Origin of the sequence: Acanthopleuribacter pedis, from assembly GCF_017377855.1 — a bacterium.
Taxonomy (GTDB): Bacteria; Acidobacteriota; Holophagae; order Acanthopleuribacterales; family Acanthopleuribacteraceae; genus Acanthopleuribacter; species Acanthopleuribacter pedis.
Window position 1 is genome coordinate 1 of the sequence record NZ_JAFREP010000041.1, and the last position, 88,405, is coordinate 88,405.

The window sequence follows — 88,405 nt, forward strand, 5'->3', positions numbered from 1 at the left end:
CGGGGGTTTCCGCTAAGCTTCTGAGCATTAAACACATTAGCTTCAAAATCGAGCGGCTGGGACATCACATCACGCTATTTTTGGTTTCCGAGATGCGAGGTGCCCCGCTACACATAAGAGGTTTAGCGAAAGTCACCGCGAGTTATCGCGCTTCTTAGGTGAACTGCGCATCGAAAGCTTGGAACGCTCAAACCACTTCCTTCTGCACAACCAGATCTGGTGGGAGCAAGCCACGACCTTGGCCCATATCAACCACCTGCCGTAAACCATGCCGCGTTTTTCCTGTTGCTCCTCCTGGCCGGCTGCCTGCTCGACCGCCGTCTCTGTGCTTTTTCGCCTCGCTCCCCTTAGGCTGGGAAACCAAGTGGCGATGATTTAGGTGGATTTAGGGGTGTCATATGTGGCGTGGGTCGGCTAGAATACAACTGTATCTTCGTTAAATAAATGCCCTAAGTTGCAACTGATAATTCATCTCAATAAAGCGTGAGGTGAGGCCATGGATGCTTCGGATAAACGGTTGCGCCTGTTGCTCTTGGTTACGGTATTTGTTGCCGGAACCAGTCTCGGCATCGGCGTTGCCACTTTTGAATATGCCGAGGGCACCTCTTATTTCAGCAAAGACCCCGAGGCCTGTGTTAACTGCCACATCATGCGCCCGCAATACGACAGTTGGTTGAAGTCGAGCCATCGCAGCGCGGCCACCTGTGTCGATTGCCATTTGCCCCACGAAGGTTTGGCGAAATATCTCGCCAAGGCCGAAAATGGCTGGAACCACTCCAAAGCCTTTACCCTGCAGAACTTCAAAGAACCGATCCAAATCAATGAAAAGAACAGTCGCACGCTGCAACAGAACTGTCTGTCGTGTCACGCTGCATTGACCCACGGCATGACCGCCTCCCAGGCGTTTCCCGATGCCGAGGCACCAAAGCCGGGACAATTCTCCTGCGTTCATTGCCACCAAGACGTGGGCCACGGCGAGCGCGCCACCATGGGCGTGCTCGACAGCTATCCCGGCCGCGCCGGTTTGCAGCAGTTGCGCAAAAGCTTAAAAAACCAATGACACCCCGGCGCGAGGAGGGTTCGATGGCCGATCAAAACAAGCGTTCTTTCTTCACCAGCCCCATCTTTTTGGTCGTGACGCTGTTCCTGGGCATTGGCGCGGGTGTGTTCGCGACCATGCTGCTCTTAAATGTGTTTGAGCGAAAAGTGGAAGCCCAGGCGACCTTTGTTCCCCTGGTGACCGTCACCGAGGACGATACCGATCCCGCCAAATGGGGACAAAACTGGCCGCGCCAGTACGAATCCTACAAAAAAACCGCGGTTTCCACGCGTACCCGCTTCGGCGGTCACGGTGGCTCCGAGGCTTTGCCCGCGCAAAAAATTGAGCGCGATCCCTGGTTGCGCCGCATGTTTTTGGGGTACGCCTTTGCCATTGATTACCGCGACCGCCGCGGCCACGCCTACATGTTGACCGACCAGGAAGAAACCGAACGGCAGAGCAAACCCCAGTCCGGTTCGTGTTTGCACTGCCACGCCTCGGTTATGCCCCTCTACCGGCAGTTGGGTGACGGCGACGCCATGAAAGGTTTTACCGGGACCCACGCCATACCCTACGCCGAGCTGAACAAAATGCTGCACGAAACAGGGGAGGCCCATCCGGTCTCTTGTGTTGATTGCCACGAACCCAACACCATGGGCTTGCGGGTGACCCGGCCGGGGTTCATCAAGGGCATCCAAGCCTTGGCCGAATCCGACGCCGAGGTACCCCATTTACCCTCTATTTTGGCCTGGCGCGAAAGCAATCGCAAAACCGCCTACGATCCCAACACCATGGCCTCCCGCACCGAAATGCGTTCCTTCTCCTGCGGCCAATGCCACGTTGAATACTATTGTTCCTCCGATTTTCCGCTCACCTTTCCCTGGGGGAACGGCATGAGTGTTGAACAGCAGGAGCGTTTTTGGGACGAAACCAAGCTGTCTAGCGGCGAACGCTTTTACGATTACAAACACAAGGAAACCGGTGCCGAGATTCTGAAAGCCCAACACCCCGAGTTCGAGTTGTGGAGCCAAGGAATCCACGCGCGCAGCGGGGTGTCTTGCGCCGATTGCCATATGCCGTATATGCGCGACGGCGCTTTAAAAGTGAGCGATCACTGGGTGCGTTCACCGCTGCTTAACATCAGTCGCGCCTGTCAGTCCTGCCACCATTTTTCCGAAAAAGAGATTCAGGCGCGGGTGGATGTGATTCAAGACCGCAACCACCGCCTGTTGCAAAACGGCGGCAAGGCGATTATTGCGCTGATCGACGCCATTGTCGCGGCCAAGGAAGCCGGCGCCAATGACGCGCAGCTGCATGCGGCGCGTGAATTCCAGCGAAAAGCGCAGTGGCGCCTCGACTTTATCGCCGCCGAAAACTCGATGGGTTTTCATGCGCCCCAGGAAGCGGCGCGCATTCTCGGCGAAGCCTCCGACCTGGCCCGCCAGGGTGTCGTGGCCGCGATGAATTGGGAAAAACAACCCCAGGCTGCTTCCAAAGCACGACCCCATTAAGTTCGCGCCACACACGAATTTTGAATTTTGACGCCAGGTTGGTTTGGAGGAGGGCGCTACCGCGGCGCGCCCCGATCCCAAACAACAACGGTGTCGAAAGGCACATCGGCCTTTGGCCTGGTGTTCTATGGGAGGGGGTTGAGAAATGGGCGTAGAAGTGTTTTTTAGCCGATAAATTGACTCAGCTTCACGTCTTGGGTTAAGCGTGGGTTACTGGTTCTCTTAGATGCGAACGCTTTTACCTAAGCCGCGCGCTAAAATCACCGTGACTAATTGCGCTTCTTAGGTTTTCGCTTCAAAGTAGGGAGAACGTCGACTGGAGGCACCACCGTCACGAACGTCCTGAAAATGTAAGGTTGAAAGATGGTCATTGTTTTTTGTGTTTTGAGTTTGTTTGGGATAGGTCAATCTGGTTCTGTCGGCCTCTTTCAACCGCTTTTTCCAAGGAATTTTGCCCAGGGAGATGATGGGTCCTTTTATATTTTGGATGCCCGTGAGCACAAAATTCGTCATTATTCGCAGCAAATTACGTTACTGAACGAATTTGGATCACGTGGAGAAGGACCGGGTGAATTTTTCTTTTCTGACGGGATTAGCTTTTTTGACGGGGTGGTTTATATTGAGGACGCTGTCTTCTTTACGCTTTTCGATTCAAGAGGGAAGCCACTCCAGAAGATCAAGAAACCTTTTGATGCCGATTGGTTCCCTACCGGTAAAAGTTGGATTGCCTATAACCTAAGAAGCGCGATAACTCGCGGTGATTTTCGCTAAACCTCTGGGCTGCAACGGCCTGTAAAAATGCTCACCGCACCCACTGGGTGCGCTTCCGCTTTTTCCAAGCCATTTCGCTCCAGATCTTTAACGAAAATCCCACGCTCTTATCGCGCTTCTTAGGTATAAACGGCCACTCACGAGCGGTAAGGTTGAGCTCATTTGGTTTTCAAAAGATTTTAAGGAGCAAAAGGTATTAGATGTTGATCATGATACCACCTTTGAAGGGAATCGATTCAACCCAGCAGGCAGGCCGATTCCACCCGCATTTTCCAAGCAGCGGCATCGGCTTGCGAAAGCCGACAAGAATCGATTTTTAATTCGTGTTTTCGACACCCACCGTGGAACCTTGTTTCATGTGCTTGAACCTAAAGTGTGCGATTCGGGTGGATGCAATTGCTTAAGATGTTGGAGCGAAAGGTGTTGGAAAAAGCGCAGGCGTACCTGGAAGGTACGTCGAGCATTTTTACTGCACCTTGCAGCCCAACAGGTTGAGCAAGTGCGCCACCAAGAATCGCTCAATTTAGGTTGAGGAACAGGTTCGTCTTGTTCCTTTTGATAAGGCCTGGGGAGAGGAGACTGCAAAAAAGATGCTTTCAATGATGCAGGCACATCATGCTCTTGAAGTTACGCCGACAGAATTTCATTTTCCTGATTTTTTTTCTCCCATCCTCCGAGTGGATTACACGGTCGATGATCATCTGGTCGCTTTTGGGATGTTGCGGCCAGGCCGATTAAAACCCGACTTTGCGTTTGATTTGACGGGTAAGCGCATTCCCATAAGAGGGCGTCCCAATGATTATATTTTTAAAGTTCTTATGAAACATAATGGCTATGCTTATGTTAATTGCTACGAGGATGAAGAAGTGTTTATTCGGCGGGTTCCGCTTTCAGAACTCGAGCGTTTCTTGGCAAACAAGAATCATCAATAACCTGCGCACTTTTTTTGATTTAAGGATTTGATTCTTCAAATATAGTGGCGTTTTCAAAGAGCAGGCATAAAACCTAAGAAGCGCGATAACTCGCGGTGATTTTGGATAAACCTCTGGGCTGCAACGGTCTGTGAAAATGCTCACCGCACCCAATGGGTGCGGTCGGGCGCGACCCCGGTCCGCTTTTTCCAAACCATTTCGCTCCAGATCTTTAACCAAAATCCCTCGCTCTTATCGCGCTTCTTAGGTAAAAAAAGGGCGACGTCTTGCCCTGACGTCGCCCGTTCGAGGTTGGGTGGGTTTCACCCAGATGTCAAACCCACCCTTCTGCAAAGGTTTGATTTAGAATTTGAAACCCAGGTCAATCGTGATCGTGCGTGGGTTTTGGTAGTGGGCGGCGACCGTGCCTTGTCCGAAACGGCTGCCCCGTTGGTAGTGGACCCCTTCGACCGGGGTTTCCGTGGCCAGGTCGAAGGCCGGTGCGCCCGAAATGGCGGAAACCGTTTTATTGCCGTCGATTTGGCTGTCGCTGTTGAACAGGTTGTTAATGTCGATTTGCATGAACAGTTCGTACCGGTTCATCAACCGCAAGCTGTAGTTGACGCCCAGGTCGACCGAGGTCATGGCGTCCCATTTCAACGCGTCGGGGTCGGTGATGTCGTAGTTGATGCTGCGCGGTGGACTGCGGTAGGGCAGGGTGGCGGGATCGGGCAAACCGAATTCCGTTTCCCGACCGCGAATGGGGATGCTGTAGGACATGCCGTAGGGCGTACCCGAGAAATAACTCGCGAGCGTGCTGAAGGTGAAGTCACCGACGGTGGTGTTCAGGTCGTAGGCCGCCCACAAGCGCAGGCTGTGTTCGCTCATGTCCTCGGCCAATCCCGTCAGGTTGGTGCGCGGGTGGTTGAATTCGGGATAGGTCGTGGTGGTTGAGGTAGCCACCGCGCCGGAACCACTGGTTTCGCCAACAATGTTGGTGTTGGTTTGGGCGAAGGTGTAGTTGCCGCCCAGGTTGAAGTTGTCCGCGAAGCGGTATTGACCGGAGAGGTTAAAACCCTTGTAATCGCGTTCGTAGTTGCCGTTGTCGTTGGCCAGCACGGTGCGGTCCACGCCGTTGGTGGTGCGGCCGGTGGTGCTGTTGATGTTGCGGGCCAAGAAGTTGCCGTACTCGCGCAGGATGAAATCGGTTTTGAAGTAACCGCGGTTGCCCAGCTTTTGTTTGTAACCCAAGCTGAACTCCGTCACTTCAACACCGTCCAAGCCGCCTTCGCCGACCACAATCGGCAGCGCTTCCGGGGTGACTTCCGGGGTGTAGGTGTTGTAAATGCTCCACTGGTTGTTGAGCACATCGGGGTCCAACGCCTCGGCCGCGGCCACCCCGCCCTCGAAGTTCTCCTCCATCCACTGGAACACATCGGCGATTTGTTCCGTTTGCGGGCCGTTGTACAGCCATTGAATGACCGCCGGCGTCCCCGCGGTGGAGCCGTCCTGGGCGGCGTCGTTCAGCTTGCCCTCGTAGACGTTGTAACCCAGGCTGACCTGATGCACGCCGTCACCGAAGGGATCAAGGGTCGCGGTCAGACGCGGGCTGAGGTTGTTGGTGCTCGACAGTTCTTGGCCGTCCTCGGCGGCGGTGCGGTTCTGCGAATAACGCAGGCCCACGTTGAAAAAGAAGTGTTCGTTCAGGGTCCACACATCGTTGAGGAAGGCCGCCCGCGTGGTGAAATCACTGCCCTGGGAAATGTTGGCTACCGGAAAGTACAGAATCCAAGCCGCGGTGGCGTCGTCCGTGCCCGGGGTGAAAATCGGCACCACCTGGTCGCCGTCCCAGCGCGTCCAACGCGGGCGCAATTGCCAACCGTTGGGGGATTGGTGGTTGTTCTCGTTGCGTTCTTCCGTGATGCCTTGCCCGCCGAAGGTGATGTCGTGGGAACCCAGCTTCGGGGTGTTGAGGAAGTAGGAGAATTTCAGGTTCCAGTTGTGGCTGTTGCGTTGGTTCGTGGCCCCGTTGCCAAAGGGCGCGTGGCTGAAGGCGCTGTTTTGGTCGCGGTGAACCAGGTTGGTGCCCGAGATGCGGTCGCTGTCCGCGAAACCGGTTTGCAAGGAGCTGTTGCGAATCGCGTAGTTGGCGTCGACCGTTAAGGCCGGGCTCAACAGGCCGCGGTAGTTCAGGGTGGTCAAATCGCTGGGATAGGCCGAGTTCGGGGCAAGTGCGCCGCGGTCCAGAGAACTAAATACCTGGCGTTCCGCGACATCGACTTCGTCTTCCAAATAAGAGGCGACCAGGGTGTGGCCCTCGTAAAGGGTGCCCGTCAGTTTCAGTTGCATCCGCGTTCGGGTGGTTTCGGTGTTAAAGCTCTCGGCGCCCGGTGCCGTTTGGCCCGTCGGGAGACCCAAGGCCTGGGCTTGTTCGTCGGAGAGCGGGGAACCTTGCTGGAGTTGGTTGGTGATTTCCGTGTCGAATTTGCGGCCCGAGGTGGCGAACCACAAGCGGTCCTTGATGATGGGCCCGTTGGCGGTGAAGGTGAATTCCTTGTTGATTTTGTCGACGTTTTCGCTTCCGGCTTGCAATTCCAGTGGGTTCCGCGCCGTCCAATCTTCGTTGCTCAGTTGGGTGCGGAAGGTGCCGTGGAATTCGTTGCCGCCGGACTTGGTGATGCTGTTGACCATGCCGCCCGCGAAGAAACCGAACTCGGCCGAGGCATTGCCGGTGATCACCTGGGTTTCCTCGATGTCGTCCTCGATGAAGAGGTCGTCGGCCGCGCCGCGAATGCCGTCCTGGTTAATAAAGGCGCCGTTCAGCATGAACACGTTTTCGGTAGAGGCGGCGCCGTTAATGGAAATGCCGCTGTTGACCGGGCCGTTGGTGACGCCGGGTGCCAAGGTGGCGATGGATTCGAGGTCGCGGGCGCGGGGCAACTTTTCCACAAAATCGCCGTCGAAGTTGCTGGAAATTTGGTGGGTGTCCAAGGCTGTTTCGCGATCCGCGGTGACAATCAAAACCTCTTGGGTGCTTTCCGGCCGCATCACCATCCTCACGCGGGCGGTGGCGCCGATGGTGACCCTGGCTTCCTGTTTGAGCGTTTGGAAGCCGGTCATGGTGGCGGTGATTTGGTAGGTGCCCGGCGGGAGCAGACGGGCCAGGAACAGGCCTTTCTCCGCGGTGACCAGGGTTCGCGAGCCCTGCAACGCCGGTGATTCGAGCAACACCGTGATGCCGGGAAGCGGGCCGCCGAGTTCATCGACAACGGTGCCGGTTAAGTTGCCGGTTTGTTGGGCGAAAGCGGGTGTGAGCGCAAAAAAGGCGCACCACAGGCACCATACCTTGCGGTATTTGGAAATAACCATGATTTTCTCCTTGTGTTTCAACAATAGGATTCGCAGCCGGGTCCTCATTATTGCGAGTGACCCAAATCGAGACATAGCAAGGCCATAGACGAGCTCGGTCGCCATGTTACGGCCCTCGGCTGAGGGAGATACGACCCTCGGTTGAGGGAAATAGAACCTAAAGTGTGCGATTCGGGTGGAGGCAATCGTGCAAGATGTTGGTGCGAAACTTGTTGGGAAAAGCACAGGCGTACTTGTAAAGTACGTCGAGCATTTTCACGACAAGTTACAGCCCAACAGGTTGTGCGAGTGTCCCGCCAAGAATCGCTCAATTTAGGTAACAGGACGAAACATTGTGTTCGCCACGAAAAATGGAACCGATGCCGCAATGACACGAGACGGATGGGAATGGATGAAACAACCGCAAGGCGGCAGTCCCCAATCCGGGTGTCGGCATCGGCAAAAAGGGTCTTCCATGAGATCAATTACGTACCCACGCGTGGCTTGATCTCTGGTGATCACCACCGGTTCCATTCAGAACAGGGGTGCAAATGACTTCGCCTGAATCCTGCGATCCAGGGGTAGCGCGTGGTTCCCTATGGCGAAAAGCAACGGTGCCTGACCCGGGCGACCGAGGATTCCCACGGGGGTCAAAGTCCCAAAACGACCTTGAACACTGAGTGCGCGTCCCACCGGCGGCTGTTATTCGCATAACGGCGGGGCGTTGCCGATTTGATAAATCGTAAACCTTCATGAACGGCCCGGCGTCGTGACGCCCTCCACCGAACTTTTGGTTTTGCTCAGTCTTACTTGTGATTAGCGATTTTTAGCAGAAAAACCGGACATTTTTTTTGGGGTATATTGCGCTGGTTTTTGAAGTCCAATGCGTCTCACCCGCCCGGTTATCCGAAAAAACGAACGGGCTTTGCATTTCCCCTAGAAACTTTTTGAAATTTATTCCGTATGGCTCGCGGCGGACGAAATCCTAACCACGATCAGGTTGTTTTTATGTAAGTGATTGGTAAAGATGAGCTTGTTTGTTGCCGGCGCCAAACCCTTGGTGGGTGCTAATTAAGGCCGTGTTCCTTGAGCTTGTAGAGCAGGGAGCGCAGCGAGACGCCCAGGTGTTTGGCCAGCGCTTTGCGATTGTGGGGGTAAAGTTCCAGCGCGCGTTGGATCAGCACCGCCTCGACCTTGGCCAGATCGCCCTTGAGCGTGCCCGTGTCGGGCAGTTCGCCCTGTTGCAGGCCCGCGCCGTGGTCTTCTTCCGGGATGCTCAGTGCTTCAATGGGCATGTCCGTGATCATGCTTTGCAGCAGGCGGTTGCGCAAGTCGTGAAAGTGGCCGGGGAGGGACAGGCCGCGCAGGTGTTCCAAATCGGTTTGATTCGGGTGCGTTGATTGGATGTTCATTTCGCGTTTGAGTTGCGCGCACATGGCCTCGGCGACGGCATGGAAATCGAGCGGTCGTTGCGCGGGCGTCGGCAGCGCGATTTCACTGCCGGAAAGGCGGAAATAGAGATCCTCGCGGATGGCGTTTTCGTACATCAGGTTGCGCAAGGGAATGCGGCTGGTGAACACCAAGCGACCGACAAAAACCCGCTCGCGGTTGGCGCCCACCGCGCGGTACATGCGTTCTTGAATGAAGCGCAGCATTTTGGCTTGGACGGTGAGCGGCCAATCCTCCAGACCCTCAATCACCAAGGTGCCTTGACCGGTTGCACCGGCCAGACCGCCGTAATCCTTGGTTGCGCCGCTGAAGGCGCCTTTTTGGTGGCCGAAAATTTGGCTTTCGAACAAGCCCTGGGTCATGGCCGCGGCTGGGTGGAACAACAGCGGTTCCGAATCGCGGTCGCCATGGCGGTGCAACAACTCGGCGACGGTGGTTTTCCCCACGCCGCTCGGACCCGTCAGCACCAGCAGGTTGGTCTGAGCCAGCAGACGTTTGGCTGTTTGGTAGCGTTCCTCCCAATTGGGATGGCGGCTGTACTCGCAGGTCATTCGCGAACCGTCCAGTCGTCCGGTTTGTCCTGCAGCCACGCGCGCAGGTAGGGTTCGCCCGCCGTGTTGCCGTGGTAATAAACCACCAGCAGGCGGCCGTCGAGTTGGGTTATATCGCTGTAACCGCCGTCGTAGATGTTGCCGGGGAAGGTGTCGAGTACCAGGTCGGGCGCGTCTTCGAACGGACGGCTCAGCGCCGTCCCCGCCACCGGCTTTGCCTCACAGCCTTCCTCGTTTTCGTCGGAGAGGATGGTGCGGTAGCTGAGGTACACGCGGTTTTCAAAAACCACCGCCATGGGGGCGTGGGCGTGACTTTGCCATTCCACCGGCTTTGACCATTGGTTCAGGTCGGGGGAGGTGGTGTGGTAGAGGGCAAAGGGTTTGCCGTGTTTGCGGCTGAACAAATGCCAGGTGTTTTCAAAAAAACACAGCGAGGATTCGTTTAGTTGTAGGGTGTCTGTTCCCGACGCGGGCGCGGCGAACACGCGCCATGCCGCACCGGGTTGGGTCCGCTTGGTGGCCAGCAGAAAAGGTTCCATCAAAACGCCCGGTTTGGTGCCGCCGTATGCGGGGAACAGGAAATCGTCACCGTGGACGAAGGCTTTGCCGTAAAAAACAAACCAGTGCAGGCCGGGCACCGTGACCGCTTGGCGGTCGGGGAAGGAGAGGTCGCGGCTAAAGCTGACAAAAGAGAACATGCCGCGGTTTTTGTCAAAGTACCGGGTGGCCAGGCTGGTTGTCTCCCCGAGGGGGCTGACAATTGCGTCCATTTCGTTGTGACCGGTTTTGCCGAAAAGCGTCGCCGTCTGGGGCTCGGGACAGCTGTCGGTTTGTCCTTCCAAATAGGTGAGGAGGGCTGCTTTGTTCCAAGCCGCGCGTTGCACCGTCCCCCCAAATCCGTGGGTGCCCCATTTGCCTTTTTGGCCCTGTCGATAAAAGAGATAAAAGGAATCGCCGACCGTGACGCAGGTCGGGAAGGCGCTGTATTGGCCGGCGGCGCGGGGGACCAGGGTTTTAATCGGCATGGAACCTCAATCTGTGTTAGGTGCGGCGGTGAAGGTAGAGGTGGGTGCGTCCCCAAGTATAGTCCACTTCAATTTGATCGACCAACTGCAAGAAGGTGCATTCGGGCCAATCGGTGAGCGGATAGCTGGCGGTGATCACCCAGGCATCGCGGTGCAAGTCGGCCATGGCCGTGATCAGGTCGCCGATTAAACCTTCATCGAAGCCGGTGCCGTACAGGTAAACCGCATCGGCGGTGGTGAAGTCCACATCGCGCACATCGGCCAAGACAAACCGCAATCCCTGCCGGTCGCCGAGCAGGCGGGTTTTGAGCCATTCGGCCTTGTGGACGAAGGTGGGCACGTAATCGATGCCGAAAGTGGTTAGGCCGGCAACCAGGTGCAACCAAAAACAGGTACGACCGCGACCGCAGCCAAGTTCAAAAAAACGGTGGCCGGGTTGTAAATCGCAGCGTTTGACGATGTGCGCCAGAATGCGCAGCGGCGTTTCGCCGTAGCGGAAGACATCGGCCTCGCCGCGCTGTTCGAGAAAGGTGCGACTGACGCGGTAGGCGTTGTGGGGCAGGTAGAGCCATGCCAGCAAAAGATCGGCGAGGGCGAAGCGGGGACGGGTGTAGTACCTTAGCTCGCCGAGGTAATCGCGCCACTCGCGCAACCAGGCATGCAGGGCGGTGGCGGCTGAATGGAAGGGGTTGAAGGAAACCTTGTTCACCGGTTGTGTTCCTTTTTCGGAATAAAGGCCGTTCGATGCGCCGAACAACCCCATTCTAACGCGAATGGATAAGGCTGTAAGATTTTCCCCGAGCCCTTGTTTTATTGGGGTTTTCGGTCATGTGGCGTGGAACTTGAATGGCGCATAGGCATCAAGCATCGTTTTACCCACAACAGCCGTCTGTTCGACTTGTTATTGCCAGAGCGCGACGGCGGGTAAGGCGCTGTACCTCACCTCCGTTCGCGCGGGTTAAGGGTCGCGCGGCGGGGGAATGTGACCAACCAACCGCCTCGGCCCGTTTTCCATGAGGGAACGCGGTGTTGAGACGGCACAACATTCCTTTTAAGTGGGAGCACTACCAAATGGCAGATCTCGAATATTCTATCTCTGACGAACGACTCTCTTGGCCCGCGAAAGGCCAATCCTGGGAGGCCGTTTCCGGTCCTTTCGGCAACGGTGCGTTGCCCGTGGGCGAATACCTGGTGAAGCGCAACCGCGTCACGTCCTTCACCGATGCCATCGGCCCTAGTTTCCGTGATCCCAGCGGCCAAGGTTTCTTTTTGCCGCTGGAACCTCAGTTCAAAACCACGCGTTCCGGCTTCGGGATTCACCCCGACGGCGGTGTGCCGGGTACCCTGGGTTGCATTGGCCTGAAAGGCGGCACCAAGTCGTTCTACGACACCTTAGCCGGTGCGCCGTTCCAAGACCTGACCCTCGAAGTGAAGAACTAGGTTTTTCCTCGCGTTCGGGGCTGCCGCCGCGCGGCTCCGTGCGCGTGTCTTTTTTAGCGGAGTGCGTCGCTGGAAACCACCGTCCAGGTGTCGGCGGCGTCGATGTCGATGCGGGTGATCGAACCGTTTTTAATCGCGAGCCGGCGCGTTTTTTCTTCCGGCGGCAGCGCGCGACGCAAGGCGCAGCTCACCACCCCGCCGTGGACGACGACCAGCAAGCGTTGGCCTTGTCGTTCCCGCGCCATGTTCCCCAGCGCCTGGGTAACCCGTTGGAAAAACGCGGCATAGGTTTCGCCGTTGGGTACCGAGAATTCGGGCGTGGTGGAGGCAAACCGTTTGAACCAATCGGGGAACTGTTGTTTGAGTTCGACGGCGAGGCGGCCCTCGTAATCGCCGAAGTCGAGTTCGCGCAGGCGCGGTGCTTCGATGACCGCTTGCCCTTTTTGGCGGGCGACGGGCGCGGCGGTATCGCGGGCGCGGCTTAAATCGCTGGCAAAAATCGCGTCATAGGTAGTATTCGCTAGTTTGAGGGCCAGCGCCTCGGCCTGATCGCGGCCAACCTGGTTGAGTTCGATATCGGTTTGGCCTTGGATGCGGCCCTCGGCATTCCAAGCTGTTTCCCCATGGCGCACCAAATAAATCTGACAAGCTTCCATCATCGCCTCCCCGTGTTGCGGGCCCATCATACATCAAGGCGCCGGCAAAGTGGGTTGCTGGTTGTACCCTGTGATACCAAGCCGGGTTTGGGCAAAAAATAGGCGCCCGCCGACCCCAAGCGAACATAAAAACCCGGGACTTCGGCGGATTTTATAAGTCAAATGATTTGAGTAGGTTAGTGAAAGCTAGCGAAAATTCGCAAGATTTCAAAGGTGCCAAAAACAGACATCTGCGAAATCGGCCTCTTAACATACTGGGAATAAGTGTGTTAAAAAGGCTGCAGTCGCAACGGCCTACGGGTCGTTGCGCGGATGGAAACATCCTCTGGGCGCGGTAATGCATGTAGCTGACGTCGCAACGGCCTACGGGTCGTTGCGCGGATGGAAACTCGCCGGTACCGGGGCAGATGAGCATCAACACAGTCGCAACGGCCTACGGGTCGTTGCGCGGATGGAAACCATTTTCCCGTGGGTGTCGCAGTTCGACGGGGTCGCAACGGCCTACGGGTCGTTGCGCGGATGGAAACTTCGTTAATGCGCTTCAAAAGATCATCGGCGAGGTCGCAACGGCCTACGGGTCGTTGCGCGGATGGAAACGTAGAGGGCTAGCCGATTAGCTCGGCTAGGCAAGTCGCAACGGCCTACGGGTCGTTGCGCGGATGGAAACGATGCTATCAAAGTAGATGCCTTGTTTGAACAGTCGCAACGGCCTACGGGTCGTTGCGCGGATGGAAACTACCTCAGTTCGAGATAACACGTCCCGCGGAATGTCGCAACGGCCTACGGGTCGTTGCGCGGATGGAAACTGGGAAAAGGCCGACGCCACGCCACACAGCCGGTCGCAACGGCCTACGGGTCGTTGCGCGGATGGAAACACGCCCGGCATCTCCTCGGCTTTAGCCCAAACGTCGCAACGGCCTACGGGTCGTTGCGCGGATGGAAACTCGCCGGTAAAATCGGCGAGGCCTGCCTTGATGTCGCAACGGCCTACGGGTCGTTGCGCGGATGGAAACATCACCACGGAGTCGCCGGCCGAGGTGTACAAAGTCGCAACGGCCTACGGGTCGTTGCGCGGATGGAAACATCGTGGTCTTACCGGTAACAGACGGGTTGCTACGTCGCAACGGCCTACGGGTCGTTGCGCGGATGGAAACAGTCCTCGCCGCCATTCACGGCCGCCGGGAAAGTCGCAACGGCCTACGGGTCGTTGCGCGGATGGAAACAGTCCTCGCCGCCATTCACGGCCGCCGGGAAAGTCGCAACGGCCTACGGGTCGTTGCGCGGATGGAAACTCGTGAGTCTCGATGTTCATCATTGGGCCAACTCGTCGCAACGGCCTACGGGTCGTTGCGCGGATGGAAACGTCTGGGTCGCCCGGATCAATAGGGCCACCACGTCGCAACGGCCTAAGGGTCGTTGCGCGGATGGAAACGTCTCCACCGGTTCCGGCCTGTTCGATGACCAGTCGCAACGGCCTAAGGGTCGTTGCGCGGATGGAAACTTGCGTGTTATCCAACACGCAAAACACACCGTAGTCGCAACGGCCTAAGGGTCGTTGCGCGGATGGAAACGCTGTATACCGCGCGGCATATCTCGATGGCGCGTCGCAACGGCCTAAGGGTCGTTGCGCGGATGGAAACAGAAAAGTCCGAGAAGAGGACCCAAGCAAACTGGTCTCAACGGCCTACGGGTCGTTGCGCGGATGTCAACGCGGACCTGGTTGTTTTAGTGCATCCATAGTGCGTCGCAACAGCCAACGGGTCGTTGCGCTTCGTGATCGCGGCCTAAAGCAGGGGTTGGCGGCTTTTGGTGACGGTTTCGATGGCTGTTTGGATCGCCAGCACGTTTTGGTCGTATTTGTTGCCGCCGTTGAGCTTCGTGGCGGTGTCGAGCATTTCGCCCAACACTTCCAGCGCCTTGTCGTGGTGGAACTTGTTGTCGGTGCCGTCCACCAAGGTGGCGATGCTTTCCGCGTGCTCCTGTAACGCTTTCATTTTGTTACCGTCCGACTTGCCCGAAAGTTCCAAAAACGCCGTCGTGTTGCTCAGGTACTCCAGCCGTTTGGGGACCGGCATCTCGGTTTTTAAGAGTTCCGTCATGTTGCTCAGGGCGCGATTGGCCGTGGTTTTGGCCAATGAAGGATCGTTGGTGTTTTGGGCCAACGCCAACTGAAAACGGGGGAGCTGCTGACGGGCGAACAGTTTGGCCTCGTCTGACGAGCGCAGCCGGCCCAGCAGGTTGGTTAAATCACCAACGGTCGTTGTGCTGTACTTGGTGATGTCCTGTTTGTTCATGCCGTCGTAGTCGATGTTGTTGAGCAGTAACTCGCCTTCCTTGAGGTAGGACATGTTGGTGCCGAGGCTGCCGATTTCCAGCGCGGTGCTGGCGGCGTCGGTCAGGTTGTGCACCTCCTCCAGCTGCGTTTCCGAGTTGGTGGCCAGGTTCGATTGGATGTCGAGGGATTGCGTCCACTCCTGCATGCGGATATGGCCCGCCATGCCGTCCTGTAAGTTGTGGGTGACCTTGACGAAATCGGTGAGCGAGGCGTTCGAACCCTGCAACAATTGACCGGCCACCCACTCGCTTTCCACCGCGCCCCGTTCGGTGAAGTCACGGACATAGAGGTTGGCGTTGTGCTCGAAATCACGCACATGGTGGTCCGATTTGGTGAAGGTCCGCGTGGCCAAGTCAAATTCGAGCCGATCCTTAACCACCTGGGGAATGGAATCACTGTTGGTGTTGGTGCCGTCCAAGATCGAAAACTGGTAACTGTGGGTTAATTCGTGGGCCAGTGTTTTGAAAATCAAGGTTGGGTCGTTGCTTTCCATGGTTTGGGCGCGCAGGTTCATGTTGTTGGTGCCAAACAACTTGCTGCGCTCCGCCGAGTCCGAACTCTGGTTGAGTTGCAGTTCTACCTCGTTGGGGTAGCCGTGGGTTTCCGCGTGAAGTTTCATGAACGCTTTCACCGCTACCTCGCGGTCGTCCATGCTGAGATCTTTCCAAACATTGGTGTTGGGGTTAAAAATCTCCTTGAGATCGACTTCTTTCTCGACCTGCTTCACGGTGACTTGGACCTTGGTGTCCGACATTTTATCGACCATGGTTTTCACCATGTCGAAGCGCATGCCCCGTTCCACCGCGGCGTGATCGACTTTGCCCATGGAGAGTTTGGGGGCGAGGGCGCGCACCACATTCCCCATCGAGTGATCGCCGTTGATGGCGGCATCGATACTGTCGTTGACAATGGCCGTTTTTAATTCAATGGTCATGGCGCGCATGGAATTGGAGATTTGATCGCCTTGGCCCGCCGTTTTCATATCAGAAGCTTTTTGGGCCAGGGCGCGGCCCACCAACATCACCACCTTGTCGGCCGAGGTACCGTGGACGCCCGCGAATTTGTTGATCACACTTTCCACGGCGGTGCGGACATAACCCTTTTGGGTGTTGTTGAGGTTGTTGGGCCATTCCATTTCGTCGTCGAACTTGTTCATGATCAACTTGGTGGCCGTTTGCCGATCCACCGGTCCGTCAAGGAGTTGTTCACGCAGGGTATCGGCCTGGCTAATAATGTCGACAATATCGTCGCCGGTCAGGCCGGATGTGCGCACGTGGGCGGCGGCATCGAAGTTGTCTTCGAAACTGGTATTGAGAATTTCGTTCATCGCCTCGCGGGCGATGGCCGGGGTGTAGTGGGACTCCAAGGTGGTTTTGAGCGCATTAAAAATGGCGGTATTTTGTTTGCTGGAGGTGGGCGTCTCTTGACCGACCACCTTGCTGTTCGACAGCTTGCTGAGCCTGGCCGACTGGTCTTCAATTTTGTTGCCGAAGTTTTGCATTTGCGATCGCGAAATCGACATAGTTTACTCCCTTCACCGGTAAAACTTGGTCGGGGTGGCCCGGCCTGGGTTAAGCAAATTGGCGGGGATCAAACTGTTGCATCAGTTGCGCCGCATCAAGGGGTTTGGCAGCCTCGTTTTGGTTGCCCTCTTCCGCTACCTCGTTGGATTTTTTGACGATGGCGGTCCATAATTCGGCCGTTTCCAGCATGCCTTCCACGGTTTCCCGCAAAATATGGGGCTCCAGTTCCAGGAGCGGCAAACGATCCTGCAAAACCATCGAGGCGTATTCTTTTTCGTAGGCGAGGGTGGCCCCGCTGGTGCGTCGCCAAAACAAATTGGAGGTCATCGCGTATTCGATGATGTTTTCCCGGTTGCGTTCCGGTAACTGACCCAGGATGACAAACAACAAACAGGATTCATCCGCGGCCAAATACTGAAGATTAAGCTCAATGCCCTCGGGAAACCGGAGCATGCCCAAACCTTCTTCGCTGAATTCCGGTGGCTCAAGGTGCAGCGATTCCGCCAGTTCCGTGGCTTGAGTAATAAGCTGTTGTTTCATCATAAAGCCTTCTTTCTATGTGAGGATGCCGCCGAGATCAGGAGTGGTTAGGCAAAGCGGCCGGGGTCGAAATGGAAGCTGGGCGCGGCGCCGGTTGGTTCGGATGGAACATGATCGGTTGGCGCCGCATCCTGGTTTTCGGTCGGCGCCATCTGGGCGGCGCGTCGGAGAATGTCGGACCAAACGGCGGCAACCTCGGCCATATGGGTCACCTTTTCTTGGAAATCGGCGGGATTGAGGCCCACCAGTTGAATGCGGTGTTGCAGGACAAGGGATTGTCGGTCGTCGTCAAAGGCGAGGGTTGCGCCGCGCGTGCGTTGCCAAAAAAGATTGGAAAACAGACAGTGTTCCAAAACTTTGGGGAGCACGTGTTCGGGAACCCGTCCCAAAATGACGAAAACCACCACGGCTTTTCGTTCCGCAAAGTACTGGAAACTGAAGACAACCTGGTTGTCGTAAACAAGGTGGGCGTAATCATCACTTTTGAATCGTGCTTCCGGTCCGCCGAACGCCTCCGACAAACCCGACACGACCTCGCGAAAAATCTCCTGGTCGTCCATGGGCTACCCGCTATGTGAAAAAATGTTGACTTAGCGTTATTCTAGTGAACTCGTCACTTAGTTGCAAAACATCTTGTGAGATTCAGTGTTTTTACGGCTCGTGGGTTATTCACCCCGGTGGCTCGTTTGACGTGGTGTTGGGCGGTGACGGCCATCGAATCAGTCTCATGAACCGGGATGGGTTCATGAGCGTCATTTGGATCAACTCATTCTTTTGGTGTGAAAAATTCATTTATCGAAAACGGGTGTCTCGGGTAGAATCCGATCATTCATTGATGCGATGACCATGGTCTCCTAGGGGCCGACCCGATACGGGTCCTCATCCTTGACCAATCGCTTTCGTCACAGGTGTTTGCCCGTTGCCGGCTTATGGCCTTCCTCACAAAATCCTTTATACAACCTTGCCGTTGATGCACGACGGCACATCGATTTTGAGGAGGAAACCATGACTTTCGTTTGTTTGAAACAGGGTCTGTGTTTTTTATTATTGGGCGTTTTGTCTCTTTCTTTTGCCCAAAACCCAACCGAAAATTTTCGTCAACTCGCCACCTTTGATGTGGGAACATTCTCACTCGGGGCGACACCCCTATCCTTTGAAATTACCGAACGACGCCGCGATAACCGTTACGAGGTGGTTCGCGGCATCGTCACCGAACCCGGCGGCGTGACCGTTATCGAATTGCGCAACCTTACCGCTGTCCTGGATCACGAGACGGAGACCTTGGTGGGTCTGCTCGACCTCTACACGCGTTCGGTTTCTATTGATGAAACCGGCGCACGTCGCACCAACACCAAAAATAAACGGGGACGGCCCGCCGAGGTTTGCGTCGCCCCGCACGAATCCCACGATGCTTCCGCACGCACCAACAAACATCCCGACATTTTGCCGGTGTTGCCCGAACGGGACGGCAGCGGTCGCGCCATTGTGGATGTACTGGTGGGTTTCTCGGATCGTGCGGCGGAGACCGTCGGCGATATCGAGCGGGAAGCGCTGTTCCAAGTGGAAACGGTGAATACTTCCTTATTAAATAGTGGGGTCGAGGACATCTTCTTGCGGGTTGTCGGCGCCGCCACCCACCCCGCAAACCCCGGAATCATCGTTGAAGCCTTGAATGACGGGCGGGAATGGTTTGCCGAGGAGATCGAAGCGCTGGCACCAGACCTCATTGCCTTGATGCAAATGCCGACCGATGCACCCGGTAGTGCCGGTGGTTATGCGCCGGTTGGTGGTGATATCAGTGTCAACGGCGTGATTTGGCCGACGGTGCTCCGGCATGAAATCGGACATAACGTGGGTGCGAGCCATTGTCGCGATGACAACACGAGCGGCTACAACTTTGGCTATCAGCCGGGTTATTCCTTTGACGCCGGCACCGCCATGTGCGGCAATTCGATCAGCATCTACTCCACCCCCACGGTGGCCGACAACGAGGGGCGCCTGTTCGGGGTCGAGGACGCGCAGGATGTCACCCGCGTGTGGCGCGAGCGGATCGGCTTTTTGTCGGGCCGACGGTCGCACCGGGTGCCATTTGAGGGAGAAATCATTTGGCCGCAACATGTTGAGGCCGAGGATTACGAAAGCGCCTTCGACTTTACCCCCGGCAACCTCTTTGGTGAATACCGCGGCGGCGATGTTGACATTCGCGCCTATGCCTTCGAAGAGGGTTACTTCGTCGACTGGATTATGGGTGGTGAATACATGACCTATCCCATTGCATCCCATGAGCAAACCGCGGCAACGGTGACCCTGCGCGTGGCTTCGCGTCATTCCTGGGGCAATGTTTACCTGGCCGCGGATGGGGTGATCCTGACGCGTTTGGCGATTCCCAATACCAGGGGCGGTTGGCGGGAAGTGTCCACCGAAATCGACCTGCCCGCCGGTACCGAATCCCTCACGGTCCTCGCCGATTTCGGATGGTTTGCCTTTGATTGGATTCGTTGCGAACGGGAGAGCCTGCCGACGGTATCGGCCCCGTTCCACATCGAAAACGAATGGATCACCGGCGGATTTCTGAGCACCGTGGAGGGCAAGGTGACCTATTCGCGGAGCGGCGGTGAATACTCGGTGTGGGTGTTGGAGCGGGCTGCCGCTGAGCCGACTATCCGTTTGCGGCACCCGGATGATCGCGAGCAGTACCTCCAATTCGACGGCGAACGCTTGTCCTTTGGGCCACTGGGGGCGGAATTGGAGCACGCGGACTGGCTGTGGGAATACCACGGCCTCGGCACGATTTGGTTGCGGCCGGTGATTGACCCCAACAAAACGTTGAATTACGAACGCCAGATCCCCGAGGTCAGCGAAAGTGAGGCCGGTTGGTGGAGCGCGCGCTGGTGGCTCCGTCCCATCAATCCTTAATCTCTCATCCTTGCGACGTCGCCTGATGGGTTGGCGTCAAGCGTCCCCCGGTGGTATTGAGACCATCGGGGAACGCTTCTTTGACCATTAAGACCGCGCCGGCACAGCCTGGCCGGTCGGGGCCGCCCATGCTCCCGCGTCATGGGGGTCAGCGGATGAGGAACGGCAGGCTGTTGACCCAGTTGAAACCGCGTTCTTCCAAGAAGTAGGCCGGTTCGATTTTTTCCAGGGTGTAGACCCAGTGGCCGTCGCCCTCGGTCGGCACAAACAGGTGGAGCTGCTGTTGTTCCGACCACCAATAGTGCAAGGTGGGCGTGGGCCAATCGACCGCGTGGGTGAACAGTGCGCGGGGCGTGTGCAGTGCATCGATGACCGGCTTGGTGCGTTTGTTTTGGCAGCGGTTGATCTGGCGAATGCTCTGGTTTTGTTCGTCAATGCGAAAGGCGCGACGGGAAACCTTGCCGTCGATGCGTTTGACCCCGCCGGATCGACCCCCTTTCGCGACCACGAAGCTGTGCCACAGGTTGCGATCTGCCGAGGTGACCGGTCGCCGGCCTTCGCCTTGATCCACGGCAATGACGCGGTAAGTACCGTCGAGGGCGGTAGGCGTGACATCGCGGCGCTGTTGGTCGATGCTGACGGCTTTATTAAACATGAAACCGGAGGCCGCGACCATGACCGCGGCGGTGAGCATTTGGGCGATTTTTTCGCGGCGCGGATCACGAAAAAGGGGCGGCAGGGTTTGTGCCGGTGTGGCGTCGAGGCTGAAAACCAGCGCGTTCACGCGGCGCCGGTTGCAAACCAAAAGAGAGGCGCAAATCAGCACGAAGTGAAATGCGATGTTTTTCACCGAAACATCCATCATCAGTTCAAAGAGGAATAGGTAAAACGTGGCCGCGAGCGACCTTCTTTTTTTAAAATCATTGTGTGGATGGAAACAAAATTTAGCTTAGCTGCGAACGCGGGGGTTCGGGGCGACAGTGGTTTGGGTTAAAAGGACGGGCCAATGCTGAGGTAAAAGCTGTGGCGGTCTTTTTCGGCAATGCCCACGGCCAGGTATACCGGCCCGACACGGGTATCGGCGCCCAGGGTGAAGGTTGCCGTGTAGCGCAGGTCGCCAAAGTCCACCGCGTCACGTGTCTGCCACATATTGCCCATTTCGAGCCAGCCGCCCAGGTAGACGCCGTCCCCAATCGGCGCCGGAAGGCTGGTGGCACGGTACAAATAAGTGGGTCGCAGAATCGCGTAATGGGAGCCAATCAACTCGCCTTGTTCATAAGCTGAAAAGGAGAAAAGCCCGCCGATGCTGCTTTGGGCATAAAAGGGCAGGGGCTCGTTTTTGAGGCCGCTTGCCGTTTCGAGCCAGCCCAAAAAGGTGTGGCGCCCGAACGATTTGGTGAACACAAGGTTGAAGGTTGCCGAGTCGAAATCATCATCGGAGCCCATCTTCTCGCGAACGGATAGCAGGCTCAAGGTGCTGAGCATGCCCTGTTTGGGAAAGGCGCGATTGTCGAGGCGATCAATGACCAAAGAGGTGGAAATGCCGCCCAGGGTGACGCCGTCCAAGGCGTTGGCTTCCGGGGAATCGAGTGGGCTGAAATCAACGTCGTACTTGGCGGTGACATAGCGGGTACGGAATTCCCCGTAGGCGCCGAGGTTGATGCCCAGATCCAGGGTGAAGCGGGAAAAGATGGTTTCCAATTCCACCGGCTCACCGCCGGCGGCGAGCTGGGATTTATCGCGATCAATGCCCACTTGGGGCGCGATGAAGAAGCGCCCACCGAAATCGAGCGGTTGGTAGAATTCGCTGTTGAGGCGCTGGATATCGCCAAAGATGAAGTCGGTCCGCAATTCGGCGCCGAGCGCGTTGAGGCGCGTGTTGGTCAAGTTGATCAGGGGCAGGATGCGGGTGTTTTGGTCGTCGTCGATGCTGGTGTTGACCCCGAAGTGCATGTAGTTGGGTCCCCAGAACTTCTCGCGAATCAGAATGCGCACATGAAAGCCGCCCTCGGCGGGTTTTAGTTGGAAATCGACCAGTTCGAAATCGCCGAGGCCGAACACCCGGTCCAGATCGCGGCGCAGCTTGGGAAGGTCCAGCGGGTCACCTGGCTTGAGCCGCAACTGACCGCGCACCACCCGTTCGTCGACGCGTTTGAGGCCGACGATGTCCAGCGACACCACGTGTTGCGGTTTGGGCGGTGGTTGGATGCGCTGCTGTTGGTAGCTGTTGTAGGCGGATTCCGAAACCGACCATTGGGTAAGCTGATCGACGACCGCCTGGGCCGCTTGTTCGCCGCGGTTGCGGATTTCGGCCGTGGCGGCAAAGTCGAGTGTTCCGATATCGCTAATGGGGGGCACGATTAATAAATCGGCCAGTTCGAGTTGCTGTTCCACCTCTTTGCGGCTGAGGATGCCCATGGCTTGGGAAGAGACATCCATGATGGTGATGATTTGTTCGCGTTCACGCAGGGGAAGGCCGATGTCCACGGCGATGATCACGTCGACATCCATGTCTTTGAGAACTTGGATGGGGAGGTTGTTGACCACGCCGCCGTCGACGAACATCCGGTCGTTCATGGCGATGGGGGCGAACATACCGGGCAGGGCCATGCTGGCGCGAATGGCCTTGGCGAGATCGCCGCGGTGGAGCGCAACGGATTCGCCCGTGACGATGTCGGTGCCCATGGCGCGGTAGGGGATCGGCAGTTGATCGAAATCGGCGAGGTGGGCCACGCCCAGCGTGTGGCGGCGCAGGAAGAAGTTGAGCTTTTGGCCGGCGCTCAGCCCGGTGGGCAGGCGTACGCCGTCGCGGCCGATGCCGATCTCAAAATCGAAGAGGAAGCGTTGGTCTTCCGCCTTGCGGCGAAAGGTGCGGTCGCGGCGGGCGGGTTCATCGTCAAAGAGATCGGGCCAATCGAGGTCGGCCATGATCGCTTCGATGCGTTCGAGGGGCAGCCCGGCGGCGTAGAGGCCGCCCACCATGGCGCCCATGCTGGTGCCGGCGACGGCATGAATGGGAATGCGCTGTTCTTCGAGCACGCGCAAAACGCCCAAGTGGGCATAACCGCGCGCGCCGCCGCCACTGAGGGCCAGACCGATACGCGGTCCCTTTTGGGTGGCGTTGGGAAGTTCCTGGGCAAAAACGGGGTGCGCCGTTGCCGACAGCAACAGCAAGCACGGCCAAAGCAGGGTGGGGAGGCGGCGTAACCGGGGGGCGCGAAACCCTCGCGTAAGACAATGCTTGAGCAAAAGGCGCATAAAAGCCTCGCAAATGATGACATTGGATTCTTAGCAGTTTACCCATGCCCCAGGCTGAAAGCCAGGAATTCGCGACCTTTGCGGCCCGCCGCGACCCTCCCCACCGGCTGACCCCCGATATGGGACTTGGGTCTGTGAATAGTTGCTTGATTAGGCGATGAGGGAGACGCCGGCTGTTGGCGCCGCGGGCTGTTTCTCATGGGCAGCGAGAGACGCTTTTTATCGCCGAAAACGTGCCGGCCGATCCCAAGTCCGCAAAAAAAAGCATTTTCTTGTGCCTCTCGTAATCCTCGTTGGTAGGCTTACAAACTATCGATCACCGGTAAGGACTCCATTCCCACGGAACATTCCAGGGGCACCTGTCGGTGCTCCCTTGGACGCCCGTCCCGACCTTTCTCAGTTAGACGAGGTCCTAGGGCGATCCGTGCGCAAAAAAACATCAAATAACCGACAAATTCTCCTGCGAATTTCCGCCCATTGACATGCGGTCCTTTCCCCTGAATGAACAGAACTTGACCCCCAACCCAAACCAACCCTGCCTTCCAATAAGCCTCGCTTAATCGGCGCATGGAAACAGTGACAACTCAATTCGTTTGACGCATTCGCTCAGTCTTATGTGGAACGAGTGGCCTAAGCTTGTATTGGTGTGACGGTGTCACCTTCCCCTCCCAAAACCCGGATCTAGTGGGCGAAGCTAATACTTTCAATCTCCCCTATCTATTCCACAGGAGCTAACCTACATGACAACCAAATTGAAATATCTAACGACCATATCCCTATTTCTTAGCTGTATTTTCGCCTCTCTGACGGGTTTTGATGAGGAACACACACCTCCTGCCGAGCAACGGAATCCAGCCATAACCGAACCCCAAAACGGTGTCTCACCTCTGTCTTCCGATTCTGATAATTTGGGCCTGAATATCTCAGCCCCGTATTCAAGCGTGAACGAGTTCACCGGCAAGCTCAACATTATTTTGGACCCGATCGGCGTTGGTGGAATGAGCCTTCGACCGGTTTACAAGTCTTACCAGCAGAAGGTTTGCAACGACGAGAGCGGTTTCAGACTGTGTCCAATGAATGAGCCAAACCTGTCGTCGGTTCTTGGCGAGGGTTGGAATTTCCATCTCGGCTACATCATTGCGCGCAATGCCATTTACGGGTCGCCAGGATCATCCGATTGGGAACGCGTGCGTTTTGTTGATACAGCGGGCAACGTGGCGACATTTGGTCGCGACGGTGTTTTTCAGGCTGATCCAAATAACGGCGGCGCGTCGGATACCTGTGTCGGTGGCAGCTGCATGCCCAGCCAGGTCGATGTCCACTTCATCGATGACCAATTGCGACGCATCACCCGCGCACGCCTCAATGACGGCACCTCACTCCAAGGTTTTTCCCGTCAACCCTATTACCTTCTTGACCCCAACGGCCGGCGCACGGAATACCGCGCCACGCGTTTGGTGACGAACGCAAACAACGCAAGTTCGGTCACCTTTCATCCGACCGCGGTTCGCGCCCCCAACGGGCGTGCCATCACGATTTCCTACGTTGGCGGAACCGATCCCGACGGGACCCTTCCCGATATGCCGCGAATTGAACGAGTGACTGATTCTTATGGGCGCAGTTTAGTTTTTGACTACGAAGGAAACAACCTCGCGGGTATCACCTTGGAAGCGGGCAATCAATCCAAACTGCTCAAATCTTTTCGCTATCAGCAGGTTTCGGCAGGCGGTTCGACGCACACCGTACTGCACAAGGTGGTTACACCCGAGGGCTACGAAACCGTGTTCACCACGTCCGACATTGGCCAATCCAAGCCGGTGATTACCGCGATGACACTGCCCACGGGTGGCACCGTTGAGTACGACTACGACACCGAGTTGTTTCTGTACCTTCATGCGGATGACGCAAACTGTCGCGCCGTTCGCGATGATGATTGTGTGGAACTGGAGCTGCGCGGTCGATCGTTCACCCGCATCAGCGAGATACGTCACAGCGGCGGTCGATACCAATTTACCTACCGACAGTGGTCCATCAACGAGGAACGCGGCAACGGCTCCGGTGAAGGACGGATTGACGTCACCGTGAAACAGCTCAACGGCAATCATGTCTTCACCCGCAAAACGAGTTACATCAATGCCCCCATCTTTGAAACCTATTTTCAAACCTTTGCCAACGGCTACTTGGTTGGGCGCGCTCGCGAAAAAGAGACAACCTATCGCGGCTCCACACTTCGCGAATCCTGGTTATACACCCGTGAATTGAACATTGGCGGCCACGCGGGCGGCGACCCGGTTTCCGTCAGCGCGGTGCGTCAATACGCACAACAAATCGATGGTCAGTGGATTGATACGAATTATGAATATTCATGGTGCGAGAACGGCACCTGGAAGCCGCAAGATTTCAAGGCAGCCTTTCTTCAACCCACCAGGATCTCTCGCCAGGCCCGCGACAGCGATGTAAGGTTGATCCGCACGTTTGATTACGATCACCGCTTCGTTGAAAATTTTGGCTGGGATCGCGATACAACCATCCACCAATACGCCTTGGCGCTGCTCACTGAAGACGAACAGATCTTGAGTGAGGGAAGCGGCGAAACATTGCTGACACGGACAACCTACCGATATGAAGATGTGTTTCGCCCGTTCCCGACCAAGGTTGAGCGCCGGCAGGACAGTGACAACTACCTAACCGAAAGCTACAGCTATTACCAAACCGGTGTGAACCTCGGCCTGCTTCATACGGCCCAACCGCTTGGTCAAAAAATCCCAACCGAGTTCACCGCATACCAATTCGGGCAGGCAAGCGTGATCAGCTTGCCGGAAAACGCGACGATTTCACGCACGATTGCCTTTGACGGCACCTTGTCCAACGAAACCGTGGACGGCGTCACCACGGTTTATGGCTACGATAACGATTTTCGTGTGACCCGTGTCGATGTTCCCGATACAGCCCCGCTAAAAACCGAATACACGCCACCAGGCTCCTTTCCCTCAAAAATAACCACCTTCTACGAATTGTCACAAGCACAACGCTTTCCGGCCGATCAACCTTTCCCAATTGCGACACGCACACAAGCTGAACGAATTCCAGTTGAAGCGTTGACGCTAGACGATTGGGGACGGACCACCGATGAGGTACGCCGCACGTCGCCCAACACGGAATACACCCGTACCTATGGCTTCTCACCACTGGGGTTGAAAGAGACCATCGAAGCAGAAAACGGTCGCTGGACCTACCACTTTGATGTCCTCGGGCGACCCACCCGAACCGAACACCACGATACCCGCGACGACCTTCAGTTGTTGGCAACCGATTTCGTTTATCAAACAACCGGGAACGGTTCGACGGTGATCACCCAAACGACGCAAGCGCAGACGCGGGACTATAGTGCGCTACCGATTGAGCCGCGTCTGCCGGGAACCCGTGTTTCAACCAAGACACAAGTTAGCGAAACCGATATCGCCGCGCGTTTGGTGCAAACCGAAACCAACGGCCAAGCCGTTCACTTTACGTACAGCAGTCATGCACGCGGCATCGAAAAAACAGCCTTGCCGTTCAACAATGCATCGTTGGCTCGCGTCACCGTAACCAACCTGCTGGGCGACCTGGTGCTGGAAAACCACCCCGAAATCGAGTGGCCGATTCATTACGAATACAACGAATACGGCCTGCTGCGAGAGCAATACCACGGCAGCGTCAATGACAAGAAGATGCGCCGCGTGTGGCGATACGACGATGCAGGCCGCATCATCGAACGTCTTGGCGCAACGACCCAGGCACCCAACGTCCTCGTGCCAACCGCGTTTTTTGACTATGACACCCGTAACCGCTTGACCGAAGCAGTTCAATACAGCCGTCACGAACACCCAGTGACGATCACCTTTGACGTGTTTGACGGCGCGAACCGCGTCAAAGCCTACAGCGTTCAGATACCGCGCTTGGAACACACCGATTTCAGCGTACAGCCTTACAGCGACCAGGGTGAGCCCCACGTTTACACCGTCAACTACACCTACGACGCATTGGGCCGCGTGTCGTCGACCAAGCACCCAAATGGCGGCTTTGCGGCGTTTGGCTACGAATTCGACTTCGCCCCTTATGACGTTTTTTATGGCTTTGGCCCGAACCACGCCAGTGGCCCGGACTTTGTCAAGGTTGTCACCAGTGGACGCTATCATCCCTACAATGGCAACAACTTGACTGCCGTATACGATCTTGATCGTTGTCAAGCCCAAGATTGCGCTGAAACCTTGCAAGCCATGCGCGCACCAGAATCGGCCATGCGTGCCGCGTTTGGGGGGCAGGTGTTCACCTCAACCCATGACTACCTTGACGCGTTCGAGGCAGGCGCTCGAAAAACCAAGAAACACCCTAATGTTGGCACCAACGCGATTCACCGGGTCGATAGCTTGGGCCGTCCTAGGCTAAATCGTCTCTGGGACCCATTAGCCGGCGGCAAATCGATCCACGGCGAAGCCTTTATCCAATACAACGCGTTTGGCTTTATTGACCACTTCATTGGGAAGGGTCGGCTTTTCAGTCCCCGCTTGTTCTTTTTCGGCTACACGGACTTGGGCCAACTCGAAAAACTCACCATGGGTTCGGATTCCATCGATTACCGCTACGACCAGGTTGGGAACCTGACGTATCGATCTGGTTTAAATGTGGATGTAGGCAGCGGTCGCCTTACCCTTGATTCCTTTTCTGCACAGTACAGTAACGGCAACCCTTTTCATGTCGATGCCCTGGGCAAGGTTTATGACCGAGCCGGCCGGTTGATCGAGAAACCAGGTTATGTGTTGGGTTACAACGCGGCAGGCCGGTTTGAGCGGCTCGAACGAACCCATATGGTTCAGAAACCGATCTCTGATGAAGCTAATTGGCAGGAATATTACCTTTACGATGCGTTCGGCCGGCGCGTTGCCGCGTTAGAAACGGTCGCGAACAAGGTGACCTATTCGGTTCGGGACCTAAATGGTTCTATCCTCACCGAGGAAGATGTCAGCACGTACGCCAAAACCCGAGGCGTTCTCACGGCGCGGCGGCAATACGTCATCTTCGACGGCAAAGCGGTTTACGTCGACGAAGAAACCTTCGCGTTAAACGGCGATCAGCGAGGACGCGCGGAAACCTATCGATTCCACGACCGCTTAGGGAACCCGGTTGTTACCTGGGACGCGGAAACAGAGGCGATTCAATCTCAGTATTATGAGCCTTTTGGAACGCCCATGGTCAATGCAATGAACACCGAGGGCGCTCACGGTTTTGGTGGGCACGACGAAGACAACACCGGCCTGGTTTACATGAAAGCGCGTTTCTATCAGCCGACGATGGGTTGTTTCCTGCAGCCTGACGCGGGCCGCGATTTCAACCCGTATTTACCCAACAGCTACAACCTCTACAGTTATGCGTATCAAAACCCAGCCAATGCTTACGATCCCGATGGAAACGCGGTGGAAACGGCCTGGGACGCGTTTAACATTGGTATCGGCGTCGCGTCGTTCGTCTACAACGTCAAAGAAGGCAACTGGCTGGATGCGACGATTGATGCGGGCGGTGTGGTTGTCGACGGGATTGCAGCAGCAACGCCGTTTGTTCCGGGCGGTGCAGGATCAATTATCAAAGCTGCCCGTGCTGGTGATAAAATTGTCGACGGAGCTAAAGCGGCTGACAAGGCAAACGATGCGAAAAAGGCTGCCGATGCGGCTGATACCGCTGCAGATGCTGCAGGCGCTGCAAAAAAGCGCGACACTCTTCAACCTGGTCCCCATTCAAAGGGATCAGTTCCTGCAAGAAGCCCTGATAAAAAGTTCACCAGAGCAGAGCGGGATAAGATCAATGTATTTGGTAGAAAAGATGGTTGCCATACGTGTGGTACGAAAGATCCTGGAACTAAGAGCGGTGATTTTATCCCTGATCACCAACCACCAAGCAAGATGAATAAAAATAATGAGCCGCAGGTTCTAATGCCTCATTGTAAAAAGTGTAGTCAGCGTCAAGGCGGACAGGTTAGACAGGCTACAAAGGAGAATTAGTCATGAATTGGATTGAGTCCTCTGGGGGACCTCTCAGTTTATTAGAAGAGCGCATACTTTCAGCCTGGGGCGGCGTCGACTCTTCGGTGACTGATCCAAAGAAAACCGATTATGATCGTGCATGTGAGGTCGAAGACTATGCCTCAATACTGAGGGTGGGTGATGGAGAAGCCGTTATTTTTGGCGATGAACCAAACCCCCTTTCCTACATTCCCCACCAGCAAACTTATGGCATATTTGTTCGCTGGAAATGGGCGCCGGATCAAGCCTCGGTGGAAAGCCATCTCCGGTCGTTGAATCTTCAATCCATACCTGAAATAGGTAGGGTTAGGTTCCGAGTAGAGAGTAAAAACCTTCAAGTTTTTGATGCTTCATTAAGTGGAGGAGATATCAAAGAATCTCTGCGATTAGAATTGAACCCAGGAGTTTATGATATTACGACTAAGCTTTACGAGCCAGATTCAGAAACAGCATTACTACTACACGTAATCACCAAACTAAGCTCGAGCAGCGATTGATGTTCTCGATGTGGAAAAAGTACTGATACTGGCAGAAATAATCCATGTGATCGTTTGATAGGTGAGGGCGCGGTAGAGATCAGACTCACTAAGCATCTTAACCCAAGCTGATTTTCACTCACAAAAGAAATGTTCATTTTGAACTGGGGCTGTGATTGGCGGCCCTTTTGTATGTTTTAGTGAATTTTGGTGGATCTGTGATTTTTAAATTTAGAAAAAAGTTCCTATTTTAGAGAGCGAGAAGGAGAAGCGTTAGTATGAGGTGATTGGGTGGATATGCTTACTTGTAGGGTTTCTTTTTCGGTCATCCAGTACATTTCGAAAACGCGGCCGGATTCGCTTTTTTCGATGAGGTGAGGTACCTGACTGATCAGAGCTACCGTGGGAACTATACAAAAAAACCTGGCTTTGGAGCCTAGGTTTTGGATTTCGAAGCTACTTTGTTGATCAACACGCTCCCCTCGCACTCTTGCTTAATACTTGTCGCAACACCCTTCGGTTCGTTGCAGGGGATTGTAGAAACCTCGGGTCGCTTGCCCGTGGCGTGCCTTGTCTACTGGATCAGTTGGTCTCGGCTTTGGGTTACCTTGTCGATGGTGTCTTTGATGATTTGGATGTTTTGGCCGTAGCGGTCTTTTTTGTCGATGCGCACCGCCGTGTCCAGCATCTCCTGGAGCACTTCCAACGCTTTGTCGTGGTGGAACTTGTTGTCGGAGGTTTCCAACAACTTGCTGATGTCCTCGGCGTGACTCTTGAGCATGTCCACTTTGTCGCGGCTGTTGCTGCCCGACGAAAGTTCGATAAAGGCCGCGGTGTTGCTCAGGAATTCCAGCCGTTTTGGGACCGGCATGTCGCTTTTTAGCAGTTCGGTCATGTTGCTCAAGGCGCGGTTGGCCGTCGATTTCGCCAATTTGGGATTGTCCGTGTTTTGGGCCAATGCCAACTGGAAACGGGGGAGTTGTTGGCGGGCAAACAATTTTGCCTCGTCCGACGAACGAACCCGACCCAGCAAATCCGACAAGTCGGTGACGGTGATCGAACTGAATTTGGTGATGTCCGACTTGCTCATGCCCGAGAAATCGATGTTGTTCAGCAACAGTTCGCCTTCCTTCAGGTAGGACGTGTTGGTGCCGATGCTGCCGATCTCCAGCGCGGTGCTGGCGGCGTCGGTGAGGTTGCGCACCTCGTCCAATTGCGTTTCCGCGTTGGAGGCCAGGTTCGATTGGATGTCGAGCGATTGGGTCCATTCCTGCATGCGGATATGGCCGGCCATGCCGTCTTGCAGATCCTTGGTGACTTTGACGAAATCGGTCAGCGAGGCGTTGGAACCTTGAAGGAGTTGCCCGGCCACCCATTCGCTTTCTACCGCGCCGCGTTCGGTGAAATCACGCACGTAGTTGTTGGCGTTGTGGGCGAAATCTTCCACGTGGTGGTCGTGTTTGGTGAAGGTGCGCGTCGACAGGTCAAAATCAAGGCGGTCCTTGACCACCTGGGGAATTTTGTCCAGATTTTGGTTGGTGCCGTCGAGGATCGAATACTGGTAAGAGTGGGTTAACTCGTGGGAGAGGGTTTTGAAAATGAGGGTGGGGTCGTTGCTTTCCATGGTTTGGGCGCGTAGGTTCATGGTTTTGGTGCCCCACATTTTGTTGCGTTCCGCCGAGTCGGAGGATTGATTGAGCTTGAGTTCCACGTTGTTTTGGTAGCCGTGGGTTTGCGCGTGGAGTTTCATGAAGGCTTTGACGGCTTTCTCGCGGTCGCCGCTGCTCAGGTCTTTCCAAACATTGGTATTGGGATCGAAAATGGATTTGAGGTCGACGTCTTTTTGTTCCTGTTTCACGGTGACCGATACGTTGGTATTGGGCATTTTGCCCACCATGTCTTTGACCATGGCAAACCGCAAGCCGCGTTCAACCGAGGCGTAATCCGTTTTGCCCATGGACAGTTTGGGTGCCAGCGCGCGGACCACGTTCCCCATGGAGTGGTCGCCGTTAATGGCGGCATTGAGGCTGTCGTTGACAATGGCTTTTTTGAGTTCAATCGCGGTGGCTTTCATGGAATTGGATATTTGATCGCTTTGGCCCGCGCGTTTCATATCCGAGGCTTTTTGGGCCAGAGTTTTGGCGATCAGGCCGGCCACCTTGTCGGCCGAGGTGCCGTGCACGCCGGCGAACTTGTTGACCACATCCTCGACGGCGCCGCGGACCAACGCCTTTTGGGTGTTGTTGAGGTTGTTGGGCCACACGATCTCTTCGTCGAGTTTGTTCATGATCAGTTTGGTGGCGGTTTGCCTGTCGACCGGGCCGGAGAGGTATTCTTTGCGAAGGTCGTCGGCCTCGCCGAGCACGCGGGCGATGTCGTCCCCGGTCATGCCCGAGGTCTTAACGTGCGCGGCGAGGTCGAAATGCTCCAAGTCCTCCGTATTAAAAACGGTTTCCATCGCTTCCCTGGCGATTTGCGGGGTGTAGTGGGATTCCAGCGTCTGCTTCAAAGCGTTAAACACGGCGGTGTTTTCCTGGGTGGTGGTTTCTTTGTTGGTGCCCACCACCTTGTTGCTATTAATTTTGCTGAGCCGCGCTGACTTATCTTCAATGTTGTTAGCGAAACTTTGCATTTGCGAACGTGAAATCACCATGGGTGCTCCCTTTACCTTAAAACCTAAGAAGCGCTGACGCGGTGATTTTAGCTAAACCTCTGGGCTGCAACGGCCTGTAAAAATGCTCAGGGCCGGCGGGTGCGGTCGCGCGCGACCCCGGTCCGCTTTTCCAAGCCATTTCGCTCCAGATCTTTAGCCAAAATCCCTCGCTCTTATCACGCCTCTTAGGTAAAACCTGCCGGGTTAATGCAAACCGACTGGGGTCAAATTGAAAACTGGATGGTTCGGCCGCGTTGAGGGTTCCGGCCTCGGCCGGCAGGGGCGCGGGTGAACCGGGAGCCGTCGCCTCGGCGGGTGTGGTTTGGGCGGCCCGGTTTAAGAGATCGGTCCACATGGCGGCAACCTCGGCCATGTGGGTGACCTTCTCCTGGAAATCGGCGGGGTTGAGACCAACCAAGTGGATACGCTGTTGGAGCACGAGGGCTTGCCGTGCGTCGTCGTAGGCGAGGGTGGTGCCGCGGGTGCGCTGCCAGAACAGGTTGGAAAACAGGCCGTGTTCCAACACCTTGGCGAGCACGTGCTCGGGGACGCGCCCCAAAATCACAAAAACCACGACCGATTTTCGCTCAGCAAGGTACTGAAAACACAAAACAGATCGGTGCTCGTAAACGAGGTGGGCGTAATCGTCGCTTTTAAACTGTGCCGCGGGCCCGCCAAACGCCTCGGACAGACCCGACACGATCTCGCGGGACATCGCTTGGTCGTCCATCGAACACCTGCAATGGTGAAATAGGGTAACCCACCCTTATTCTAGTTCCCGCGAGACTCGGTTGCAAAACATCTCGACGTTAAATGTTTTCTCGCGGCGGCGATCTTGCCTGAATGGATGTTTGCGTTTTTTTGATGAATTTCCCCGCGGTGCGATGGTTTTTTCTTTTGTTCGGCCCTTTTTGCGGGGCTGGGTCCTGGTTTTTTAAGGAAATGAAAAGAAATTCAAAAAAATCTGGGACATTTTTGGATCAGGCTCGTAGGTATGAATGGGAACGCTACTTTGTCCTGAGCAAATGAAGCGGTCCTTGACAACACAAGGGTTAGCTACCCGATTTTTCTCCTAGCTTTATGCCGGTAATGGGCCCAACCCTTGCCGGTATTTTTTTTGGCCGCCGTGGTGCGACGGCCCGTTTCGTTGTCAAGGTGAATCTTCCGTTGTGCGACCCGCCGGGGGTTCATCGGCCGCTTTGGCTTGCGCGGGCGCGGTCGCCGGGGTGGGTTGGTTTTGGACCGGGGCTCGGGTTGCCGGTTTCGGCCCGTTGGGTTGCGGGTTCGGCTTCATGGGTGCGAACACAATCGCCCACGCCCATTTCAACCAGGACAGCAGGCCGTTGGCCAACCACAACGCCCACAGCAACATCAGGAACCGGTAGACCCAAATCGAAAGGGTGACCACCCCGACGGGGGCGATGGCGCCGTCGGCGCGCGGGTTGTACCAGGCCAAATCGGTGACGGGGTAATTGGGGCCGTACACGTACATGTTGGGTTTGCCGAGCAGACCCTGGCTCAATGCGGCGGCAAGGATGCCGAGGAAAACCATGGTGAAGCCGATTAACGCCAGCCGGATGAGGATTTCCAAACCCTTCTTGGGGCGGGGTTCGTCCCGGTGATAGAAGCCGACGGCAAAAAACCAGGTGGCGGCGATTGCCAGCGGCCAAATGCCCAGTTGCAGCACGCCCAGCCCGAGCAGGAACCAGCCGGCGGGGCTCAGAGGGGTCTGTTTGAGGCGGCCCAGCGGGACGGCGATCAGGATCAACAACCCGAACAACGGCCAAAACAAAACGGAGGGGCCCATTTGCGGGCCGAAGGTACCCAGAATCCAGCGGTTGGATCCAATGTTGAGATGATGGCGGATGTTGACCGCGGGATGGCCGAGATCGAGCTGAGGTGATGCGATCACAAACGCGCCCTCGCGTTTTTGCCGCCAGGAACCCTCGATGGCGACTTCGCCGGGGGAGTAGCCGATTTTGAGGATTTGATCCTCGACAATGATGGTGGTTTCTTTGCCGTTGAGCGTGAGTTCCTGCATTTCCACGTCAGGGGGCAGGGCGAGCTGGTATTCACCGCCGGTACTGGTGCGCAGGTTGAAACGGAAGTGCGTGGTTTGCAAACGGTTGCCGGCTTCAATGTTTAAATGGACCTCGTCGATGGTCAGGGTACGCCCACCGACGCGTTCGGGACGCCGCGCCGTGAGGGTTAGTTGCTCTCCCGGTCGCGGTTTCCAATTGGGGAACCACTGGTTGGCGCCTTCCTTGCGGTAGTGCATCAGCGGGGTGCCTTGCCATTCGACCAACCACAGGGGAGAGGCGGTTAATTGCCAGGTTTCGGTCCAGGGTCGGTCCGCGGGCGCTTGGAGCACCAGGCTGTCCGTTTTATCCAGGCGGCTTTTCCATGAGACGGCGCCGCGGTCCGCGGACAAGGTAACGGCGACCCCGTTTTCGTCGGCCTTGAGATCGCTGGTTAAGATGCGCTCACCTGGCAACAAGGGGACATTGATCAGCACGGATTCACTGTTGATGGTGCGTACCTGGGTGGTCACGGTCCAGTCGAGACCGAGGGTAAGTGTGCGGGTGACATGAAGAAAGGACTCGGCTTGAATGCGTTCCGAGGTTTTGCCGGCCTCGTCCTGTTCTGCGGGCTGGCGCGGGCGTAATTCGATTTGGCCCGCGACGCGACCGTTCTCATCGACACCGATCACCTGCCAATCTTGGGTTTGGGTTTCCAAACGCTTCGGGTGTTGCGGCCAAGCGATGATCAGGTTGCCTTCCTCGGGAAGCGGTTGGCTCAGGGTCAGGCGGCGAATGCCGGCGGGTACCCGAGCCCAAACAATGCCGTCGACGTCGAGGAACAGCGGCGGGGTTTTACCGACGGGGTCGGTGACCCGCGTGGGGCGACCGGGTAGGGGCAAGGTGGTCGGGGTTAACGCGTGCAGGGTGAGGGTGGTTTCCACGGTGCCGCCGCGCACACGCAACAGGGCGCTGTCGATGGACAGGCAATTGTCGCCACAAGGCGGCTTTTGCAGCAAACGCGCTTCGTACTGCTCCAGAAGTGTTTGATCCGGTTCGGTCGGCATCGTGGCTTCATTCACAAAGTTTTGGTTTTGGGCGACCTGCATCTGTTGTTGTTGGCCCAGCAAGGGACCGGCGGCGAACAGCAGCGCGGCCGAGGCGGCGGATTTGAGGGTGGTTTTGCCGGGGATCAGGTTGTCGCGACGCAACAGGGCGATCAGGAGCAACAGGGTAAGGGCGATGCGTACCAAAATTAAAAGCTTGTTTTGCCAGGGCGAAAGCAGAATCAGCCGAACCGATTCGTCCTTGTCGACCGGGTTGTTCCACGTCAGGCGGAGGTGGTTGTGTTTCCATTCGGGAACACCCGGCCCGGTCTGGATATCGCCTTGGGTTTTGTCGCTTTTTTTGGTGCCGGGCTTGCGAGCATGGGAGATGTAGTTTTGCACCGCCCGTTTGCCTTTCTGTTCAAAAACCTCCTCCTCCATCATGGGCGGTGGTTCAAAGTGGCCGTCGGTTCGGACCGCCTGGGAGAAGTTCGGTGAACCGGAGAGGCGCCCTTCGATTAAATCGGGCAGGCGCACCCGTTCCAATTGCGGGTAGGTGAAAGACAGCAATTGTTGGCCGATGAAGGCGGTAACCCACACCATGGTGAGTAACCAGGTTAGGTTTTTTCCAACTTTAATAACTGGTTTTAAAAAGTCAATGGTAACGTAACGGGCAAGGGCGATCCAAACCAGCAGGAACAGCCAAACCCCTCGGGGCGCATGGAGCTGATGGTAAATCAACACCAGGCAGGCAAGCGCCAGGGCACCCAGGCGCCAATCCCAGAGTTTGGCGACGGCGCCCGCGATGATCAACACCCAAAACAGGTGCCACAGGCGCCAGGAGCGCAGCCAATCGCCGCGTACGGTTTCGGGTCCGAAGGCGGTGAAGGCGCGCCAGCCGGGCGGCAGGTTGATGTCGATCACCAGCCGGTCGAGGTCGGTGTTCCAACCGGAGGCGGGCAAGTTGGCGAGCTTTTGTTCGAGGCGACCTTCGACCTTGAGGTGGCTGGTGGGGGCGCGCAAGCTGAGCCCGGTTAAACCGGTTTGCGGGTTGCCGGTCAGGAGCTGGGAGACGTTTTGGATTTGGGCGTTGCCGGGTTGGTAGGGATCGCGCATTTCCAGACGCCAATCACGGTGGGGGTTCACATCGATGACGTCGCGAAAGGTCGCGCCGCGGCCGTTTTGGTCCAACCAAATGGTTCGCGTGAGGGTCATGTCATTGGCTTTGATGGTGCCGATGCCGCGTTGGCGTTCTTCCAAGCGCAAGGTTTGGCCGGGTTCTGCAAAAAAACAGGGGAAGCCGCGGTAGGCGGCGTCGAGGTGGGTTTGGGTGGGGTCGACGGCGATCATGTTGCGGGGGGTGATGGTGCGCAGTTTTTCATTGGCTTGGTAAACCCATAATTCGTGATCGGCCCAGCGTGCGCCGGGTTCGGGGACGGTAAGGGTTTCGGGGATGTCCGTTTGGACACTTTGGAAACGGATCGGCCAGGTTCCCGAGCGGACTTGCACCACCAAGTCACCGTTTTCGTTGCGTTTCATGGGGAGCGGCGAACTGACACGGAGGAGGCGGGTGTTCGGCATTTCCGGGTTGTGCAGGGTGACCTCGCGGCTGCGACCACTGACCTCGAGTTTGATGTTGGTGGTGATGCCGAAGGGCACCGCTTCCTGCAAAATGCGTGAGACGTATATGTCGAGGCTGTCGATTTGGTTGGCTTGGGTGCGGCGACCGCTCAGCACCAGGGTGCCGTTGTTTTCGCGGCGTGGCTCGGGAACAGGGCGACCTTCCAAGTTGAGATCGAGCAGGCCGGTTGCGGCGGGAATCGGCAGTTGGGTGGGGGAGCTTGTCCAGGTGAAGGACCCGCGCAGGGTGGTGGTGCCGGCCTGCAAGTAGACGGTGGGCACGTGAACAGCGCCCGCGTCGACATGGGCGTCGGGGCTGGGGATGACGGGAATCGCCTTGCCGGCGGCGCGCACCTCTCGCGGCCAAATCCGGCTGTTGCCCGGCAGCGGGACGGCCATGTCGCGGTACAGGGTCCAGGTTTGTTCAAAGGTGCCGCCGCTTTGGGTGAGGTCCAGCACCAGGCGGGAAGGCCAGGCGCAGACGGTTTGGTCGTCGGCCTCGGGGCAGGCCGCCTCGGGATGGGCGTACAGGATCCAATCGCGCCATTGGGCGAGTTCGGACGGGGCGGGTACGGCCCGTTCCGGCCCTTGGGCCCATGCCGGCGCGAGGCCGAGAACAATCAAACTAATCAGGAACAGGTTGGGCAGGCGCAACATAAATCCTTCCTAAAGCAGCAGCAAATTTTTGTAAGCATAACGGGGGCGCGGTGGGGGCGGCGCATTAAGGCGCCGTGGGATCGCCGCGCGGGTCTGTTGGTATCGTGCGGTACACCCGCGCCAAGGTTTCGGTCAAATCGCATCAATGATGAGAAGCGAAAGCGCACGCGGGAAGGGCCCAAAAGATAGAAAAGAATTTCAAAACCGGGGTTTAGAACAGGTTTACCTTGGCGACAATGCCGCTGCCACCGTTGATTTGAATCGAGTTGGGGCGAATGCGTTTCGGGATTTCAAAAACCAAAAAACCCTCGGCTTCCTCGTTCGGGCTCAGGACGGTGGGGGTGAGGCGGCCGGACATGTGCCGTGTTTTCGGCGATGCGTTAACGCGGTCGCCGTCCGAGGTGAACACCGAGAAACCGAAAGGGTCGAGGTTGTAGTTTTTGCGCGCCGTGTTTCTGACGCGGACTTTTACGGTGAGGAAGGTGAGGGCGTCGGTTCGGGGTTTGGTGTTAAAAATCCAGCCCTCCAACTCGTTGGTTCGTTTGGATTCCACCACCATCAGACGAACGGCGTCGCGTTCCGCTTTAAGGTCCTGCGTTTTGAACTGAGCGAACCCCGTTTTTTCCCCGGTCAAACTGCCGCGGAACATGAGGGCAAACCCGGCCAAGCCGACCACCAGTACCAGGAGGGTGACTTGGGTGAGGGTACGGCGCAGCGCAATTTGGTAATTTTTGCCGTCGAGTTGGGCCCCGGCTGCCTCGAATTGCGGCACTTGGCGGGGCTGAATGTTGGCGGCTTTGCTGTCCTGTTTCCAAGCGGGTTGCATAAAATTCGCTCGTCATTTTGAAATAAACAATTGGATACATGGCCTTTCGGTATCTTTTAGCCTAAAATGAAGCCACCTTCCACAACAATCCCGAGATTCTTGGCCGACGCGGTTTGCGACGGCTGTCGCGGGAAGCCGGCGATGTTCAAACCTAAGAAGCATTTCCACCACCCTTGCCTGCTCGGTTACCATGAGACGTAACCACCCAACCTACCTAACCCGGGTCTCGCGAGACCCTCGCTCCCGAACGGATGACGCCTATGCCCACGATTCTCAGCTTTAAAGTTGATTTACACGACCTTCACGGCTACACCGAGCCCGTTAAAATGGTGTCGAACTGGCGTTCGCTCTACGACCTGCTCAAATTGGCGGTTGCTAACGGCGAAGCCTACGCGGTGGTGGTACCCGGCGAAAGTTTGTCTCGCCAAGACGACGCCATTGACCGTGTGTTGACGCTCGCCAACGATTCCGGTGTGCCGGTGATGGTGTACATCAACCCGCGCGACAAGCTGAAAAGCTCGGCTTATTACGCCCAAATCGGCGGGATTTTATGTGAACCGCTGGATGTAGGGTCGATTAAAGAATTTATCGGCTACGCCCGCGACGCCAAAAACAGCCGTTCCGAGATCATTTTGGCCATCGACGATTCACGCACCGCCCGCAAGGTTTTGTTCCGCGAATTGAACAGTGCCGGCTATCATTTGTTTTTTATCTCCGACGGTACCTCGGCCCACAAGGTGGCGGCCGTCCTGAATCCCAGCGTGGTGGTCACCGATCTGCTGATGCCCGGCATGGACGGTTACGAACTGTGCAGTCAGTTGGCGGCCTCCAGCGATACGGCGCACATTCCGGTGGTGGTGATTACCTCCTTGGACAGCAACGAGCTGCTGCGCGAGGGTTTTACGGCGGGCATCAAGGAATTTTTCCAAAAACCCTGGCCCAACCAACAGTTGGTGCGGTTTATCGATCGCCTGATTGTCGAAATGAAATACCGTCGCTCAGAAACGGCGCTGGTGCTTGAAGACAGCCCGACGATTCGTCGTCTGGTGGCGCACTACCTCAACAAATTGGGGTTTTCGGTGGTGGAGTTTTCGCTGGGCGTGGAATTGGTGAAATACCTGCAGGGCGAGCATTCCGTGGTTGATTTGATGGTGCTGGACTGGGAACTGCCCGATTGGGACGGCCTGGATTTGGTGAGTACCATTCGTACCAAAAAAGAATTTGCCTTCACGCCGATCCTGATGTTGACCGGCCGCAACAAAGAAAGTGATATCGCCTCGGCCTTGCGCGCCGGGGCCGACGATTACGTGACCAAACCCTTTAAGTTCGAGGAACTGGCGGCGCGAATTCAGGCGCAGATGCGCATTAAACGCCTGATCGACGAACTGCACGAGAAAAACAAGTTGCTGGAAGAGTTGGCGCTCACCGACAGCCTGACCGGGCTTTACAACCGCCGTCACTTCGACAACCAAATGGAATTTTTCTGGGCGCACCACGAACGGGCGCAGCACCGCTTCTCGCTGATGTTGATCGATGTGGATCACTTCAAAAGCATTAACGACACCTACGGCCACGCCACCGGCGACGAGGTGCTGACCATTTTGGCGGACCTGCTCAAGGAGATTTGCCGCAAGGGTGATTTGGTGGCGCGATTCGGCGGCGAGGAATTTGCCATGATTCTGCCCGAAACCGGCCAGGACGAGGCCTGGATTGTGGGCGAACGGCTGCGGTTGGCCGTGCAGGAATACAGCTTCGCCGTGTCCGGTAAAACGATTGCCATGACGGTAAGCGTGGGCGTGGTCGATTCCGACCGCGGCGAAATCCACAAATTCGAAGACATGATTCATCTGGCCGACAATACCTTGTACAAAGCCAAGGCGGCGGGCCGCAACAGCGCGTTGGTCTACCGCAACGAGTAATCGTCAGAGCCTGTTGCCGGGATGATAAAACCCGTTGTGATCCTTTGGCGAGCATTGCGCCCACCAAGCGCTTTCGCGATGCCGCGGTGAAGGCGGCGCCACATGTGATGCGGCATTTCTAAAGCGCTTCAGGTTTCCGAAAAAGAAGCGAGCACGGCCGATTTTTGGCAACATTGAACTTAAGAACCTAAGAAACACCTTTACGCGCGGTGACTTTAGCAAGGCCTCTCGGCTGCAGCGGCCTGTAAAAACGCACGGCCGCACCCAATTGACACGGTCGCGCAGGTCCCCGGCTCGGCGTAAAAAAGAGAAGAGAACAGGTGACAGAACCCGTCTTTTCCGTTATAAAAAAGTAGATAATCAGGGGAATTCATTTATATAAAGAACTTATCCTCGCGGTGGCCGGTTGGTTCGCGCGGTAGTGTCTTTGGAGATTTATGCTTAACATATTGCTCGTCGACGATGATAAAGACGATTATCGTTTGACCGATGAATGTTTGTCGATCGCGCTCGGCGCTCAGTACGCGCTTAAATGGTGTGCTTCTTTTGACGAAGGACTCAAGGAATTAGAAGAAACCGACTATGATGTGGTTTTCGTTGACCACTTTCTCAAGGGAAAACTTGGGCTGGATTTTATTGCCAAGGCACGAAGCATTGGGGCGGACGCCCTGCTTGTTATGTTGACTGGGTCATCGGATAAAACACTTGACCTAAAGGCGTTGGCCGCCGGAGCCGGTGACTTTGTGGCCAAGGAGGACCTCACCCCGGATTTATTGGCGCGGGTGATTCGGTACGGTATCTATCGGAAAGGCCGCGAACAACACCTTTTGCAAATGAAAGGGGAGTTGGAACAGGCGCGCCGCGATATGCGGCGTCTTCTTGCCAATATTACCCATGAGATTCGCACGCCTCTGGTCGGTATTGTGAACCAGGTGAACCAAATGAGCGCCGAGGACTTACCTGAAACGGTCGCCGATGCGGTCCGCGAGATTCGCGACGCCTCCGAACTTTCCTTGGAATTGGTGAACGATGTGCTTCGTTTTGGCAAGTTGGAAGCCGGCCGGGTCGCGTTGGAAAACGTGGTTTTCGAACCGAAAACCACGGTGGCGCAAATTGTGGCGGTGGTCCGCCCGTTGGCGGCCAAATCGGGAACGCGTTTGGTTGTTAACGATAAAGATGTACCGGATCAGCTCTCCGGTGATAAGGGAAAGTTGCGGCAGATTCTGCTCAATCTCCTATCCAATGCGGTTAAATTCACCGAGGCAGGCAGTGTGACCCTTTCGATGGGTTACGACCCTCAAGCGGGAGAGGCCGTCTTTCGCGTTACCGACACGGGGATTGGGATGACGCCGGATGAGGTACAACGCATCTTTGAACCCTTCCAGCAGGCAGATGCCGGTATCTATGCCCGCTTTGGTGGCACGGGGCTGGGGCTTTCTATATCGCTGCAACTTGCCAAAGCCATGAATGGCACCATTGATGTGGAAAGCGAGCCGGGTCGCGGCTCGACCTTTACCCTGACCGTGCCCCTTGACGGTTTCGATGAAGCGCCGCGGGTGCAACAAAACGTTGATTTAAGCCGGCTTCGCGCGCTGGTTGTTGATGATGACGGCGCCAGTCGGCTGGTACTCCAGCAGTTTGTGGGTCGCATGGGCATCGAGGTCAGCCACGCTTCGGACGGCCGAATGGCCCTGGAAAAAGCGCTGCGGCGAAAATACGACCTCGTTTTTTTGGACTTAAATATGCCGGGTCTCGACGGTTTTGAAACAGCCCACGCCATGGTTACCGGTTTGCCGCCGCTCCACCAACCCGTCATTATCGGGCAAACGGCGCACACGGATCCCGAGATTCACCGCGCTTGCCTTAAGGCCGGGATGACCCGTGTTTTGGTCAAGCCGCTGAAGTACTTAACCTTAGAGCGATTAATGCTTGAGCTCTTTGCGTCTCGCTAAGCCTTTTTCGGGTTAAAGGCATAACCCAGCCTTCTCGGCGGCTGGGGGGAATCCGTCCTGGTTCTGTCGGTTGCGGCGATGTGGGAGAGATGTGATGGACTTTTTTTTGAACCTTTTTAGTTCAGAGTTTATGCCGCACGGGCATTGTTTCCAGTGGCGGCCCGATATTCTCTGGACCCATGTGATCAGCGACGGCGTCATCGCGCTTTCTTATGCGACCATTCCCGCCACCCTTGCGGTTTTTACCGCCAAACGGAAAGATTTGCAGTTTCGCGGGGTATTTATTTTGTTCGCGCTGTTCATTCTGTTCTGTGGTGCAACCCATGCCTTTCAGATTTATGCTGTTTGGGAAGGTGCCTACCGGTTAACGGGGTTGATGAAAGCGATGACGGCTGTTGTATCGCTAACGACGGCCGTGGTTCTTGCCAAGATGGTTCCTGTTGCGTTGAAAATTCCGAGCCCCCAACAACTACGCGATGCGAATTTGCGTTTAAAAGATGCCCATGACGAGCGCATTAAAGCGGAGAAAGAATTGTCTGAGCAGCGCAAGGAGACGCTGTTTCGCACGATTTTTGCGGCCACGCCCAATGGGATGGCGCTCCTCGATCATTCGGGTCGCTTTCTGTTGGCAAACCGTGCTTTTGGAACCATGTTTGGGGTGGAGGAGGTTAAGGTCGTCGGACTGAGCGCACAACAGGTGATGTCCGAGACGGTTGCAACCTCGATAATGGCATATTTGGACAACCACCTAGCCGAAGCGCATCACAACGACCCTTTGGATCGAACCATCATTGAATGTCAGGCTCAACCTGGGCGACTGCTTGTTGCCGAGGTCGGTTTTTCGCCGGTGGAATACAAAGGTGACGATCTGGTGATAGCCACTTTTGTGGATATTTCTCAGCGTCGCGCGGACGAGGAGGCACTGCGTCGCGCCAAGCACCGTTTTGAGCGGGCCGTAACCGGAACCCGTGACGGTTTATGGGACTGGCGGCTGGAGGATGACCAGGTGTGGTTCTCGCCTCATTTTTGCGGACTGCTCGGGATCGAACCCAACCAGGAAAACAACCCATACAGCCTGGCCGCCTGGCTTTCCCATGCCCAACCCGCCACGCGAGGGGCCCTCGAACGCGCCTTGCGCAATCTTGCCGATCAGGAGGGGGGTACCCTCAAACAGGAACACCTCTTTAAAACGGCCTCCGGCGAATACCGCTGGTTTGAGACCCGAGCCCGTTTCAGCTCAGCCGAACACAGCACCTTTGTTTCCGGGTCGATCTCCGATATTCATCCTCGCAAACTCGTGGAAATGGAACTGGAAAAACAAAACGTATACTTGGAAACCATCCTCGACAACATGCGCCACGGGATTTTTGTCATTGATGTCACCGAGGAACAAGACTTTGTTTTCTCCGCCTTTAACCGAGCGGAAGAAGAGATGACGGGGGTTTCGTTTGAGGATGCAAAAAATAAGCGCGTCGAAGATTTGGTGCCAAAGTATTTCCCGATAGAGGTCGCGCGGGAGATTCGTGCCCGCTACCAGGCTTGTTATGATCGCAAAGGCCCCTACCAATACACCGAGATGCTGCCGCTCCAGGGAAAAGAGACCTGGTGGCTCACCAATTTATCGCCGATTGTGGATGAATCGGGCCAGGTGACACGCATTATCGGCAGCACCAGTGAGATCACCCAGGTGAAACAATTGGAACAATCGATGCGGGAACGGGAGGAATTTCTGCAGAAGGTGATCGATTTCTCCCTAAACGGTCTGTACATTTTCAATTTCCAAACGCGGCGCAATACCTTTATTAACCCTGCTTACACGCGCATTACCGGTTATGAAATGCAGGATTTGGCGGCGATGGAAGGGAACCTGACGCAATTGTTCCATCCCGAATCGACCGAACCCTTGGCGGCGCACATTCAGGAGGTGCTGCAATCGGAAGCGGGTCAGTCGACAACCATGGAATACCGTTTTCGCCACAAAAACGGACATTGGATTTGGTGCCTCTCCAGCGACACCGTTTTCTCGCGCGATGGGGACGGAAAGCCGGTGGAAATGATTGGGACCTTTATCGACATCAGTTCCATCAAACTGGCCAACCAGCGTTTGCGGGAGTCCAACCAGGAACTGGAACAGTTTGCCTTTGTTGCTTCCCACGATTTGCGCGAGCCATTGCGCAAGGTCAAGTCGTTTGGCAAGTTGATCACCAAGCGATATGCCGAAAATTTACCTGAAAAAGCAGCCGACTACTTCGAGCGGATGATGTCGGCCACCGACCGAATGGATCGCCTGATTGAAGATTTGCTGTCCCTCTCCCGGGTGGCAACCCAGCAGCGTTCCTTTGAGCATTGCAGCCTCAACGCCGTGCTCGATCAGGTTCTATCCGACCTGAGCTTGTTGATCAAAAGGAAAGAAGCGCGTATCGAACGCGGCGCGCTTCCCGGGCTGTTCTGCGATCAACTCCAGATGTACCAACTATTTGCCAATCTGGTTGGGAATTCGCTAAAGTATACGCGCACCGATGTGAAACCGCTTATCCAAATTCGTCTCCAGTCGGAAACGCCTGATCGTGTCGTGATTGAGGTTTGTGACAACGGCATTGGTTATGATGGTGACGCGTCGGAGCAGATTTTCGGGATCTTTAAACGACTTCATGGTCGTGATGATTACCCGGGCAGTGGTATCGGCCTCGCCATCTGTCGTAAGATTGTCGAGCGGCACGAGGGGACCATTTCCGCCCAGGGTGAGCCGGGCAAGGGTGCTCGCTTCGTTGTTAGCCTACCGCGCCGTTAGGAGGATGCTTTTGAGTTCCCATTTACAACCCGTTCCGATCCTCATGGCTGACGATGACCAGGACGATTGTTTGTTGGCCCAGGATGCGCTTGACGAGAGCCGGCTGACGAATCCCATTTTTTTTGTCCATGACGGTATCGCGCTGCTCGACTTTTTGCACAATCGCGGCGCCTATGCCGACAAAAAGAAGTACCCTCGGCCCGGGCTGATCCTGTTGGATCTCAACATGCCGCGCATGGATGGACGCACCGCGCTGACAAAAATTAAGGAAGATTCAGAGCTGCGGCTCATTCCCGTGGTGATTCTCACCACCTCGAAACAGGAACAGGATGTATTTCAAACCTACGGGTTGGGTGCTAACTCTTTTATTACTAAGCCTGTCGAGTTTGATGATTTGGTGAAAACGATGCGGGTACTGGGTGAATATTGGTTTTCTATTGTGCGTTTAGCATGACGGCCTGCCGAAGACGCGGCTTGTGACCGCCGTCGACGACGGGTTGTTCCCGGTGTCTTTTTCACCCTGCCCTTTTGATTTTCAAATAGCCACACCGTGGCGAGGAGCGTTCCATGGATGAGAAAGAAGTTGGTTCTTCCCCGGGGACCTTGGTTTACACCGGAACCATGAGCCACGAGGTCGATGGGTGTCTCTACCACTACCGTGAAGATATGCTGCGGGAAACCCCGTTTGCGGGCAGCTTGCCGGCCTTGGATGCAGTGCCCGATTGCACCGCCTGGTTGGTTGTTCACGGTGTCCACGATCTGGCCATGGTTAAACAGTTGGGTGCCCGTTTTCAGTTGCATCCTCTGGTCATGGAAGACCTGGTTAATCCCGTACAGCGCATGAAAATTGAGGAGTACGACGATTACCTCTTTATCGTTCTAAAATGGCTTGTTCGCAATGAATCGGGAGATTGGGAAACCGAACAACTCGGATTGATTTTGCACGATCAATGGTGTGTGCTTTTTCTGGAAGAGGCCTCCGACTTGTTGGAACCGTTGCTGCGGCGCCTGCGAAAAAAGAACAGCGCGCTGCGCAAAAGAGGCCCTGACTATTTGGTTTACGCCATTGTCGATCTCGTTGTCGACCACTATATGGAAAGCGTTGAGGAGCTCAGTGAAGACCTTGAAACCCTTGAAGACACCTTGATGGATCCTGATGCGGCCCCGCTTGACGACTTAAAAGAGCTGCAAAATTCAGCCCAGACCATCAAACGGAACCTGCGCGCCATGAAGGATCTTAACAATGCGATTCTTCGTGTTGATTTGCCCGTGATTCAAGATGGGACGCAACTTTATTTTCGCGATGTTCATGACCATGCGCTTCAGTGTTTGGACCAAGTGGAAAGCGTCCAAGAATCCATTAACAATGCGTTGAATTTTTATCATTCAATGATTAGTTTGCGACTGAACGAGGTTATGAAATTTTTGACCATGATGGGAAGTATTTTTATCCCGTTGACCTTCATCGCCGGGATTTACGGTATGAATTTTCAAGAAATGCCCGAGCTGAAATGGCGTTATGGGTACCCTGCCGCCATGGCTTTAATGGCCTTAGTGAGCATCGGTATTTTAATGTACTTCAAACGAAAAAAATGGCTATGAGCGCCGTGTTATTTGAAATAAAAAGGTTGAAATAATGAGTGATATCGTACCTCAATGGCTGTTAGCGCTTTCACCTGTTCATAGTCGTATTTTCGAATCTCTACTGGTTGTTTTGCTGTTTGTTGTAGTACGTTCCGGCATCCTGCGCCTTGTCGGTAACCGTGTCAGTGATTTGCGCGCCCGTCTGGCTTGGCGACAATCCGTTACCTTTGTCCTTTTCGTTCTATGTGCCCTATTGCTGATCCGTATTTGGTTTGTGTGGTTTCAGTCGATCCTGACCTTGCTCAGTGTGGTTGCCGCCGCCTTGGTGATCGTCTCCAAGGAGTTGATCGCCAACTTTACCTCCTCCGGCATTATTCTTTGGCGCGCCTTATTCGAGGTGGGTGACCGGATTCAGATTGGCAAAACCACCGGTGACGTGGTTGAAATCGGCCTGTTTTACATTACCCTCGCTGAGACTGGGGCCGGCGGCGATGAAGCCACCGGCCGAATCGTCAAAGTGCCCAATAGCAGTATTTTGGGCAACGAGGTCGCCAACTTCTCGCGCGGGCTTGAACTGGTTTGGCACGAAATCGTGGTGCCGGTTGCCGCCGATAAGAACTGGCAAAGAGCACGCGTGATTGCCGAAGAACTTTTGGAGGAACACGCCGCCAAAATCACCGACAAGGAAAGGCGCAAGCTGCTTAAACTTTCCGAGGAAATCATGTACACCGGGAAACCTGCGCGCGTTTATGTCCGCTTGGCCGGTGAAAAAATTGAGTTAACCCTGCGTTTTTTGGTCAAAATTCACAAGCGGCGGGTTACCGAACACCGTATTTGGGAAGGGCTTTTGACGCGCTTCACCGAGGAGGGCGACATTTTGGGGACCCCATCCAAGAAGGAAGCGGCCGAGGGGAAATCGGAGGCCGCGGCGGCTGAGCCGACCGCGCCTGAGACCGCGGAAGCAAAACAAGGCTAAACCCGTTGTTCCGGGGGCGCCACAAAGCGGCTTGTGGTCGCCGGGTAAACAATGGAAGCGGTGGGATTCGAACCCACACCAACACGGACCTCGACCGTGCGCCTCTGCCGTTGGGCTACGCTTCCGTAGGGAAGGGAATGGAAGCGGTGGGATTCGAACCCACACCACGGCGATTTTAAGTCGCCTGCCTCTGCCGTTGGGCTACGCTTCCGCGGGGATGGGGACGGTGGGATTCGAACCCACACTGTCACGGTTCTAAGCCGTGTGCCTCTGCCGTTGGGCTACGTCCCCGGTGCAGACCCTGTTCGCGATTGATTCGCTCCTTGCGAGGAGCGAACAAAGTTACGGGCAGGGCCGCGTTGGGGTGGATGCGGTGACGCCGCCGTCGAAGTGGTGACGGCCGCCTGCGATATCCAGATTGTGTTTTGGGGGAGATCATCCGGTGCTGGGTAGTCTGCCTGAGATGGGTCGCGGGACACCCACATGGATGAACCACGGGGGTGTTGCGCCGACAAACGCGGGAATCGTTGGCCCGCATTTCGGCTTCGGAGCAGAATTCCGTGTGAGAAATGCGGGTTAGCTCATAACCTGCGACTTTTCGTGAACTTATGGACCGCACCACGAAACCAAGTCGGGCCACGGTGAAAAGTCGCGGGGTTCCGTCTCGCTGTCGCATCCGCATTGCGCGCCAAAGGTTCTGGTATAGAAAGCCTTGTGAGGCATACGGACTTGGCTGTCTGGACGGACACCCGCCTCCCGCGTGGCAGTGCGTGTTGTGCGGGGGGCGAGCGTCCGTCCGAGACGGAGGAAGAAAGCATGGATATGAGATCGTCGTCTGTCGGGTTGTTGGTTAACCCGGCTCAGGAAAAGAGCCTGTCGTTGGATGATCTTTATAAGTGTGCTGCTTGGGTTACCCCAGTCGGGTAACGAACAATAAAATGCTAAGGAGCAGCAAAGCCAAACGCTTCATATACATGGTCGATGTCATTTTCATCATCATCGGAGGCTCCTTTTGAGAATAATGGGGGCGGCATCGGGGCAGACGCTTGCCGTGCCGACGGGAGATGGGTAGAGCGAGGCTTGTGCCGGCTTTTGGAAAACGCCGGATATTTGCTGGAATTTGTTTGTAAACTGTTGAAATAAAAAGAGAAAGGAGGGTGAGGCTTGTCCCGGAAACGGAACGCCGGCTTTTTGCGAACCTTTTAAAAGCTATTAAGGGATATTGATATCTATAGACTTTGATAGCTAGGGGTGGTCCGCCTCGTTTTGCATGAAGCGGCGTTTCTTTTGCCGATCTTTTGCTTGTGGTACGGGCGGAAATTTGCACTGTCTGCGTCAAAAACTGGATTCGCCTGTTTTTTTAGGGTGACCTTATGCGAGCCAGCTCACAAAGGTGCTTTTTTCAATTCGGCCAGGGGCCGCGGGGCGAATTGGTACTCCCTTGGTACCTAAAATAAATTCAGTGGTTTAGGTTTTTTTATCCGGTGCCGATTTGACTTTGGCGTTTCCACCGTCTACCTATGCAGCAGAACACCAATTGAATGAAAACTAGGAAAGGGCGAAAATTGTAGTCTGCTATTGGCAGGCTATGTTCTGTCTTTTTGACCTCAACGACCTACCACAGATGACCGTGCTCGGGATGGAACGGATGTCGGTTTTGACCAAACAACGACTTTTTCGACGTGGCTTGAAGTTCTTCACACGCCAAGCGCGCCCTTCCTGCATCCACCACGCTGCCCGGTTCCTGTTCAATATACGCGGCTCCCGCGTATCGGTGTGCTGTCCCGCGCGATCCCGGTTTTGTTTGTTCCGGGCACCTCGCGCGGCCGTCCACCGCATCTGAAACATTAAGGTGTCATACATGCTTTCACGAAGGTTTCCCTACCTTTTCGCCGTTGTCATGAGTTTTTGCTTGGGTTGCTTGCCCCTTGCCGCACAGGGTTTTCCCAATGTGCCGCAAACGCCGGGTACCCTGATTGCCGGCCCCATCGCCCCGCAACAGGGCCGCACCGCCGTGATTACCATCCAAGGCGGCTGGTTGTTTACCTTTCCCGAGGTGCCTTCCAGCGGCGGCGTGACCTTTAACGGACAACCGCTGCAAATTGACTACCTGATGCGGCAATGGGACATCTCCGATTTGGGCAACATTCGCGAGATTGCCAACTTCGGTCGCACCACCCAAGGTTTCGACGCCCACGGTGTGGTCCATACCGGCGATTGGACGGTGTTTGGTACCTTTCAATTCCACGTTGACTCCTTCGGGGGTCCGGTGGTGGTGGAACCCTACACGGCTTCCCACGTGGTGCCCTTTGGTCGCGGCGGTTTGTTTCCGCCCTACAGCATGACCAACTTCTGGAGCTACAACGACACCAATGTGTTGATGGAATTCAACAAAAACGGCAGTTTGGTCGCGCGTTGGGACCATATCGCGGAAACCGGCATCATCGCCCACCCCGTGTTGATGGGGAACCTATTATTTATGTTGTCGGAGCAAACCAACGGCGGTATTGCCATTTACGACATGAGCCAGTACATGGACGGCAACCCCTCCAACGATCCCGAGAAGCCGCCCCTGATTTCACTGGCGACCCAGGGCGGGTTCGGCGGTTATTGGGCGGAACTCTACGGTTTGGACGGGCGCTTGTACGCGGTGAACTCCTACCGTATCGGTGGACAGGGTTTGCGCGTTGTCGATGTGACCGATCCCACCAACCCCGGCAATTTGATCGACATTGCCTTTGACGCCGACGTGATGTCGATGTACCCCCACTTCCAGGATAACCACATCTTTTCCGGGAGTTCCAAGGTCGACATGCGCAGTTTCGAGGTGGTGTTGACGCTGCCCACCGAAACCACCCACACCTTTCCCGGTTACGACGACGGCGACGGCATGGACACCAGCCAGTGGTTGTTGCCCATCGGGAACCTGTTGGTCACCGGTGGTTTGACCGATTTGGACCGCAGCCAGGGCATGGCGATTTGGGCGCACCAGGCCGAACCCGATACGCGCGGCCCCATGGTGGGGTATCACATTCCGCGCGCCGGCCAAACCAACTATCCAGTTGAGGCGCCGATTTCGATGATCATCCCGGAAACCCTGGATACCAGCACCTTGATCGCGGGTCAGACTTTTATCGTTCGTCCACTGGGCGGCAACCCGATTAGCGGTTCGCTGTGGTATGCGATGAACGACATGATTACCTTTCAGCCGGACCAGCCGCTGCAAGACGACACCACCTATGAAGTGTTCCTGCCCCAAGGTGGGATTGAAGACGCGGTCGGCAACGGCATGGAAGAAAACTACAGTTTCACCTTTTCGACCGGCAGCTCCAGTCAGGGCAACCAGCCTCCCGAGATTACCAGTTTTACCGTTTCGGATGGGTCGATTACGCCCAACCAAAACGTGACCTTTAACGCGACCGGGTCCGACCCCGAAAACGAGCAGTTGGAATGGCGTTTTGTGTTTGGTGACGGCACCGATCCCACCCCTTGGTCGACCACGGCGTCCGCCAGTCATACCTACACGGAAGTGGGCCACCGCCGGGCCGTGGTTCAGACCCGCGACAGCTCGGGTGTGACCGTGTCCGACAGTTTGATTGTGACCATTGCCAACCCGGTTTCGGCGACACCGCCGACCCATTCGTCGCAGATCATTATGGATGAAACGGCACGGCGTGTTTACGCGGCAAACCCGGACAACAACACGGTGGCGGTGATCCATGCCGACAACCACAACCTGATTCGCGAGATTCCCACCGCGGCCGATCCCCGCAACCTGGGCCTCGATCATTCGGGTAATCTGTGGGTGACGGCTTACGATGCGGATCAAATCCAGGTCTTCGATCCTTCCAACGGTTCCTTGGTCGATCAAATCGATTTGGATTACGGCAGCTTGCCCCTGGGTCTGGTGTTTTCACCGGATCGCAACACGGTCTACGTTTCCCTGAGCGGGAAGGGGTCGCTGCTGCGTTTTAATGCGTCAACCCGGCAGCAAACGGGTTCTTTGGCCTTGGGCCCCACGGCCCGTGCGCTCGCGGTCGACGGCAACCATACGCGCATTTTGGTGACTCGCTTCATTTCGGACGCCTACCACGGCGAGGTTTGGGATGTGAACGCGTCTTCGTTTACCCTGCAACGCACCTTTATCCTGCCGCAAAAACTGACCGGCGATAACTCGGGCGACGGCGCGGGGGTTCCCAACTACTTGGCTGGCATTACGATTTCGCCGGATAACAGCAGCGCCTACATCAGCACGGTCAAAACCAACATTAATAAAGGTGTGCGTTTTGGCGACGGCTCTCTCAACGACCCGGACAACACGGTGCGGACCGAGGTGATGTCGCTGGATTTGGTCGCGAACCAGACCCGCATGGACAACGCGGACCGCATCGATTTGGACAACTCCGATTCGGTGCGCGCGTTCGATTTCACCCCGCTGGGTGACTACATGTTGCTGGTGAACCAGGGCACCAACGACGTGATGATCATGGACACCTTCCGCTTCCCGTATTCCTTGAACCTGGGCAGCATGGTGGCCCGGGTGGGGGTCGGCATGGCACCACAAGGGGTGGTGGTCGACAGCGCCGGGCAACAGGTGTTTGTCAAAAACTTCATGTCCCGTTCGGTGTCTACCTTCTCCATCGCCAACCTGTTGGCGGTCGGTGACACCAGTTTCCAAGTTTCCACGATCAACACGGTACAAAACGAACTGCTGTCAGCGAGCGTTTTGCTGGGCAAACAGGTGTTCTACAACGCGGGCGATCCGCGCATGAGTCTGGAAGGTTACATCAGTTGTGCCTCCTGTCACGTGGACGGCGGCCACGACGGTCGAACCTGGGACTTCACCCAACGGGGCGAAGGATTCCGCAACACGCCGCCGCTGTGGGGAAGGGCCGGGATTGGCCACGGCCGCGTGCACTGGACCGCCAACTTTGATGAAATACAAGATTTCGAAAACGATATCCGCGGCAACTTCGGTGGTGAAGGCTTTTTGAGCGAAAACGATTTCGGCCAGGTCGGTGATCCGCTCGGCCCGCCCAAGGCCGGTCGCAGCGCTGAATTGGACGCCATGTCCGATTACCTGACCTCGCTGGACGCCTCAACCTTGCCACGCAGTCCCTTTCGTCAAGCCAACGGTGACATGACCAGCGACGCCGTCGCGGGCGCCCAGGTGTTCATCGAACAGAACTGCGCCTCGTGCCACAACCCGGCGCAGGAGTACACCGACCGTCAAATTCGCAATGTCGGGACCATTCGCCAGGGAACCTCGGGTACGCGCATTAACGGGCCGCTGGAAGGTCTTGAGACACCGACCCTGCTGGGTTTGTGGGATACCGCGCCTTATTTGCACGACGGTTCGGCACCGGATTTGGAAACGGTGTTCCGTACCGCCTCCGGGACCTGGTACGACAACGAATTGGGGACCAACATCGGTGGTTTCCAAAACAACACTTTTCCGTTTAATACCTGGCTCGGCGGCACGCAAACGCCGCTGTCGCGCAACCAAGATCGCAGCATTCGCTGGGACAATGTCGACGGTGGTTCCGGCGGCACCGGCCAAATTACGGTGCGGTTCGCCACGGATTTCAACCAGGGCGATATCCCGCTTGAGTTGACGGTGAACGGCGCCACGCGGACGGTGAACTTTCCGGCCACCCTTCCCGATCAAAGCTCGCGGCCTTTCCTCATTATTGAAAACGTGAGTTTGCAGGCGGGTACCACCAACAGCATTACCCTGCGCAACAACCGCTCGTTTGAAGCGCTGGATTTGGATGCGATTTTTGTCTCAACCGCGGATGATTTGGTGACGGCCGCGCCGCACCGCCGCGTGATGAGTCTGAGCGGTACGCAACGCAACCAGTTGATTGCCTACCTGCAGCAGTTGGACGGCCGCAATGTGGTGACCTCGGGCGCGGTTGAACGCCGTTATTGGACGGGCGTTGCAGGCGGGACCCTGGGTGCCCTGGAAAATGACGGGCGTTTCCCCGACGAACCAACCGGTGCCGATGTTTTGAACGGCCTCGAGGTGGTGGGTTGGGCCGGCTCGGCCAACCCCGGTGGTGCGCAGAACTGGGGCGACAACTACGGTCAGCAGGTGCGCGGGTACATCGTGGCACCGCAAAGCGGGAACTACCGTTTTTACCTGTCCGGTGACGATGTGGCCTCTTTCCGGTTGAGTACCGACACCAATCCGGCCAACGCGGTTGAAATTGCCGCGCTGACCTCGGCGAGCGGGTTCCGCACCTGGACGGGTGGCGGCAATCAGGTCTCGGCCGAGATCGCCTTGGTTTCCGGCAACCGCTATTTCTTTGAACTGTTGCACGTGGAAGGCGGTTCGGGTGATCACGTCGCCGTGGCGTGGCAATTGCCCGGCGGCGGGGCGCCGGTCAACGGGTCGGCCGACGCGGTTGTGCCCGGCAGCGCCCTGGCCCCGTTTGGCGATACCTTCCGCGTGGTGCCGCCCAACGCGCCCGATAATCTGATGGCGCGGAGTTATTCACCCACGGAAATCCATCTCGCCTTTACGGATCGATCCAACAATGAATTCGGCCATCACATTGAATACCGCTTTAACGGTGGTGAATGGCAACAGGTCGATTTGGGACCGACCGGCGGCATCGACCGGCAGCGGGACCACGCGATTGAGCGCGTGTTCCCAGGCGCGGCTTATCAAGTTCGGGTGCGCTCCTACAACACGGCGGGCAACTCCGCTTGGACGGATCCGGTGGACGTGGTCATGATTGACGCGGCGACCCAGCGCCTTTTCTCCTACGACGGCAACCTGCCGTTTGCGGTGAATCTGGGCGTGAACCTGCTGCAAAAAGCCGAGGTGTTTGGTTCGAATCTGGCGCTGTGGCGCGCGGACGGTGGTTTCGGCCAGCGCTCGGCGGTGTGGTCACAGGAATCCCTGCCGACGGATCGCTTTGTCTCGGAGTTTACGCTGCGCTCGGCCAATGAAACCGCGGGTGGTGTGAGTACCTTTGTGGTTGCCTTCCAGTCCAGTTCGCCCAACGAAACGGCGCTGGGTAATGAAGGCGGTTACGAGGGCATTAACGGCCCGAAAATCGGCCTGATTTTCTCCTTATTCGAGGGCTCGTCCAGCGTGAAGTTGTTGAACAACGACGCGACGGTGAAAACCTATTTCAGCACCCTCGACCAAAACTTCTCCTTCGACTACAGCACCAGCTACCGCTTCCGGGTGATTTACGACAACCGCCAACAAGACCTGTCGCTGGAATGGATCCGCGAGGACAACAATGCGACCTTTGTCGGCAGTTTCCCCATCGACGTGGAAAGTGTGCTGGGTAGCCACGCCTACATGGGTTTTGTGGTGAACAGCAACTTCACCAACATGGACATGACGATTGACCGCTGGGTGTTCGACCACCGCGTTGACCCGCTGCCGCGCCAGGCGCCGTTCGGTGGCACCGCGCTCACGGCACCGACGCGCGTCCAGATGGAAGATTACGACGAGGGCGGCGAGGGCATTGCCTTCAACGACAACGACGATTTCCAATCGGGTTTTAACCCCCGCGGCGATTCGGTTGATTTCGACGAGCGCAACGGTTCGCAAGGGCCGTATATCGGTTGGTCCGAGGCGGGTGAGTGGCTCAAATACACGCTGGAAATTCCGTCGGGCGTTTACAACATCAGTTTGCGCGCGGGTGCGGGGAGCAACAGCACCACGGATGATGTCATCCTGTCCCTCGACGGCGTGCCGCTAACCGTGTTTGATGTGGCCAACACCAACTTCAACTTCCAAACGCACACCAACAGCAACGTGGTCATCGCGCGCGGTGGTTTGGCCGTGATCCGGGTCACGCAAAACCGCGGCGGCAGCTTCCTCGACTGGTTCGAATTCCAACGGGTCGGCGATGTTTCCGGCGTGCCCGCGACACCGAGCGGTTTCTCCGCGAACGCCGTGGATTCGGGCCGGATCGACGTGGGTTTTACCGATCAGGCATCCAATGAAACCGGGTTTGTTGTGGAATATCGCCGTGCCGGCGAACATCTGTGGCAGTCGACGACCTGGGCGCCGCTCGCCGGCTCGGGCACGAACGGGACCCTGCAAATGACCGGATTGGCGCGCAATACGACCTACCAATTGCGGGTGAAAGCCTTTAACGATACCGGCGATTCCGGCTGGTCGACAGTGCAGTCGGCGACAACGCAAAACGCGGGCGGCTGCACGACGCCGGTTCGTTTTGTGCGTGAACCCGCCTCGGTGGCCGCTTGCGCGGGCGAGGAAGTGCGCTTGACGGCCTTGGCCAACGGCGATGCCGATCCCGCCACGAGCTATCAATGGTATTTCCAAGGTTCGCCGATCAACGGTGAAACCGGGCCGGAATACGTGGTTGCAAGCTTCGGTGCCGGTGCGGTGGGCGATTACTTCTGCCGCATTAGCAACAGTTGCGGCAGCGCCGACTCACAAACGGTGGCGTTGAGCTTGTCCAGTGTCATTGAAATCACCGATCAACCCGATACCCAAGACATTTGCGTCGGCGCCAACGCCACCTTCGATGTGGCCGCCGACGGCAGCGCCAACTTCACCTACCAGTGGTATTTCGGCAACACCGCGCTCGAGGGTGAAACCAATTCGGTGCTTTCCCTGGAAAACGTCGGGGCCAATCAAGCCGGCCAATACCGCTGCCGCGTGACCGGCACCTGCGGCGAGGCGTTTTCTGAATTTGCGACCCTGAGCGTTGAAGGGATTCCGGTGTTCACCGAACATCCGCAACCCGGCGCGGGTTGTCCCGGTGCCCGCATCGAACTCTCGGCGCTGGCGACCGGGAACAGCCTGAGTTACCAGTGGTATTTGGGTAACAATCCCATCAACGGCGCCACCAGCCCCACCTACGTCATCCAAAGCTTGACCGAGGGGCAGGCGGGGAACTACCGCTGCCGTGTCAGCAACGATTGCGGCGGGGGCCAATTCTCGAACATCGCGACCGTTTCCATCGGTGACGATTTCAACATCACGGACGGCCCCGGTAACCTGGAGCGCTGTGCCGGTCAGTCGGTGACCATGTCGGTGAGCGTGGAAGGCCCGGTCACGGGTTATCAGTGGTTCTTCAACAATGTGGCGCTGAACGGCGAAACCGGTTCCTCGCTGAGCATCGGCAGCGTGAGTGAAGCCAACGCGGGTAACTACTTCTGTCGCATTACCGGCGAGTGCAGCACCACCGATTCTCCGGTCGGGAGCTTGGTGATCAGCGGACCGCCGTCGATTACCCAGCAACCGCAAGATGTGCGGGTTTGCCCCGGCCAAACGCTGCGTGTGTCGGTCGGTGCTCAGGCGTCGGGCGCCTTGTCCTACCAGTGGTACCGCAACAATGTGCGCATCGTCGGTGCGACCAGCGCGGCCTTTGAAAAAATTGCGGAGGCATCCGACGTGGGCACCTACTTGTGTCGGGTCGAAACCGCCTGTAGCGGGGTTTGGACCGGCACCGCGACCGTGACCCTCGGCGACAGCTTCAGCATCAACACCCAGCCCGAGGCGACCCCGGCCTGTACCGGTGAATCCATTGTCTTGTCCGTGGGTGTAACCGGCAGCTTCGACAACCTCCAGTGGTACCGCGACAGCAGTCCGCTTGCCGGTCAAACCAACAACACCTTGAACCTGACCAACCTCCAACCGAGCGATTCCGGTCGCTACTTCGCGCGCATCAACGGCTTCTGTAGTTCTCAGGATTCCGCCGCGGTCAGCCTGGACGTATCCAGTGGCCCGACCATCGTGCAGGAGCCGGTCGACATCGGTATTTGCGAAGGGTTGCGGATGGACCTGTCGGTGCAGGCGACCAGCGGCAACGGTCCCTTGACCTACCAGTGGTACGGCAACGGAACGCGCATTGACGGCGCGACCCAAGCGACCTACAGCAAAATCGCCGAAAACAGCGACGCGGGCGAATACATTTGTCGCGTCACCGATAGTTGCGGTGGGATTTGGACGGCGCGTGTCAATGCCGTGTTGGATCAAGCCGTGGCCCAGGTCGCAACCGAATCCCTGGCCCTCGGCCTACAGCCGCCCGTGCTTGAAGCGGTGGTTGGGTGTATCGAAACGCCGAGCGTTGTCTGGTGGAACAGCATCACCGGCAACACGCTTGGTTTGAACGTGAACCCGGCCACGGTGAACCCGCCGCCCACGGAAACCACGCCGTATCGCGTGCGGGTGCGTGATGAAGGGGGTGACTTCGAGGTCATTTTGGAAGTCCTCATTTTGGTGCCGACTGATGCGCGCTTCCGCGACTTCAACGACGACGGTTGCAACGATGTCGAGGACATGCAGGCCGCCGCCGCGGCATGGTCGACCCAAACAAGCACCCTCGACGCCAACAGCGACGGGGATTTCAACATCCTCGACATGGTCTACATCAACACGACCGACGGCTGTAATCCCTAACGGAAACGGTGTGCAGTAACTAAACGGTCCGGCTTTGCCCCATGGGTGAAGGCCGGACCTTTTATTTTTTGGCGCTTCGTTGCGCGGGTTAACCCGTGGTGAGTTCAAACCAACGGGCAAGAATAAGTTCGCCGTAAGTAGCGGCATCGATGCCGTCGTAGGCGCCCAAACTATAGCCGTCGTTGGCTTCCACCAGCCCGGTTTGGCCGGTGTCCAGCAAGCCGAAATCGAGGCTGTAGCCGGCGGGGGCGGCCGTGCCCAAGGCGGCTACGGCCTGCGCCACAACCGCGAGGTCGATGGCTTGGTCCGCATCGCCCGCGTAAAAAGCCACCGATTTAATGCAACCCCGCACCACATAAGCGCGGTACTCGGATAGCCAGGTGACGCGGCTGCTGCACCAAAGGGTTGTTTGACCGGAATGCCGGGTGAGCGGCTGGAGGTCGTCCAGGCCGGTGATGCGTTTGCCGGTGAACTTTTTCTCATCATCGGCGGGTTTGATAAAGACCGGTTCACAGCTTTGGTTCATCCATTGCCGGATCACATCCTGGAGTTTGGCGCGCCACAGGTTACGGTGAAGATAGGGCATTAACACCTCGGGGTAACCCAGCGGCGAGGGCGGCTGCTTGTCCAGACATTTCAACGCGGCAAGCACCATGGCCACATCGCCGACGACCGGTGTGTTGGCTGTGATTTTGAGCGTGCGCCGCCGCATGCGTTTTTCGGTAAAGGTTTCGATGGGTACATCGAATGGGCGCAAATAATCCGCAAGCAACTGTTCCTCGCGACGCAGTTTCCCGTTTCCTTGTTCCTGTAGGTAGATGCGCTCAATCGGGAAGGGGATAGGGGTCATGACGTTTCCTCCTCGGAAGAATCTTGCTTTAATACGCGTGGAACGGACGAAAAAGCGGAAGAACGGGCGTGGTGATGGGCGATACTTGGTCTCTTTTTGTGTATGGCACCTTGAAGCGGGGTTTGCGGTATCACGCCGCCTTTTGTTCGGGCATGTTGGCGGCAACGAAAGCCACTGCTTACGGTGAACTTTACGACACGCCCCATGGGTATCCCATGATGACCTTACCCGCGCGGCTTCAGTGGATCCAGGGATGCGCCGATCGCAACCACGACATGGCACTGAACCCATCCATCCGCCAACCCGGTCTCATGCCGCCTCACGCCGATCAGGCGGTTCACGGCGAGGTGTTGACCTTTCCGCGCTGTGCCGGAATCCTGCAGGCCTTAGACGATTTGGAAGATTTTCATCCGCAACAAACGAGCATGTACCACCGTGTCATGGCGCCGGTTTGGCGGGAAGGCGCAACAAGCTATAGCATCGTCTGGCTGTACCTAGTTGCGCCGTCCTTGATTCAACCGAACTGGCCGCGCATGCGGGATTGGCCCGGGGTACCCTTCTAACCCACGGGAAGCTTGCATCGCCGCTTTTCTCGCGACGGTGTGAGGCCTGCGCCGGCAACGCCGGCCCTATGACGGGCCGTCGCGGGTGAATTATTTGCGGAAGCGGGCCTCGATACCGTAGGTGCGTGGCTGCGAGGGGAAACCAATGTCGGTGGCGGCACCGGTGAATTCGCGGGCAAAAAATTCCTCAAAATACTGTTCGTCGCCAAGGTTTTTGCCGAACAGGGCGACCGTCCATTTACCGAAACCGTAGCTCAGGCGCGCGTTGAGCAGGTTTTGCTCGGAACGGCGGTCGACGTTGTCGATGTGCCAGTAAAGTTCGCCGGTGTGTTCGTAGTCCAGTTTGGCGACGAACTTGCGGTGTTCGCCCAAATCGCGATGGTAGCGCAGCCCGATGTTCGCGCTGGTTTCCGGCGTGTTTGGTGCTTTGTTACCGCTTACCGGTCCTTGGATCAGATCAAAGAAGGGGCTGCTGGTGTCGAGTTTTTTGATTTCCGTATCGCTGTAACCGAAGCCGACATTGAGGTCGAAATGTTCCGAGGCTTTGAGGCGCCAGTCCAGTTCGAGGCCGGTGATTTCCGATTCGTCGATGTTCAAGATGCCGGCCGCACCGAGCGGGACGTCGAAGACAAAGACCTGTTGGTCCTCAAAATCCGTGTAGAACAAGGCGGCGTTGAGCAACCAGCGGTCGTCGCCGCCCGCAAGCTTGAAGCCGAATTCTAGATTGCGGGTCGTTTCTTCACCGTAACCGTTGGGGAAGGCTTCGACACCCGGGGGATTGAAACCGCCGCTGCGAAACCCGTCCGCGTAGGAACCGAACACCATCGCCTGATCGTTGACAAAATAAGCCAGGCTCAGTTTGGTCTGAACCGCGTCAAAAACCTCGTCGCGCACCACGCCGTTGGCGACGTTGGTTTGCTCGCGTTCGTCGCGGTCGTAACGCAAAGCGCCGGACAATTCCCAGCGCTCCTGCAAGCGCAGGTCGCCCTGGACATAAAAGGCGCTTGAGGTATTGTCGTTGTCTTCTAGCTGACTAATGTTGAACTCGTAACCTTCGACAGCAGGGTCAAGGTTTAAGAAAATCAAGGTGTCGACGCCGCGTTCCCAGCTTTGGTAAAAGGCGCCCGCGATCCAGCGGAAGGCGGTGTCGTCCGGCGAGGTAAAACGCAGTTCCAGGGTTTGCGCCTCGAATTCTAGGGTTTCATCCGCGCGCAGGATGTCCACATTGGTAAAGTCGAAATCCGCCGAGAAGAACTCGTCCAGTTGGTTGAAGGCCGCAATCGCGGTGAATTTGCCTGCCTCGCTGTTGAGGTCGAGTTTGACCGAACCCTCGCGAATCTCGCGGTCGGCACGGGGAACCAGGTTGGGGAAGGGGCTTCCGGGTTCTGTATCGGACAAGCCGTCGGCGAGCGAGAGGTAATAGGGGCCGCCGTCCTCGGTGTCGGTGGCGTGCAGGTTCACGCTTAATTCGGCGTGATCACCGAGGAGCGCGTAAAGTTTGGCCGAGAGGCTGGTGTCCTCGCGGCGGTCGACCTCTTGGCCGAGGGTGTCGCTGTCAATGAGCCCGTCCCGTTCCAAATAGGACCCGGAAATGCGGTAAAACACCGTATCGGACAGCGGTCCGCTCACCCCGGCGGCGAGATTGCGGTGGCCGCCGTTGCCAAGGCCGAGACGCAGGTCGAAGCGCGGTTCACTGGAGGGCGGGTTGGTGGTAATTGAAATGACACCGGCCATGCTGTTGCGGCCGTAAAGCGCACCCTGGGGACCGCGCAGGATTTCGATTTGGGAAACATCAAACCAATCGCGGGTTAATGCGTTGGGCGAGGCTTGGTAAATGCCGTCGATGATGACCGCGACCGGTTGATCACCGCTGCGAACCTTGGTGATGCCGCGCATCGTCAACGTGTGGTTGCCGGGGTTTTGGGCGTCGATGAGCGAGAGGTTGGGCGTCATGGCCACAAAATCACGAACCTCGTCAATCCCGTTTTCGAGCACCTCGGTTTCGGTGATGGTGGTGATGGTGATCGGTACCTTTTGGGCGACTTCTTCGCGTTTGCGTGAGGTGACCACGGTTTCGCTGTAGCTGACCTCGGGGAGCGGTTCTTGTTGTTCGGAATCTTCGCTTTGGGCGAGCAAGGGAACCGCGAGGAAGAAGAACACACCACACCACAATCTTGGATTCATCGACATGAAACAACCTCGGCTTTCAACCTAAGAAACGCGATAACTCGCGGTGATTTTAGCTAAACCTCTGGGCTACAACGGCCTGTGGAAATTTGGGCCACCGGGTGCGTGTCGTGCGCGACCCCGGTCCGCTTTTTCCAAACCCTTTCGCTCCAGATTTTTAGCCAAAATCCCTCTCTCTTATCGCGCTTCTTGGGTTTAATTAGAATAGGCCTATTGTACGAGAAAACCGGAGCGTCGCAAACCATGGGTTGGGAGAAGCTGTCGCGTGGCAGGCGCCGGCCGGAAAACGGGACGGCCGGCTTCCCCGAAAACCAAAAGGTCAAAACCCTTTACGCCGCGGCGGTGGCGTTGCCCGCATGCTGTTTTCTTGCCCCGTCAGACCCTTTTACCGCACCTGACACGCCTGGATAGGGTAGTTTTAAGGCATTGTTTTGTCCTCTTTGAAAACGGGAAAAAACCGATAGGAATAAGATCCATTAAGGTGGTTTTTCCTTTTGCCGGCGTATTGTTTTCTGCAGCGCGAAGTCGCAAGCTGGAGGCTTGTTTTATGGTGGCCGATCCGTCCCAAGAGAAGACCTATTCAAAAAAATATCGACGCCGTTACTGGATCTTGATGGGCCTCTGTTATTTTCTGCCGATGATTGGGTTCCTGTTCGCGTTTTACAAGTTTAGCTTGTCGCTGGTGATGGGGGCGCTTTCCTTTCTGGCGGCCGGGGCCACCTATGCCGCCAAGGTGGAAAAAAGGCTGCCCTACATTCATATTGTCGAACCCGAGCTTGAGGACGTGGTCACTTATTACTTCGAACAAGAATATGAGGGCGATACCAAGCGAAGCGGCACCCATCCCATGCTCGAACACGCCTATACCGCGGCATTGTGCGGCGGTGTTAAGGAAGCGGCCTATATGGCTGGAAACCATCTGGGCGAGGCCACCGGGCTTGATCAAAAGGAACGCGACCTCTTGATCGCGGTGCTTTTTCTCATGAAAGGCAAAATCAACCGCGCCTTTGAGGTTCTGGAAGACGATTGGTTGCCGGTTCCCCAAATGCGCCTCAAGCGCGAACACCACCATCATGCACACCACAACCTGGTCCTGGCCTTGGCCCTTGTGTTCGCCGGTCGCGCCGATGGGGAGGTTTTCGCGGTATTGCGGGAAGCCGTGCGCCGCGAGGAGTTGCTATGGCGTTTGTTGGCGGCATGGGGGTTGGTCGCAGCCGATCCCGGCGGCGCCGAGCGAGAAATCGCCGAGAGCAAGCAGTTGTTGGCCACCATCGGCGCGCCGTTCCGCGTGTTGCACCAGGCGCCGGTCGTCGTTGGATAAGTGTCGGTTGCCGCTTCGTATCGCGAGGTGTTTAACAGTATCGGCGCGCCTTTTCCCGGCCCTGCATGCGACCGACTGATTCGGAAAGAGAGATGCTGCCCGCTTGCCGTAAATTAGCCCGACAAGAAGTTGGCACCCGTGTGAAAATTGCAAAGAAACAATGGTTAATGTTGGTTATTGTGGTTTTTTATTCTGAGAATCGGTATTCATTCGAAAGATGATACGGAATATTCCCCACCTCCGCGTGCATTTGCGCAAAATAAGCCGGTAAAGAACCTGTAAATGTATTTAAGATGTTGGAAGTAATAGTCTTGTGAGGTTGGTGGAGTTGGCACAGCGCATGCTCTCATAGAATCCCGTTTTGCCAAGTGCAGAACGATTTCTGGTTTCATGGGAGTTCCTTATGAAGAAAGCGCTTGTTTCCTTGTTGTTGGTTTTGTTTGGTGCGGTAGCTTTTGCCGGTGAGGGTGATATTTTGGTGCGTGCACGTTTGATTAACGTCAGTCCCAATGATGATTCGTCCGAAATCCTTACCACCGGTACCGGGGTCACCGTTGACGACGCTTTCGTTCCCGAGTTTGATGTGACCTACATGTTCCGCAAGAACTGGGGTTTGGAAATTATTGCCGCCACCTCGGAACACGAAATCACCACCGAAAACGGGGCGCTCGCCGGTGCCGATGCCGGTGATGTATGGGTTTTGCCACCCACCCTGACGCTCCAATATCACTTTGGACCGGATACCGCGACCGATGTGTACATTGGCTTGGGCGTAAACTATTCGCTGTTTTACAACTACGATGTCTCAGCCGACTTAGAAGCCCTGGGTGTGAGCGACATCGATTTTGACAACTCTTTTGGTTTGGCGGCCAACATTGGCGCCGACTTTAAAATCAGCGAAAAGTGGGTTTTTAACCTCGATCTGAAGTACATCGACATGGCGACCGATGCCGATCTGGAATTGGCCGACGGCGGCGTGCTCGATACGTTGGAAGTTGATATCGATCCTTTCGTGTTCGGTGTGGGTGTCGGTTACCGCTTCTAATCCAACCGAATCACTGTAACCCGACGGCAGTCCGCGGGTTAAGGCCTGGTTGCGGCGAGCGCGTTCGAGTTCGCCGCCTGTCCAGGCCTTTGTTCATTTGGGTTATGATTCGGCCATGACGGTCTAAATCGTTTTTTCCGGGAGGCCCCGATGTTGTGGTTTTTGGGTTGTCTTTTGTTCGCGCCGCCACCCACGTCCGTTTTGTTTTCCGCTGACGGCGATCAAACCTTTTTTCGCGAGCAATGGCGCTACGAACGGTTTCGAAAGGGTTGGCCGCGCAACGAACAGCGCATCGTCGCCCTATTCCATGAGAAAGCGTTGAATCCACAGGCGGGACGTCTTTACCTGCGGGCTTTTAAACAGGACCAGGTGATTGAAATTTGGATGGCGCCCGATGCCCAAGCGCCCTTTCAGCTTTTGGCCGCGGTGCCGGTGTGTGCCCTTTCCGGGCGCCTTGGACCGAAACGGAAGCAGGGTGATTTGCAGATTCCCGAGGGGCGTTACTTTATTGATCGGTTTAACCCGGCCTCCAGTTACCATTTGTCCTTGGGCATTAACTATCCGAATCGCTGTGATCGCATTTTGGGCGATCCGGTCGATCCCGGCGATCTGATTTTTATCCACGGTCGCTGTGTCACCATCGGCTGCTTGCCGATTCAAGATCAGCCGATTGAGTTTTTGTACAGCTTGTGTGTGGCCGCGCGGGTGAATGGGCAGAAAAAGATCATGGTGGACATTTTCCCCACCCGGCTGGATGACGCCGGCATGAAGAAATTGATCGAAGAACGGCCGGCGCATCGGGCTTTTTGGGAAAATTTGCAGCCGCTTTACCGTGCTTTTGAGCGCACCCGACGTCCGGCCAAAGTGACCTGCGGCCGCGACGGCCGTTATCGCACTCTCTAAACCGGATAATTTGGTCTTTTTGAAATAAAGCACGCTGGGGTGTCGTTTCATCCATACCGAGCCGGTTTCACCCTCCGGCTTAACCCGTATCCCTGATTCGGACAGGGTTTTTTGGAATCAGGGATGCGGGTTTACCCACGGGTTCTCTCGCGAGGTCGGAGCTGGTTTGCAGCAAAACCCCGGCCTTCGGAATTTGTTTCTCCAAGGTTCGGTCGACGTTTTACCGCAACGTCGGCCCTTTTTTATTTTGGCTTCTTTTTATTGCCGAGACGCAGGGGGATGTGGCCTACCTCATCGTGTTCCGGTCGGTCGGGTGATTGGTGAATGTGTTTGGCGTACCACTGGACGCAGGGCCACGCGGTCAGACCATGGAGAAACACGCTGAGCAACACCACAATCATGGCGATGTTGAAAACTTCTTCGCGATGGGCCAGTTCCAGTTCTTCCAGCAGCAACAGGCCGTAGATGATGGAGGCGATGCCGCGGGGTCCAAACCAGCCCAAAAACAGCGTGGTTCGCATTTTGAGTTTCATGCCCAGCAGGGAAATCGCGACGGGAATCAAACGCACCAGCGTGAGGCTGAGCAAGGCATAGACCCAAACGCGCCAGTCCGCGTGCTGCAGCGCGGGTGGGACCATCAAGGCCGCGAAGAACAAAAAGGTCAACAGCGTGAAGAATTGCCCTTCCGTTTCGCCAAACTCGATCAGTGCTTCGCCACAACGGGACGGGAGGGTGTTGCCCACCACCACGCCGGCACAAAAGGCACCGATAAACCCGTTGCCGCCGATCAGTTCACTGCCCGCGAACGCTGCCAGCGCCAAACCCAAGGCGGAAAGTTCTACAAAGGAATGACTCATCCAGCCCGCGGTGTGGGTTTTGTTGACCACCCAGCCACCCAGCCGACCCACCAGAATGCCCGCCAACGCGCCAAACAGCAACTGCTGCGCCGCGATCAGTAAATAGTCTTGCCCGTTGGTGCCTTCCATGTGGGCGGCAAGGCAAATAAAAAACAACAGCACGGGCAGCGCAAAGCCGTCGTTCAGGCCGCTTTCCACGTTCAGGGCCTGGCGAATGCGAATCGGAATGCGGTCGCTGCTCACCACGGCTTGGCCGAGCGCCGCATCGGTTGGGGCCAGGACGATGGCCAGCACCATCGCGCTCCAGAAACCCAGGTGGGGGAACAGCGGCATTGCGGCGAGGGCGCCCAGGAGCATGCAGAGCGGAAGGCCCACCAGCAGCATGCGGACGGGAATGTTGTGGTCGCGGCGCAGGCCCTTGAGGTCGATCCGGGAGGCGTCGGTAAACAACACCAGGACGAGGGTTAATTCCGCCAATAGGTGAATCAGGTGATTGTCTTTGGCGAGGTGAACCAAATCAAAACCGTCACCGCCGAGGAGCAAGCCAAATAGGACGAACAGCATGGGCGGCGTGACCATCGTGGTTTCGATACGCCGGCTAATGCTGCCGAAAGCCAAGATAAACAGGGCGACGGCGAAAAAGGCCAAATGTTCCATGGACCCGTCCGTGAAATGGATGGGTCGCCCTGCGCTGGTTCTTTTCCCGCGAGCAACCCATCAATGTTTTAAGGGATTCCTCGCATCATGCCATGGATGGTTGTGTTTTAAAAGGTTGGCGACCGTGTGGGGGCTTGTTGGGGAGGGTCGCAGCGGTGTCGGTCGCCCGGTTTATACCCAGTCGAGCAGTTCCGCGGCCAGGTTACGGTTCGCTGTTTGTTGGGCGATGGGGGTTTTGTCAAGCAAGCGACGCAAAACGCGGCGGCGTTGATCCCGTTTTCCCGCGTTCGCCGTTTGCGTGGAAATCTCGCGAAACAAAATGCGCAGCCGTTGTTTGCCCGCGTGGTCCGCCGCCATGGTGTTGAAGATGGGGACCAGCTCGGGGTCGCCCGCGTCCAAACGCAGTGCGATTTGGCGCGCGAGTTGGGGGAGGAGGTGAACGTGGTCCTCGCGCAGCCAGCGACCGGCCTGGGCCAATAATTCGCTGTTGTTGTTTGCCCGCGTGATGGTCTGAGTTTTTGCGAACATGGAAACCTCCGATAGGGATCGCGCTTTCAGCACAGAGGACGTATCCTAGCTAAATGGTGAGAAAATGGTGAAAAGATCGTGAAAAACAATGGTTCTGAAAATGTGCTGATGACGTTAACCCGCATGTCTCACAAGGGTTTCGGCTTCGTAGCAGAATTCCTGGTGAGAAAGGCGGGTTTCGCGCGGGAAATCGAGGGGAGGAAGCACGCGAAAGGCGGCTTTGTGAGGAATACGCGGGGTTGCCGGGCTGGGTTCGTTAAGTTTTTGCAAAAATGATGTGATTACCCATCCGCTTGTTCGCGGAGGAGGTCGCATTTTCGTTGTTTTCGGCAGGGAATCGGTGCGGTACCACGTTTGGGCGCAGCAGGTATCTCAAACCCACGGCTTGGCGAGCAGGGGCCGGTGTTGTGCAATAGGAAGGTCGCTTGTCATGCTAACCCATGCTTTGTGTGTTGGGCCGGAAATCTCGTTGAGGATCGATTGGTGCGGCCCTGACGGTTTGAGATAAGCTCTTTTATGTGAGTGTCTTGAGATCGCTAAAAGGGCGTGAAAAAGTTGACACGTCTGTCGCTTTTGCGGGTGAGACGGCCCCGACGGCCCTGGATCTTGGTTGGTGGCGGGGCTTCGCTTTGGCTGCCGCGGCGTTGCTTCGCCGGGATTGCCGTTACTCTAGCGTGAAATCAAGGCTCGCTTTGATGACACCGTTCACAATTAGGTGTGCCTTGTGTCCGCCCGCGTAGTGCGTGCGCGTGGTTCGCTGCTGAAAAGAAAAGGTTTTTTCGTAGGGATGGGGACCGGCCTCGCATTCTTTTTCACTGACTTTAAATACTTTACGCGAGAGGGTGCCGTTGGCCTTGAGAAAATCGATTGCCAACTCTTGGCGAACAAGCGCGGTTCCCTCGTTAACCAAAACCCACGAAAAGCAACCCGTGTCACCGATGGGTAGGGCGGTGGGTTTAATCGTAAAGGCTTTGATCTGCACGGACGCGGGATCTTCGAAGCCAAACAGGCGCATGGCGCGGGTATTGCCCGCTTTGAGCAGGGTGCGACAGGCGTGTTTGATGATCCAATCGGTATCTTCGTGGAGGCCGTGGTTGCGTTCGGCCCAATCCAACACCGCCTCGGGGTGTTTTTTGGTGATGTCGTTGAGGTTATTGGCCACGCTGCGACGTACGTAAAGCGAAGGGTCTTGTTTCAGGCGGTTGAGGATCGGCCAAATCGGGGCCGGATCTTTTTTGAAGGCCGGCAGCGCGGGGGCCCAGGGCAGGTTGGGGCGGCAGCCTTCGCTGGCGAGCCGGCGCAGGTGTTCGTTGTCGTGCTCGGCCCAAGCCTGCATTTGCGCCATCATGCGGGGGGTATCTTTTTTAATGAAGGGCCGTACCGCATACTCCGAGCTGGAAAAACGGGTGAACCAGGCGAGGGCGTCGATGGAAGGGTCCCAGGCATCCAGGCCGAATTGCTGGACAAAGTCGGGAAAAAACATCGCCTCAAAGCCACCGTAGTTGGGTGCCGCTTTTTTGAGGATCGCCAAGGCTTCGGCATAGGGGTGTTGGATGAATCGGTGCAATCCCGCCGCGATATGACTCATGCGTTGCTTGAGTTCGCGGTCGTCCCATTGATCGTCAAAAACAAACGCCAGAAAGGCACCCTTGGCGAAGCCGGGATCGTGGCTCAGGACATCGTCGGCCAAACGGTTGAGGTAGGCCTCGGTATAGACAAGCTTGAGCGGTTCCATCGATCATCCTCCTGAAAAAACGCAACATAGCACAGGCGGCCTATGCATGGGTAGCTTGTAACCTAAGAAGCGCGATGGCGCGGTGATTTTAGTTAAACCTCTGATCTCGGGAGAACCGTATCGTTTCTCGAATGAAAGCAGTAAGGAACGCCCCGCGGCAAGGTAACCTCAGTCTTTAGTAGACCTCAATCCCAACAGCATTGCCCCCTCAAAAGCCTTTCACAAAAAGAAGGTTTTTGAGCAGAAAAACCACCCCCGCTGAACGCGGCCGCATCATCGGCCGCTAGCCCGCATTTCTCACAAGGATTTCTGCTGCGAAGCCGAAAGCCATGCGATTACGAGGGGGCGGCCCTCCGCTTTACTCAATCGAGCAATACTCGACGTAGCGCTGCTACGCCGAAAGGTCGGCCCCGCACCGTTTGCGCTTGGTCGTAATCTTCGTACTCACAAGGCTTTCAGCTTCTCGCGACGAATCCTCGTGAGAAATGCGGGCTAGGCCGGGGTATGCCCGGCTCTAACAAAAACGGTGGAACCTGATATTTCCCCTTGCACGCAAACACACAACACACTAACTGGGCTGCAACGGCCTGTAAAAGTGCGCACCGCACCCACTGGGTGCGGTCGTGCGCGACCCCGGTCCGCTTTTCCAAACCGTTTCGCTCCAAATTTTTAGCTAAAATCCCTTCCTTCAGCGCGTCTTAGGTGTATCCGCGCGAATTAGGGGAGTGCGATCACCGTTGCTTCGCCGTACTTTTTGATCAAATTCTTGAAGTGACGTACCAATTTACGGCGCCGTTTCAACAGTGCGCCGAGTTGAAGATCGCTGAGGTAGGGTTTCATGGCCGTGCGGATTTCTTTATCACTGACCTCTTGAAGCCGCGCAAAAAACGTAGCGCCAATGTGGTTTACCTGCTTCAAAAAGGGGACCTTGGTTTCCGGCTTGAAACTGCGGGTGTGATCAATCCACCAGGTAAACCCCTCGCTGTCCACCAACACGTTGCCGGGATGACGGTCGAAGTTGTAAATAAGGAAATCAAAAGCCTTCATTTGGTGTTCTTCCAGGCGTTGATCAACCTCGTTGGGATCGATCTCACGGTCCAAAATCTGTTGTTTGCGCGTTTTCGCTTTTTCAATCCAAAGTTGCACGGAACCCGGCCGGCCGAGGTGCTCGCGAATCGTCGCCGGCGGTACTTTGTGCAAACCCATCATTTCCGACATCTGGTAGGCGGCGACTTCAAAGCCGGCGCTGTCGTGAAAGTTGAGGTGCAGTTCGCCGTCGATCACCGCTTTTTTGCCCTTGGTCTCGCCGTAACGAAAAATGGCACGACCTGAGAGATTGGCCCCTTTCATTTCGACGCGAAAGGGTTTGGTAATGCCGTCGCTAATGGGTTCGGAGCTGGTAATTTCGGCATCCTTCAAAAAGGCAAGGATTTCCCGATCATCTTGTGTGGCTAACGGTTGGCCCTCGCGGTCTTTAAAAATACGGGTGGTGCTTTCCACTGGTTCGGCGCTCCAAAGGTGTGCGCCGCCGCTCAAGAAAAATAGCGACCAAAAAGCAAGCTGGGCCTTCATGCGAAAACTCCTCAAAAACGATTCTGCCGGCTAATAAAACGTGTGTGATGTTGACCGGGCGTCAGGCAACTGTCAAGTCTTGATGAGCACGCGGGCTGGGAACCCGTGGATCGGTTGCAGGCAAGGGGTGTTGTTACAAACCATAACGCGCGGGGATGGCCTGTTGCCCATGGCGGAATCCGACTGGTTTGGTCGGGCGCCCCGGTTGCCTTTGTGCTTTTCGGACAGCGGCATCAATCGATGTCACGGCCCATGCTCTGGTAGGCGAAAACCAATACCTCGGCCACCAGTTGAAAGAGCTCCGGCGGGATGTCCTGCATGTAGTCGAGCTTGAGCAGTGAATCCACCAAACCGTGGTCCTGTTTAATCGGAACGTTGTTTTCGCGTGCCGCTTTGAGAATTTCCTCCGCGACTACCCCCGTGCCGCGGCTAACGACGAAGGGTTTTTCGTCGGTGCCGTGGTCGTACTTGAGGCCGACCGCCTTGCGGGGTTTTTTGGGAGGTTGGGCCAAACGGGTTTCCTTTAAGCTTCTAAATCAAGGCGGCCGTCAAAGGACGGTGCCGGTTCGGGCGGTGCCGGGTTGTTGTCCTCGACATGGAGGACGCGAAAAAACACGGTTTCACCGTCCGCGTGCAAAACAAACATGCCGCGAATCCAACTGCCCGGATCGAGCCGAACCTCGGTGCGTGCCTGCACCCTGGCCCAAACCCCTTCGACGAACACGCCAAGGGTGGCGACATCGCCTTCTAACTTGGTCACGCGGGCACGGATCTCTTTGCCGAGGGGAATCACGAGGCACGCTCGGCGACGGTTTCTTCCATGCGTTTGATCAGGTCGTGCAGGGAATAGGGTTTGATGATGACCTCGAGCGGCGGGAAGGTGGACAGCCGGATCAGGTCTTCCTGGGTCGGGTTTTTGGTCAGCAGCAAAACCGGAATGCTGTTGTGGTTGTGACGCAAGGTAGCCAGAAAACGCAGGGCCGGGTCCACATCCTCGTAACTCATGAGGATCAACGAGAAAACCTGTGTTTTCAGCTTGATAAGCGCATCGCGGATGCGTTTGACCGGCACCACGTTCCAACCATGGGGCGCCAGTTGATCATCAATAGCGACGCGGGGGAAAAAATCGGGTTCTACGAGTAACACTTGTTTCATGATCGGCTCGAACGAATGGAATGTCGTTCATTCTAACGTGTTTGCGGTCTGGGCGCCACGCCTACACCGGAGAAAACCGCGCCTGAGCTCACGGGCTGCCTTTTTGTGTTCGTGCTTGTCGGACGATTCACGATTTAAAAGCGGCTGTTCCGTCGTGGTGCCGCCGGCAAAAACGTCGTGTCGAAGGAAGGGTCAATGAAATCGCCAATGCCATATCTGGCTTTGTGTTTGTTAAGTTGTTTGAATTTAGAAGTTTAGGTTCTGTTTGGCTTTTTTTGAGCTTTTTGTTCGGGGGATGAATCAAAAAATACATGTTTTGCCGGCGGATCTGTTCTGAATCCGCGCGTAGCTAAGTAAGGACGAAAGGGACGTCACTTTTTTAAGGCGTCTCAATCTGTCTGATGCATTCCTGACGGGACTGGTTGACTATATGGCGATAAAATGATGGTCTTTTGACTTGTTTTTGGTAACATGTGGTTGTGAATTTTGCCAGCCTGGTTTTTGCGGAAGGTAAAAAAGTTAACCAGGGAAAAATGAGAGATTCGGTAACGCCGAGAGTTTGTTACCTGAGTCGCTATACGAAAAAGCAGTGATAACCGGGGTTGAGAAATTCTGATTTTTTCTGGTAATTCCAGTATGGGATACCGGGTCTGGATTTAACAACCTTTCCGGGATATGAGAATAACCCCTAAAACTACTGAGCAGGGGTGGATGTACCACCTCGAATGCCGAATAGGCACAAGAATTAGGTGATATCAGTAGATTCGCGTAAAAAGAGGTCCTTTATGAGTTCAGTAATTCTTTTGTTGAGTTTGATGTTTCAATTGCCCGGTACTATGATGGACGAACTGACGGTTCATGTAGAGGTTCAGAGTGGTACCAATTCGGAGGGCGGTGGCTCTGATTTCGAATTGCTTACCGGTGCGGGTATCAGTAGTTATGTAGACAATGCCGAAAATTATGTAAGCCTCGATACCGATAGCCCTGAACTGTTTTCCTCTTTTCATTGCATGACACCGAGAGCGATTTTTTGTACCAAAGTTCAAGTTGGGACACTGGGCAGGCTCGATATGGTTTTTAAGTACGATAGGGAAAACAACAAACACGTCGTTCGGCTGAACAACCAATACACCTTGGTATCTCACGAGACGGAAAGACAATCTGTGCGCATACGGTTCTTCCCCTTCATGATTCCCGTGGTCGTAACAGAGTTGTATGAAGGATCAACGCGCATTGGTGTTGCAACGTCCGGTTCTGAGTACGATGGGAACCTCTCCTGTGGGGACCGCTATGAAAACGAACTGCGCTTGAGAGCCCTTCTGCCAAACCACAACTTTCCTCCAGCCTCCCCCTACAATACATCGCAGGGTATTGCACCTTACCCTTGCGGCGATTTCCCACTTACAGAAGCGCTCAGGGATCTGATTGAACGTGAAGATTACCTGACAAGTTGGTATATCGATGCGCCCATCGATTCCCAAAACAGAACGCCGAATTACAGCCCAAGCAAGGAAGATAAACATTTTATTAAAAATGCACTTAAGTCGCTGATTTTGGGTGAGGCGAACCTGGGTCTGAAGAGTCCTAGAACCAATTAACGAAGTTTATACGAATCCTACATGCACGGTGGTTTCCTGTGAAGGATGCTTAAAGAAAGGAAACCTCGGGGAGGATGTTGCTTGGTGTGGCATCCTCTTTTCGATTTTCAGTGCCTTATTTGAGAAGGTGAGTCGGCAAGTTGTCGCGAAACTTTCTGATGGCCTTGGCGTTGGCTGAATCGGGTCCCCAAAATTCCTCTGCTTCCCGAATGTATTGCTCGAGGGAAGAGGGCCCGGTTGGATGTTTGCCTCGGACCAACACGGCGACCCAGACAAACATCCTTCTCAAGGTTGTTTCGTTGCTACGCCCAAAGGCTGCTTCGGCAAAAGTTACCGCGATGCATCCCCAGGGTTCGGCTTGTTGATATTTCTCTAATTTGCCGTAAATACGGCATAGATTATTGGCGATATCTGACGAAACATCTTTGGCAGGATGGTCGAGGGCTTCGGCGTAAGAAAAAGCGGTGTGTGCCACGGCCAGCGCCTGCTCCAATTCATCGGCGCGGAGCAGGGTCGCCGCCAGCAAATTGAGTTGCTTGACCTCAAACATGGTAATTTCATGATCGTTGTAATTTTGTGAGAAATAGTTTTGGTATAGATTGAGGTACTCTTTGTTGCGTCCAGTTACCCGTGAAGCAATGAAACCAATATCCATGAGGTGGTACAAGTCCTCATTGCGATGATTGCGGTTGAAATGCAAGGCGAGGTAAAGGCGAGTTACTGTATTAAGTACCTCGGGAGATCGGCCGCTTCGTAAGTAGAGATACGCACTAAAGAATTCGATCTCCGCGTAGTGTGGGTGGTTTACCCCGTAGTATATTTCTGCTGCCTCAAGGCTTTTTTTAAACGTTTCGAAAGCAATATCGTGTTTTCTCTGTAGCGAGTAAGCATCAGCCAAGTGTTGATAGGCTAAAATCAACAAGGCTTGGTTGTTACTGTGGTGATCATTGAGGGCGATACCCTCTTTGAGTACCTCAACAGCCTGATCATAATTCTCTAGGCGATAATAGTAGCGACCCCATGTATTGTAGGTTTTCAGTTTGACGAATAGGGTGCTGGGTGGAAAGTCTTTGATGATCGCTTCCGCTTTTTGAATATGCGCCCGTGCGCTTTCATAGTTTCTTATCTGGAGGAAGGACATAGCAGCGTTAAGGCTGCTACTCGCGAGAATGTGGCTGTTTTTGAGATTTGGTTGATCGCTTTCGAGTATCTCAATAAAACAGGGGGCGGTGTTGTCGTAGCCTTGTAAATCCTCTTGGTTGACACAGTATTCATAGCGGGACTCTAATAAACCAAAGGCGTCCGCATTCATGGATTTTTCCCGCAAAGAAACCGCCTTCTTCAAATGTTGGTTGGCTGTTTCAAATTGGGAAAGCGTTCGGTATGCCTTGCCGACCAAATGGTGAAGGTTGCCTCGAATGGGATCACTCACGGGCATGGTGTCGATTTTGGGAGAAAATGCGTAAAGCTGGTCCAGGAGTTTAACCTCAGTTCCTTGGTTTCGTGGTGATACCGAGGTGATGAATTCTTCCAGTACCTCAATGGTCGTTTGTGCTGTTTCCACTTCTTTTTGGATTTTTTCTTCCGCTTCTTTGGCTTGAAAATAGGCGGTGGCAAAACCGGCGACAGCCAGGAGCAGTGCGGCAAAAATGAGCGTGACCGCGGTGGTGAGCAAACGGTTGCGACGGACGAAACGGCTGATTTGGTAACCCATGCTCGGTGGGCCCGCCTGAACCGGTAACCCTTCCAAGTGGCGTTCGCAATCCTCGGCCAAGTCGCGCGCGCTTTCGTAGCGGCGATGGGGTTCTTTTTCCATCGCCTTCATCGTGATCCAATCGATTTCGCCCCGGTAGCGGCGCGCCAGTTTTTGCGCGTCAAGGTTGATTTCACCGCTCAAAGTGGCGTTTTTGCCAAGGACCGCGCGACTGGGGCTGACGGGTGTGTCCTCGCGGATCGCGCGAAAGATTTGGTCCCAGGTTAGTTCGTTCATGGTCTCGCGACTTAGGGGTAGGTTGCCCACCAACATTTCGTAAAGGATCACCCCGAGCGAATAGACATCGGTGCGCAGGTCGATGTCGCGGTCGGTGACCAAGGTTTGTTCCGGGCTCATGTAGCCGAGGGTACCCACGGCCATGCCGGGTATGGTGAGCTGGGTGGCGGTAACCTGGAAGCTATGCTCCAATTGACCGTCGTTTTGAACAGCTTTGGCGATGCCGAAATCAATGATTTTGGGTTGGGGTTGGCCGTCGATTTCCGTGATCAGAATATTGGCGGGTTTAAGGTCGCGGTGAATAATCCCGCGTTGGTGCGCGAAGTGGACCGCACGGCAAATGGCGGCAAACAGGTTGAGGCGGGCGTTGATGTCCAGGGCATGGTTGCGGCAGTAGTCGTCCAAGGGGAGTCCCTCGACGTATTCCATCGCGAAATAGGGCAGGCCGGATTCGGTGGTGCCCGCGAAGTGAACCGAGGCGATGTTGGGATGGTTGAGTCTGGCCAAGGTCTGGACTTCGATTTCAAAGCGGCGCTGGAGCCGTTCGTTGGTGGTGTGAACCCGGATGATTTTGATGGCGACCCTGCGTTTAAAGGGTTTTTCCTGTTCGGCCAGGTACACCGCGCCCATGCCGCCCTCGCCAATGAGGCGGGTGAGGGTAAAGGTGCCAATCTGTTGCCCAACCATTTCTTCATCAACGAGTTGTGCCGCGTGCAGCGAGGAAGGGTCAAAAAACGAATCACCGGCGGCTAGGTCGTCCGCGTCCAGGAGTTTTTGCAATTCGAGGAACAGATCGGGGTCTTCTTGTTCCAACGCTTTAAGGTATTGCGCTCGGTCTTGTTTGGACAAGGTGTAGCAATGCTCAAAGGCTTGCTCCAATTTTTGCCAAAGATCGGCCATGCTCCCCCCCCGGGTCGTGTCGTTATCCTTTTTGTTAAAGCGGAAACGGACGATTTGTTGTTGCGAACACCCCTACGCTATCGACCAATTTATACAGAATCTGGAATCTCAAGCGAAGGAAAACCGCTGAAATTGTTGGGATTCTCTCTCGCCCGCATTGCTCACCAGGATTCGTAGCAGAATTCTTTTTGAGAAATGCGGGCTGGGTAAGCAGCTCCTTACCGGCCATGGGGAAAAAGAAAAACCCGGCAGAGCCCTTTGTCGGGTCTGCCGGGTTACGCATCGGTGTGTGGCGATTTAAATCGTGCGCGAGAATTGACCGGGGGTGGTTGATGCGAGCCGGCCGTCGAACAACATCGCTACATTACGCGCCAGCAGCATGCCGAGCGCGGTGGCTTGGTAGCCGAATTCATGGGTCTCCAGCAGGCCGTCTTCCACCATCACCGCCAACTTTTCGCGGATGCCGGGGAACAGGTTTTCAAAAGAGACGCCGCTGTCGCGTTCGATGTTGCCCACCTCAATCACAAAACGGCACATCCAGTTTTGAATGATGTCGCGGCGAAAGCGGTCCTCTTCGCTCAGCACCAAACCCCGTTCCAAAACCGGCTCCTTGGCGTTAATGCGTTCCTGGTAGGTGTCGATGCCTTTGAGGTTTTGGCCGTAAAAGCCATCCAGCATGGAGATCGAACTGGCGCCGAGGCCGAGCATGTCGAGATCGGGCAAGGTGGTGTAACCCTGGAAGTTGCGGTGCAAATCACCGGCAAGCATGGATTTGGCCAGCGGATCGTCCGGCTTGGCGAAATGGTCCATGCCGATGGGGACATAACCTGCCTCGGTGAAACGGCGCACCGCGTTAAGCAAAATTTTGAACTTGGTGATGGGTTCGGGCAAGTCGGCGGAGCGAATTAAGCGTTGGTGGCGCATGCGTTGCGGGATATGGGCAAAGTTAAACAAGGCAATGCGTTGCGGCTCGAGGTTGATCACTTGCTCCACGGTTTGGTTAAAGCTGTCCACGCTTTGCAGCGGTAAACCGTAAATCAAATCCATGTTGACGCCGCCCTGGCCCATCTGGCGCCACAGGTCCACCTGGGCCTTTACCTGCTCATAAGTTTGGTGGCGGTTGATGGCGGCTTGGACGCGCGGGTTGAAGTCCTGGATGCCCATGCTCAGCCGTTCGAAACCCAAGCGGGCAAAAGCTTCCAACTGTTCCTGATTGAGCAAACGGGGATCGACCTCGATGGAGCGTTCCGCGTCGTCGTCAAAGTCAAACATCGTTTGTAGGGCGCCGATCAGGTCGAGCAGCAGCTCCTTGGGGAACTGGTTGGGGGTGCCGCCGCCGAGGTGGAACTGGCGAATGCGTTTGCCGGCGAACAGCGCGCGGTAGCCCTCGGCTTCTTTTTGCAAGGCGTCCAGGTAGCGGGCCATGGGTTCGCGTTTGCGCTCCACCTTCATGTGGCAGCCACAATACCAGCAGAGCTGGAAACAGAAGGGGAGATGCAGGTACAAAGAAATGTCGCGGGTGCTGTTGCGCCAAGCTGTTTCCACGTCGTCCGGGGTGACTTGCTCGTGAAATGAGACGGCGGTTGGGTAAGACGTATAGCGCGGCCCCTTGGCATCGTAGCGGTTGACCAAATCCCAGAGGTGGTTGTCGTCCTGGGGTAACTGAAGCTGGTGAATGGTGCGCGGGATGACTAAATGTTCGCTCATGGGGCCTGCCTTGCGTGGGGGTGTGAACCCAAACGGGTCCGACCAAGCATTTATCAAATCCCATACCAATTTTGAGAACGCGCGAATATTGGAAAAAAGGTTTGTCCTTGCCGGCGTTGACCTTTAATCGGCGGACTTAAATCGCCAGGGAGCAACACTTAAAAAGCTGAATTTATTGGGTTTCTCCGCGAGGTGCGCATGTTTGGGAGAAAAGCGGGGGAAATCGGCGCGCACGGCAAGCCGGGCGCCGGCATGCGCATCATTCCCCAGTCATTGCGGGAAAGGACGCTTCATGGCCGGTCATGCTAATTCACCGCCGCGGCGTCCCCGCCCAGAAGCTGCGCCGCCAAGACAACCGGCGCCGAACGAGGACCGGTTGTTTGGGTGAGCCGAAGCTTTAGGTCGCGCAAGGTTGCTTGCCAATTGGGTTCGGTTTTGTTCCGTGCTAAATCGATTTGCAGGTTGAGCACCTCAAGGTAGGCGAGCTGCCAGTGTTGTGGCGCTTTGCTGAAAATTTGTTCGGTTGCGAGCGCGGCGTGGGTGCGCGCCAAATCCCAGCGTCCGGCGGCGATGTGGGTTTTCACCAAGCCAATCAGGTAGGTGCCGGTTTTGGCGTTGTTGAAATCCTTGTTGAGGCGATGCCGCTCCAGGGCACTTTCGAAAAACTTAAGCGCGTTGGCATCGTTGTTTTCGGACAGCGCCAGCTCACCCAAACCATAAAGAATGTCGGTGACCACAATATGGGTGTCCTCGTAGCGCTTTTCCGCGCTTCGGAACAGGGCGCGATAGTCGTTTTCCAAACCGTCGGTGAGGCCGAGTTTCAGCCGTTCACCCAGCAGCAGAACCTCAATTTTCATGCGCAGAATATGGTGCTCGTCGAAATCGCGATGGTAAATGGCCGCGGCGCGTTTCATGAAATCAAAGGCGGCTTGGTGGTTGCCTTGAGATGCGATGATGCGGCCCATGTTGCGGTAGGTGCCGGCGGTGAGCGGGTGTTCCTCGCCGAGGATTGCCTCGGAGATGTCCAGCGATTCCTTCATGTACACGTAGGCCTCGGGAAGACGACCCATTTCCAGCATCAACACGGCTAAGTTGTTGAGTGAGGTGCCGGTGTCGGGGTGATCATTGCCCAGGACGCGCCGATCAATCGCCAGGGACTCTTTGTAATAGGTCTCGGCTTCCGCGTAGCGGGTGAGATCGTGGTAAAGGTAGGCCAGTTCGTTGAGCGCCGTGGACAGGTCCTCGTCGGGCGCGTCGTCCGATTGGCGCAAAACGGCCAAGCTCTCCTCGAAGATCGGCAGGGCACGTTTTAGCTGTCCTTGACTGCGCACCACCACGCCCATTTGTCCCAAAACCCGAGAGCGTTCGCGTAGGTTGTCCGGCAGGTATTTTTCGCAGACGGCCAAGGCTTCCCCGCACATTTGCTCGGATTCGACATACCTGCCGACTTCCTCGTAGATGTTGGCGGCTTGCAACAAGGCGTTGACCAGAACCAAGGGGTCTTTTCCTTCCCTGGCGATTGCGAGTTGTTCACGGCTCAGCGGTAGTGCTTTGTTGTAGGCGCCCAAGTCTTGGTACACCTCGGCGATCATCGATACCAAACGGGCGCGAATTTCGGGGTCGTCCTGCAGGGTTTCTTCCAATTCACGGGTGGCGCGGTCGAGCAATTCCACGGCGGTAAGCTGTTCGCCTCGTGCCTTTTCCGGGCCGCTCAATTCGAAGAGGGTCATCAGGAACTCGGTGACCGCGTTGGCGGCGTCGCGTTCCCGTTCGGTGACCAGGCGTTGTTGGTAGTTGATGAGACCGAACACGCACATGGTCATCATCAGCAGGGCGGTTAGGGAGACGGGCAGCAGGTTGCGACGGGCGAAGGTATAGGCACGGTAACCCAAGGTGAGCGGTCTGGCCGAGATCGGCATGCCGTCGAGGTAGTTACCGAGGTCGCCGGCCAAGGCCTCCGCGGAGGGGTAGCGGTCGGCGGCTTCTTTGCGCAGGGCTTTGCCGACAATGGTTTCCAGGTCGCCGCGTAGGTTGCGGCGCAGGGCGCTGATTTCCGTATGGCGCTGGAAGGCGATGCGTTCGAAATCGATGGGATCACGGGTCTCGGATTCGGTCTGGAGCGTGTTGTTTTGGAGTACCTTTCCGAGGCGTGCCGGTTCAGTCAAACACACCTTTTCGACCCATTCGTTAAAGCTGTTGCTTTTGATTTGGTAGGGTTTGACACCGGCCAGCAGTTCGTAGAGGATGATGCCCAGTGAATAGACATCGGTGGCGGTGCTCAGTTCCTCGCCGCGGATTTGCTCGGGTGAGGCGTAGCTCGGGGTCATCACCTGCTCGTGGAAGCGGGTAACCGTGTTTGGGGTTTCGGTGTCGGGGTCGAGAAAGGTGGCGATGCCGAAATCGAGCAGCTTTGGTTCACCCGCGTGGGTCACCATGATGTTGGAGGGTTTTAGGTCGCGGTGAATCACCATTTTGCCGTGGGCGTAGCGAACCGCATCGCAAATTTTGCGGAACAGGGCCAGGCGGTCGCGAATGTCGAGTCGGTTGTTGTTGCAGAAATCATTCAGCGGCAGGCCGTCGACGAATTCCATTGCCAGCCAGGGGAGACGTTGCTCCGTAAGCCCCACATCCATGATGTGGGCGATGTGAGGGTGGTTGAAGCCCGCCAAGATTCGGCGTTCTTTTTCAAAGCGGCGCAAGACCTTGGGATCCCCGGTAGAAACCACTTTCACCGCCACCTGGTAGCTCACGTCGTCGGTCCGTTTGGCAAGGTAAACGCGACCCATGCCGCCGGCGCCCAGTTGGCGCTCAACGCGGTAGCGACCGATGAGATCCCCGGCTTCCAGAGGTTTGATGGGTTTCCGGTCCAGTGCGTCGTCCATGGTTGGCATGCTGTCGTGTTCCAACCAGTCGCGGGCCTGCGCCGAAACCAAACCCATGAGTTCGGGATCGTGATCGCACAGCTCGGCGAGGTAGGCGGCGCGAAGGTCCGCACCTTCGGTGGCCTGCAATTTGGCGATAATTTCTTGGTGCTTTGGGGTAACCGGCAAAAACGCTCTCCTGCCAACCTAAACCAAACGCGGCTGCCGCTGCTTGAAAAGGGCACGCGGGTGGTGTTCAGGCTGGAAACTTCTCACACGAAACCACAAAGGCGTGGGATCGCGGGAAAAGGGGCCGCGAAGCTTATCCTTTTTATCATACGGCAAGACCGACGCTTGGCTCGCGACGGATTTAGCGCTCGTTTGGGTTTTGGATGATTGGGTACGGAGAAAAGCTAAGCCGCATCCTTACCTTTTGAACACGTCGCCCACATTTTCCTTGATGTCGGTGAGCAGGGCTTGACGGTTGCCTTCGTAGTTTTTCTGGTGGTTGACCGGCTTAAAGTCAAAGATCCGTTTCTGAATGCGGCCCCACACCAAACCCAACAGCTTCACCATTTGGTGGTCGCCCTCCTTGGCTTGTTCCAACAGGGCTACCAGCGTCATATAAGCCGCTTTTTTACGGATGCTTAGCGATTTGACCAGGTTCAGCGTGTGACACAACAACTGGGTCTCCGCCTCGAAAATTTCTTTGCTGTTTTTCATAATCGAGGTGCGCAGGGGGAGGGAGATAAACCGTTTATCGCGAAACAGCTTGTAGGCCTTGTTGTTCAGCGATTGGGTGATCTCCTTGGGAATCGAAAGATCTTTTTTCCGCGCTTTTTCGAACAGGTTGGTCAGCAAACCCGTTTTGAGGTTATAGGACACACAGAATCGTTTGATGTCTTCCATGGTGACCGTATCGATGAATTCGTAAACGTCCTTGAGGCGATCCAAGTCATTGATGTTCAGGGTTACGTCCAGGTGTTCCGTCGATTTTTTGGCGCCGAACTTGTTTTGTAACAGTTTGACGCGTTTTTGCGCGCTGCTGACTTCTTCCAAAAGCTGGTCGAGTTCGGAGAAGTTTAACTCCAAATCCCGGCGCAGTTCGCGGACCAGCTCCGGCGAAAGGCTGTCGTTCTCTTCCATCTGTTTGAGTTTTTTGTAGGCTTCACCATTGGGTTTGGTGGTGCGCTGGGCTTCAATCACCTGGGCTTCAATGGTGTTGAGCGATTTGACCAATTGCTCGCCTTCGGTTTCGTTGGCAAGCTGCGGTGCCATGGCAATCATGCTTTCCAGCAAGGCGCGCAGGTTGTCGGCGTTGCAATCGGAGAGACCGAATACCTCCAGACGCAGGCGTTTCGACTGGATTTTGCCGGTATTCAAGCGTTCGCGCAGTTCGGCGCGGGCACGATCACTCAGTTCGGCGATCTTTTCACCGTTGCTCTGGAGGAAGGCTTCTTTTTCGCTCATTTCCTCTTTGCGCAGGTCTTTTTCCCAATCGTGCAAGGCGCCGATCAAATGTTCGGTACGCGGCACCGCTTCCATTTCCTGCAGCAACTGGTCGAGGTGTAACACGCAGTCCTCGTCGTCCAGTTTCATCGCCTCGTTAAAGTAATTCTCAAAGACCTCGGCGTCGATGACGCGGTACTCGATTTTCTTGAGGCCGGCCAGCATTTGATGGATGACCACGCTCATACAGGCGCTCAGCAACTTGTCGCCCACGCCTTTGTAGGAAATGATGCGGTAAATATCCAGCGTCCAGCCTTCCAGCTTCACGCGCAGGCGTTCCAGTTGCTCTTCCATGTTGTAAAGCTGGAGGACCTTGTTTTCGTAGTCGCTAAAATCGGTGTAGGCGTCGCGAACTTTTTTGTGGAACTCGATGTTGTTGATCGAAATACGGTCGATGAACTTTTTGACTTGATCGCGGGTCTCTTCCACATCCGCAAGCAAGGCGGCGTCTGGATTTTCCAAGCGGTTTTCCAAGCGGTCCGTGGCCCGAACCAGATCATCGATGTTCAGCGATTCGAGCTCGTTTTCAGTTTGTTTGAACGTGGTTTCGCGGTCTGTACTGTGACCGCTTTTGATGGATTCGATCACCTGTTCCAGGCGCTCCGGCAGCACGACTTTTTCGTTTTCTTCTTTAAGTTTCAGCAGGGTGTCGTAAATTTCCATCACGAGTTCCTGCAACCTAATTTTGTTTTCGCGAACCCACTTCTCAGCCTCGTCCCGTTCGCGGTTGCTGAGCATGCCGTTGTCGTAGTCGGTGTCGATGGCGATTTTGGCTTCGCCTTCCGGCGCCGTCGAATTTTTGATTTTTTGTTCCACTTCAAAGAATAAATTGGACAACTGTGCCGCTTGCACCTTGACCAGGTTGATTTCAACCAAGAACCGGTCCTTGGTGGCGCGCAGGCGCTCGGCGTCGTAACTGATGCGAACCATGGGATAGGTGATGCGCTTAATTTGGTGCTCGACCTTTTCTTCCGAGGTGAAGGATTTGACAAAATCCTCGCCGCGCGGCAGGGAATTACCCAGTGAATACCAGGACTTGGACATGTCCAGGCTGGAAGTATCCCGCGGGAACTGCAAACCCGACAGCTGTTCCATTTCCTCCAAAATGCGGTTGGCCGCGTTGTCCAGCATTTGGAAGCCGTTGTTAATCAGGCTGTGGACCGCCTTGGTGTTGCCTTTGAACTTGGACTTTTTCACCCAGGTCATGGCCTCGTTGTGGCGTTGGTGGTGGGGGTCGCGCAAAACACGGTCGACAAACAACAATTCAAAACGAACCCGCGAGGGGACCTGCAGCGCCTGCATCAGAATGTCCAACTTGCGGCCGCCGCCGCGCACCATTTCCGACATCTTCTGATAGCGCCCGATTTCTTCCATGCACAGGCGAATCTTTTGGCTGACATCAAAGGCCGAAAGATTCATGATTTTTTCAAATGCCTGTTCGCGCTCCAAGCGACCCAAAACCCGCCGGTGGGGTGCCATCAAATACTTTTTGATGCGTTTCATCACGATGATGGTCGGCTTGCGGAAGTGGCTGTACAACTGCGGTACATATTCAATGTCGCAGGCAATGGGGTCGTCCACGCCTTTAATCGCGTAATAAAGCAGGTGACCGGTCTGGTTCTGCAATTCCTCGGGGTCGATGTTTTTGAGTTTGCCCATCGGGCAGGCGTTTACGGCCGCGACGATATCGACCATGGTCGCCACGTAAGGTTTGGAATTGCGTGCCTGGAATATGGTGTAGTCCTGGCACAATTCGGCGACTGAGTGAATGCTCACGCCTTGTTTGTTGGATTGATCGTCGCCCATCGCGCTGGTTGCGTCCTCTTCGTTTTCTGGCGACCGCGGTACCAGGACCGAGCCGCTTTTTCGTTCATGGGATTTCGGAAATCTGGAACTGGGAGCAAAAGGGTGTTTTGGGAAACCATGGTCGCTTTTGGACCGCTTCGACCTGGGTGCTTTTTCCAAAAAGGGTCCCGCCCCGGGTCCGATGCTCGTTTCCGGCACAAGTTCGGCCCTCGAAAACGGATGTTTTCGATGGATGGGCGACTGGCTGGAAGACGATAGAGCGATTCTAGATGAAAGTTGGACAAAAAGGAATTGTGACTTGCGACTCCAGGGCCGGAAAATCAATTTCTGGGTTGGGCGCGGCGGCGAAACCGGCAGACGGCGTTGCCAGGGAAGCAGTCTCGCGGACTAGCCCGGCGGCGGAAATGCCGGTTCCGCATCGATTAGTTCGCGCGGAGGGCGGCTGTTTCCGAGGCGCCTACCGATGCAATGGTGTGGAGCAGTGGCTGCGCTTCCGCCATGGTCATGAGTGGGTTGATAAGGATTAATCGGAAATAGGTCGTGCCTTTGATGTCGGTTACGTTAAACAAAGCCTTGCCCGACGCGCGTATTTTTTCCCGAATGGTGACCTGGAGTTGGTTTAGGGTCGCCGCGTCAGCATGGCCGTCGCGGGGCAGGTAACGGAAACACAGCACCGGGGAGCGCGGCTCATAAGCGAGTTCGAAGTGGGGTTGGTTTTTAATCGCGGCGGTCAAATCGTCCAAAAAGGTCAGCCGGGTTTGCGCCTGGTGGCGGAACCAATCCGATCCGTAGGCCTTGAGCATTAACCAGACGGGTAAGGCATGAAACTGTTTGCCGCACAACGGGGTGAAGTGGCCCAAGTCCTCGGTGACCCCGGTCTGTTCGTCGAAATCGTGGAAGAGATAAGGTGCGTCGGGGTTGAAGGTTTGCTTGAAGACGTGCGGGTTGGGGGACAACAGGACCGTGCAGGTCAGCGGGGCATGCAGCCATTTGTGGGCATCCCAGGTAACCGTGTCGGCCGCCTCAATGCCCTGCATGAAACGGTCGCGGCGATCCGTCAGCGCCATGCCGCCGCCGAAGGCTGCATCCGCATGGAGGTGCATGTCGTAGCGGGAACAAAGTTCGGCCATTTCCGCGATGGGGTCAAACCCGCCGGTGACCGTGAGGCCGAGCGTGGCGACCGCGGCAAAGGGTCGTTTGCCCTGTGCCAAACAGCGCTCGATTTTGGCGGCGAAATCCTCGATCAAAATCTCATTGGCTTCGTTGGTGGCTACCGTGACCATCGACTCGCGGCCCAAACCCATCAGGTTCACCGCGTTGGCCACGCTGTAGTGGGCCGCATCACTGCACAGCACCACCGCGTCCTGGTGGTGCATGCCGTGACGTGCGCTGTCCGCCAATTGGTTGTTGCGCGCCACCACCAAGGCCAGAAAATTGCCCAGCGAGGAACCGGGTAGGAAAATCCCGCCGCTTCCCGGCTTCATGCCCAGTAACTCCGCCATCCAACGCGCCACATTGTGCTCGATTATCGTGGCGGCAGGGGATGCTTCAAAGGTCGAGAGCGTGCCGTTCATCATCGCGGCCAGGGCGGCCCCCATGACCGCGGGGAAGGAGGCGCCTGCCGACATTTGGTTCATAAAACCCGGATGCCATGTTTTGACCGAATTCGCCAAAATATCGGTTTCAAAAAGCTGGAGCGCCTGATCGAGGCCGATGCCTTCTCGCGGTGGGTCGGGTTCGTTCAGGGCTTGCGCCAGTTCTGGTTTGCTTGTGTAGTTCAGCAGGGGATCCCGCGCGGGATCTACATAATAGTCGATCAACAAATCGTCGAGTCGGCGTGTATACGCACGGATCTCGGGCTCGGTGTGAAAATCTTTCATGTCGCTCTCTCAGCCTGGCCAGGCGTTTTGCCTTGTCCGGCATGGTTCGGGAATTCGGTTGGCTGTCTCGGAAACAGAGGGAATTCCCTAAAAAAGAACCCTTCCCGTAAAGAAACAAAATCCGTGAATCAGAGCAAGGCGTTTGTCCCTGTTCTCGGTCCGTTCCCGCGGGGGGCGTCACATTATGTGGAGGGTTTGGCAATGCTGTCAAGCCGCTCGCGCGCTTCCGTCTCCGTCAAGCTTTTGCAGAATTTAATGTTTCTTTCAAAAGTAGCCGAACCATTGAATAACTCTTTGTGGTTTGTTAACTCCCGCGGTGGATTCACCGCGTTTCGTGTTCTTTTCCTTCGGGTGGGACGGGCTTTTTTTCGAAGTTTCGTTTTTCCCACAGGCTGCACCTTACCCGTTAACGTCCTTAAACGAGGTCCTGTCATGCACCGCGGCGCGCCCCATCCGATTGCCATCCTGAGTGATAACCAAACCCTTATTCAACGAATCGAACAGGTATTGCTGCAAACGCCGGTGATGGTGGATTGCCTTTCCGTCTGGCCCGTACCCTTGCGTGCGGTGCCCGTTGGCGAATGGCCGATTGTGTTGGTGTCTTTTTCCAGTCGCCTCTTGGTCGAAGAGTACATTCAGGTGATTCGCGCCGACGCAACCATGACCTGTTCGCGTATTTTGCTGGTTTTGGACGCCATGGCCCACTGCCCCGATGAAGCTTTTTTGCTCAAGTACGATGTTTGCGATGTGCGTCTGTTCCATGAATGGGAGGCGGTCCTTCTGCGTATTCAAGTGCGCAACGCCGCCGAGCGTTACCGCACCCGCTACCAGGACGGCCTCACCGAGGAAATTTTGCAATGCGGCTTGGATCAATCCGGCCACGACTACCTGCGAACCCTGGTCCGGCAAATCGCCAAAACCTTTTCCTACCGCGGTTGTTTTGTCGGCCGTTTGCGCGAGGAGGCGGGCCGGCGTGAGGTAGAAACCGTGGCCATGTGGGACCGCGACCAACTGGTTCCCAATTTTCGCTACGATTTGGCTTTTACACCCTGCAACGAGGTTTTGTCGCAACGGCGGGTCTGTTTGTTTCCTGATCGCGTCACCGCACATTTTCCCAAGGATGAGGATTTGCAGCGGTTGGGCATGAGCGCTTACATGGCCTGTCCCATTTTCCGTCGCGACGGCAGTTTGCTGGGTTTGCTCGGTTGCCTGCACGATAAACCGATGCCCATGGGGGAAAGTCAAATTCCGGTCATTGAACTATTTGCCTGCCGGGCCGGGGTCGAGTTGGAGCGTCAAGAATCCATGGACCATTTGCATCGGCTTAACGAGGTCCTCGAGGATGAGGTCGACAAACGTACCGAGGAATTGCGCGAAACCAACCAAATGATGGTCTCGATTGCGCACCGTGCCGGGATGGCGGAAATTGCCACCGGTGTTTTGCACAACGTGGGTAACCTCCTGAACAGCATCCAAATTTCCGGGGAATGTATTCATGAAATTGTGACCCGCTCCAATCTTGGGACACTTACCCACCTGAACCAGCTTTTTGACGAAAATGCGCACCGAATCGGACCCTACTTGTCCCATGACCCGCGCGGACGGATGATTCCCGGTTACCTGAAGCGTTTGGAACAAGCCCACCTCAAGGAAACCAAACAGCTTATGGAGGAAACCCTCATCATCCTCGAAAATACCGCCACCATTACCAAAATCATCAACTTGCAGCAGGATTATGCCGCCGGACCGACCTTTTCCGAAATCGGAGATCTCAACGCCTTGGTCAATCGCACCCTGGACATGATGCGGGTGAGTTTGCGGCGCCACCTGATTGACTTGAAAACCCATTTCGGCTCCATCCCCGAAATGCCGCTGCAACCGACCAAGCTGGTGCAAGTCCTCAACAACCTGCTGCAGAATGCCAAAGAATCGGTGCTTCACCGGGAAGAAGGGTTCCGCGAAATTGAAGTGCGAACCTGGCAAGACGACAACGACCACGCCTGGGTTTCCGTGCGTGATTCAGGGGTGGGCATCGAAGCCGAGGCGATGGAGCGCATTTTTAAGTTTGGTTACACCACCAAAAGCGATGGTCATGGTTTTGGCTTGCACTGCAGTATTTTGTTCATGCACGAAATGAACGGGGAGATGAAGGTTCATTCCGAGGGCGTTGATAAAGGTGCCGAATTTCTGATCAGCCTGCCCATGGCAAAAGGAGCCGGTGGCGAATAAATCGCCTAATGCGAAATTTTGAAGCCGTCCGCGGCTCTGCCGAGGGTGATTCAGAATAGCGACTCACCGCGGGGAATCCGACAAATATTTGCTCGATAGGGGTTTGTATACGCTCTAAGCTGTCAATTAGGTTGTGATTGGTATTCAACCTAAAAAGCGCTGACGCGGTGATTTTAGCCAAACCTCTTATGTGTAGCGGGGCACCTCGCATCTCGGAAACCAAAAATAGCGTGATGTGATGTCCCAGCCACTCGATTTTGAAGCTAATGTGTTTAATACACAGAAGTTTAGCGGAAATCCCCGGCA

The 88,405-nt window shown here is 55.9% G+C and carries 49 protein-coding genes, 3 tRNA genes and 1 CRISPR repeat array; of the genes, 21 read left to right on the forward strand and 31 right to left on the reverse strand.

Going from position 1 to position 88,405, the window contains the following annotated elements; all coding sequences use genetic code 11:
* The first annotated feature begins 496 nt into the window (after nucleotides 1-496).
* From nrfH to J3U88_RS29685, 4 genes are all read left to right on the forward strand, one after another.
* Nucleotides 497-1,060, forward strand: a complete 564-nt coding sequence (gene nrfH / locus J3U88_RS29670) for a cytochrome c nitrite reductase small subunit (RefSeq protein ID WP_207862651.1) — start codon at nucleotides 497-499, stop codon at nucleotides 1,058-1,060.
* Between the two features lie 23 nt (nucleotides 1,061-1,083).
* Nucleotides 1,084-2,550 (forward strand): ammonia-forming cytochrome c nitrite reductase subunit c552, encoded by a 1,467-nt coding sequence (locus J3U88_RS29675; RefSeq protein WP_207862652.1) that lies wholly within the window; start codon nucleotides 1,084-1,086, stop codon nucleotides 2,548-2,550.
* Between the two features lie 363 nt (nucleotides 2,551-2,913).
* Nucleotides 2,914-3,321 (forward strand): NHL repeat-containing protein, encoded by a 408-nt coding sequence (locus J3U88_RS29680; RefSeq protein ID WP_207862653.1) that lies wholly within the window; start codon nucleotides 2,914-2,916, stop codon nucleotides 3,319-3,321.
* Nucleotides 3,322-3,911: 590 nt separating this feature from the next.
* The gene (locus J3U88_RS29685) at nucleotides 3,912-4,253 is read left to right on the forward strand and encodes a hypothetical protein (protein ID WP_207862654.1); all 342 of its coding nucleotides are present in this window, start codon (nucleotides 3,912-3,914) and stop codon (nucleotides 4,251-4,253) included.
* Between the two features lie 342 nt (nucleotides 4,254-4,595).
* On the opposite strand, the gene J3U88_RS29690 is transcribed toward J3U88_RS29685, so the two are convergent.
* The 4 genes from J3U88_RS29690 to J3U88_RS29705 form a co-directional block, all read right to left on the reverse strand.
* Nucleotides 4,596-7,601, reverse strand: coding sequence for a TonB-dependent receptor (locus J3U88_RS29690; RefSeq protein WP_207862655.1), 3,006 nt, complete (start codon nucleotides 7,599-7,601; stop codon nucleotides 4,596-4,598).
* 1,046 nt (nucleotides 7,602-8,647) lie between these two features.
* Nucleotides 8,648-9,580: a sigma-54-dependent transcriptional regulator gene (locus J3U88_RS29695; RefSeq protein WP_207862656.1), complete on the reverse strand. Its 933-nt coding sequence runs from the start codon at nucleotides 9,578-9,580 to the stop codon at nucleotides 8,648-8,650.
* Nucleotides 9,577-10,605 carry a hypothetical protein gene (locus J3U88_RS29700; RefSeq protein WP_207862657.1) on the reverse strand — a complete coding sequence of 343 codons (1,029 nt, stop codon included), beginning with the start codon at nucleotides 10,603-10,605 and terminating at the stop codon, nucleotides 9,577-9,579. The genes J3U88_RS29695 and J3U88_RS29700 overlap by 4 nt, the downstream gene beginning before the upstream one ends.
* A gap of 16 nt (nucleotides 10,606-10,621) precedes the next feature.
* Nucleotides 10,622-11,314, reverse strand: coding sequence for a methyltransferase domain-containing protein (locus J3U88_RS29705; RefSeq protein ID WP_207862658.1), 693 nt, complete (start codon nucleotides 11,312-11,314; stop codon nucleotides 10,622-10,624).
* A gap of 362 nt (nucleotides 11,315-11,676) precedes the next feature.
* Between J3U88_RS29705 and J3U88_RS29710 the strand changes: the two genes are divergently transcribed.
* Nucleotides 11,677-12,045, forward strand: coding sequence for a hypothetical protein (locus J3U88_RS29710; RefSeq protein ID WP_207862659.1), 369 nt, complete (start codon nucleotides 11,677-11,679; stop codon nucleotides 12,043-12,045).
* Nucleotides 12,046-12,098: 53 nt separating this feature from the next.
* Here the strand turns inward: J3U88_RS29710 and J3U88_RS29715 are convergent, their stop codons facing one another.
* From J3U88_RS29715 to J3U88_RS29730, 4 genes are all read right to left on the reverse strand, one after another.
* Entirely contained in the window at nucleotides 12,099-12,704 is a 606-nt protein-coding gene (locus J3U88_RS29715) for a histidine phosphatase family protein (RefSeq protein WP_207862660.1), read from the reverse strand.
* 280 nt (nucleotides 12,705-12,984) lie between these two features.
* A CRISPR array of direct repeats spans nucleotides 12,985-14,411; the repeat unit is 37 nt; unit sequence GTCGCAACGGCCTACGGGTCGTTGCGCGGATGGAAAC.
* A 74-nt stretch (nucleotides 14,412-14,485) separates the two neighbouring features.
* Nucleotides 14,486-16,558, reverse strand: a complete 2,073-nt coding sequence (locus J3U88_RS29720; protein ID WP_207862661.1) for a hypothetical protein — start codon at nucleotides 16,556-16,558, stop codon at nucleotides 14,486-14,488.
* A gap of 49 nt (nucleotides 16,559-16,607) precedes the next feature.
* The gene (locus J3U88_RS29725) at nucleotides 16,608-17,102 is read right to left on the reverse strand and encodes a type III secretion system chaperone (RefSeq protein WP_207862662.1); all 495 of its coding nucleotides are present in this window, start codon (nucleotides 17,100-17,102) and stop codon (nucleotides 16,608-16,610) included.
* A gap of 44 nt (nucleotides 17,103-17,146) precedes the next feature.
* Nucleotides 17,147-17,659 carry a type III secretion system chaperone gene (locus J3U88_RS29730; protein ID WP_207862663.1) on the reverse strand — a complete coding sequence of 171 codons (513 nt, stop codon included), beginning with the start codon at nucleotides 17,657-17,659 and terminating at the stop codon, nucleotides 17,147-17,149.
* A 445-nt stretch (nucleotides 17,660-18,104) separates the two neighbouring features.
* Between J3U88_RS29730 and J3U88_RS29735 the strand changes: the two genes are divergently transcribed.
* Nucleotides 18,105-20,015 carry a carbohydrate-binding protein gene (locus J3U88_RS29735; protein WP_207862664.1) on the forward strand — a complete coding sequence of 637 codons (1,911 nt, stop codon included), beginning with the start codon at nucleotides 18,105-18,107 and terminating at the stop codon, nucleotides 20,013-20,015.
* 148 nt (nucleotides 20,016-20,163) lie between these two features.
* On the opposite strand, the gene J3U88_RS29740 is transcribed toward J3U88_RS29735, so the two are convergent.
* Complete coding sequence (locus J3U88_RS29740) at nucleotides 20,164-20,865, reverse strand: hypothetical protein (RefSeq protein ID WP_207862665.1); 702 nt, start codon at nucleotides 20,863-20,865, stop codon at nucleotides 20,164-20,166.
* Between the two features lie 140 nt (nucleotides 20,866-21,005).
* Nucleotides 21,006-23,273: a patatin-like phospholipase family protein gene (locus J3U88_RS29745; protein ID WP_207862666.1), complete on the reverse strand. Its 2,268-nt coding sequence runs from the start codon at nucleotides 23,271-23,273 to the stop codon at nucleotides 21,006-21,008.
* A 740-nt stretch (nucleotides 23,274-24,013) separates the two neighbouring features.
* Here J3U88_RS29745 and J3U88_RS29750 point away from each other — a divergent pair.
* Both J3U88_RS29750 and J3U88_RS29755 read left to right on the forward strand, forming a co-directional pair.
* Nucleotides 24,014-29,308 (forward strand): RHS repeat domain-containing protein, encoded by a 5,295-nt coding sequence (locus J3U88_RS29750; RefSeq protein WP_207862667.1) that lies wholly within the window; start codon nucleotides 24,014-24,016, stop codon nucleotides 29,306-29,308.
* A gap of 2 nt (nucleotides 29,309-29,310) precedes the next feature.
* A complete protein-coding gene (locus tag J3U88_RS29755; RefSeq protein ID WP_207862668.1) occupies nucleotides 29,311-29,826 on the forward strand; it encodes an Imm21 family immunity protein in 516 nt (171 codons plus the stop codon).
* 553 nt (nucleotides 29,827-30,379) lie between these two features.
* Here J3U88_RS29755 and J3U88_RS29760 read toward each other — a convergent pair.
* From J3U88_RS29760 to J3U88_RS29775, 4 genes are all read right to left on the reverse strand, one after another.
* On the reverse strand, nucleotides 30,380-32,458 hold the full coding sequence (locus J3U88_RS29760) for a hypothetical protein (protein ID WP_207862669.1): 2,079 nt from the start codon (nucleotides 32,456-32,458) through the stop codon (nucleotides 30,380-30,382).
* 16 nt (nucleotides 32,459-32,474) lie between these two features.
* Nucleotides 32,475-33,188 carry a type III secretion system chaperone gene (locus tag J3U88_RS29765; RefSeq protein ID WP_207862670.1) on the reverse strand — a complete coding sequence of 238 codons (714 nt, stop codon included), beginning with the start codon at nucleotides 33,186-33,188 and terminating at the stop codon, nucleotides 32,475-32,477.
* A 420-nt stretch (nucleotides 33,189-33,608) separates the two neighbouring features.
* A complete protein-coding gene (locus J3U88_RS29770) occupies nucleotides 33,609-37,799 on the reverse strand; it encodes a hypothetical protein (RefSeq protein ID WP_207862671.1) in 4,191 nt (1,396 codons plus the stop codon).
* A gap of 211 nt (nucleotides 37,800-38,010) precedes the next feature.
* Nucleotides 38,011-38,625 carry a DUF4352 domain-containing protein gene (locus J3U88_RS29775; RefSeq protein ID WP_207862672.1) on the reverse strand — a complete coding sequence of 205 codons (615 nt, stop codon included), beginning with the start codon at nucleotides 38,623-38,625 and terminating at the stop codon, nucleotides 38,011-38,013.
* A 260-nt stretch (nucleotides 38,626-38,885) separates the two neighbouring features.
* On the opposite strand from J3U88_RS29775, the gene J3U88_RS29780 reads away from it, so the two are divergent.
* The 6 genes from J3U88_RS29780 (at nucleotide 38,886) to J3U88_RS29805 (ending at nucleotide 47,847) form a co-directional block, all read left to right on the forward strand.
* On the forward strand, nucleotides 38,886-40,544 hold the full coding sequence (locus J3U88_RS29780) for a diguanylate cyclase (protein ID WP_207862673.1): 1,659 nt from the start codon (nucleotides 38,886-38,888) through the stop codon (nucleotides 40,542-40,544).
* A gap of 437 nt (nucleotides 40,545-40,981) precedes the next feature.
* Complete coding sequence (locus J3U88_RS29785; RefSeq protein WP_207862674.1) at nucleotides 40,982-42,496, forward strand: hybrid sensor histidine kinase/response regulator; 1,515 nt, start codon at nucleotides 40,982-40,984, stop codon at nucleotides 42,494-42,496.
* Between the two features lie 94 nt (nucleotides 42,497-42,590).
* Entirely contained in the window at nucleotides 42,591-45,287 is a 2,697-nt protein-coding gene (locus J3U88_RS29790; RefSeq protein ID WP_207862675.1) for a PAS domain S-box protein, read from the forward strand.
* Between the two features lie 4 nt (nucleotides 45,288-45,291).
* Complete coding sequence (locus J3U88_RS29795; protein WP_423842094.1) at nucleotides 45,292-45,741, forward strand: response regulator; 450 nt, start codon at nucleotides 45,292-45,294, stop codon at nucleotides 45,739-45,741.
* A 113-nt stretch (nucleotides 45,742-45,854) separates the two neighbouring features.
* Nucleotides 45,855-46,889 carry a magnesium/cobalt transporter CorA gene (gene corA, locus J3U88_RS29800; protein ID WP_207862677.1) on the forward strand — a complete coding sequence of 345 codons (1,035 nt, stop codon included), beginning with the start codon at nucleotides 45,855-45,857 and terminating at the stop codon, nucleotides 46,887-46,889.
* Between the two features lie 34 nt (nucleotides 46,890-46,923).
* On the forward strand, nucleotides 46,924-47,847 hold the full coding sequence (locus J3U88_RS29805; protein WP_207862678.1) for a mechanosensitive ion channel family protein: 924 nt from the start codon (nucleotides 46,924-46,926) through the stop codon (nucleotides 47,845-47,847).
* Nucleotides 47,848-47,899: 52 nt separating this feature from the next.
* On the opposite strand, the gene J3U88_RS29810 is transcribed toward J3U88_RS29805, so the two are convergent.
* From J3U88_RS29810 to J3U88_RS29820, 3 genes are all read right to left on the reverse strand, one after another.
* Nucleotides 47,900-47,972: transfer RNA gene (locus J3U88_RS29810), tRNA-Leu, on the reverse strand.
* Nucleotides 47,973-47,985: 13 nt separating this feature from the next.
* A tRNA-Leu gene (locus J3U88_RS29815) sits at nucleotides 47,986-48,058 on the reverse strand.
* Nucleotides 48,059-48,065: 7 nt separating this feature from the next.
* Nucleotides 48,066-48,138, reverse strand: a tRNA-Leu gene (locus tag J3U88_RS29820).
* A gap of 1,570 nt (nucleotides 48,139-49,708) precedes the next feature.
* Between J3U88_RS29820 and J3U88_RS29825 the strand changes: the two genes are divergently transcribed.
* The gene (locus J3U88_RS29825; protein ID WP_207862679.1) at nucleotides 49,709-58,246 is read left to right on the forward strand and encodes an immunoglobulin domain-containing protein; all 8,538 of its coding nucleotides are present in this window, start codon (nucleotides 49,709-49,711) and stop codon (nucleotides 58,244-58,246) included.
* Nucleotides 58,247-58,334: 88 nt separating this feature from the next.
* Here the strand turns inward: J3U88_RS29825 and J3U88_RS29830 are convergent, their stop codons facing one another.
* A complete protein-coding gene (locus tag J3U88_RS29830) occupies nucleotides 58,335-59,096 on the reverse strand; it encodes an ATP-grasp domain-containing protein (RefSeq protein WP_207862680.1) in 762 nt (253 codons plus the stop codon).
* Between the two features lie 74 nt (nucleotides 59,097-59,170).
* Between J3U88_RS29830 and J3U88_RS29835 the strand changes: the two genes are divergently transcribed.
* On the forward strand, nucleotides 59,171-59,659 hold the full coding sequence (locus tag J3U88_RS29835) for a gamma-glutamylcyclotransferase family protein (RefSeq protein WP_279382648.1): 489 nt from the start codon (nucleotides 59,171-59,173) through the stop codon (nucleotides 59,657-59,659).
* Nucleotides 59,660-59,749: 90 nt separating this feature from the next.
* Here J3U88_RS29835 and J3U88_RS29840 read toward each other — a convergent pair whose 3' ends face one another.
* On the reverse strand, nucleotides 59,750-61,849 hold the full coding sequence (locus J3U88_RS29840; protein ID WP_207862682.1) for a TonB-dependent receptor: 2,100 nt from the start codon (nucleotides 61,847-61,849) through the stop codon (nucleotides 59,750-59,752).
* A gap of 544 nt (nucleotides 61,850-62,393) precedes the next feature.
* Between J3U88_RS29840 and J3U88_RS29845 the strand changes: the two genes are divergently transcribed.
* From J3U88_RS29845 to J3U88_RS29855, 3 genes are all read left to right on the forward strand, one after another.
* Nucleotides 62,394-63,167: a hypothetical protein gene (locus J3U88_RS29845; RefSeq protein WP_207862683.1), complete on the forward strand. Its 774-nt coding sequence runs from the start codon at nucleotides 62,394-62,396 to the stop codon at nucleotides 63,165-63,167.
* Between the two features lie 403 nt (nucleotides 63,168-63,570).
* Nucleotides 63,571-64,212, forward strand: coding sequence for an OmpW/AlkL family protein (locus tag J3U88_RS29850; RefSeq protein ID WP_207862684.1), 642 nt, complete (start codon nucleotides 63,571-63,573; stop codon nucleotides 64,210-64,212).
* A gap of 150 nt (nucleotides 64,213-64,362) precedes the next feature.
* The gene (locus J3U88_RS29855) at nucleotides 64,363-65,115 is read left to right on the forward strand and encodes a L,D-transpeptidase family protein (protein WP_207862685.1); all 753 of its coding nucleotides are present in this window, start codon (nucleotides 64,363-64,365) and stop codon (nucleotides 65,113-65,115) included.
* Nucleotides 65,116-65,357: 242 nt separating this feature from the next.
* Here the strand turns inward: J3U88_RS29855 and J3U88_RS29860 are convergent, their stop codons facing one another.
* The 7 genes from J3U88_RS29860 to J3U88_RS29890 all read right to left on the reverse strand — a co-directional run bounded on the left by J3U88_RS29860 (nucleotide 65,358) and on the right by J3U88_RS29890 (nucleotide 71,619).
* The gene (locus J3U88_RS29860; RefSeq protein WP_207862686.1) at nucleotides 65,358-66,629 is read right to left on the reverse strand and encodes a cation:proton antiporter; all 1,272 of its coding nucleotides are present in this window, start codon (nucleotides 66,627-66,629) and stop codon (nucleotides 65,358-65,360) included.
* Between the two features lie 171 nt (nucleotides 66,630-66,800).
* Complete coding sequence (locus tag J3U88_RS29865) at nucleotides 66,801-67,157, reverse strand: hypothetical protein (protein ID WP_207862687.1); 357 nt, start codon at nucleotides 67,155-67,157, stop codon at nucleotides 66,801-66,803.
* 664 nt (nucleotides 67,158-67,821) lie between these two features.
* Nucleotides 67,822-68,892 (reverse strand): DNA alkylation repair protein, encoded by a 1,071-nt coding sequence (locus J3U88_RS29870; RefSeq protein WP_207862688.1) that lies wholly within the window; start codon nucleotides 68,890-68,892, stop codon nucleotides 67,822-67,824.
* 717 nt (nucleotides 68,893-69,609) lie between these two features.
* Nucleotides 69,610-70,464, reverse strand: a complete 855-nt coding sequence (locus tag J3U88_RS29875; protein ID WP_207862689.1) for a protein kinase family protein — start codon at nucleotides 70,462-70,464, stop codon at nucleotides 69,610-69,612.
* A 233-nt stretch (nucleotides 70,465-70,697) separates the two neighbouring features.
* Complete coding sequence (locus J3U88_RS29880) at nucleotides 70,698-70,976, reverse strand: EscU/YscU/HrcU family type III secretion system export apparatus switch protein (RefSeq protein ID WP_207862690.1); 279 nt, start codon at nucleotides 70,974-70,976, stop codon at nucleotides 70,698-70,700.
* Between the two features lie 11 nt (nucleotides 70,977-70,987).
* Nucleotides 70,988-71,257, reverse strand: a complete 270-nt coding sequence (locus J3U88_RS29885) for a hypothetical protein (RefSeq protein ID WP_207862691.1) — start codon at nucleotides 71,255-71,257, stop codon at nucleotides 70,988-70,990.
* Nucleotides 71,254-71,619 (reverse strand): DNA-binding transcriptional response regulator, encoded by a 366-nt coding sequence (locus J3U88_RS29890; protein ID WP_207862692.1) that lies wholly within the window; start codon nucleotides 71,617-71,619, stop codon nucleotides 71,254-71,256. Before J3U88_RS29890 ends, J3U88_RS29885 begins: the two co-directional genes overlap by 4 nt.
* A 785-nt stretch (nucleotides 71,620-72,404) precedes the next feature.
* Between J3U88_RS29890 and J3U88_RS29895 the strand changes: the two genes are divergently transcribed.
* Entirely contained in the window at nucleotides 72,405-73,217 is an 813-nt protein-coding gene (locus J3U88_RS29895) for a hypothetical protein (RefSeq protein ID WP_207862693.1), read from the forward strand.
* Between the two features lie 115 nt (nucleotides 73,218-73,332).
* Here J3U88_RS29895 and J3U88_RS29900 read toward each other — a convergent pair whose 3' ends face one another.
* The 5 genes from J3U88_RS29900 to J3U88_RS29920 all read right to left on the reverse strand — a co-directional run bounded on the left by J3U88_RS29900 (nucleotide 73,333) and on the right by J3U88_RS29920 (nucleotide 85,870).
* A complete protein-coding gene (locus tag J3U88_RS29900) occupies nucleotides 73,333-76,107 on the reverse strand; it encodes a serine/threonine-protein kinase (protein WP_207862694.1) in 2,775 nt (924 codons plus the stop codon).
* A 297-nt stretch (nucleotides 76,108-76,404) separates the two neighbouring features.
* On the reverse strand, nucleotides 76,405-77,814 hold the full coding sequence (gene hemN, locus J3U88_RS29905) for an oxygen-independent coproporphyrinogen III oxidase (RefSeq protein ID WP_207862695.1): 1,410 nt from the start codon (nucleotides 77,812-77,814) through the stop codon (nucleotides 76,405-76,407).
* A 305-nt stretch (nucleotides 77,815-78,119) separates the two neighbouring features.
* Nucleotides 78,120-80,864, reverse strand: coding sequence for a serine/threonine-protein kinase (locus J3U88_RS29910; protein WP_207862696.1), 2,745 nt, complete (start codon nucleotides 80,862-80,864; stop codon nucleotides 78,120-78,122).
* A 237-nt stretch (nucleotides 80,865-81,101) separates the two neighbouring features.
* Nucleotides 81,102-83,990 (reverse strand): GumC domain-containing protein, encoded by a 2,889-nt coding sequence (locus tag J3U88_RS29915; RefSeq protein WP_207862697.1) that lies wholly within the window; start codon nucleotides 83,988-83,990, stop codon nucleotides 81,102-81,104.
* Between the two features lie 422 nt (nucleotides 83,991-84,412).
* Nucleotides 84,413-85,870, reverse strand: coding sequence for a pyridoxal phosphate-dependent decarboxylase family protein (locus J3U88_RS29920; RefSeq protein ID WP_207862698.1), 1,458 nt, complete (start codon nucleotides 85,868-85,870; stop codon nucleotides 84,413-84,415).
* 432 nt (nucleotides 85,871-86,302) lie between these two features.
* Here J3U88_RS29920 and J3U88_RS29925 point away from each other — a divergent pair, with 432 nt between their 5' ends.
* A complete protein-coding gene (locus tag J3U88_RS29925; protein WP_207862699.1) occupies nucleotides 86,303-88,099 on the forward strand; it encodes a GAF domain-containing sensor histidine kinase in 1,797 nt (598 codons plus the stop codon).
* Nucleotides 88,100-88,405 lie beyond the last annotated feature (306 nt).

Bases quoted from the DNA above. Each gene is read 5' to 3' on its own strand.
- nrfH (WP_207862651.1), top strand. From the start codon at position 497: ATGGATGCTTCGGATAAACGGTTGCGCCTGTTGCTCTTGGTTACGGTA.
- J3U88_RS29675 (WP_207862652.1), top strand. From the start codon at position 1,084: ATGGCCGATCAAAACAAGCGTTCTTTCTTCACCAGCCCCATCTTTTTG.
- J3U88_RS29680 (WP_207862653.1), top strand. From the start codon at position 2,914: ATGGTCATTGTTTTTTGTGTTTTGAGTTTGTTTGGGATAGGTCAATCT.
- J3U88_RS29685 (WP_207862654.1), top strand. From the start codon at position 3,912: ATGCTTTCAATGATGCAGGCACATCATGCTCTTGAAGTTACGCCGACA.
- J3U88_RS29690 (WP_207862655.1), bottom strand. From the start codon at position 7,601: ATGGTTATTTCCAAATACCGCAAGGTATGGTGCCTGTGGTGCGCCTTT.
- J3U88_RS29695 (WP_207862656.1), bottom strand. From the start codon at position 9,580: ATGACCTGCGAGTACAGCCGCCATCCCAATTGGGAGGAACGCTACCAA.
- J3U88_RS29700 (WP_207862657.1), bottom strand. From the start codon at position 10,605: ATGCCGATTAAAACCCTGGTCCCCCGCGCCGCCGGCCAATACAGCGCC.
- J3U88_RS29710 (WP_207862659.1), top strand. From the start codon at position 11,677: ATGGCAGATCTCGAATATTCTATCTCTGACGAACGACTCTCTTGGCCC.
- J3U88_RS29715 (WP_207862660.1), bottom strand. From the start codon at position 12,704: ATGATGGAAGCTTGTCAGATTTATTTGGTGCGCCATGGGGAAACAGCT.
- J3U88_RS29720 (WP_207862661.1), bottom strand. From the start codon at position 16,558: ATGTCGATTTCGCGATCGCAAATGCAAAACTTCGGCAACAAAATTGAA.
- J3U88_RS29725 (WP_207862662.1), bottom strand. From the start codon at position 17,102: ATGATGAAACAACAGCTTATTACTCAAGCCACGGAACTGGCGGAATCG.
- J3U88_RS29730 (WP_207862663.1), bottom strand. From the start codon at position 17,659: ATGGACGACCAGGAGATTTTTCGCGAGGTCGTGTCGGGTTTGTCGGAG.
- J3U88_RS29735 (WP_207862664.1), top strand. From the start codon at position 18,105: ATGACTTTCGTTTGTTTGAAACAGGGTCTGTGTTTTTTATTATTGGGC.
- J3U88_RS29745 (WP_207862666.1), bottom strand. From the start codon at position 23,273: ATGCGCCTTTTGCTCAAGCATTGTCTTACGCGAGGGTTTCGCGCCCCC.
- J3U88_RS29750 (WP_207862667.1), top strand. From the start codon at position 24,014: ATGACAACCAAATTGAAATATCTAACGACCATATCCCTATTTCTTAGC.
- J3U88_RS29755 (WP_207862668.1), top strand. From the start codon at position 29,311: ATGAATTGGATTGAGTCCTCTGGGGGACCTCTCAGTTTATTAGAAGAG.
- J3U88_RS29760 (WP_207862669.1), bottom strand. From the start codon at position 32,458: ATGGTGATTTCACGTTCGCAAATGCAAAGTTTCGCTAACAACATTGAA.
- J3U88_RS29765 (WP_207862670.1), bottom strand. From the start codon at position 33,188: ATGGACGACCAAGCGATGTCCCGCGAGATCGTGTCGGGTCTGTCCGAG.
- J3U88_RS29770 (WP_207862671.1), bottom strand. From the start codon at position 37,799: ATGTTGCGCCTGCCCAACCTGTTCCTGATTAGTTTGATTGTTCTCGGC.
- J3U88_RS29775 (WP_207862672.1), bottom strand. From the start codon at position 38,625: ATGCAACCCGCTTGGAAACAGGACAGCAAAGCCGCCAACATTCAGCCC.
- J3U88_RS29780 (WP_207862673.1), top strand. From the start codon at position 38,886: ATGCCCACGATTCTCAGCTTTAAAGTTGATTTACACGACCTTCACGGC.
- J3U88_RS29785 (WP_207862674.1), top strand. From the start codon at position 40,982: ATGCTTAACATATTGCTCGTCGACGATGATAAAGACGATTATCGTTTG.
- J3U88_RS29790 (WP_207862675.1), top strand. From the start codon at position 42,591: ATGGACTTTTTTTTGAACCTTTTTAGTTCAGAGTTTATGCCGCACGGG.
- J3U88_RS29795 (WP_423842094.1), top strand. From the start codon at position 45,292: ATGCTTTTGAGTTCCCATTTACAACCCGTTCCGATCCTCATGGCTGAC.
- corA (WP_207862677.1), top strand. From the start codon at position 45,855: ATGGATGAGAAAGAAGTTGGTTCTTCCCCGGGGACCTTGGTTTACACC.
- J3U88_RS29805 (WP_207862678.1), top strand. From the start codon at position 46,924: ATGAGTGATATCGTACCTCAATGGCTGTTAGCGCTTTCACCTGTTCAT.
- J3U88_RS29825 (WP_207862679.1), top strand. From the start codon at position 49,709: ATGCTTTCACGAAGGTTTCCCTACCTTTTCGCCGTTGTCATGAGTTTT.
- J3U88_RS29830 (WP_207862680.1), bottom strand. From the start codon at position 59,096: ATGACCCCTATCCCCTTCCCGATTGAGCGCATCTACCTACAGGAACAA.
- J3U88_RS29835 (WP_279382648.1), top strand. From the start codon at position 59,171: ATGGGCGATACTTGGTCTCTTTTTGTGTATGGCACCTTGAAGCGGGGT.
- J3U88_RS29840 (WP_207862682.1), bottom strand. From the start codon at position 61,849: ATGTCGATGAATCCAAGATTGTGGTGTGGTGTGTTCTTCTTCCTCGCG.
- J3U88_RS29845 (WP_207862683.1), top strand. From the start codon at position 62,394: ATGGTGGCCGATCCGTCCCAAGAGAAGACCTATTCAAAAAAATATCGA.
- J3U88_RS29850 (WP_207862684.1), top strand. From the start codon at position 63,571: ATGAAGAAAGCGCTTGTTTCCTTGTTGTTGGTTTTGTTTGGTGCGGTA.
- J3U88_RS29855 (WP_207862685.1), top strand. From the start codon at position 64,363: ATGTTGTGGTTTTTGGGTTGTCTTTTGTTCGCGCCGCCACCCACGTCC.
- J3U88_RS29860 (WP_207862686.1), bottom strand. From the start codon at position 66,629: ATGGAACATTTGGCCTTTTTCGCCGTCGCCCTGTTTATCTTGGCTTTC.
- J3U88_RS29865 (WP_207862687.1), bottom strand. From the start codon at position 67,157: ATGTTCGCAAAAACTCAGACCATCACGCGGGCAAACAACAACAGCGAA.
- J3U88_RS29870 (WP_207862688.1), bottom strand. From the start codon at position 68,892: ATGGAACCGCTCAAGCTTGTCTATACCGAGGCCTACCTCAACCGTTTG.
- J3U88_RS29875 (WP_207862689.1), bottom strand. From the start codon at position 70,464: ATGAAGGCCCAGCTTGCTTTTTGGTCGCTATTTTTCTTGAGCGGCGGC.
- J3U88_RS29890 (WP_207862692.1), bottom strand. From the start codon at position 71,619: ATGAAACAAGTGTTACTCGTAGAACCCGATTTTTTCCCCCGCGTCGCT.
- J3U88_RS29895 (WP_207862693.1), top strand. From the start codon at position 72,405: ATGAGTTCAGTAATTCTTTTGTTGAGTTTGATGTTTCAATTGCCCGGT.
- J3U88_RS29900 (WP_207862694.1), bottom strand. From the start codon at position 76,107: ATGGCCGATCTTTGGCAAAAATTGGAGCAAGCCTTTGAGCATTGCTAC.
- hemN (WP_207862695.1), bottom strand. From the start codon at position 77,814: ATGAGCGAACATTTAGTCATCCCGCGCACCATTCACCAGCTTCAGTTA.
- J3U88_RS29915 (WP_207862697.1), bottom strand. From the start codon at position 83,990: ATGGGCGACGATCAATCCAACAAACAAGGCGTGAGCATTCACTCAGTC.
- J3U88_RS29920 (WP_207862698.1), bottom strand. From the start codon at position 85,870: ATGAAAGATTTTCACACCGAGCCCGAGATCCGTGCGTATACACGCCGA.
- J3U88_RS29925 (WP_207862699.1), top strand. From the start codon at position 86,303: ATGCACCGCGGCGCGCCCCATCCGATTGCCATCCTGAGTGATAACCAA.